A 113,006-nucleotide genomic window follows, 5' to 3' on the forward strand; every position below is an offset into this window, starting at 1 on the left:
GTGTCACTTTCGCTTTGGCAGCAGTGTCTTGCCCGATTGCAGGATGAGTTACCAGCCACAGAATTTAGTATGTGGATACGCCCGTTGCAGGCGGAACTGAGCGATAACACGCTGGCACTGTATGCGCCAAACCGTTTTGTGCTCGATTGGGTAAGGGATAAATACCTCAATAATATCAATGGACTCCTCAATGATTTTTGCGGTGCTGATGCCCCACAGCTGCGGTTTGAAGTCGGCACTAAACCGGCGGTACAGCCGCAGCGCGGCGCGGTAAACAACGTCGCGGCAGCCGTACCGGCCGCGCAGGTTCAGATGGCGCGCGTTGCGCCGACGATCGTCCGTCCAGGCTGGGATAACGTCCCGGCGCCGGCGGAACCGACCTACCGCTCTAACGTCAACGTCAAGCATACCTTTGATAACTTTGTCGAAGGTAAGTCTAACCAGCTGGCCCGCGCGGCGGCGCGTCAGGTTGCGGATAACCCGGGCGGCGCCTACAACCCGTTATTCCTTTATGGCGGTACCGGTTTGGGTAAAACCCACCTTTTGCACGCGGTCGGTAACGGCATCGTTGCGCGCAAACCGAACGCCAAAGTGGTCTATATGCACTCCGAGCGCTTTGTTCAGGACATGGTTAAAGCTTTGCAGAACAACGCGATCGAAGAATTTAAGCGCTACTACCGCTCCGTAGACGCCCTGCTGATCGATGATATTCAGTTCTTTGCTAATAAAGAGCGCTCGCAGGAAGAGTTTTTCCACACCTTCAACGCCCTGCTGGAAGGTAATCAGCAGATCATTCTCACCTCGGATCGCTATCCGAAAGAGATCAACGGCGTTGAGGATCGTCTGAAATCACGCTTCGGCTGGGGGCTGACGGTGGCGATCGAGCCGCCTGAGCTGGAAACCCGCGTGGCGATCCTGATGAAAAAAGCGGACGAAAACGACATTCGTCTGCCGGGTGAAGTGGCCTTCTTTATTGCCAAGCGTTTGCGTTCCAACGTACGTGAGCTGGAAGGGGCGCTGAACCGCGTTATCGCTAACGCCAACTTTACCGGCCGGGCGATCACCATCGATTTCGTGCGCGAAGCGCTGCGCGATCTGCTGGCGCTGCAGGAAAAGCTGGTCACCATCGACAATATTCAGAAGACGGTGGCGGAGTACTATAAAATTAAGGTGGCGGATCTGCTCTCCAAGCGCCGCTCCCGCTCGGTGGCGCGTCCTCGTCAGATGGCGATGGCGCTGGCTAAAGAGCTGACGAACCACAGTTTGCCGGAAATTGGCGACGCGTTCGGCGGCCGTGACCATACCACCGTGCTGCACGCCTGCCGTAAGATTGAGCAGCTGCGTGAAGAAAGCCACGATATCAAAGAAGATTTTTCCAATTTAATCAGAACATTATCCTCGTGACGCTATGAAATTTACCGTAGAACGTGAACATTTATTAAAACCTCTGCAACAGGTAAGCGGCCCGTTAGGCGGTCGTCCGACGCTGCCCATTCTCGGTAACCTGCTGCTTCAGGTCTCGGAAGGCGCGCTGTCGCTCACCGGTACGGACCTGGAAATGGAAATGGTGGCGCGCGTTGCGCTGATGCAACCGCATGAAACGGGCGCTACGACGGTTCCGGCACGTAAATTCTTTGATATCTGCCGTGGCCTCCCTGAAGGGGCGGAGATCGCCGTTCAGCTGGAAGGCGATCGGATGCTGGTGCGCTCCGGGCGCAGCCGCTTCTCGCTGTCGACGCTTCCTGCCGCTGATTTCCCTAATCTCGACGACTGGCAGAGCGAAGTTGAATTCACGCTGCCGCAGGCGACGATGAAGCGCCTGATAGAAGCCACCCAGTTTTCAATGGCGCATCAGGACGTCCGCTATTACTTAAACGGTATGCTGTTTGAGACCGAAGGCGACGAGCTGCGCACCGTCGCAACCGACGGGCACCGCCTGGCGGTCTGCTCTATGCCGCTGGGTGAATCGCTGCCTAACCATTCGGTGATCGTGCCGCGTAAAGGGGTGATTGAGCTGATGCGCATGCTCGACGGTGGCGATACGCCGCTGCGCGTGCAGATTGGCAGCAACAACATCCGCGCCCACGTCGGTGACTTCATCTTTACCTCGAAGCTGGTTGACGGTCGTTTCCCTGACTACCGCCGCGTGCTGCCGAAAAATCCGGATAAGCATCTGGATGCCGGCTGCGATATCCTCAAGCAGGCGTTTGCGCGGGCGGCAATTCTCTCGAACGAGAAGTTCCGCGGCGTGCGCCTCTACGTAAGCGAAAATCAGCTGAAAATCACCGCCAATAACCCGGAACAGGAGGAAGCGGAAGAGATCCTCGACGTTTCTTACTCCGGCAGCGAGATGGAAATTGGCTTTAACGTCAGCTACGTGCTGGACGTGCTGAATGCGCTGAAGTGCGAAAACGTGCGTATTTTACTGACCGATTCGGTGTCGAGCGTGCAGATTGAGGATGCGGCGTCGCAATCGGCAGCCTACGTCGTCATGCCCATGAGGTTGTAGAAAATATCGGGCTATCTTACTTGTTATTCTGGCTCCGGGCAGTGCTCGCAATCCTCACGTACTTTAGTACGCTCCGGTTGCTGCGCGCTGGCCGTAACCAGACTAACTGCGACGATAACGCCCTGGCTATGAGTTGATATGTCGCTATCCCGACTCCTGATTAAAGACTTCCGCAATATCGAAAATGCGGATCTCGCTCTATCCCCCGGCTTTAACTTTCTGGTTGGCGCCAACGGCAGCGGCAAAACCAGCGTGCTGGAAGCCATTTATACGCTTGGTCACGGCCGGGCGTTTCGCAGCCTGCAAATAGGTCGCGTCATCCGCCATGAGCAGGAGTCATTTATCCTGCACGGGCGCTTACAGGATGGCGAGCGCGAAGTCGCCATTGGCCTGACTAAAGACAAGCTCGGCGACAGCAAGGTGCGGATTGACGGCACCGATGGTCACAAAGTGGCCGAGCTGGCGCATTTAATGCCGATGCAGCTGATTACGCCGGAAGGGTTTACTTTGCTCAACGGCGGCCCGAAGTACAGAAGAGCCTTCCTTGACTGGGGATGCTTTCACAATGAGACCGGGTTTTTTACCGCCTGGAGCAACCTGAAGCGCCTGCTGAAGCAGCGCAACGCCGCGCTGCGTCAGGTTAGCCGCTACGCGCAAATCCGGCCCTGGGATCTGGAGCTGATCCCGCTGGCGGAGCAAATTAGCCGCTGGCGCGCCGATTACAGCGCCGCTATCGTCGAAGACATGGCGGATACCTGTAAGCAGTTTTTACCTGAATTCTCTCTGACCTTTTCCTTCCAGCGCGGCTGGGAAAAAGAAACGGATTACGCTGAGGTACTGGAGAGAAACTTCGAGCGTGACCGCATGCTGACCTATACCGCCCACGGCCCGCACAAAGCGGATTTCCGCATACGTGCCGATGGTGCGCCGGTCGAAGATACTTTGTCACGTGGGCAGCTCAAACTCCTGATGTGCGCGCTACGGCTGGCACAGGGCGAGTTTTTAACCCGCGAAAGCGGGAGACGCTGTCTGTATCTGATAGATGATTTTGCCTCGGAACTTGATGACGCGCGGCGCGGGCTGCTTGCCAGCCGCTTAAAAGCCACGCAGTCGCAGGTTTTCGTCAGCGCAATAAGCGCTGAGCACGTAATGGACATGTCGGACAAAAATTCGAAGATGTTCACCGTGGAAAAGGGTAAAATAACGGATTAACCCAAGATTAAATGAGCGAGAAACGTTGATGTCGAATTCTTATGACTCCTCCAGTATCAAAGTCCTGAAAGGGCTGGATGCGGTGCGTAAGCGCCCGGGTATGTATATCGGCGACACGGATGACGGCACCGGTCTGCACCACATGGTATTCGAGGTTGTGGATAACGCTATCGACGAAGCGCTCGCAGGGTACTGTAAAGACATCGTTGTCACCATCCATAGCGATAACTCCGTCTCCGTACAGGATGATGGCCGCGGCATCCCGACCGGTATTCACCCGGAAGAGGGCGTATCGGCGGCAGAAGTCATCATGACCGTACTGCACGCAGGCGGCAAGTTTGATGATAACTCCTATAAAGTTTCCGGCGGCCTGCACGGCGTAGGCGTTTCCGTGGTTAACGCCCTGTCGCAGAAGCTGGAGCTGGTGATTCAGCGCGATAATAAAGTTCACCGTCAGCTGTACGCCCACGGCGTGCCACAGGCGCCGCTGGCCGTAACCGGCGATACCGAAAAAACCGGCACCATGGTACGTTTCTGGCCGAGCTATGAAACCTTCACCAACGTGATCGAATTCGAGTATGAGATTCTGGCTAAACGCCTGCGCGAGCTGTCGTTCCTGAACTCCGGCGTCTCCATCCGCCTGCGCGATAAGCGTGACGGCAAAGAAGACCACTTCCACTACGAAGGCGGCATCAAGGCGTTCGTTGAGTATCTCAACAAGAACAAAACGCCAATTCACCCGAATATCTTCTATTTCTCCACCGAAAAAGACGGTATCGGCGTCGAAGTTGCGCTGCAGTGGAACGACGGCTTCCAGGAAAATATCTACTGCTTTACCAACAACATTCCGCAGCGCGACGGCGGGACGCACCTTGCGGGCTTCCGCGCGGCGATGACCCGTACCCTGAACGCCTACATGGATAAAGAAGGCTACAGCAAAAAGGCGAAAGTCAGCGCCACCGGCGACGATGCTCGTGAAGGCCTGATTGCCGTCGTTTCCGTGAAAGTACCGGATCCTAAGTTCTCCTCGCAGACCAAAGACAAGCTGGTCTCCTCCGAGGTGAAAACCGCGGTAGAGCAGCAGATGAACGAGCTGCTGAACGAATATCTGCTGGAAAACCCGTCAGACGCCAAGATCGTGGTAGGCAAAATTATCGACGCTGCGCGCGCGCGCGAAGCGGCGCGCCGTGCCCGTGAGATGACCCGTCGTAAAGGCGCGCTGGACCTGGCTGGCCTGCCGGGCAAGCTGGCTGACTGCCAGGAACGCGATCCGGCGCTGTCCGAACTGTACCTCGTGGAAGGGGACTCCGCGGGCGGTTCTGCCAAGCAGGGCCGTAACCGTAAAAACCAGGCTATCCTGCCGCTGAAGGGTAAAATCCTCAACGTCGAGAAGGCCCGTTTTGACAAGATGCTCTCCTCCCAGGAAGTCGCTACGCTTATCACTGCCCTGGGCTGCGGTATCGGCCGCGACGAGTACAACCCGGATAAGCTGCGCTACCACAGCATCATCATCATGACCGATGCGGACGTCGATGGTTCGCACATTCGTACCCTGCTGCTGACCTTCTTCTACCGTCAGATGCCGGAAATCGTCGAGCGTGGCCACGTCTACATTGCGCAGCCGCCGCTGTACAAAGTGAAGAAAGGCAAGCAGGAACAGTACATCAAAGACGATGAAGCGATGGATCAGTACCAGATCTCCATCGCCCTCGATGGCGCCACCCTGCACACCAACGCCAGCGCCCCGGCTCTGGCTGGCGAAGCGTTAGAGAAGCTGGTTGCCGAGTTCAACGCCACGCAGAAAATGATTGGCCGCATGGAGCGTCGCTTCCCGAAAACGATGCTGAAAGAGCTTATCTACCAGCCAACGCTGAGCGAAGCTGAGCTGTCGGACGAACAGGCCGTAACCCGCTGGGTGAATAAGCTGGTGACCGATCTGAACGAAAACGAGCAGCACGGCAGCCAGTGGAAGTTTGATATTCATGAAAACACGGAGCAGCAGCTGTTCGAGCCGATTGTTCGCGTCCGTACCCACGGCGTCGATACCGACTATCCGCTGGATCATGAGTTTGTGACCGGCGGCGAATATCGTCGTATCTGCACCCTCGGCGAGAAGCTGCGTGGCCTGATTGAAGACGACGCGTTTATCGAACGCGGCGAACGCCGTCAGCCGATTGCCAGCTTTGAGCAGGCGCTGGAGTGGCTGGTGAAAGAGTCCCGCCGCGGGCTCTCTATCCAGCGCTATAAAGGCCTGGGTGAAATGAACCCGGACCAGCTGTGGGAAACCACAATGGACCCGGATAGCCGCCGCATGCTGCGCGTAACCGTTAAGGATGCGATTGCCGCTGACCAGCTGTTCACCACCCTGATGGGCGACGCCGTTGAACCGCGCCGCGCATTTATCGAAGAAAACGCCCTGAAAGCGGCGAATATCGATATCTAAGCCGTAAATTCCCCGGTATAGCGCTTCGCTGACCGGGGTAAGCGTTTGATAAACCCGGAATGCACGCTCAACGGCGTCATCCGGTTTTTTTTCGACCGGAAAAGGGGAATCCCCCTGCCGAATCCATCCTCGTTTTCCCTGGCTTCTGTTGCTGTTTTTTGAGCGGAATCGCGTTAGCATGAGTCAGGACTCATCTTACCTGGGGATCTCATGGCTATTAAACTGATTGCAATTGATATGGACGGCACGCTTCTGCTGCCGGACCATACCATCTCTCCTGCCGTTAAAACCGCGATTGCTGCGGCCCGCGCGCGCGGCGTCAACGTGGTGCTGACCACCGGTCGGCCGTATGCCGGCGTGCACAGCTACCTGAAAGAACTGCACATGGAGCAGCCGGGAGACTACTGCATCACCTACAACGGTGCGTTAGTGCAGAAGGCAAGCGACGGCAGCACCGTCGCGCAAACTGCGCTGAGCTATGATGACTACCGCTATCTGGAACAGCTTTCCCGCGACGTCGGCTCCCACTTCCACGCGCTTGACCGCAATACGCTCTATACCGCTAACCGCGATGTGAGCTACTACACGGTGCATGAATCCTACGTCGCAACCATCCCGCTGGTCTTCTGTGAAGCAGAAAATATGGATCCCAACATCCAGCTGCTGAAGGTGATGATGATTGATGAGCCGGTGATTCTGGACCAGGCGATCGCCCGCATCCCGGCAGAAGTAAAAGAGAAGTATACCGTGCTGAAAAGCGCGCCATACTTCCTCGAGATCCTCGATAAGCGGGTCAATAAAGGTACCGGCGTGAAGTCGCTGGCCGATGCGCTGAATATCAAGCAGGAAGAGATCATGGCGATTGGCGATCAGGAAAACGACATCGCGATGATTGAGTTCGCCGGCGTCGGCGTGGCGATGGATAACGCGATACCGACCGTGAAAGAAGCGGCAAACTTTATTACCAAATCGAACCTTGAAGACGGCGTGGCCTGGGCCATTGAGAAGTACGTTTTATCCTGAGTTATCTTCAGGCCCGGCAAACCCGGGCCTGAGCCGTCTGTATTTTGATTTTTTAGCGTAAATCCGCACGTAACCCTCTCATTTCGAATCGAAAACTCTATATTCTCCTGCCTTGTTTACGCAAATCTGTATCGGCTTCAAAGAGTAAAGCTGGATGGCAACTATACTCAGACACGATGCGGTTTCACTTTGTCGGTCCTGAGTTTTTTCACTGGAGAGCATCGCTGTTGGGTACGCTACGCGGCGGCATTCTGTTTTGTATCACATGCTCTTTTATCGGGCAGGCGCAGGCACAGGCGCTCAGCCGTGACAATATAGACGGTTGGCTGAAGACGCTGGGAGCCAGCGATAAATTTGATGCCGCTAAAGGTATCGACTGGGGCGTGATGCCCGGGCCGTTTTACACTCCGGAGCTGGGTCTGGGAATAGGCACCGCGGTGGTGGGCATGTACCGCCCCGATCCCAGCGATACGGTCAGCCAGAACTCAACCTTAACCCTCAGCGGCTACGCCAGCTCAACCGGCGCCTTCGGCGTCAGCGTGAAAAACTACGCTTTTTTTGCCGAAGATCGGTGGCGCGTCTTTCTCGAAGGATCGCTGGCCAACACGCCAACCTACTACTGGGGCCAGGGCTTTGCCGCCGCCGATGATGACGGCAACAAGGAAAAGTATACCGCTCAGGTCCTGACGCTGCGGCCAACCCTGTACCGACAGCTGGTGGACAACGTTTATCTTGGCGTCGGCTGGTCGCTGGCGGCGCAGAACGCCGATCGGCTGGACCAAAACGATTTGCCCAAAATCGAAAGTACCCCGCAGGGGCCGTCGGTATTCAGCTCCGGCGTCAGTATCGATCTGAGCTGGGACGATCGTGATTTTGTCCCGAATCCGCGCAAAGGCCAGTATGCCAACCTGCGCTATACCCACTACGCCCCGGGGCTTGGGAGCGATACGCGGTTCGATGAGTTTCACCTGCACTACAGCCGCTACCAGGCGCTCAGCGAAAAAAGCGTGCTGGCCTGGGAGGCCGATGGCGTATTGACTCAGGGAGACGTGCCGTGGAGCATGCTGCCGCTGCTTGGCAGCGACGAACGGATGCGCGGCTATTACCAGGGGCGCTATCGCGATAAAAATGTGGTAAGCACCCAGCTTGAATATCGCCGTCAGCTGACCTGGCGTCACGGTATTGTGGCCTGGGTTGGCGCGGGCACCATGGGCCCCTCCGTGGATGAGCTAAACAACGGCCGCTGGCTACCGACGGCCGGCGTTGGCTATCGCTTTGAATTCAAACCTCGGGTGAATATTCGCCTCGACTACGGCATCGGTAAAGGCAGCAGCGGTTTCTACTTCCAGGTTGGCGAAGCCTTCTAAGCCTCTTTTCCCAGCGAACTCTCCGTTCCACCACTCCCCTTAAGCAGCGACCCGCGGGTTTGCGCTTTTTTTATCTTATCAATTGTTCTTTTTGTGATCTAAATTGTAGTACAACATTGTATCTTAGTACTACTATGCATCACGTGAGACAACGAAGAGCATCACGTTTGTACTGCAAAGATGAGGCGAAAACCGGCAGGCAGGGTAAAGTAAGGCAGAGTGTTTTCTTAGAGGACGTGCCATGAACCTGACCAAAACCGATCGCATCATCATGACGCTGGGCCGCCAGATTGTCGGCGGTAAATACGTTCCCGGCTCGGCGCTGCCGGCAGAAGCGGACCTGTGCGAAGAGTTTGAAACGTCGCGCAATATTATCCGGGAAGTGTTTCGCTCGCTGATGGCGAAGCGGCTGATTGAGATGAAGCGCTATCGCGGAGCCTTCGTTTCGCCGCGTAACCACTGGAACTACCTTGATACCGAGGTGCTGCAGTGGGTGCTGGAGAACGATTATGACCCGCGCCTGATTGGCGCGATGAGCGAAGTGCGAAATCTGGTGGAACCGGCCATCGCCCGCTGGGCGGCTGAACGCGCGACCTCCAGCGATCTGGCGCAAATTGAAGACGCGCTGAACGAGATGATTGCCAATAACCAGGACCGGGATGCGTTTAACGAAGCCGACATTCGCTATCACGAAGCGGTGCTGCAGTCGGTGCATAACCCGGTGTTACAGCAGCTGAGCGTGGCAATCAGCTCGCTGCAGCGAGCGGTATTTGAACGAACCTGGATGGGGGATGAAGGCAATATGCCGAAGACCCTGCAGGAACATAAGGCGCTGTTTGATGCCATCCGGCATCAGGATAGCGAAGCGGCGGAGCAGGCGGCGCTCACTATGATCGCCAGCTCAACACGAAGGCTGAAGGAAATCACATGACATCTCGCTACATCGCAATTGACTGGGGATCGACCAACCTGCGCGCCTGGCTTTTTCAGGGCGACAGATGCCTGGAGAGCAGGCAGTCGGAAGCTGGCGTAACCCGCCTCAACGGCAGATCCCCGGCGGCGGTGTTTAGTGAGATAACCGAGAGCTGGCGCGATGACGCCACGCCAGCGGTTATGGCGGGAATGGTCGGCAGTAACGTGGGCTGGAAAATCGCTCCTTACTTACCGGTTCCTGCCTATTTTTCGGCGATTTGCCAACAGTTAACCGCCGTTGGCGACAATATCTGGATCGTCCCCGGCCTTAGCGTCTCCCGGAACGATAACCGCAACGTGATGCGCGGCGAAGAGACGCAGCTGCTCGGCGCGCGTGCGATCGCCCCCTCATCGGTTTATGTGATGCCCGGCACCCACTGCAAATGGGTGCAGGCCGATCGCGAGCAAATTCTTGATTTTCGTACCGTGATGACCGGCGAACTGCACCATTTACTGCTGCAACACTCGCTGGTGGGCGCCGGTCTTCCACGGCAGGAAACCTCCGCGGCGGCATTTTCTGCCGGCCTCGAGCGCGGGCTGAACTCGCCCGCCGTTTTAGCGCAGCTCTTTCAGGTTCGCGCTTCGCACGTTCTTGGCACGCTGCCGCGCGAGCACGTCAGCGAGTTTTTATCCGGTCTGCTGATTGGCGCTGAGGTTGCCACCATGAGCGAAAGCGTGATTGGCCAGCAGATTACCATCGTTGCCGGAGAGGCGTTGGCGAACCGCTACCAGCAGGCGCTGGCCACGTTTGGTCGTCAGGCGACGGTCGTTTCCGGCGATACCGCATTTCAGGCAGGTATAAGGAGCATCATATATGCAGTGGCAAACTAAGCTTCCGCTGATCGCAATTCTGCGCGGCATCACGCCGGAAGAGGCGCTGGCGCACGTGGGTGCCGTTATCGACGCGGGATTCGATGCCGTCGAAATTCCGCTGAACTCGCCCCGCTGGCAGCAAAGCATTCCGGCCATCGTCGAGGCGTTTGGCGATCGGGCGCTGATTGGCGCAGGCACCGTGCTACAGCCGGATCAGGTTGACGAGCTGGCGAAGATGGGCTGCCGGCTGATCGTTACGCCAAACGTTCAAAGCGAAGTGATTCGCCGCGCGGTGGGCTACGGCATGACCGTCTGCCCCGGATGCGCGACCGCCACCGAGGCCTTCACCGCGCTCGATGCGGGTGCCGGCGCGCTGAAAGTGTTCCCGTCCTCCGCTTTTGGCCCGGATTACATCAAGGCGCTGAAGGCCGTTTTACCGCCAGAGGTTCCCGTCTTCGCCGTCGGTGGCGTCACGCCGGAGAACCTGGCGCAATGGATTGATGCCGGCTGTGCCGGCGCCGGACTGGGGAGCGATCTTTATCGCGCCGGACAGTCCGTCGAGCGCACCGCGCAGCAGGCGGCCGCATTTGTTAAAGCGTATCGAGAGGCAGTGCAATGAAAATAACCAAACTGACTACTTACCGTTTACCCCCGCGGTGGATGTTCCTGAAAATTGAAACCGATGAAGGCGTCGTTGGCTGGGGCGAGCCGGTAATTGAAGGGCGCGCGCGCACCGTCGAAGCGGCGGTACATGAGCTGGGGGAATACCTGATTGGCCAGGACCCGGCGCGTATTAACGACCTGTGGCAGGTAATGTACCGCGCCGGTTTCTATCGCGGCGGCCCTATTTTGATGAGCGCCATTGCCGGTATCGATCAGGCGCTGTGGGATATCAAAGGCAAAGTGCTGAATGCGCCGGTGTGGCAGCTGATGGGCGGCCTGGTGCGGGACAAAATTAAAGCCTACAGCTGGGTTGGCGGCGATCGCCCGGCGGAAGTTATCGAGGGTATTAAAAAGCTGCGCGGGATTGGTTTTGATACCTTCAAATTAAACGGCTGTGAAGAGATGGGGGTTATTGATAATTCCCGGGCGGTAGATGCAGCGGTGAATACCGTGGCGCAAATCCGCGAAGCCTTCGGCAATGAAATTGAGTTTGGTCTTGATTTCCACGGCCGCGTCAGCGCGCCGATGGCCAAAGTGCTGATTAAAGAGCTGGAACCGTATCGCCCGCTATTTATTGAGGAGCCGGTGCTGGCGGAGCAGGCGGAATATTATCCAAAACTGGCGGCGCAGACCCATATTCCGCTCGCGGCGGGTGAACGTATGTTCTCACGCTTCGAATTCAAACGGGTGCTGGAAGCCGGCGGCCTGGCAATTTTGCAGCCGGACCTGTCGCACGCCGGGGGGATCACCGAATGCTATAAAATTGCCGGTATGGCTGAGGCCTATGACGTGGCGCTGGCGCCGCACTGCCCGCTGGGCCCGATCGCCCTGGCCGCCTGCCTGCACGTCGATTTCGTCGCGCGCAATGCGGTCCTCCAGGAACAAAGCATGGGCATTCACTACAACAAGGGCGCGGAGCTGCTCGACTTTGTGAAAAATAAAGAAGACTTCAGTATGGAAGGCGGCTTCTTTAAACCGTTGATGAAGCCTGGGCTGGGTGTGGAAATTGATGAAGCCAGAGTGATTGAGCTCAGCAAAAATGCGCCGGACTGGCGTAATCCATTATGGCGTCATGAGGATGGTTCCGTCGCCGAATGGTAATGTGCGTCATACTTTGCACTGGTGATGCGTTGGCTGCATTTTCTTGCCCCAGTCACATACTAACGTATGCTCCTGGGAGTGTGAAAAGCTGCCGCCTTTCCCCGGCACAAATTATTTAGCGTATTACGCTTAAGTTATTAATAAAAAATTCAAATAAACCCTCTGTAAATTACAGGGCATGGTGAGCGGTTTCGCTATGCCCAAAATCTGGAGACAGATTGCTATGGATATTTCAGTGACTGCTGCAAAACCCGGTCGTCGTCGTTATCTGACGCTGGTTATGATCTTTATTACCGTTGTTATTTGCTACGTTGATCGGGCTAATCTTGCCGTCGCATCAGCGCATATTCAGGAAGAGTTTGGTATTAGCAAAACGGAAATGGGCTATATTTTTTCTGCTTTTGCCTGGCTATATACGCTGTGTCAAATTCCCGGCGGCTGGTTCCTTGACCGCGTAGGTTCGAGGATGACCTACTTTATTGCCATTTTTGGCTGGTCGGTGGCGACGCTATTTCAGGGTTTTGCCACGGGGCTGATGTCGCTTATTGGTCTGCGTGCGATTACGGGTATTTTTGAAGCCCCGGCTTTCCCGACCAACAACCGAATGGTGACCAGCTGGTTCCCGGAGCACGAGCGCGCCTCGGCGGTTGGGTTCTACACCTCCGGCCAGTTTGTAGGGCTGGCGTTCCTGACGCCGCTGCTGATCTGGATCCAGGAGCTGCTGAGCTGGCACTGGGTGTTCATCGTCACCGGCGCTATCGGTATTGTCTGGTCGTTAGTTTGGTTCAAGGTCTACCAGCCTCCGCGCCTGACTAAAAGCATCAGCAAAGCCGAGCTGGACTATATTCGCGACGGCGGCGGTCTGGTGGACGGTGATGCGCCGGTCAAAAAAGAGGCGCGGCAGCCGATGACCAAAGCCGACTGGAAGCTGGTATTCCATCGCAAGCTGGTCGGCGTCTACCTCGGGCAGTTTGCCGTCACCTCCACGCTGTGGTTTTTCCTGACCTGGTTCCCCAACTACCTGACTCAGGAAAAGGGGATCACCGCGCTAAAAGCGGGCTTTATGACCACGGTTCCGTTCCTTGCCGCGTTTGTTGGCGTGCTGCTCTCGGGCTGGCTGGCGGATAGGCTGGTGCGAAAAGGCGTCTCGCTGGGCGCCGCGCGTAAAACGCCCATTATCTGTGGGCTGCTGATATCGACCTGTATTATCGGCGCGAATTACACCAACGATCCGGTGTGGATTATGACCCTGATGGCCATCGCCTTCTTCGGCAACGGCTTTGCGTCTATCACCTGGTCACTGGTGTCATCGCTGGCGCCGATGCGCCTGATTGGGCTGACCGGAGGCGTGTTTAACTTTGTCGGCGGTCTGGGCGGGATCACCGTTCCGCTGGTCATTGGCTACCTGGCGCAGGGATATGGCTTTGCGCCTGCTCTGGTTTATATTGCCGTCGTGGCCCTGATTGGCGCGCTTTCCTACATCGTGCTGGTGGGCGATATTAAACGTGTAGGCTAATTCTTGCCGATACTATACCCTGATGCGAACGCCGTGCATCAGGGTAGCCCTATGAAACAAATCACTTTTGCCTCTCGCCATCATCAGTTGACCAATACGCGCGTCTGGACTGCGGACAGCCAGTGGCTGGTTTTTGACGTCCGTCCGTCCGGAGCCTCCTTCACCGGGGAGACGATTGAGCGGGTCAACGTCCACACCGGCGCGGTAGAGACAATCTATCGCGCGCAGCAGGGCGCCCACGTTGGCGTGGTGACCGTTCATCCAACGGAAGATGCCTACGTTTTTATTCACGGACCCGAACATCCGGATGAGAGCTGGCATTATGATTTCCACCATCGCCGCGGCGTGGTGTCGTTTCAGGGCGAGTGCCGTAACCTCGATGCGATGGATATCACCGCGCCCTATACCGCAGGCGCGCTGCGCGGCGGCAGCCACGTCCATGTTTATAGTCCTGATGGTCAGCGGGTCAGCTTTACCTATAACGATCACGTGATGCACGAGCGCTCTCCCGCGCTTGATCTGCGCAACGTAGGGGTAGCGGTGCCCTATGGCCCGGTGGTTCCGCGCGGGCAGCATCCGCGTGAATACGGCGGCAGCCACTGGTGCGTGCTTGTCAGCCGGACGACGCCTGAGCCGACGCCGGGCAGCGATGAAATTAACCGCGCTTATGAAGAGGGCTGGGTCGGTAGCCACGCTCTGGCCTTTATCGGCGACACGCGATCGGCAGAGGGTGAAAAGGTCCCCGAGCTGTTTATCGTCACCCTGCCGGATAGCGAACAAGGCTGGAAGCAGCAGGGCGACGCGCCGCTGGCGGGTACCGAGACGACGCTGCCCGCGCCGCCGGCCGGGGTGATGCAGCGGCGCCTGACCTTTACTCACGACCGCTGCTATCCCGGATTAACCACCGCGCCGCGCCACTGGGTGCGGGCTAACCCGCAGGCGACGGAGATTGCGTTTCTGATGCGCGATGATGCCGGCGTGGTTCAGCTGTGGCTGATTTCGCCGCAGGGTAGCGGCCTGCGGCAGCTCACCGCTAATCATTCGGATATTCAGTCGGCGTTTAACTGGCACCCGTCGGGCGAATGGCTGGGATTTGTGCTGGAGAATCGGATTGCGCTTTGCCACGCGCGGTCGGGGGCGGTGACCTTTTTGACGGCCGAGGGAGAAAGTGCGCCTTCAGCGGATGCGATCGTCTTTTCGCCGGATGGCAAATATCTGGCATGGATGGCGGAGGTGGACGGCTATCGTCAGCTGTGGACCACCGAAGTTACGCCTTAGATCAAGGGGTTGTCATTGATGCTGGCGGGATAACCGAATTGGTCGCCAGCGTCTCTCTTTCGCTTTTTTCTACTCGCGATTTTATCGAGCTATCGGTACGGAACATATCCCACGGCAGCAGCAGCGTATCCATCACCGCGGTGAGGGGCATATCTATTGCCACCAGGGATTTTGTGCCCCAGTTGGCATCGCTGTTGCCCAGCATCTGCGCGCTGGCTCGCGTTCCCGGGTAGGTTCCTTCCTTGCCGCCGGTATGAGACATCACGCTGGAGCAACCGCTCAAGCCTACCATTCCGCCGAACAGGACCAGCTTTAACAGACCGCTTTTCATCATTCTTCCATTATTGTTTCGGGCATTGAGATAACCATTTATCGGTTATATCGAGCCATCCTCTGAATGCATAGCGTTATTGCGCCGCACTGTGGCAGGCATCGCATTTTGCCTTTTGTGCTCCCCCCAGTCTAAGCAATCGTCGGCAAACTGCAAAAAAAATTGCGGCATTCGTCTTGAAAAACGCGGCGGGAAACCCATTTTAGAAACGTGGCCCAATGAGAATACGCCTGCGGGGTATTCCGGGTAATAACGACCTGTCCATGATGGAAGGTCATAAAATTCTCGCTGATTTCAGGAGCTATTTATTATGCGTAATTTCGATCTCTCTCCGCTGTATCGTTCTGCTATTGGTTTTGACCGCCTTTTTAATCTGTTAGAAAACAATCAGAGCCAGAGCAATGGCGGCTACCCTCCGTACAACGTCGAGCTGGTAGACGAAAACCATTACCGCATTGCGATCGCCGTTGCCGGCTTTGCCGAAAGCGAGCTGGAGATCACCGCCCAGGACAATCTGCTGATCGTCAAAGGTGCCCATGCCGGTGAGCCGAAAGAGCGTACCTACCTCTATCAGGGCATTGCCGAGCGCAACTTTGAGCGTAAATTCCAGATCGCGGAAAACATCCACGTTCGCGGTGCAAACCTGGTGAACGGTCTGCTGTATATCGAACTGGAACGCGTGATCCCGGAAGCGGATAAACCGCGTCGTATCGAAATCAACTAATCCCGTCGGGTCGCCCGAGCGGCCCGATATTGAAACTTGCTCGCCGTCAGGGGGCAGATGCGGGTTAACCAACCCGCGGTATTCACTCGCTTCTTAGAAGGAGAAACACATTATGCGTAACTACGATTTATCCCCGCTGCTGCGTCAATGGATCGGTTTTGACAAACTGGCCAACGCTCTGCAAACCGCCGGTGAAAGCCAGAGCTTCCCACCTTATAACATCGAAAAAAGCGACGATAACCACTATCGCATTACCCTTGCGCTGGCCGGTTTCCGTCAGGAAGATCTGGATATTCAGCTGGAAGGCACGCGCCTGAGCGTGAAGGGCGCGCCGCAGCAGGCGGAAAAAGAGACCAAGTGGCTGCATCAGGGGCTGGTAAGCCAGGCCTTTAGCCTCAGCTTTACGCTGGCCGAAAATATGGAAGTCTCCGGAGCCACCTTCAATAACGGTCTGTTGCATATCGATCTTACCCGCAATGAACCGGAAGCGGTCATCCCGCAGCGGATCGCCATTAGCGAGCGTCCGGCGCTCGACAGCTAATCTGACACCCTCATCAAAGCCCCGATCCGTCGGGGCTTTTTTTTGCCCTGCAGCGGTGAAATGACCCGCCAGAAATAGCCTCTACGCGCTTTCGATGACCCGCTGATTATTGTGCGCCAGGCTGCATACAGGCCCGGAGGCTTGGGCCATAATCCCTGTCATTACTAATGTTATTCACAGGGAAAAGACGATGAGTGATATAGCATTGACCGTCAGCGTTTTGGCGCTGGTTGCGGTCGTCGGATTGTGGATCGGCAATGTCAAAATTCGCGGCGTGGGTTTTGGCATTGGCGGCGTGCTGTTTGGCGGTATTATCGTCGGCCACTTTGTCGACCAGGCCGGCGTGACCCTCAGCGGCCCCATGCTGCACTTTATTCAGGAATTTGGCCTGATCCTCTTCGTTTACACCATCGGTATCCAGGTCGGGCCGGGGTTCTTTGCCTCTCTGCGCGTCTCAGGGCTGCGGCTCAACCTCTTTGCTATCCTTATCGTTATTCTCGGCGGCCTGGTGACCGCGGTGCTGCATAAGCTTTTTAATATTCCGCTGCCGATAGTCCTCGGTATTTTCTCCGGGGCGGTCACCAATACTCCGGCGCTGGGGGCCGGGCAGCAGATCCTGCGCGACCTTGGCGTGCCGCTCGACGTGGTAGACCAGATGGGGATGAGCTATGCCATGGCCTATCCGTTTGGCATTTGCGGCATTTTGCTCACCATGTGGCTGGTGCGTCTGTTCTTTCGCGTCAACGTCGACAAAGAGGCCCAGCAGTTTGATGAGAGCAGCGGTAACGGCCATGCGCTGCTGCAGACCATTAACGTCCGCGTTGAAAACCCTAACCTGAATAATATGGCGATTCAGGATGTGCCGATGCTCAACAGCGACAGGCTGATCTGTTCGCGCCTGAAGCGCGATGAGCTGCTGATGGTTCCGGCTCCGGGCACGCTGATCCAGACCGGCGACCTTCTGCATCTGGTGGGGCGCCCGGAGGATTTACACAATGCTCAGCTGGTGATCGGCAAGGAGGTTTCCACCTCGCTTTCCACCCGCGGTACCGATCTGAAAGTTGAGCGGGTGGTGGTGACCAGCGAGAAGATCCTCGGCAAGAAAATCCGCGATCTCAACTACAAGCAGCGCTATGACGTGGTGATCTCGCGGCTTAATCGCGCCGGCGTGGAACTGGTGGCCAGCAGCCATGCCAGCCTGCAGTTTGGCGATATCCTTAACCTGGTCGGGCGTCCGGAGGCGATTGACGCGGTTGCCGCTGAGCTGGGTAACGCGCAGCAAAAACTGCAGCAGGTACAGATGCTGCCGGTCTTTATCGGCATTGGTTTAGGGGTGCTGCTGGGTTCTATCCCGCTGTTTATTCCAGGCTTTCCCGTCGCGCTTAAGCTGGGGCTGGCCGGCGGGCCGCTGATTATGGCGCTGATCCTCGGGCGAATCGGCAGCATCGGCAAGCTGTACTGGTTTATGCCGCCCAGCGCCAACCTTGCGCTGCGCGAGCTCGGGATCGTGCTGTTTTTGGCGGTTGTTGGCCTGAAGTCGGGCGGTGATTTTATCCTGACGCTGACCCACGGCGACGGCCTGAGCTGGATAGCCTACGGTATTTTCATTACCGGCATTCCGCTGCTGACGGTCGGAATTCTGGCGCGAATGCTGCTGAAGATGAACTATCTGACCCTCTGCGGCATGCTGGCCGGTTCAATGACCGATCCCCCGGCGCTGGCCTTCGCCAACAACCTGCACGCCACCAGCGGCGCGGCGGCGCTGTCGTATGCTACGGTCTACCCGCTGGTGATGTTTTTACGCATCATCACCCCGCAGCTCCTCGCCGTGCTGTTCTGGGGGATGAGCTAACGGGCTATCGAGGTGGACGCGGCGTAAGTGGTAGTCCACCTGATATTCGCTGGCGTTGCGAAACATAACGGAATAATTGAGAAATTCGCCGCTGTCGCTATAGGAGAGCGAGGTGATGCGCAGCAGCGGCGTCTGCTCAGGGACATTCATCGATTTTGCCAGCTGCTTGTCCGCCAGCACCGGGGAGAGGCTCTCATAGTTACCGCTAATCGTTAGCCCGCACTCCTTCTCGATGTAGTCAAATTTTGACCCCTCCAGATGCACCAGCGACAGGTTACGAAACAGTTTGACCGGCATATAGCTGTCTTCCAGCATCAGGGACTTTCCGTCCACGTAGCGCACGCGTCGTGAGAAATAGATCCGCTCGTTAATCTGAATCCGCAGCTGGCTGGCAATCGCGGGCGGCGCGGGCATCACCTCGAAAATCAGCACCTGGCTGACCACCTCTTTCCCCTGCTGGCGCAGCACCTCGGCCAGGCCGGTAAGATTGGTGGTTTCGTGGTGCACGTCTTTGCGTGCAACGTAGGTGCCGCTACCGTGGCGACGAACCACCAGCCCCCAGTTCACCAGCAGGTCGATGGCTTTGCGAATGGTCATCCGCGCGACGCCAAACTCCTGCGCCAGCTTTTTCTCTCCCGGCAGCGGGCTGCCGATGTTGAAATCCGATGAATTGAGCCGCAGACGCAATCTTTCAGCAATAGATTTGTAGATCACCAGTAGACCTCTATTCCAGTATCAGAGGTAATTATCAAACCTCTGTTTCGTATTTAAAATCATTAAATTACATATGAATACGCTGACATTTTTACAGGGTGGAGATGGGGGGCATTGTTGTTGTCTATGTTTTATTAAAAAAGTAGACAACATCGCTGTAATTAAAACCATGAAAGCGATCACGAATCGCACCGACATTGCATGTTGGATGACGGGTAAATTCCTATTCTCGCTTTAGGCCGATACTCAAGACAAATAAGGCCTCTAACCCTACTGGTTGTTAAATGAGGATTTTAAAATGCTCAGTCAAATACAACGTTTTGGCGGCGCCATGTTTACCCCGGTTTTGCTGTTTCCGTTTGCCGGGATCGTGGTCGGGATTGCCATTATGTTGCGCAACCCGATGTTTGTCGGCGAAGCGCTTACGGCCCCCGATAATTTATTTGCGCAAATCGTTCACATTATTGAAGAGGGCGGCTGGACGGTATTTCGTAATATGCCGCTGATTTTCGCCGTCGGCCTGCCGATTGGCCTCGCTAAACAGGCGCAGGGCCGGGCCTGCCTCGCGGTGCTGGTCAGCTTTCTGACCTGGAACTACTTTATCAACGCGATGGGGATGACCTGGGGTCACTTCTTCGGCGTCGACTTTTCCGCTGAACCTACGGCCGGCAGCGGCCTGGCGATGATCGCCGGGATTAAAACGCTGGATACCAGCATCATTGGCGCAATTGTTATTTCCGGCTTCGTGACCGCGATTCATAACCGCTATTTTGATAAACCGCTCCCGGTTTTCCTCGGTATTTTCCAGGGCTCTTCGTTTGTCGTCATCGTGGCATTCCTGGCGATGATCCCCTGCGCCTGGCTGACGCTGCTCGGCTGGCCGAAGGTGCAGATGGGTATTGAATCTCTGCAGGCGTTTTTACGTTCGGCCGGGGCGCTCGGGGTCTGGGTTTATATTTTCCTTGAGCGGATCCTGATCCCAACCGGCCTGCACCATTTTGTCTACGGTCCGTTTATCTTCGGCCCGGCGGTAGTGGAAGGCGGCATCCAGATGTACTGGGCGCAGCATCTGCAGGAGTTCAGTCAGAGCACCGAGCCGCTGAAGGCCCTGTTCCCGGAAGGCGGCTTCGCCCTGCACGGCAACTCGAAGGTCTTTGGCTCGGTGGGTATTGCGCTGGCGCTCTACTTCACCGCCGCCCCGGAAAACCGCGTCAAGGTCGCCGGCCTGCTGATACCGGCCACCCTGACCGCCATGCTGGTCGGCATTACCGAACCGCTGGAGTTCACCTTCCTGTTTATCTCTCCGCTGCTGTTCGCCGTGCACGCCGTGCTGGCGGCGACGATGGCGACGGTGATGTATATGTGCGGCGTGGTAGGCAATTTTGGCGGCGGTTTGCTGGATCAGTTCCTGCCGCAAAACTGGATCCCGATGTTCCACAACCACGCCTCGATGATGTTTATCCAGATCGGCGTCGGGGCATGCTTCACCGGTATCTACTTCGTTATCTTCCGCACCCTGATCCTGCGACTCAACCTGAAAACGCCGGGACGGGAAGAGAGTGAAATCAAGCTCTACAGCAAGGCCGACTACCAGGCGGCGCGCGGCAAAACCAGCGCCGCAGGGGCGACGGAGACCAAACTCGGCCAGGCCGCAGGCTTCCTGCAGGCGCTGGGCGGGGCGGGCAATATCGAGAGCATCAATAACTGCGCCACCCGCCTGCGTATCACGCTGGTCGATATGGCGAAAACGCAAAGTGACGACGTCTTTAAAGCGCTGGGCGCCCACGGAGTGGTGCGGCGCGGCAACGGGATCCAGGTCATCGTTGGCCTACACGTTCCTCAGGTTCGCGACCAGCTTGAAACCCTCATCAAAGATTCTCTACAGACCGAACAAAACACCATGACGGAGGCAGTATCATGAAGAAATTCTCAGTTGTTATCGCAGGCGGCGGCAGTACTTTTACCCCGGGCATCGTATTAATGCTGTTAGCTAACCAGGACCGTTTCCCGCTGCGGGCACTGAAATTTTATGACAACGACGGCGCGCGGCAGGAGACTATCGCTGAAGCCTGTAAAGTCATTCTCAAAGAGCAGGCACCGGATATTGAGTTCAGCTACACCACCGACCCGCAGGCGGCGTTTACCGACGTGGATTTCGTGATGGCACATATTCGCGTCGGTAAATATCCGATGCGTGAAAAAGATGAAAAAATCCCCCTGCGCCACGGCGTGCTGGGCCAGGAAACCTGCGGACCTGGCGGCATCGCCTACGGTATGCGCTCTATCGGCGGCGTGCTGGAGCTGGTGGACTACATGCAAAAATATTCGCCGAACGCGTGGATGCTTAACTACTCCAACCCGGCGGCCATCGTGGCGGAAGCGACCCGCCGCCTGCGCCCGAACGCGAAAATCCTCAACATTTGCGATATGCCGATCGGTATCGAAGGGCGAATGGCGCAAATCGTTGGCCTGAAAGACCGCAAGCAGATGCGCGTGCGCTACTACGGCCTTAACCACTTCGGCTGGTGGACGTCGATTGAGGATCTGCAGGGTAACGACCTGATGCCAAAACTGCGTGAACATGTCGCTAAATATGGCTACGTTCCGCCGTCAAACGACCCGCATACCGAAGCGAGCTGGAACGATACCTTTGCCAAGGCAAAAGATGTGCAGGCGCTGGATCCGGATACCATGCCGAACACCTACCTGAAGTACTATCTGTTCCCGGACTATGTGGTGGCGCACTCCAACCCTGAGCGCACCCGCGCAAACGAGGTCATGGATCATCGCGAGAAAAACGTCTTCACTGCCTGCCGGGCCATTATTGCCGCCGGTAAATCCTCTGCCGGCGATCTGGAGATCGACGAGCACGCCTCGTACATCGTTGACCTCGCGGCGGCGATTGCCTTCAACACCCAGGAACGCATGCTGCTGATTGTGCCGAATAATGGCGCTATCCATAACTTTGACGCCGACGCGATGGTTGAAATTCCGTGCCTGGTTGGCCATAACGGGCCGGAGCCGCTAACGGTTGGCGATATCCCGAACTTCCAGAAAGGGATGATGGGCCAGCAGGTGGCGGTCGAAAAACTGGTGGTCGATGCCTGGGAACATCGCTCCTACCACAAGCTGTGGCAGGCGATTACGCTGTCGAAAACCGTGCCGAGCGCCTCCGTTGCGAAGGCTATCCTTGATGACCTGATCGCGGCCAATAAAGAGTACTGGCCAGAACTGCACTAATCTCTCCCTCTCACCGGCACCCAACGGGTGCCGGTTCTTCCCTCTTCCCCTGTTCGCGATGAATTACGCTATGCTGGAGCCTGGCCGTGGCACGAACAAGGAACCCTGATGAAAATCTCCCGCGTCGGCGAAGCGCCGGATTACCGCTTTTCACTCGCCAATGAACGTACTTTTCTCGCCTGGATCCGCACGGCGCTGGGCTTTCTCGCCGCCGGCGTCGGCCTCGATCAGCTGGCGCCCGACTTTGCCACGCCGCTGATTCGCGAAGCGCTGGCGCTGCTGCTGTGCCTGTTTGCCGGCGGCCTGGCCATTTACGGCTATCTGCGCTGGCTGAGTAATGAAAAGGCGATGCGTCTGAAACAGGACTTGCCCTATACCCGGACGCTGCTGGCGATCAGCATTCTGCTGATGATTGTGGTCGTGGTGGTGACGGGACTGGTGCTCTACGGTGGATAGGCGGCGGATGCGGCGGGAGCGTGACCCTGGCCTGCAGCCGGAGCGCACGTCGCTGGCCTGGTTCCGCACGCTGCTGGGCTACGGGGCGCTGATGGCGCTGGCAGTCAAACACAACTGGCACAGCGCGGGGGCGCTGTTCTGGCTGTCGATTGGCGTGCTGGTCGCCGTAGCCATTATTCTCTGGCGCTATACCCGCAGCCGCAATCTGATGGATATCAGCGAGAGCGATTTTGTACAATCCCGGGCGGTACGTGACAAATTTTTGATCTCCCTCGCAGTGCTTTCGCTGGCGTTAATGTTTGCTGTAACTCATCTACGGCAGATTGTTTTATTCATTAAGGATGTGACATGACAGGACGTTGCCACAGGAGGAGTGCCGCAGAGAGAGAGCTGAAGGTACTGGACGTCAATATTTATCGCCATCACTGCCAGAGCCCGCAGGAATATTATCACCAGCTACGCCAGCAGGGCGTTTCAGCGATCCGCTTTGTTCCGCAGCTTCAGCCGGAAGATGCCGAGGCCTGGGGGGAGTTCCTGTGCGCGGTTTTTGCTATTTGGGTACGCGAGGATATCGGCCGGATCCTGGTGTTGCCCTTTGAGAGCGCTCTGCGCGGCTGGTGCGGGGAAGCGGTACGTCCCGCCGACGCGCCGGTTACGCCAGATTGTTGCGACTGTCCGTGGCTGAGGCTTTGCGGCGGTGATTGCCCGCCGCTGAATGCGGAAAAGGGGCAAAACCCGCTGTGCGCGGGTTATCGCCAGTTTTACAGCATGAGCGCGCCCTATATGCGCGTCATGCGTGATCTACAAAACCAGCAGCGCTCGCCCGCCGAGCTGATGCCGCTGCTGCGCTGACGACAGGCTAGCGGCCCTTCGCCAGGTACTGCGCCATTTCTTCTTCCGGCACCATGCCGCCGCCGGTGGCCCACACCAGGTGCGTGGCATTCTGCATCTGCTCCGGGCTAAAGCCGTGCATTTGCCGGTAGGTCTCGCTTGCGCAAATATGCTGCGGCCCGGCCATGCCCGCCAGCGCCGAAGGCTCAAGGCGGATATTCTCCGCCTGCGCCAGCCAGCCCAGCATGTCGTACATCGTCTGGTCGTCGAGGGTATACAGGCCATCCAGCAGACGCTCCATCGCCCGGCCGACAAATCCCGACGCCCGGCCAACGGCGAGCCCGTCGGCGGCGGTCAGGTTATCAATACCTAAATCCTGGACCGCAATCGCGTCGTGCAGTCCGGTATAAATCCCCAGCAGCATGCAGGGCGAGTGGGTCGGTTCGGCGAAGAAGCAGCGCACGTGGTCGCCGAAGGCCAGCTTGAGGCCAAATGCCACTCCGCCAGGGCCCCCGCCAACGCCGCACGGCAGATAGACGAACAGCGGATGGTCGGCATCCACCGCGCGGCCCTGCTGAGCAAACTGGGCCTTCAGACGCTCGCCGGCGACGGCGTAGCCGAGGAACAGCGTGCGCGAGTTTTCGTCGTCGATAAAGAAGCAGTTAGGGTCTGATTCGGCGGCTTTACGCCCCTGCTCAACCGCCACGCCGTAATCCTGGTCGTACTCCACCACCGTCACGCCGTGGCTGCGCAGCTTCGCTTTTTTCCACGCCCGGGCGTCGGCGGACATATGCACGGTAACCTTAAAGCCGATGCGCGCGCTCATGATGCCAATCGACATTCCGAGGTTCCCGGTGGAGCCGACGGCGATGCTGTACTGGCTGAAGAACTGTTTAAATTCAGGCGTCAGCAGCCTGCTGTAGTCGTCCGCGGTGGCGAGCAGTCCGGCTTCCAGCGCCAGTTTTTCCGCATGGGTCAGCACCTCGTAAATGCCGCCTCGCGCTTTAATTGAGCCGGAGATCGGCAGATGGCTGTCCTTTTTCAACAGCAGCTCGCCCGCCACCGGCTGCGCAAATTCTTGTTCCAGCCGCGCTTTCATGGCCGGAATCGCCACCAGCTCGGATTCGATAATCCCGCCGGTGGCCGCGGTTTCCGGGAAGGCCTGCGCCAGATACGGCGCAAAGCGATCGAGGCGGGCGCGGGCGTCCTGGACGTCTTCGCCGGTCAGGCCGACGTAAGGTAAACCCTCGGCCAGAGCGGTGGTTGCCGGGTTAAACCAGGCGGTTTCTTTCAGGGCGATCAGCTCCTTCAGCAGCGGGAACCGGGCGATTAAAGTGGTCATGTCAGCGTTTTTCATATTACGTCTCTTGGCGCTCAGATGATGAAAGAAAGCAGGAACGTGCAGGCCAGCGCAAGTAAGGATGCGATAAATGTGGCCGTTGTATAGTATTTAAACGTCTCGCTCAGGCTCGCTCCGCAGTATTGTTTTACCAGCCAGAACAGGGAGTCGGTAACGATCGTGCAGCCAATTGCGCCTGAACCAATAGCAATGGCGATGATCTCCGGACTCACGCCGGGATAAAGCGGCAGCATCGGTGCAACGATGGCGGTTGCGCCCATCATCGCGACGGTAGCGGAGCCGACCGCCGCGTGCAGGATCAGCGCCACCAGCCAGGCCAGCAGGATGGGGTGCATATGCAGGTTCGACAGAATCACTGCCAGAGAATCTGCCAGCCCGCTGGTTTTCAGTATCGCGTTGAATGCGCCGCCGGCGCCGATAATCAGCAGGATATTGGCAATCGAGCCAAAGCCATTTTCAGTATGAGTCAGCAGGACGCTCATCCCAAGGTTCTGGCGGATGCCGAGAATGTAGTAAGCCACGAAGACGGCAATAAACATGGCGGTGATCGGGTTACCGATGAACTCCAGCAGCATGTACAGCGTGCCGCCCCTGGTCATATTCAGCTCGGCAACGGTTTTTACCAGCATCAGCGCGATAGGCAGCAGGATAGTAAAGAGCGTAGCGCCGAGCGACGGCAGCGTCTCTTCCTGACGGACTTCCAGGTTAGAAAACTCGGCGGGAACCGGCTTAAACGGCAGGCGGTTGCCGAGGAGCTTAAGGAACAGAGGGCCGCCAACCAGCGAGGCCACCAGCCCGACCAGCAGGCCGTAGACGATAACCGTCCCGATATCGGCGCCAAGCTTATTGGCAACGAACAGCGCGGCCGGATGCGGCGGAACCACGCAGTGGACGGCCATCAGCGCGGTACACAGCGGAATCGCCAGCTTCAGCAGCGAGGTGTGGGTCTTTTTGGCAATGGAGAATGCCAGCGGGATCAGCAGCACGACGCCAACTTCCACAAACAGCGTAATCCCGCAAATCAGGCCCACCAGTACCATAATGACGTCAACCGATAGCCAGCGGCAGCGCTGGAGCGTCAGGCCGATACGCTCTGCGGCGCCGGAGACCTCCATCATTTTACCCAGGATGGTGCCGAGGCCGATAACCGCCGCAAGGAAGCCCAGGGTTCCGCCAATCCCGCTTTCAATGGCGTTCACCATATCCAGCGGGCTCATTCCCATCATTGCGCCGACAAAAAAGCTGGCTAACAGCAGCGCCAGGAAGGGGTGAAACTTCAGTTTGACGATAGTTAACACGATCAGCACGATGCTTATCAGCAGCGTGCTCACAACCCAAATCTGCGACTCCATACCCCACCTCGCCTGTGAATAATCTGCGCTTATTGAACAGAAAAACGCCACCGGCTGACAAACGATATAATTGGCTCTTCAGGTGAATTAGATTGAATCAAATGAGTGATTAACGTCTAAAAATGGCGTTATTTTGCGTTATGGGTCACTTTTATTCATCTTTAAGACGACGGTTGGCGGCCGTTTTCTTTACAATCAGCGCTGATAAAATCGGGGGAGACGCAGGATGGATGCGCAACAAGAGAGGGGTAACCGGCTACTCAACGGCTGGCAGCTGTCAAAGCTCTATACCTTTGAGGTGGCCGCGCGGCACGAATCTTTTGCCCTGGCGGCGGAAGAGCTGTCGTTGACGCCCAGCGCGGTGAGCCACCGCATGAACCAGCTTGAAGAGGAGCTGGGTATTCAGCTGTTCGTCCGCTCGCACCGCAAGGTGGAGCTGACCCACGAAGGCAGGCGGGTGTTCTGGGCGCTGAAGTCATCCCTCGATAGCCTCAATCAGGAGATACTGGATATCAAAAACCAGGAGCTGTCCGGGACCCTGACGGTCTACTCGCGGCCGTCGATCGCCCAGTGCTGGCTGGTCCCGGCGCTGGGCGACTTTACCCGCCGCTACCCGTCGATCTCGCTGACCGTGCTGACCGGCAACGATAACGTCAATATGCAGCGCGCCGGCATCGACCTGGCTATCTACTTTGACGATTTGCCCTCCTCACAGCTCAGCCACCACTTCCTGATGGACGAGGCGATTGTGCCGGTATGCAGCCCGGACTATGCCCGCCAGCACCAGCTGCAGCAGAATCCCGATAACCTCCAGCACTGCACGCTGCTGCACGATCGCCAGGCCTGGAGCAATGACTCCGGCACCGACGAGTGGTTTAGCTGGGCGCAGCAGTTTGGGATTAATATGCCGCAATCGTCGGGGATTGGCTTCGATCGTTCCGATTTAGCGGTGATAGCGGCGATGAACCACGTCGGCGTGGCGATGGGGCGAAAAAGGCTGGTGCAAAAGCGGCTGGAGAGCGGGGAGCTGATCGCGCCGTTTGGCGAGATGACGCTGAAATGCCATCAGCACTACTATGTGACCACGCTGCCGGGGCGCCAGTGGCCAAAAATCGACGCCTTTATCAACTGGCTGCAGAGCCGGGTGCAATCATAATGGCCTCGAGCTGAATCGTGCGCCCGGGCAGGACGCTTTGCGTCGCGGCCCGGGGAGAACTGCGGAAGCCCTAAACCGGCTGCTGATGGCGGCTAAAGCGCGACGCCAGCGGCAGCCAGCACAGCATAATCAGCAGCCCCATCAGCATCATCAGCAATCCGAGGCTGCCCTGGCCGGTCTGCGGCATCATCGCCGATAGCCAGGCCAGGACGCCGGAGCCGATATTCTGCAGGCCGCCAACCAGCGCGCCGGCGGTACCGGCGAGGAACGGGAACGGCTCCATTGCGCCGCTGGTTGCCAGCGGAAACAGCATTCCGGCACCGAAGAAGAACAGCGCGGCCGGCACCAGCAGCGTCCAGACGGTCATGACGCCCATCAGCCCTGGAAGCCACATCATAATTCCCGCCAGCAGGCAGCAAATCACCGATTGCCACATCAGCGTCGGGAAGCGCTTGTTCGGACGCCCGGCGAACCAGGCGCCGAAGAAGGCCGCCGGGATCGGCAAAATAAACAGGATGCTGACCGCCATGCTGCTCAAGCCCAGCACGGCGCCCATCAGCACGCCGGAGCAGGCCTCAAAAACGGCAATTCCCGCGAGGCCGCCAACCAGCATCAGCAGATAGCAGTTGAACGCGCCGTTGCCGAAAAGCGTTCTGTAGCTGGTGGTGAGGCGGGTCCGCGGCGCGCCGGCCGGGCGGGTTTCCGGCATCCAGCGCGCCATGCTGAAGGTCACCACGGCGCACAGTACCAGCAGGAAGGCGTAGCAGGCGCGCCAGCTCCACAGCGTATTGAGGACCCCGCCAAGCAGCGGCGCCAGCAGCGGGCTGACCAGAATCCCCATATTCAACAGGCTGTTGGCGTGCCTGAGCTGCGCGCCTTCGTACAGATCGCGCGGCAGGGTACGCGCCATGACGCCGCCAACGCCGGTGCCCATTCCCTGGATCGCGCTGGCGATAATCAGCACCGTCAGGCTATGGGTGGTGATGGCAACCAGCGTCGCCAGCATAAAGATAGACATCCCGACCAGAATTACCGGGCGTCTCCCCACGCGGTCGGACAGCGGCCCGTAAAAGAGCTGCGATACGCCGTAGGTCAGCAAGTAGGCCGCCATCACGCTCTGCACGGCGCCCTCGCGGGCGTTGAGCGAGACGGCCATGTCGGCAATCGCCGGAATATATATGGTCTGCGCCATCTGGCCAACGGCCACCAGCACGACCAGCATCAACAACAAATTGAAGTTCTTATGCCGTTTCATGTCGATGAATACTTTGTTAGTAGAGATAAATGAAGAATATGTGACTGGCACATACGGTAAACGATGGAGGAATCTACCACATAAAAATAACAGAACAACCACCCGGCGGCGATTGTCGGGGAATTAAAGGCAGGTTTTGTAAACAATAATCGGCAACTAATGTTGCCATGATGCGCTAAGAGAGGCGCAGCAGGATCGCGCCGGCCGCGATGCCGCAGGCGGCGGCAATGCGCAGCGGTATGACCCGCTCTTTAAGCAGCACAAAGGCGATGAGCGCGCCGAACAGAATGGAGGTTTCACGCAGCGCGGCAACCACCGCCAGCGGCGCCTGGGTCATGGCCCACAGCGCCAGGCCGTAGGAGCCCATGGTGCTGACGCCTCCGAGCAGCCCCTTGTGCCAGTGCTGGCGCAGATAGCGGCTGACTTCACGCCGACGAGCGATCGTCGCCCAGACCAGCAGGCAGCTTCCGTTCATCAAAAAGGACCACAGCGTGTAGCCCAGCGCAGAGCCGGAGAGCCTGACGCCGGTACCATCAACCAGGGTATAGCCGGCAATAAAGCAGGCGTTAATCAGCGCCAGCACCACGCCGCGGCGCGAGCTGGCGCGCCCGTTGTAGGCCATCGCCAGGATCGCCAGACAGATGACTCCGATGCCCGCCCATGCCAGAGGGGAGAGGCGATCGCCGAGAAACACGACGCTCACTATCGCCACCAGCAGCGGCGCCGTGCCGCGCATCAGCGGATAGGTCTGGCTCATGTCCGACACCTGGTAGGTTTTTGCTACCAGTACCGTGTAAACCACCTGCAGGGCGCTGGAAAGCAGCAGATACGGCGCGCTGGCGAGGGACGGCTGCGGCGCGAAAGGCAGCAGCAGCAGGGCGATGACCGCCGCCGAACCGCTCACGCTAATTGCCGCGTACATCTTGTCGCCGCTGGCTTTGACGATCGCATTCCAGCTAGCGTGCAGCAGGGCGGCGAACAGCAGAATGCAGAAAACGTTTATCGTCATCAGGGTGGGGCACAGTGGGGACAGGGTAGTGAAACTGTAACATGCGCTTTTTCACCCAGCCAGAGGCGGCTACAGCGAGCAGAACAGGCGATGCGTCACCCGCGGCTCATCGTAAACCGGACGAAATCCCAGGCTTTCATAAAACGGCCAGGCCGACGACGGCGCATGGGTATTGAGGAAATCGAACCAGGTGCCGGAATGGGCGATCGCCGCCACCAGCAGCTGCTGCCCGATGCCCTGGCGACGGTAGCGCTCGCCGATGTACAGATGACGAATGCGCCCGGCCCGCGGCTGCTGGCTGTAGGCGTCAACGTTCAGCCCGCAAACGCCCACCAGCTCTCCACCACGGAAGGCCCCAAGCAGCTTTTCTCCCGGCGCGTTAAAGCGGTTTTCTCCGCTCTGCCAGTTCTCCGCCAGGCGGCGCAGCATATTAAAGTGCTGGGCGAGGCTTTCGCTACGCAGGGCGAGAAAGCCGGCGTCGTCTGGCGTGGTGGCAGCAATCAGCAGCGGTGGCATAAGTTTCTCCATCAGTTGGCGCAGGTGAAGGGAGACCGCCTGTAGAGGGGCGGTTTCCCGCCCCTCCCAGGTGCGACCTGAACCTGAATCAGCGGAACTGTTTCAGGACAGCATCAAGCAGTTGCAACAGGGCAACCATGAGTTTCAGGATAAGAACGATAATATCCATCGTGCCCATACGCGTCTCCTCGGTAAAGGAGCACAGCCGGCTGGCGTACCTTTCCGCCGCCTGTTGCCAGCCAGGGTCTACGCCGCCTGCCTGAACACGTTGCCGTGCCCGGAAGGCATTAGCGTATTTGTTGACGTAACACAGTGTGCTCTTTCAGGGTTAAGGCGCTGACGGCACCACCCGTTTCAGCCAGGACTTGATTGCGCCGGTAAACATGCGGCCCCCGAATGGCACAGAGTGAACGCTTTCAGTATAAGCATTCACTGTATAAATAAACAGTATTTTTCTCGACAAAAATCCACCGCCGATCCATACTCTATTTTATGAAAAACCCTGGCTAAAATTGCGTGAACTTCCGCGAACGCGTATACTTTTGGCGTTGACGTAATACAGTGTGCTTGCGGTTACCAGCCGCAAAAATGCTGAAAAAAACCTCGCTGCGGCGGGGTTTTTTGCTTTCCGACACCGGGTTAAAAAATTGTGATCCTCTGCGCAAATTTCCGTGGTTGAAAATAAATCCATTGTTTAATGGCCGCGGCTGTGTTTGTATAAATTCAGTTAATTTTTCGACACAAAGGCCCCTAATGAACGCTTCCATGCTGACTTCGACCCTACTAAAAACCGCGCCTGCCGCGGTGGTCGTCGTGCGTGTGGTGGTCGTCGTCGGCAATGCGCCGTAGGGTCCGGAACAACACGATTCCAAACCCCGCCGGCGCAAACCGAGCGGGGTTTTTTTTCGACCCTCGCCCGGTAGGTCGGCTCAGAATAAAAGGACTGGAGCATGGCAAGTTCGGGCACAGCATCACACAAAATGCGCTTTACCGGCGCGCAGTTAGTTGTTCATTTACTGGAACGTCAGGGGATCACCACGGTAACGGGTATTCCGGGCGGCTCCATTCTGCCGGTCTACGACGCGTTAAGCCAAAGCAAGCAGATTCGCCATATTCTGGCGCGTCACGAGCAGGGGGCCGGATTTATCGCCCAGGGCATGGCGCGCACCGAGGGCAAGCCGGCGGTTTGTATGGCCTGCAGCGGCCCGGGGGCGACGAACCTGATCACCGCCATCGCCGACGCGCGTCTGGATTCAATCCCGCTAGTCTGCATTACCGGCCAGGTGCCGGCCTCAATGATCGGCACCGATGCGTTCCAGGAAGTCGATACCTACGGCATCTCTATCCCCATCACTAAACACAACTACCTGGTTCGCGACATTGCCGAGCTGCCGCAGGTGATAAGCGACGCTTTTCGTATTGCGCAGTCCGGGCGCCCGGGGCCGGTGTGGATAGATATTCCTAAGGACGTGCAGACCGCAACCATCGAGCTGGATGCATTACCCGATCCCGGCGTTCGCGCGGCGGCGCCTGAGTTTGACGGCGCCAGCGTACGCGAAGCGGCGGCGATGATTAATGCCGCTAAACGCCCGGTGCTCTATCTGGGCGGCGGGGTGATTAATGCTCCGGAGCAGGTTCGCCAGCTGGCGGAAAAAGCCAACCTGCCGACCACCATGACCCTGATGGCGCTGGGCATGCTGCCGAAGGCGCACCCGCTGTCGCTGGGCATGCTCGGCATGCACGGTGCGCGTAGCACCAACTTTACGCTGCAGGAAGCTGATTTACTGATTGTTTTAGGCGCGCGTTTTGATGACCGGGCGATTGGTAAAACCGAGCAGTTCTGCCCGAATGCGCAGATTATTCACGTCGATATCGACCGCTCCGAGCTGGGTAAAATCAAACAGCCGCACGTGGCTATCCAGGGCGATGTTGCCGAGGTTCTGGCGCAGCTGATTCCGCAGGTTGCAGCGCAGCCGCGGGATGAGTGGCGCCAGCTGGTTGCCGACCTGCAGCGCGAGTTCCCGTGCACCATCCCGCAGCAGCAGGACCCGCTCTCTCATTACGGTTTGATCAATGCCGTCGCCGCCTGCGTGGATGATGAAGCGATTATCACCACCGACGTGGGCCAGCACCAGATGTGGACCGCGCAGGCCTATCCGCTGAATCGCCCCCGCCAGTGGCTGACCTCAGGCGGCCTGGGCACTATGGGCTTTGGCCTGCCGGCGGCGGTTGGCGCAGCCCTGGCGAACCCGCAGCGGAAGGTTATCTGCTTCTCCGGCGACGGCAGCCTGATGATGAACATTCAGGAGATGGCCACCGCCGCTGAAAATCAGCTCGACGTAAAAATTATTCTGATGAACAACGAAGCGCTGGGCCTGGTGCATCAGCAACAGAGCCTGTTCTACCCGCAGGGCGTGTTTGCCGCCACCTATCCGGGGATGATTAACTTTATGCAGATTGCCGCCGGCTTCGGCCTGCAAACCTGCGACTTAAATCATGAAGCCGATCCGCAGGCGGCGCTGCAGGCGATAATTGACCGTCCTGGCCCGGCGCTGATTCATGTGCGAATCGATGCCGAAGAAAAAGTCTATCCGATGGTACCGCCGGGTGCGGCAAATACAGAAATGGTGGGGGAATAAACCATGCAACAGCAGACTCATGACAACGTTATTCTGGAACTCACCGTACGCAACCACCCTGGGGTCATGACCCACGTTTGCGGCCTGTTCGCCCGTCGTGCCTTCAACGTGGAAGGCATCCTCTGCCTGCCGATTCAAAACAGCAATCAGAGCCACATCTGGCTGCTGGTCAATAACGACCAGCGTCTCGAGCAGATGATCAGCCAAATCGATAAGCTGGAAGACGTCGAGAAGGTGACGCGCAATCAGTCCGATCCTTCCATGTTTAATAAAATCGCCGTCTTTTTCGAGTGAGCTAGTCGCTCGTCGAATCCGGCGTGATGACTTTTACCGACCCGTTCCGGCAGTGCAGCGCGTAGTCTGCCGGCAGGGGACGATCGCTGATCAGGACATCAAAGGCCGATAGCGGGGCGATGCTGGCGGGCGCGACGTCATCGAACAACCCGTAGCGGGCGAGCAGGATTTTGCGTAACCCGCGATCCAGCGCCTTGCGTTTAGTGGTGAGATCGTCGGGGTTAAACCAGCTAACGCCAAAATGTTCGTGCACGCCGCTGGCGGAGATAAACACCTTTCGCGGATTCAGCGAATCGAGAGCCGAGGGGTTGCTGGCATCATAAAACGCATCGCTCTTGGCCCGGTAGGTGCCGCCGCAGAGGATCGCGGTGGCGTTAGGCTTTTCATTCAGCGCCACAAACACCCGGTGCGAGTAGCAAATTCCGGTAAAGGTAATGTCATCCGGGATCATGCCGATCACCAGCGGCATCTCGCTGCCGTTATCGAAAAAGACGAGGTCGTTTTCGCTTACCAGCCCGGCGGCGAGGATGGCGACGGATAAATCGTCCCGGTGGTGGGGGCTTTTGCCCGCCGGCGGAGCGCTGACCGAGGGCGATGAGGGTTTGTTCACCATCACCACGTACCCGCCCAGAAGAGTCAGCGGCAGCGGTTGGTCATTCTCGAGGCTGAGATCCCGACGAATGGTCATCACCGAAACTTCCAGCATCCGTGCGGCTTCTTTGAGATGGATGCGGTCGGTTTTCTTGAGCAGCTCCATCAGACGCCGGATACGTTCTTTTTGCTTTGTTTCCATTCACCTTCTCCGCAAGTTTGGGCGAAAATGTTCCTTTAGTAACATTTTTCGTTCGTCGAAACATTCTGCATTCACACTACTATACTGTGGGCTATCAAGAATTAAAAGCGGGTAAGATCGCACCTCTTAAATTATAAGTATTTTATTTTCAGTACGTTATGTTTATTTCTCGGACTTGTTGTTTTACGGGCATGCCGAGCGGCTGAACAGAGGTGGCTGTTAAATAAACAGCCTGTGATTCTGCAATCGCGATCATGGTCACAAATGATACGGAAGTAACATGATAATGTTACTATAATATCATTGTTATGTGATTGTTTCTAAGAGGTAGTAAAATGGATATCGCGGTTATCGGCTCAAATATGGTGGATCTGATCACCTATACCAATCAGATGCCAAAAGAGGGGGAAACTCTCGAGGCGCCCTCTTTTAAAATTGGCTGCGGCGGTAAAGGCGCCAACCAGGCCGTCGCGGCAGCCAAGCTTAACTCCAAAGTTCTGATGCTGACCAAGGTTGGGGACGACATTTTTGCCGATAACACGATTCGCAATCTGGAATCCTGGGGCATTAATACGACCTATGTTGAAAAAGTCCCCTGCACCAGCAGCGGCGTGGCGCCGATTTTTGTTAACGCCAACTCCAGCAACAGTATTCTGATTATTAAAGGCGCCAATAAGTTTCTCTCCCCGGAGGATATCGATCGCGCTGCCGAAGATTTAAAAAAGTGTCAGCTGATTGTCTTACAGCTTGAAGTTCAGCTGGAAACGGTTTATCACGCCATTGAATTTGGTAAAAAACACGGAATTGAAGTGTTATTAAATCCGGCGCCGGCGCTGCGTGAATTAGATATGTCCTACGCCTGCAAATGTGACTTTTTCGTCCCTAATGAAACCGAGCTGGAAATATTAACCGGACTGCCCGTGGATACTTACGATAATATTCGCTCCGCCGCCCGCAGCCTCGTCGAAAAAGGGCTTAACAATATTATTGTCACCATGGGTGAGAAAGGTGCGCTATGGATGACGCGCGATCGGGACGTTCACGTTCCGGCGTTTAAGGTCAGCGCGGTTGATACCAGCGGCGCCGGCGACGCCTTTATCGGCTGTTTTGCGCATTACTACGTCCAGAGCGGCGATGTTGAAGCCGCGATGAAAAAAGCCTCGCTCTTTGCCGCCTTCAGCGTTACCGGCAAAGGTACCCAATCGTCTTATCCCAGCATTGAGCAATTCAATGAATATCTGGCGTTAAACGAATAACCCACTGCACTGTAAAAGGTAGCACTATGAACGATAAAAATATCGTTCAGATGGCCGACGGCTATCTGAATAAAACCCCTCTGTTCCAGTTTATTTTGTTATCCTGTTTATTCCCGCTATGGGGATGCGCTGCGGCATTAAATGATATTTTAATAACTCAGTTTAAAAGCGTATTTGCGCTGAGTAACTTTGCCTCGGCGCTGGTACAAAGCGCGTTTTATGGCGGTTATTTTTTAATTGCCATTCCAGCCTCGTTAGTGATTAAAAAAACCAGCTATAAGGTGGCGATTTTAACCGGCCTGACGCTTTATATCGTCGGCTGTACGCTCTTTTTCCCGGCCTCGCACATGGCAACCTACACCATGTTCCTGGCCGCGATTTTCGCCATCGCTATCGGCCTGAGCTTCCTTGAGACGGCGGCGAACACCTACAGCTCAATGATCGGGCCAAAAGCGCAGGCGACCTTACGCCTGAATATCAGCCAGACCTTCTATCCGATTGGCGCCGCGGCCGGCATCCTGCTGGGCAAATATCTGGTCTTTTCCGATGGTGAAAGCCTCGAAAAACAGATGGCGGGCATGAACGCCGAGCAGATCCATAACTTTAAAATCCTGATGCTGGAAAACACCCTTGAGCCCTACAAGTACATGATCATGGTACTGGTGGTGGTGATGGTGCTGTTCCTGCTGACCCGCTTCCCGACCTGCAAAGTGGCGCAGACGGCGAACCATAAGCGTCCGTCGGCGCTGGACACTCTGCGCTACCTGGCGAGCAACGCCCGCTTCCGTCGCGGGATTATCGCCCAGTTCCTCTACGTCGGGATGCAGGTCACCGTCTGGTCGTTCACGATCCGCCTGGCGCTGGAGCTGGGGGATATCAACGAGCGCGATGCCTCAACCTTTATGGTCTACAGCTTCGCCTGCTTCTTCATCGGCAAGTTTATCGCCAACATTCTGATGACGCGCTTCACGCCGGAAAAAGTGCTGATTATCTACTCGGCGATCGGCGCGTTGTTCCTTGCCTACGTGGCGCTGGCGCCGAGCTTCAGCGCGGTATACGTGGCGGTGCTGGTGAGCGTCCTGTTTGGACCCTGCTGGGCGACCATCTATGCCGGGACCCTCGATACGGTTGATAACGAGCATACCGAAATGGCCGGAGCGGTGATTGTGATGGCGATTATCGGCGCGGCGGTGGTGCCGGCGATTCAGGGCTACGTTGCGGACATGTTCCACTCCCTGCAGGTGTCGTTCCTGGTGCCGATGCTGTGCTTCATCTACGTGGGCGTCTACTTCTGGCGTGAGTGCAAAGCGCGCCGTGCGCTGACCGAAGCGACGGCCTCCTGAGGAGAATCATCATGACGACACGATTAACCCTATGGCGTCAGCTGTTTACCGAGCACCCTCGCGTCCTGCTGGCAAACGATGCCTTTACGGTCACCGCGTTCCGCTACGCCAGCGGCGTAGAGGGCCTGCGGGTAGAGAACTCGCGCGGCCACCTGATCATTCTGCCCTGGCTGGGGCAAATGATCTGGGACGCGGAGTTCGATGGTCACGATCTGACGATGCGCAATATGTTCAGCGAGCCGAAGCCGGCGGCGGAAGTGGTGGCCACCTACGGCTGCTTCGCCTTCCACTCCGGGCTGCTGGCGAACGGCTGCCCTTCGCCGGAAGACGTGCATCCGCTGCACGGCGAGATGGCCTGCGCCGCGATGGATGAAGCCTGGCTGGAGCTGGAGGAGGAGAGCCTGCGGGTCACGGGACGCTATGAATACGTGATGGGCTTCGGCCATCACTATCGGGCGCAGCCCGCGGTGGATCTGCATAAAGGGAGCGCGCTCTTTGATATTCACATGGCGGTCACCAACCTCGCCTCCGTCGCGATGCCGCTCCAGTATATGTGCCATATGAACTATGCCTATGTGGCCGGGGCCAGCTTCAGCCAGAATATCCCCGACGACGCGCTCGCGCTGCGGGAGTCGATACCGGGCCACGTGCATCCGACCGAGCAGTGGCTGGCGTTCAACCGGCGCATTCTGCAAGGGGAGGCGTCGCTGGCCGCGCTGAACGAGCCGGACTATTACGATCCGGAAATCGTCTTTTTCGCCGACAGGCTGGATCGCTACACCGACAGGCCTGAATTTCGCATGACGGCTCCGGATGGCACCACGTTCATCACCCGCTTCTCCAGCGCGGAGCTGAACTATGTGACCCGCTGGATCCTCTATAACGGCGATCAGCAGGTGGCGGCTTTTGCGCTACCGGCCACCTGTCGTCCCGAAGGATTCCTGGCGGCGCAGCGTAACGGCAGCCTGATCTCGCTGGCTCCGCAGGAGACCCGCACCTTCAGCGTGGCCACCGGCATCGGCGGCTGATGGGTATAATAGTGCTCAAGGCTTGAACAGCAGCGCGCTTATCGTTAAGGTAAGCGCGTTTTTTTATCCGCCAGGAAACGCCATGACCTCCATTGCCCTTATTGACGATCATCTCATCGTCCGCTCCGGTTTTGCGCAGCTGCTGGGGCTGGAAACCGATTTCCAGGTGGTGGCGGAGTTCGGCTCCGGCCGCGAGGCGCTGGCAGGTCTGCCGGGCCGCGGCGTGCAGGTCTGTATTTGCGATATTTCGATGCCGGATATATCGGGCCTCGAGCTGCTGAGCCAGCTGCCCAAAGGCATCGCGACCATTATGCTCTCGGTCCACGACAGCCCGGCGCTGGTGGAGCAGGCGCTGAATGCCGGCGCCCGGGGCTTTCTCTCCAAACGCTGCAGTCCGGATGAGCTGATTGCCGCCGTCCGCACGGTGGCGACCGGCGGCTGTTACCTGACGCCGGATATCGCCATGAAGCTGGCGGCCGGTCGCCAGGACCCGCTCACCAGGCGCGAACGGCAGGTGGCGGAAAAGCTGGCCCAGGGGATGGCGGTGAAAGAGATTGCCGCCGAGCTTGGGCTATCGCCAAAGACCGTCCACGTTCATCGCGCTAACCTGCTGGAAAAGCTGGGCGTCAGCAACGACGTTGAGCTGGCGCGGCGCATGTTCGATAGCTGGCAGTGAAAGCGCTGTTCTCGCGGCTGCTCTCGGTCGTCGGCTGCTTCTTTATCTTCTCCGCCGCGTGGTTCTGCCTGTGGAGCATCAGCCTGCACGTGGTTGCGCGCCCGGATCTCGCGGTACTGCTGTTTCCCTTCGGTCTACGCCTTGGCCTGATGCTGCAGTGCCCGCGCGGCTACTGGCCGGTGCTGCTGGGAGCGGAATGGCTGCTGATCTTCTGGCTGGCGCAGGAAGTGGCGCTGGCCCATCCGATAATATTGACGATCGGCAGCCTGCTGACCCTGCTGCCGGTGGCGCTGATTTCGCGCTATCGCCAGCAGCGCGACTGGCTGACCCTGCTGCGTCAGGGGGGCGCGCTGATTGCCGCCGCGCTGCTGCAATCGCTGCCGTGGCTCGGCGAGGGAAGCGAAGGGCTCAACGCCCTGCTGCTGACGTTGACCGGCGGCCTGACGCTGGCGCCAACCTGCCTGGTCATCTGGCACTACCTCACCAGCACCGTCTGGCGTCCGCTGGGGCCGGCGCTGGTTTCGCAGCCGGTGAACTGGCGCGGGCGGCATCTGATCTGGTATCTGCTGCTGTTTATGGTCAGCCTCTGGCTGCAGCTGGGGCTGCCCGCCGAGCTCTCCCGCTTTACGCCGTTTTGCCTGGCGCTGCCGATTATCGCCTTGGCCTGGCACTACGGCTGGCAGGGGGCGCTGATTGCCGCCCTGATGAACGCGATTGCCCTGATCGCCAGCCAGACCTGGCACGACCATCCGGTTGATTTGCTGCTCTCCCTGCTGGCGCAAAGCCTGACCGGGCTGCTGCTGGGGGCCGGCATTCAGCGCCTGCGTGAGCTGAACCAGTCGCTGCAAAGCGAGCTGGCGCGCAACCGGCGGCTGGCGGAGCGGCTGCTGGAAACCGAAGAGAGCGTGCGCCGCGACGTGGCGCGCGAACTGCATGACGATATCGGTCAGACCATCACCGCCATCCGCACCCAGGCCGGGATTGTCCAGCGCCTGGCGCCGGAGAACGGCGGCGTCAGGCAGAGCAGCCAGCTGATTGAGCAGCTCTCCCTGGGCGTGTATGACTCGGTGCGCCGCCTGCTGGGGCGCCTGCGCCCGCGGCAGCTCGACGATCTGACCCTTGAACAGGCGGTACGTTCGCTGATGCGCGAAATGGAGCTCGAAGATCGCGGGATAGTCAGCCACCTCGACTGGCGCATCGATGAACCCGCGTTGAGTGAGAGCCAGCGCGTTACCCTGTTCCGCGTCTGCCAGGAGGGGCTGAACAATATCGTTAAGCACGCCAGCGCCAGCGCGGTTACGCTGCAGGGCTGGCAGCAGGACGAGCGGCTGATGCTGGTGCTTGAGGATGACGGCAGCGGGCTGCCGCCGGGCACCGGACAGCACGGCTTTGGCCTGATCGGCATGCGCGAGCGCGTGACGGCGCTGGGCGGGACCTTAACCATTTCCTGCACCCACGGCACGCGCGTCTGCGTCAGCCTGCCGCTGCGCTACGCCTGAGGAACGAAGATGTTTACCTTTATGAAATCTCCCCCTGACGCCGCGCCGATAGCCGATAAGCAGGCCCTCGACGAACGCTATCGCTACTGGCGGCGCCATATTCTGCTGACCATCTGGCTGGGCTACGCGCTGTTCTACTTCACGCGCAAAAGCTTCAACGCCGCGGTGCCGGAGATTCTCGCCAGCAACGTGCTGACCCGCAGCGATATCGGCCTGCTGGCGACGCTGTTTTACATCACCTACGGGCTGTCTAAATTTTTATCCGGCATCGTCAGTGACCGCTCCAACGCCCGCTACTTTATGGGCCTCGGCCTGATTGCGACCGGGGTGGTCAATATCCTGTTCGGCTTTTCCACCTCGCTGTGGGCCTTTGCGCTGCTGTGGGCGCTGAACGCCTTTTTCCAGGGCTGGGGCTCGCCGGTTTGCGCCCGTCTGCTGACGTCCTGGTACTCCCGTACCGAGCGCGGCGGCTGGTGGGCGCTGTGGAACACCGCCCACAACGTCGGCGGCGCGCTGATCCCGATGGTCATCGGCGCCGCGGCGCTGCACTACGGCTGGCGCGCCGGGATGATGATTGCCGGGATGCTGGCAATCCTCGCCGGGCTGTTTCTCTGCTGGCGGCTGCGCGACCGGCCGCAGGCGGTGGGGCTGCCCGCGGTAGGCGACTGGCGTCACGATGAGCTGGAGATCGCCCAGCAGCAGGAGGGGCAGGGCCTGACGCGCAGGGAGATCCTCTACAAGTACGTACTAACGAACCCCTATATCTGGCTGCTGTCGCTGTGCTACGTGCTGGTTTACGTGGTGCGGGCGGCGATTAACGACTGGGGCAATCTCTACATGTCGGAGACCCTGGGGGTCAATCTGGTGACCGCCAACTCGGCGGTGACCATGTTTGAGCTGGGCGGGTTTATCGGCGCGCTGGTGGCCGGCTGGGGTTCGGATAAGCTGTTCAACGGCAACCGCGGGCCGATGAACCTGATTTTTGCCGCCGGGATAATGCTGTCGGTGGGCGGCCTGTGGCTGATGCCGTTTGCCAGCTACGTGATGCAGGCCGCCTGCTTCTTTACCACCGGCTTCTTTGTCTTCGGCCCGCAGATGCTGATCGGCATGGCGGCGGCGGAGTGCTCACATCGGGACGCGGCGGGCGCGGCAACCGGGTTTGTCGGGCTATTTGCCTATCTGGGAGCCTCGCTCTCCGGCTGGCCGCTGGCGCAGGTGATGGACGTCTGGCACTGGAGCGGCTTTTTTGTGGTGATTACCATCGCCGCCGGCATTTCGGCGCTGCTGCTGCTGCCGTTTTTAAACGCCCAGGCGCCGAGAACCGCCAGCGAAGCGTGACCTGGCTCTCCTTTTTGCCCCGAGTGCGGCAAAACTAAGACATTTTCCCGGTTTCACCTGGACGCTGTCTCAGGCAAGCCGTACGGCCAGTTTTTACAATAGCGGTCATTCAATATCATTTTCCCAAAATAATTCATGTTGCAGGAAGGCGGCAGGCGAGCGTCGCCAACGTACCTGAGGCCTGAGGCATCAAGGGAAAACCTGGAGTGTCCTATGCTGGCCTTTCTAAACCAGGTACGTAAACCGACCCTGGATCTGCCGCTCGACGTGCGGCGCAAGATGTGGTTTAAACCGTTCATGCAGTCCTATCTGGTGGTCTTCATCGGCTACCTGACCATGTATCTGATCCGCAAGAACTTTAACATTGCTCAAAACGACATGATTTCGACCTACGGGTTGAGCATGACGCAGCTGGGGATGATTGGCCTGGGCTTCTCCATCACCTACGGCGTGGGTAAAACGCTGGTCTCCTACTACGCGGACGGCAAGAATACCAAGCAGTTCCTGCCGTTTATGCTGATCCTCTCCGCCATCTGTATGCTCGGCTTCAGCGCCAGTATGGGCGCCGGGTCGACCAGCCTGTTCCTGATGATCGCTTTCTACGCGCTGAGCGGCTTCTTCCAGAGCACCGGCGGCTCGTGCAGCTACTCGACGATTACCAAGTGGACGCCGCGACGCAAGCGCGGATCGTACCTCGGGATGTGGAATATCTCCCACAACCTCGGCGGCGCGGGCGCGGCAGGGGTAGCGCTGTTTGGCGCCAACTACCTGTTCGACGGCCACGTCATCGGGATGTTTATCTTCCCGTCGATTATCGCGCTGGTCGTGGGCTTTATCGGCCTGCGTTTTGGCAGCGACTCCCCTGAATCCTACGGTCTCGGCAATGCCGAAGAGCTGTTCGGGGAGGAGATCAGCGAAGAGGATAAAGAAACCGAAGATAGCGCGATGACCAAGTGGCAGATCTTCGTCGAGTACGTGCTGAAAAACAAAGTTATCTGGCTGCTGTGCTTCTCCAATATTTTCCTCTATGTGGTGCGTATCGGCATCGACCAGTGGTCAACCGTTTACGCATTCCAGGAGCTGAAGCTGTCAAAAGAGGTGGCGATTCAGGGCTTTACCCTGTTTGAAGTCGGTGCGCTGGTCGGCACCCTGCTGTGGGGCTGGCTGTCGGATCTGGCCAACGGCCGCCGGGCGCTGGTTGCCTGCGTCGCGCTGGCGCTGATCATTGCGACGCTCGGCGTCTATCAGCATGCCAGTAATCAGTATGTCTATCTGATGTCGCTGTTTGCCCTCGGCTTTTTAGTCTTTGGCCCGCAGCTGCTGATTGGCGTCGCGGCCGTTGGTTTTGTGCCGAAAAAAGCGATTGGCGCAGCGGACGGCATCAAAGGTACCTTCGCCTATCTGATTGGCGACAGCTTCGCCAAGCTGGGCCTCGGGATGATTGCCGACGGCACGCCGGTCTTCGGCCTCACCGGCTGGGCGGGCACCTTTGCCGCGCTGGACGCGGCGGCCATTGGCTGTATCTGCCTGATGGCCATCGTCGCGGTATTTGAAGAACGTAAAATTCGCCGCGAGAAGAAGAAACAGAGTTTGCAGACCGCCTGAGGCATCAGGTATGGGTAACTTTGCCCGGCCTTCCCGCCGGGCTTTTTTATTCCTGCTGTGCAAGAGGGGAATTTAGGCCTCTTCTGACCTACCGATGGTTTTTTGATGGCTTCATCCATGCATCATCGTACTTTATATTCCCACTAAGATAGTTCCATTCAATCCCTCTAAATCTTAATCCTATAACTTCATGCATATTCGGAGAGGAGCTACCCGGATAATAGACATGCGTAAAATCAACCGAAGAAATAACTACGCTATCTAATGTGATTTTATATAGTTCTACTTCAACACCTGCCTCTATAATCGCATAATATTTAATTACGGCTTTCTGTAAGCGTTTGGATTCACAAACAGCAATAGCAAAAAATGGACTCGTTTTATCTAACTGTTTATGGACGGTAACAGGATCGTGCTGTCGTGTCCCTGTCATGCTTCCAGTAATACTATCTACACCTTGCCTGACGCCGTAGCTACTGTTCATGATTTCAATGGCGCCTTCTCTACCTGGCATCAGACAGTCGCCTTTTACCTGAACTCCACTCTCGTCATATAAAAATAAATACGCTGGTAATGACATTTTCATAATCTCCCATCGCGATCAATAAAGAATGAGTCTATGTACTGCTTGCCGTTTAGGCCATAATAGATGTTGTATTGATAACCATTTTTAAATTTAAATTTAAAACATGTGTTGGGGTAGGACGAATTTATTTGGTCATCACTTTTAATAACCGTATAGTGGCCTCTTGGGTAATAATAAATATTGTAATGTTCTAAAGTGTCATTTTTATTTACACTAAAGCAAAGGGTGTTCCCATGAACAAAGACGCTACGCTGAGAAGGGGCTAGCTGACCTCCTGGACAGCCCGAAAGAAGGAAGATTAAAGGGGCAATGGCGACTCTTTTCATCCCGGGAATCCTTTCATGACGGATTTATATTTATAAATTAAATTATAAGGAGACTTATTCGACGTATAATCACGATATTCATATAATCCGTAGTTACCTTCGAAACCATAATTAATTAATAGCCAATAATCACTGGCGATGGATGCTTGTTGCTCTAAACCATAATGGAGAAAATCCGCTTTATCCAGACTGTAGCTATAATCAGCGAAGCGAGAGAATAAACCTCTTGTCCTGACAAACATGCCTTTTTGTGCTTGCCATGCATGAACCATTTCATGCATGAATCTATGTTTTTTTGAGATTTCTTGCTCTAATGAAAAATCTGGTGAATACGTTTCTTCTCTGAACCATAGTTCACCGTTAGGGGTCATAGCCACATCAACGGGTTGAAGATTAAAGGGTAAGTAGCTTTCACGATGTACCCAAATTCGACTATAGTTGAGGCTTTCGCCAAAAAGCGTTTTCGCCAGAGCGATCTCACCAATTGTTAGCTGTCTTACGCCACCTGGATTTATCGCGGTTCCTGATGTCGGTTTTATTCTTTCATCTACAGGCAATTCAATATCCTCCTAATCCCTTATTGATATTTACATTGATGCTACTCCTGAAGTTAATAGCAAAGGACAAGAGATTTACGCGAATAATCTTAAAATTAAGGTGAAAAGATAGTGGTGATATTATAAAGGTATCACTAATAAAAATGTATGTCTGGTAGGATCAATAATAAGTTGGCGTATTGAAACGAGTCAGGGAGGGCGTATCTTATAAAAGATATGTATGGGTTGTTGAGCAGTATTATAAATTGAAATGATATAGCGAGAAATAAAACTCGTCATGAAACTAACAATGAGTTTCTCCCGTTTCTCCCGTTTCTCCCGTTTCTCCCGTTTCTCCCGTTTTTGCCGACTGCCGTTGGCGGGTTTCTTGCTGCCGCTCCTTAGTCATCCCCGAATTTAGCCGGTTAAGGGCTTGCGTCCGCAGGCCTGCCTGCATGTCGTTTTTTCCCTTTTTTCAGTTCACTAATCTGGCGCTGCCTGCTGTCGAGACCGGATGTTTCCCGCTATGATGAGCGGCTGATTTAAGGAGAACGTATGGTCTGGATAATACTGGCAACGCTTGGCGTGGTGTTTGTGGTCGGATTTCGGGTGTTGACCTCTGATTCCCGCCGGGCGATCAAACGCTTAAACGAACGACTGGGTATCACGCCGGTTGCGATTGAGTCGATGATCGACCAGTTTGGTAAAACGGCTGGAACCGAGTTTATTCGCTACCTTGAGCGCCCCGATGAGGCCCATTTGCAGAATGCCGCGCAGGTGCTGCTAATCTGGCAGGTCTGTATTGTTGATGGCAGCGAAGAGAATCTGAACAGCTGGTACCGTCTGCTGCGTAAAGCCCGGCTTGCCGCGCCAATCACCGATGCGCAAATCCGCCTGACGCTTGGCTTTATGCGCGAAATAGAGCCCGATCCGCAGGAGCTAAACGCTTTCCAGCTGCGCTATAACCAGCTCTTCCTGCCGGAAGAGGGGGTGTTTTATCTGCATTAATATCACGAGTCATTGCGCTTCCCATCTGCCTCGTCGTTGAATTTATCCATGAATTACGCTGTGGCTATCTGACTGAGCGTGGTAATGAAAGAAAAGTTGTCAAAACGTTAAATTCGTCACAGTTTTGATGATAGACTGCGCTGCTTTTCCGTACGTTTTTAGCTTCAGGTTACGCCATGACAGAACATATCCGCACCACGAGCAAATCGCAGACCAATGAAGTTTCACGGCCAAACTGGTCGGCGGTTTTTGCGGTGGCCTTTTGCGTCGCCTGCCTGATAACCGTTGAGTTCCTGCCGGTGAGCCTGCTGACGCCGATGGCGCAGGATTTAGGCATTTCCGAGGGGATGGCCGGACAGTCGGTCACCACGACCGCGTTTGTGGCGATGTTTGCCAGCCTGTTTATTACGTCCCTGATCCGCACCACCGATCGCCGCTACGTGGTGATCCTGTTTTCCGTGCTGCTGACGCTCTCCTGCCTGCTGGTCTCCTTTGCCAACAGCTTTTGGCTGCTGCTGGTAGGTCGCGCCTGCCTGGGGCTGGCGCTAGGGGGATTTTGGGCGATGTCGGCGTCGCTGACCATGCGCCTGGTTCCGATGCGGGTGGTGCCAAAAGCGCTGTCGGTTATCTTCGGGGCGGTGTCGATTGCGCTGGTGATTGCCGCGCCGTTGGGCAGTTTCCTCGGCGGCATTATCGGCTGGCGCAACGTCTTTAACGCGGCGGCGGTAATGGGCGTGCTGTGCACGATTTGGGTACTGAAGGTGCTGCCTTCGCTGCCTGGTGAAGCGCCGCATCAGCAGCAAAACATGCTGAGTCTGCTGAAGCGTCCCGGCGTAATGGCCGGGATGTGCGCTATTTTCATGGCCTTCGCCGGCCAGTTTTCCTTCTTTACCTACATTCGTCCGGTCTATATGACCCTCGCGGGCTTTGACGTTGATGGCCTGACGCTGGTGCTGCTGAGCTTTGGGATTGCCAGCTTTGTCGGGACCTCGCTGTCGTCGATGCTCCTGAAGCGATCGGTGAAAACCGCCTTAGCGACGGCGCCTCTGGTTCTGGCGGCCAGCGCGGCGGTGCTGGTGCTGTGGGGAGAAAGTCAGATTGTGGCCTCCGCGGTGGCGATTATCTGGGGCTTTGCTTTTGCCCTGATCCCGGTGGGCTGGTCAACGTGGATCACCCGTTCGCTGTCAGATCAGGCGGAAAAGGCCGGTTCGATCCAGGTCGCGGTGATTCAGCTGGCGAATACCTGCGGGGCCGCTGTTGGCGGCGTGGCGCTCGACCACCTGGGCCTGCTGTCGCCGCTGATTATCTCGGGCGCCCTGATGCTGCTGACCGGGCTGCTGGTGGCAACGAAGGTGCGGATTTCGGCATAAAAAAAGCCCCGGGGCGCAGCGCCGGCCGGGCAACCAAACCCGGGCCGGGCATTCACGCCGCGACCCGGGACTGCTTTCTGACTTAGAACCAGGCCTCAAACATGCCGCCGACGTTCAGCGAGTCCAGCTGGTCGCTGCTGGTGCCGTTGACCTTAGCGGTATGTTTATTATCCACCTGGCCGCCGGTGACGTAGAAGCGCAGCATCGGCCGGAACTCAGGCCCCATACCAATCGCGATGTTCTGCGACAGCGTCAGCTTCCAGCCGTGGTTATCCCCGCCCCGATCGTAGTCAACGCGCTGATAGCCGGCTTCCAGCCAGGTTGAATGCACGTCGTTCCAGAAATACATCGGACGGATAATCGCGCCGTAGTTTTTACGGTTATCGGTATTGTCCTTGCCGTTGTCGTAGTCATGGAAGGCCAGCAGATACTCCACCTGCGCCTGTCGGGTAAACTTGTGGCTGCCCTCAAAGCTGGCGTAGATGGCGGTCAGATCGTCGGTTTTGTTATAGACGCTGTTATCCGCGTTATCGGAATAGCGCAGGATAACCTTGTTCACGCCGCCGTCGTTGGTATGGCTCAGCACCAGGCCGCCCTGCCAGGCATCGAGCTGCGCGTCGTTATCCACCGCTTTTGAATCAAAGCCGTAGTTGGCGTACACCTCAACGTCGATTGGGCCAGCCTTGATATTGTGGATTTTTGACGTCAGCGCGTAGTGGCCGTCATCGCCGGTGCCCGAGCCGCCGGTACAGGTGATGCGCGACGGGTTGGACTCATCGGCCATCACCTCCGGGCTGCAGGACTCAACCTGTGAGACCCCCGCCACGTCAAACTGCACGCCGCCGATATCAAAGTTTTTCACCCCGGCGCCCTGGCCGTCGTGGTTCATCCAGAAGTAGTCGTTGATCCCCTGCTGCGGACGCTGGTGGAAGTCGCGACCGGCCCAGATATAGGCGTTGGGGTTTGATTCGAGGACGTTAGTGACGCCGACGTAGGCCTTTTTCAGGTTAACTTCGTCGCTCCAGTGGTCGAACATAACGTTAATATCCCAGATAGCGCCCTGGCTGCTCTTAAAGGCTTTGGTGATCTGGAATTCGCCGCCGTTGCCTTCGTTGCCGAGACGGCCGATTGCCGACGCGCCGTTGTAGGAGCCGTCGACGCCGACGAACTTCTGGTCACCGGTCTGGAACTGGGCGCCGTAGCGGGCGTAGCCGCTAAACTTCAGGCCGAATGGAATAGCCATATCCGGTGAGGCTGCGGTGGTCTGCGGGTTGGTGATGACGTCCACCTTTTTATCGGCGGCAGCATCGATTTTGGCCTGACGGTCGGCCAGCGCTTTATCCACGGCTTTCGCCACAATGGCGTCGATTTGTTGCTGAGTAAAATCTTGTGCTAATACAGAAATTGGGCACAGTGCGGCAACGACCGCCATGGCTAATGGCAGCATTTTTACATTATTCATAATTATCTCGCTGGTAATAATTTATATATTAAGATAATAACCATCCCGCCCCGGTTAATATAAAGGGTGAGCTAGGGGATGGCGTTTATATATTAACGTTGGTATAAGTGAATAATTTCCTGTGAAAACTCGCGAGCCAGCAGCGAATTCATCAGATGGTCCTGAGCGTGGACCATAATCAGCGTCATCGGCTGGCGCGCCTCGCCCGCATCCTGCTCGATAAGCTGGGTCTGCATCTGGTGCGCCCGACGGGCGTAGCCGTCGGCTTCATTAAGGAGCAGTTTAGCTTCATCAATATTACCGTGGCGGGCAGCGTGAATCGCTTCGAAACATAATGAGCGTGACTGTCCCGCATTCACGATAATTTCCATTACCGCATCTTCTAATTCAATCATAATAGTTCCTGAGATCATTAACTTTATTATTTAAAGCGTACGGCGAAAATCCCTTTCCCGCATAATTCCTGATGACGGTGTTATTTTTATCGGACGCTCCGGGAAATACAGCTAAGAGCGTATTTCCCGACTATTACTGACTGACTGTTTCAGCAACCGGAACGGCGGCTTTGGCTTTTTCGACTTCAGTTTTCATTAATGAGCGTTCATAGGCGCGGAGGAATGGCAGGTAAATGACGGCTGACATCACCATGCAAATGACGCACATCACCACCGGGCTCAGGGTCCAGTTGGCGGCCCAGGAGGCGCCGATAGGGGCCGGCGTGGTCCACGGCGTCAGCGAGACCACCTGCGTCAGCCAGCCGAGACGCGTTGCGCCGTAGGCCAGCACCGCGTTGATCATCGGTACGAACACGAACGGGATAAACATCATCGGGTTCATGATAATCGGCGCCCCGAACAGAATCGGTTCGTTAATATTGAAGAAGCTTGGCACGATGCCCATTTTGCCGATGGTCCGCAGGTGCGCTACGCGGCTGCGCAGCAGCAGGAATGCCAGCGGAAGCGTCGAACCCACGCCGCCAATCAGCAGATAGTGGTCCCAGAAGCCCTGCAGGTAAACGTGCGGCAGCGCGGCGCCAGCGGCCAGTGCCGCCTGGTTTGCCGACAGGTTCGCCATCCAGAACGGATTCATAATCCCGGTCACAATCAGCGAGCCGTGGATCCCGGCGAACCAGAAAATCTGGCACATCAGCACGGAGAGCAGGATTGCCGGCAGGGAGCCGGAGGCCGACACCAGCGGCTCCAGCAGGTGCATAATCGCCTGCGGCAGGATCATGCCGGTTTGCGCTTCGATAAACAGGTTCAGCGGATGCAGCGTACCGATCACCACCAGCACCGGGATCAGGATTTCGAACGAGCGCGCGACGCCGGTGGGCACCTCTTTCGGCAGGCGGATAGTAATATTATTCTGCTTCAGCCATGCGTAAATGCGGGTGGAGTAGATAGCGGTAATTAAGGCGGTGAAGATCCCCTGACCTGACAGATACTGGGTGGAAATTTTGCCGTCGGCGTAGGGCGCCGCGACCAGCAGGAAAGCCATAAAGGCCAGCAGGCCGGACATCACCGGGTCGAGCTGAAACTGGCGGCCGAGGCTGGCGCCAATGCCGACGGAAATAAAGAAGGTCATGACCCCCATGCTCAGGTTAAACGGCAGCATCAGCTGCTCACGATACTGCTGTGAGAAATCCAGCCAGCCGCGGGCAAAACCGTTGGTGGTGTCGGGTGAAAAAGGAGGAAAGATAAATACCAGCATGAAAGAGCCGATGATCATAAACGGCAATGCGGCAGTGAAGCCATCGCGGATGGCGATAACGTATTTCTGCTGCCCAAGGCGTCCTGCCAGCGGAGTAATAGATTGCTCGATCACGGCAATCATGGACTGATACAGAGAACTCATTTGCACACCTCTTAATGCGCCGCTGCTATCAGCGACAGAGCATAATCCAGGACGTTATCTCCCCGCTGCATTCCGTAGTCCATGGCGTTTATCGGCTGGACCGGAATATTCAGGGAAGCGGCTTTCTCAGATAATGTTTTCAGCATGTATTTTACCTGGGGCCCGAGCAGCACCACCTGGTATTGCGGAAACTGCATGTCAAATTCGGAAACGCCATAGGCGTCTATCTGCACCGGCAGGTTACGTTCCTTCGCCTCATCGACCATCTTCCTGACCAGCAGACTGGTGGACATCCCCGCAGAGCAGCACAGCATAATCTTGTACATCGACACTCATCCTCAATATGTAAAAAGTTATTGCGTGGATGATTTGATATCAGACGGAAACCGGTTTCCATTTATAAAAAACAGAACTGTGATAACCGTCAAGAACTAACGGTGTAAGGGCTGATTAATTAGATTCTGCTCACATAATTCCGTGGTTTTTGCGATGATTTTCCATGAAACGGAAAATCGGTTTCCAAATAAAAAAGGAAACGGATATACTGCCGTTGGTTACTATTGAAGCGATTCAGGTTTAAAGATTTACAGGGATCGGCCCGACCCTGTCAGGGGAGAAAGATGTCTACAATCAACGATGTATCACGGTTAGCTGGCGTCTCAAAGGCCACGGTTTCACGCGTGCTGAGCGGCTCTCGCGGCGTCAAAGAGGCCAGCCGTCAGGCGGTACTGCAGGCGGCGGAAGAGCTCAATTACCGGCCAAATATGATTGCCCAATCCTTGTTCAGCCAGAGCACGGGCTGCATCGGGGTGATTTGCGCCCAGGATAATATCAACCAAACCACCAGCTATCTGTATGCCCTGGAAAAACAGCTCAGCCAGCATCAAAAGCATCTCCTGCTGCGCTTTGCGAACACCCGCGACGGGGTGATGAACTCGCTCGAAGAGCTCAGCTGCGGCCTGTGCGACGATATCCTGATTATCGGCGCCCGCTTCCCGCTGAATATTGACCGGCCGGACGTGGCGCTGATTGACTGCCTCGAGAGCGAAGGGGCGAACAGCATTCAGTTTGACCACGCTTTTGCCGCGGAAACTGCCTGTAACTATTTGATTAGCCAAGGTCGACGCCAGATTGCGCTTATCCATCCCGAGGGGAGCGGCTTTGCCGATCAGGTGCTGCTGGGCTACAAGCATGCGCTGGAGAAAAATTTCCTGCCGTTTAATCGCAACCTGGTATTCCTCGACAGCACTTCGCCGTCGGTGGCGGTGCAGGAGCTGGTGAGCAACGCGACGACGTTGAATTTCAATGCGCTGCTGGTTGCGGACGAGCAGCAGGCGCAGCGGGTTGTCCCGCAGCTGCAGGCGTTCGGCCGCGCGGTGCCGGAAAAGGTGATGGTCTTTAGCCTGGCGGGATCGCTACAGCTGCCCGGTATTCCGACCATTCCGGCGATTGAGTACTCGATGGATGCGATGGCGATGCGGATCGTCAGCTGGCTGACGGAAAAGACGCAAATGCTGGGCGGCAGCATGCTGCGCGGGGATCTTATTATTCCGAAAATCTAAGCTGACCCGCGCGTGGGCGCACACGGCCGCGGGCCCATGATGAAGTCAAAAAAATACCTGCCAGTGGCGTAACTGACAGGTATTTTTATTTGTGCGGCGGGCGGCCTGCTGGCCGCGTGGCAAGCGCGATCACTGCGCCGGGCAGGTAATCTTGTCGATAGCCGCCCGGTAGTTTTTCTGGTTATTACGCTCTTTTGCCAGGGTCGCCTCGCGCACGTAGGTTTGATTCTCTTTTGAGGCAAGAACCTGATTGGCAAAGTCGTTATCGCTAAGGGTTGCCGCCGGGCTGCATTTTTCCTTCACCGCTTTTAATACCTGCTGCTTTTGCTGCTCGAACTGCAGGCTTTGTAGCGGCGATTCGGCCCACGCGGCCGAGGCGCTGAGGGCGCTGACCAGGCACAACATCCAACACGCTTTCATGGCGCTTCTCCTTCAAGGGTGATACCAAACTATATGCGTAGTGCGTAAAACACGCAAATTGTCTGGATTATAAATTGTTTAAAATCAGTGAATTGCTTTTCTACGCCGCCCGAACGCGCCGCCGTGAATCCACGGCTATCAGCACCACCGATGACAGGATCAGCAGCGTGCCGAGCCAGTCCGGCAGCGTAAAGGTGATGCCCAGCAGCAGCAGCGAGAGCAGGGCGCTGCTCAGCGGCTCGGCGCAGCTGAGAATGCCCGCTTTCGCGCCGCCAATCATCTGCGCGCCGTTCAGATAAAGGCTGAAGGTCAGCGAAGTGCCGATCACCACCAGATAAAAGAAGGCCAGCAGCAGAGGGCCGTTGACCACAAAGTTGCTGCCCTGGCCGCCGTAGAACGGCAGCAGCATCGCCCCGCCGAGCAGCATGCTCCAGCCGACGATCGGCAGGGTGCCGTAGCGGGCGATAAGCGTTGACGGATAGGTGGTGTAGAAGGCGGCGGCAAAGGCCGAAGCCACCCCCCAGAAGAGCGCCGCGGGTGAAATAGAGAGCGTTGTTGGATTGCCGTGGGTCACCAGCAGAAACGTTCCAGCCAGCGAAGTGCCGATCGCCGCCAGCACCAGCGGGCGAGGGCGCGTTTTGCGGGCCAGCGCGAACCAGGCGACGATAATCGTCGGCGACAGGAACTGCAGCACCGTCGCTGTCGCGGCGTTTGATTTTTCGATGGTCATCAGGAAGGTGTACTGCACGGTCAGCGCGCCAAACAGCGAGAAAATCAGCAGGCTGATAGCATCCTTGCGGTTCTGCAGGACGCGGAAAATTTTATCGCCGTGGACGAAAGAGAGCATCAGCAGAATCAGGCCGGCGAACAGCAGGCGCGTCATGGTCAGAAACGGTGATGACATCTGGCTTTGCTGCATAATGTACTGCGCGCAGACGCCGGAACTCCCCCATAGCACGGCGGCTATGAGTACATTTAGCATCCCTTTTTTACTGGAGCCCATCTTTCCCTCAGGTGGTATATCGCAAAAAGGGAATCATAGCATGGGCGCGTTCGGACGGCGGGGAAGGAAATGGTAGTCGCCGTCCGCATAAGCGCGGCGCAGATCGGGGAACGGCCGGCCAGGCGCCCCCTGACCAGCGCTGCGCCTTAACTCAAATCAACGTTCTTACTGCCGAACAGCCAGGTCAGCGCAAAGCCGCACAGGTAAGAGACGGCCAGCCCCGCCGCGTAAACCGCCATCCCGGCGTAGATGCCGCTGCCGGAGGTCATCAGCGGCAGCGCCACCAGGCCGGAGGGCCCAAAGACCGTATTCAGCCCCACCGGCAGGCCCAGCCATGCGATCAGGCCGAGGAAGAAGCCGCCGCAGGCGCCGCCGATGCAGGCGGTGACAAACGGCTTCATCCGCGGCAGGGTGACGCCATAGATCAGCGGTTCGCCGATGCCGAGAAAGCCGGGGATAATCGCCCCTTTGATCTGGGTGCGCAGCAGCGAGCCGTGCTTCGCCCGCCAGTAGAGGGCCAGCGCGGCGCCGACCTGCCCGGCGCCGGCCATCGCCAGAATCGGGAACAGCGAGTTAAAGCCCTGCGCATCCACCAGCGCGAAATAGACCGGGACAAAGCCCTGATGGACGCCAAACATCACCGCCAGCAGGAATAACCCCGCCAGCACCGCCGAACCGAATGGGTTACCGTTGAGGTGCAGGAACAGCCACGACATTCCGGTAAACAGCCAGCCGCCAATCGGCATGATCACCGTAAAGGTGACCGCGCCCATAATCAGCAGCGTGACCGCCGAGGTAAGGATCATATCAAGGTTGGCCGGCATGATACGCCGCACCTGTTTTTCCACCCATGCGCCGATAATCGAGGCGATCAGGACGCCGATAATATTGCCGCGCGGGTCGATGCCGTGGCCGAAGAAGGTGGTGATCCCGGCGTAAAATCCGCTGGTCGCTTCCGGGTTGTAGCCGAGAACGAACAGCGAGGCGATAATCGCCCCGTTGACCCCGGAGCCGCCAAACGCCTTCTGGGCGTTATAGCCGATTAAGATACTCAGGAAGGTAAACATCCCTTTGCTGAAGATCTTCATATAGCCGATCAGCGCCACCAGGCTGGCGTTAGGGTGCGCATTCTCCAGGACGAAGATTTGTTCTGCCAGGGTAGCAAAGCCGAGCAGCAGGCCGACGGCAATAAAGCCGGGGATCAGCGGCGTAAAAATAGTGGCGAATTTGGCGAGAAACTTCTGTACCCCGCTGGTCTGCTTGCTCTTCAGCGCCTGTTTCTTCTCGGCGGCGACGTCCGCCAGCGACGGAGCGTCCTGCGGCGCATCCTCCAGCATGGCGTTCATCATTTCCGCCGCGGTTTGCGCTTTGCCCGGGCCAAGCACGACCTGAAACTGCTCATCGCTGACGATAACCCCCATCACGCCTTCAACCTGACGGATTGCGGCGCTATCGGCCAGCGCTTCGTCGCGCAGCGTCAGGCGCAGGCGGGTCATGCAGTTACCGGCCTGCGCCACGTTTCCGGCTCCGCCGACGTGGGCAAGGATCCGCGCTATCATCTCTTTATTTATTTTTGCCATTGCAGTTTACCTGTCTGTTGGCGCTCAGGCGTTACCCAGCGCTTTGCGGATATAGCCGCTATTTTTGGCCAGCAGCGACTGCGCTTCTTCGGCGTCAAGATCGGCAAGCACCATCACAATGGCCGTTTTGCAGTGACGGCCGCAGGCGTCCAGCGCGCGCTGGGCGGCGTCGCGATCGCACTCGGTCGCTTCCATAACGATGGAGACCTGACGCTCGATAAGCTTCGCGTTGGTGGCTTCAACGTCAACCATCAGGTTGCTGTACACCTTGCCGACGCGGATCATTGCCCCGGTCGAAATCATATTCAGCACCAGCTTTTGCGCGGTACCGGCTTTCAGGCGGGTCGAACCGGTCACCACCTCCGGGCCGACGACCGGAGTGATGGCGACGTCCGCCAGCCGGGCCATCTCGCCGTGCGGATTGCAGCTGACGATGGCGACAAAAGCGTTCTGGCTATGGGCATACTCCATCGCGCCGATGACGTACGGCGTCCGCCCGCTGGCGGCGAGGCCAACCAGCACGTCGTGGTTGCTGAAATTGAGGTTCTGCAGGTCCATTGCGCCCTGCGCTTTATTGTCTTCGACGTTTTCCACCGCGCTAAGAATGGCTTTATGCCCGCCGGCGATAATCCCTACGACCTGCTCCGGACGCGTGCCGAAGGTTGGCGGACATTCGCTGGCGTCGAGGATCCCCAGACGACCGGAGGTGCCTGCGCCGATGTAAATCAGGCGCCCGCCCGCCTGCAGCGCCGCGGCGACCTTGTCGACAACCTGAGCGATCTGCGGCAAATAGGGGGTAATTGCCTCGGCCACCAGCCTGTCTTCCCGGTTAATCACCGTCAGCATTTCAACGGTAGACAGGATGTCAATATTGGCGCTATTGGCGTTGCGCCGTTCGGTCAGCAGTTTGCTCAGGTCGATACTCATAACAAAACCTCATTATTCACAATGGCGGGTATTCTAAGGAATTAATTATTCCATTCATGTGAAGGTTATCACGATTAGCGCACGGCGGATAATAAGATATTTGCAGGTATGGCGGGGGATTGTGCGGTAATAAAACTGGAATATTTTATTACCGCAGGCTGGGCTAGCGTGGCGCAGCGGGGTTTTTCAGGCTCAGCAGCAGGGCCAGAGAATAGCTTATCGCCATGGCCAGGCTCATTTTCAGCATGGTTTCACCGCCGAGTCCGGCGAGCGGCGCGGCAATGCCGCCAAAAACGAACATCAGCGTACCTAACAGCGCGGACGCGGTGCCCGACTGCCCGGCATCAACGGCATTCATCGCTTCGGCCCCGGCCACGGTGCTGATGCCGCTCATAAACGACACGGTGAAAAATAGGCCGATCAGCGCCGGCAGCGGCAGCTTCAGCCAGGCGAACAGCAGCATGCCGGCGGCGCACAGCACTGCCAGCATTAGCCCCGTGCGCAGCAGGGACTCTGCCGAAAAGCGGCGCGTCAGGCGGGAGAAGATAAGCGCGGCAATAATCAGCCCGATACCGTTCAGGCCGAACAGCAGGCTGAACTGCATGGCGCTCATGGCAAATTCGCTCTGCATCACGAAGGACGACGAGCCGATATAGGAGAACAGGCCGGCCATCATAAAGGCCTGAATCAGGCAGTAGCGCATAAAGCGGCGATTTTTCAGCACCGGCGAGCCGCCCGCTTTACGCGAGGTAGCGGCGCTTTTCGGCGGCAGGGTTTCGTGGAGGATCGCCAGGCTTAACAGCAGCAGTACGCCGCCGATCGCCGCCATTATCCAGAACAGAGTGCGCCAGTCGAAGGCGGTGATGACGTAGCCGCCAAGCACCGGCGACAGAACAGGCGCAATGCCGTTGACGGTCATCAGCAGGGCAAAGAACTGGGTCAGCAGCGCACCCTGATAGCGATCGCGGGCAATCGAGCGCGACAGCACCGAGCCGCCCGCGCCGGCAAAGCCCTGTAAAAAGCGCCAGAGAATCAGCAGATGAATATCCTGGGTCAGGGCGCACATCGCCGAGGAGACGATAAACAGCAGCAGCGAGAGGATCAGCGGCCTGCGGCGGCCGATGCGGTCGCTGAGCGGGCCAAAAAACAGCTGGCCGAGGCCCAGCCCGAGCAGCGCGGCGGTCAGCGAGAGCTGGGTTTGCGTGCTGGTCGCATTCAGCTGGCGGGTGATATCCGGCAGCGCCGGCAGATAGAAGTCGGTACAGAGCGGGCCGATGCCCGAGAGCAGTCCGAGAATAACAACCCAGGAGAGAGAAATACGCGGCATAGCAGGTCCTTATGAGGATGCCGGGCGCGGCGGCCCGGCGGGAGCAGATCAGCTGGCACCGCCTCCCAGCGACTGCCAGAGCGTAATGCGGTTTTGCAGATCGGTTTGCTGGAGAGTAATCAGCGTGGCCTGCGCCGACCACAGCGTACGCTGAGCGGTAAGCACCGACAGATAGTTGCCGATCCCTGCCTGATAGCTGCGGGTGGCGATATCCAGCGATTTCTGCTCGGCGGCGACGTACTGCTGCTGGGCATCCAGCTGCTCGCCCAGCGTTTCCCGGCGCGCCAGCGCGTCGGCGACGTCTTTGAACGCGCTCTGAATGCTTTTCTCGTAGGTGGCGATCAGCCCCTTTTTCTCCGCTTCGGCATAGCGAAGCTGCGCCAGGTTGCTGCCGCCGGTAAACAGCGGCAGGCTGATTGATGGCGCGAACGACCACACCTGCATCCCGTGGCTGAACAGCGAAGAGAGCGAATCGCTGCCGACCCCGGCGCTGGCGGTGAGCGAAATGCTCGGGAAGAAGTTGGCGCGCGCGGCGCCAATATCGGCGTTGGCGCTCTTGAGGTTGTGCTCGGCCTCCTGAATATCCGGGCGGCGCAGCAGGACCGACGAAGAGACGCCGGCGGGGATCAGGGCGATGCTGTTGTCGCTGAGGCTTTGCAGCGTACCGGGCAGCAGGCTCTCAGGGACGGTTTCACCGGCCAGCAGGTTGAGCGCGTTTTTATCCTGCGCGACCTGGGTACGATAGCTGGCGACGCTGGCGCGCGCCTGCTGGTAAACCGCTTCGGCATCGCTCAGATCGCTGGCCGCAGCGGTACCGACCGCCATCTGGCGGGCGACGATTTTGCGCGAGCTGTCGGCGCTGGCCATCGTTTCTTCGGCCAGCGCCAGGCTGCTGTTGTCCGCCGCGAGGGTGATCCACGCGGTGGTCAGGTCGGCGATCATCGTCAGCCGCGTATTCTGGGCGGTGAATTCGCTGGCAAGCCAGGTTTCCCGCGCCGCGCGGGTCAGGCTCTGGTTCTTGCCAAACAGGTCCAGCTCGAAGCTGGAGACCGCCCCGTCGGCCTCCGATGATGAGGTGAGGCCGCTGGCCACCGTTTTGCTGCGGGTATGGCTCAGCTCGGCGTCAACGGTGGGGAACAGCGAAGCGCGGGTTTCGCCAAACTGGGCGCGGGCGGCTTCGATATCGGCCAGCGCTTTTTGCACATCGCGGTTGCTGTTCAGCGCGATGGTCACCACTTTTTTGAGCCGGGCGTCGTTCACCACCTGCTGCCACTGGCTGACGACCGTCGTCGCTTCGCCGTGGGCGCCGGGCAGCGTGGCGGGCACCGGTGCCGCCGGGCGCTCATAGTGCGGGTCAAGGGAGACGCAGCCTGCGCTCAGGAGCGCGATAAAAACTAACGTAAAACGAAACATAACCTACTCCTGAGAAGGACGCTGGCGGGTGAAGAACCGTTTCACCAGCACAAAGAACAGGGGAACGAAGAAGACAGCCAGCAGCGTGGCGGTCAGCGTGCCGCCGATGATCCCGCTGCCGATCGCCACGCGGCTGTTGGCCCCCGCGCCGGTGGCCACCGCCAGCGGCAGCACCCCGGCGATAAACGCCAGTGAAGTCATCACGATAGGGCGCAGGCGGGTTTGCGCGGCGCGTATGGCCGCCCGGGAAAGCGAATAGCCTTCATCCACCGCTGACTCAGCGAATTCAACGATCAGAATGGCGTTCTTCGACGACAGCCCGATGGTGGTCAACAGCGCAACCTGGAAGTAGACGTCGTTATTCAGATCGCGTAGCCAGGCCGCCAGCGCCGCGCCGAGCAGGCCGAGCGGGATAACCATGATGACCGAGAACGGCACCGACCAGCTCTCATACAGCGCCGCGAGGCACAGGAACACCACCAGAATTGAGATGGCGTACAGGCTCATGGCCTGGCCGCTGGCCAGTTTTTCCTGCAGCGACATGCCGCTCCATGCCCAGGTGGTGCCCGCCGGCAGGCTGTTGGCCAGGGCTTCCATCTTGTCCATCGCCGCGCCGGAGCTGGAGCCGGCGGCGTTTTCGCCCTGAATTTCAAAGGCGGCGGAACCGTTGTAGCGCACCAGGCTTTCCGGACCGTACTGCCAGCGCGTGGTGGCGAAGGCGGAGAACGGCGTCATGCCGTCATCGCTGCCGCGCACGAACCATTTCCCGAGATCGGCGGGGACGGCGCGAGAATCGCTATCGCCCTGGATATAGACCTTTTTCACCCGCCCGCGATCGATAAAGTCGTTGACGTAGGTGCCGCCCCAGGCGCTGGAGAGGGTGTCGGTGACGTCGCTCAGCGATAGCCCCAGCGCCACCGCTTTGTTGTTGTCGATATCCACCTGCAGCTGCGGCATCTGCGGCAGGTCGTTGGCGCGCACCGACTGCAGCTGCGGGCTCTGATTGGCCGCCGCCAGCAGCTGGCTGCGCATTTTCATCAGGCTGTCGCGATCGGTGCCGCCGCTGGCCAGCAGCTCAAAGGTAAAGCCGTTGCTCTGCCCGAGGCCGTCCACCGAAGGGGGCGTCATCGCAAACAGCGAGGCGTCGCGGATGCTGCCGAGCTCTTTGGTGGCGCGCAGGGCAATGGCCTGCGCGGTGTTGGCTTCGCCCTTGCGCTGGGACCAGTTTTTCAACGATACGAAAGCCATCCCGGCGTTCTGCCCGCTGCCGCTGAAGCTGAAGCCGTCGACGGTAAAGATAGCGCTGGTATTGGCCTTCTCTTTGGTCAGGAACCAGTCGGTTACCTGGCGGCGAACCTCGGCGGTGCGCACGGCGGTCGCGCCTGCCGGCAGGGTGTACTGAACCATGATTTCGCCCTGGTCCTCCGCCGGCAGGAAGCTGCCCGGCAGCTTCCACATCGCCAGCGCCATGACGGCGCAAATCAGGGCGAAGGCGCCCATCATCGTCGCCGAACGGCGCAGGCCGCCCAGCACGCGGTGTTGATAGCCCTGTTCCGTGCGCCCCCACAGGCGGTTGAACGCCCCGAAGAAGCCGGTGGTATGGGGCTTCGAGTGGCTCAGCAGCGCGCCGCACAGCGCCGGGGTTAAGGTCAGCGCCACCACCACGGAGAGCATCATCGCCGAGATGATGGTGACCGAGAACTGGCGATAGATAACGCCGGTTGAGCCGCCGAAGAAGGCCATCGGCAGGAACACCGCCGACAGCACCAGGGCAATGGCGATCAGCGCTCCGGAAATTTCGCCCATCGACTTTTCGGTGGCTTCCCGGGCGGATAGCCCCTCATCGCGCATAATTCGCTCGACGTTTTCCACCACCACGATGGCGTCATCCACCAGCAGGCCGATCGCCAGCACCATCGCAAACAGCGTCAGGGTATTGATGGAGTAGCCAAACAGCGCCAGCACGCCGAAGGTGCCAAGCAGCACCACCGGAACGGCCACCGCCGGGATCAGCGTGGCGCGGAAGTTCTGCAGGAACAGATACATCACGCAGACCACCAGCGCGATGGCTTCAAACAGCGTTTGAATCACATCCTCAACCGATATTTTAATAAACTCGGTGCTGTCCTTCGGATAGGCGATATCGTAGCCCTGCGGCATCTGGCGCTGATACTCGGCAATCTTATCCTTCACGCGCGTCGCGGTATCCAGCGCGTTGGCGCCCGGCGCCATCATGACGGCGATGCCGGCGCCAGGGTGGCCGTTGAGGTTCGCCGAAGCGGTGTAATCTTCGCTGCCCATTTCAACCCGGGCGACGTCGCTCAGGCGGACGACCGAGCCGTCGCTCTTGCTCTTCACAATGATGTTTTTGAACTGATCGACGGTTTGCAGGCGCGACTGAGCGCGCACGGTGGCGGTAAGCTGCTGGGCGTTAGAGGACGGCAGAGCGCCGATTTTACCCGCCGAGATCTGCACGTTCTGCGCTTCGATTGCCGTTTCGACATCGGAAGGCATCAGCGCATAGGAGGCCAGTTTGGTCGGGTCCATCCAGATGCGCATCGCATATTCAGCGCCAAATACCTGCAGGCTGCCGACGCCTTCCACGCGCGCCAGCGGGTCCTGCATGTTGCTCACCAGCCAGTCGGCGATATCGGAGCTGGTGGCCTTGTCGGTTTTATCGTACACCGCGAGGATCAGCAGGAAGCTGCTCTGCGATTTCACCACCGTCACGCCGGACTGCTGCACTTCGCTGGGCAGCCGCGATTCGGCCTGCTGGACCTTGTTTTGCACCTGCACCTGCGCGGTGTCCGGATCGGTCCCCTGCTCGAAGGTCACGTTAATGCTGACCGAGCCGTCGGAGCTGCTGGTGGAGCTGAAGTAGAGCAGGTTATCCAGCCCGGTAAGCTGCTGCTCAATAACCTGGGTCACGCTGTTTTCCAGGGTTTCGGCAGAGGCGCCGGTGTAGGTGGCGGAAATTTTCACCGACGGCGGCGCGACGTCCGGGTACTGGGCGACCGGCAGCGTGCGGATGGCGAGGATCCCGGCGAGCATAATCAGGATGGCGATGACCCAGGCGAACACCGGGCGCCGGACGAAGAAGCGGGAGAACATCAGGCGTTGCCTCCGCTTTTTTTCATCTCTACGGCTTTAACCTGCTGCCCGGCGGCAACCTTGCTGGTTCCTTCAACGATCAGCCTGTCGCCGCTCTTCAGGCCGCTCTCTACCAGCCACTTATCGCCGTAGGCTTCGCCGGTTGCGACCTCGCGCTGGGCGACTTTGCCGTCGGCATCGACCACCAGCGCGGTGGCGTTACCTTTGGCATCGCGGGTGATCCCCTGCTGTGGGGCGAGGATCGCGTTGTCCATCACGCCCTCATCGATGCGGGCGCGGACGAACATTCCCGGCAGCAGGACGTGCTGTGGGTTGGGGAACACCGCCCGCAGCGTGACCGAGCCGGTTGATTCGTCCACCGCCACTTCGGTCAGCGCCAGGCGGCCCTTCTCGGCATAGGTGCTGCCGTCTTCGAGGATCAGGGTGACGCTGAGGGTATCGGCGTTGGTTGCCAGCGTTTGCTGGCGCAGGCGCAGCAGATCAACGCTCGATCGCGTGAGATCGACGTAAATCGTCTCCAGCCCGCGGATCGTCGCCAGGGCCGTATCCTGATCGGCAGAAACCAGCGCGCCTGGGGTGACGGAGGATATGCCGATCCGCCCGGCAATCGGCGCGCTGACGGTGGTCCAGTTCAGGTTGATGCGGGCGCTCTCCAGCGCGGCTTTTTTCGACTCGACGCTGGCCTTGTCCTGGTTACAGGTGGACTGCGCGTCATCGGCATCCTGCAGCGACACGCCGTTGTCTTTGACCAGCTGCGTATAGCGGCGGGCTTTCTGGCAGTCGGCAACCGTCAGCGATTGCGCCTGTTTCAGGGCGGCCGCGGCTTCGTTATAGGCGGCGCGATAGCTGGCCGGGTCAATTTGATACAGCGCCTGTCCCGCTTTCACCATGTCGCCTTCGGTAAACAGGCGCTTTTGAACGATCCCGCCCACCTGCGGGCGCACTTCGGCGCTGAGCGACGCGGTGGTGCGGCCGGTCAGTTCGCTGATAACGGAAACGGACTGACCTTTCAGGGTGACAACGCCGACTTCCGGCGTCATTTGCGGCGGGGCAGATGTTTGCGAATTATCGCATCCGACCAGCAGAAATAATGTTATTGCGATGGGTATGGTGGTGTATTTCATTATATTTTCTCAGGATAAACGACGTCCGCCCCGCTAATTAAATAGTGAGGTGATGGGTTGGGCGCTGAGGCATCTTCGGGTAAACGAAAATGACAAAAAAGGAACTCAGACGTTCCTGTATGCTGTTATTCGACGACGGCCGCCGGAGCGGTCATTTTTTGGCTTCTCTGCAGATGAGATGGCTCCACTCCTGGGTTTTGTGATGAGAATGGTCATTCTCATTTTTGCTCATTATACGTCTCAATCGACCAATGAAAAGGTTTTTTTGTCTAAATTTGAATCGTGAAAATTAAGGCAAAAAATAATGGAGGAAATAAGAATTTTTTGTGAAAGTAAGAACCAATAATACTCTTACATAATTTAACCTGGAGGCATTAATGGCTTTAATAATGACAACCAGCATTAATCCCGCGGATCGTGATGAGCTGCTGGCGGGTCTACGGGAATACAACCTGCGCTACCTGGACCCGACGCAGTTTGGTGAACTGGGGATCTATCTCCGCGATCGGGCGGGGGAGATGCAGGGCGGTCTGATCGCCAAAAGAAAGGCGAACTGGCTGTGTATTGAGTACCTGTGGGTCAGCGAAGCCTCGCGCGGTAGCGGGCTGGGCGGCGAGCTGATGCGTGCGGCGGAAAAGCAGGCGCGCGAAGAGGGGTGTAACCACGTGCTGGTGGACACCTTCAGCTTCCAGGCCCTGCCGTTTTATCAAAAACAGGGCTACCGGCTGCAGATGTCGCTGCCTGATTTCCCGCACCCTGGCATGGAACGTCATTATCTCTCGAAGGCGCTGTAAGGCCGCCACCGACGCGGATATTAGCCGCCAATCCCCTGCTGGATCATCGCCAGCGCGTGGCTGACGATGGTTTGCCGGGACATCGTTTTTAAGCGCGGATCGGTGCGAATGCGAGAATAGGGCACCAGCACCAGGCTAATCAGGCTGGTGAACAGCAGCTCCGGCGACAGGGCCGGGTTGAGTTTCCCCTCCTGCTGCCAGCGGCCTATGGTCTCCAGCATCCGGTGATACTTATCGTCGCCAAAGCGGGCGTGCATATGCTGGCGCAGCACCGGCATTTCGCCGATCATCTCCTGCATCCACAGCGGCGCAAACCAGTCGTTTTGCTCCGCCAGCGCGGCGAGCGCCTCAATCAGCAGGGTAAACGCGGTCAGCGGATCCTGCGGATGGGCGATAAAAATTTTGCTGATTTCGCTGCGCAGCGGCATAAAGCGCTCTTCCAGCAGCTGGTCGACTAATATCTCCCGCGAGTTGAAATAGTAATGCAGCATCGCCGGCGTGACCCCGGCCTCTTTGGCGATGGCGTTCAGCGACGTCCGGGCGATGCCCTGGCGGGCAAACAGCGCCAGCGCAATATCCATCAGCTGTTCACGGTTAGCGGTGCCCGGCTTTTTGCCGCGCGGACGGCCTGGACGGCGCGGCGCATCATGGTCTTTTTGTGCTGTCATTTCTTCACTGTCTCTTGACCTGATTCATCATTTCCCTAAATATTAATTATGCATTTAATTAATTACAAGCGAGTGTTGCTATGACATCTGAAATCGCCGCCCGGCCGGCGCCGTCGATCCGCCTGCTGTTCAGCGCGCTCCTGCTGGTGATGCTGCTGTCGGCGCTGGACCAGACCATCGTGTCGACCGCGCTGCCGACCATTGTCGGCGAACTCGGCGGGCTGGATAAGCTCTCGTGGGTGGTCACGGCCTATATCCTGAGCTCAACCATCGTGGTGCCGCTGTACGGCAAATTCGGCGATCTGTTCGGGCGAAAAATCGTGCTCCAGGTGGCGATCGTGCTGTTCCTCGTCGGCTCGGCGCTGTGCGGCCTGGCGCAGAATATGACGCAGCTGGTGCTGATGCGCGCGCTGCAGGGGCTGGGCGGCGGCGGCCTGATGGTGATCAGCATGGCGGCGGTCGCCGACGTGATCCCTCCGGCAAACCGCGGCCGCTATCAGGGCCTCTTCGGCGGCGTGTTCGGCCTGGCGACGGTCATCGGGCCGCTGATCGGCGGTTTTCTGGTGCAGCACGCCTCCTGGCGCTGGATTTTTTATATCAACCTGCCGCTGGGGCTGTTTGCTCTGCTGGTGATCGGGGCGGTATTCCACAGCAGTAATAAGCGCAGCGCGCACCAGATCGACTGGCTGGGGGCGTTTTACCTGAGCATGGCGCTGCTGTGCATTATCCTCTTCACCTCCGAAGGCGGCAGCGTGCGGCCGTGGAACGACCCACAGCTGTGGTGCATTCTGGCCTTTGGCGTCGTGGGCATTATTGGCTTTCTTTATGAGGAACGGGTGGCCGTGGAGCCGATTATTCCGCTCTCGCTGTTCCGTAACCGCACCTTTCTGCTGTGCAGCATGATTGGTTTTGTGATCGGCATGGCGCTATTTGGCTCGGTGACCTTCCTGCCGCTCTATCTGCAGGTGGTGAAGGCGGCCACCCCGACCGAAGCCGGGCTGCAGCTGATCCCGCTGATGGGCGGCCTGCTGCTGACGTCGATCGTCAGCGGGCGGATTATCAGCCGTACCGGTAAATACCGCCTGTTCCCGATCCTCGGTACCCTGCTGGGCGTGGTGGGGATGGTGCTGCTGACCCGCATTACGATCCATTCGCCGATGTGGCAGCTGTATCTGTTTACCGGCGTGCTGGGGGCGGGCCTGGGGCTGGTGATGCAGGTGCTGGTGCTGGCGGTGCAGAACGCGATGCCGGCGCAGATGTACGGCGTGGCCACCTCGGGGGTGACGCTGTTTCGCTCGATTGGCGGATCGATAGGCGTGGCGCTGTTCGGCGCGGTATTTACCCACGTGCTGCAGAATAACCTCCAGCGCCTGCTGCCGGAGGGCGCCGAGCTGCCCAGGGCGCTAAACCCGGAGGCGGTACAGAACCTGCCGACGGCGATCCGCCTTGATTATCTCGACGCCTTCGGCGCGGCCATTCACGCCGCCTTCCTGATGGCCGCCTGCATTATGGCCGTTGCCTTTGTGCTCTCGTGGCTGCTGAAAGAGGTGCCGCTGAAAAAGGCGGCACGCTAGGCGGTTCCGGCGATGCGCAGAAGCGCCCGGCGTAGCGCCGGCGCGGCGAAGCTGAGGAACTTGCGCAGCTTGAGCGGGGCCAGATCCCGGCTGGTATACAGCAGGTGCACCGGCGTCGGCTCGGGTTCGACCGATTCCAGAATGAGCTGCAGCTCGCCGCGGGTCAGGCCGTCGATGGCCTGATAGTGCAGCAGCCGCGCCACGCCAACCCCGAGCCGGGCGGCGTCAGCGGCGCTTTCCGGGGTGGTGACCGACAGCACGGCGCGCAGGGTTACCAGCTGGTCTGCCGCTTCGGCGGCGCGAAAGCGCCAGCCGCTGTAGGGCATCGGCGATTCAATAGCAATAATCGGCAGCCCGGCCAGCTCGCGGGGGCGCTGCGGCACGCCGTGCTTTGCCAGCAGCAGCGGCTGGGCGCAGGTAACAATGCGCATCTCCCCGAGGCGGGTGGCCACCATACCGCTATCCGGCAGAGTGCCAATGCGTACCGCCAGATCGACGTGGTCGTCTATCAGGTCAACGTTACGGTCGCTGAGCAGCAAACGAACGTTAATTTGCGGATAACGGGCGAGAAAATCGCTCACCACCGGCAAAACGTGGACGCGACCGAACATCGTCGGCGCGGCGATCACCAGCTCGCCTTTGGGCTGCAGATACTCGCCCGCCGCCTGCCGCTCGGCGTTCTCCACCTCTTCCAGGATCCGCCGCGCGGCGGCAACATACTCCACGCCGGCATCGGTTAGCGTAAGCCGGCGGGTGGTGCGGGTCAGCAGGCGCGCGCCGAGCGCGCTCTCCAGCTCAGCAATGTTGCGGCTGACGGTGGTCAGCGGCGTGTTCAGCGCCCGCGCCGCCGCCGACATACTGCCCAGTTCGGTAACCTTCACCAGCAGCGCCATCGCGCTTAATCGGTCCATTATTATCCCGCCTTACGGAAAGATGATTGCCAGATCACCAGTATTATCATTTGTCGCAGTAGAGTCCATGCTGTGGGCAGTGATACGAAATGCGGAGGATCTATGGCCGGTGACTTTCTTGGTATTGCCATCACCCCGGATGTGATGGATGTCCAGCATGAAATGGGCAGCGACGGGCTGTGGCAATCGCCCCACGGCCACCGTCAGGCGGATCGCTTTACCGCCAGCGAGGAAGCGATGATTACCTCCCGGGACAGCTTTTATCTGGCGACCGTTTCGCAAACCGGCTGGCCCTATATCCAGCACCGCGGCGGGCCGCCCGGCTTTCTGCATCTGCTGGATGAGACCACCCTGGCAATGGCTGATTTTAGCGGCAACCGGCAGTACATCAGCACCGGCAACCTGCGGGGAAGCGCCAGGGCGTGCCTGTTTTTGATGGATTACCCGCGCCGTGCCAGGCTGAAAATCTACGCCACCGTTGAGGTGCTGGCGGCGGATGACGCTCCCGCGCTGCTGGCCCGGGTGAAGCCGGAAAACTACCGTAGCCGCGTTGAGCGCATTTTTCGCTTTCATCTGCAGGCGTTCGACTGGAACTGCCCGCAGCACATTACGCCGCGCTATAGCGCTCAGCAGGTGGCGGAATATAGCCAGACGCTGCAGCAGCGTATTCACGACCTTGAGCAGGAGAATCAGCGCCTGCAGCAGTTAACCCGCACAGGAGAAGATCATGACTGAACAACGCCCGCCGCTGCCGCCGTTTACCCGCGAAAGCGCGGCGCAAAAAGTACGTGCCGCCGAAGACGGCTGGAACAGCCGCGATGCGCAGAAGGTGGCGCTGGCCTATACCCCCGATAGCGAATGGCGCAACCGCAGCGAGTTTGTGCACGGGCGCGCGGAAATCGTCGGCTTCCTGCAGCGCAAATGGCGCAAAGAGCAGGAGTACCGGCTGATTAAGGAGCTGTGGGCGTGGAGCGATAACCGCATTGCGGTGCGCTTTGCCTACGAGTGGCGTGACGACAGCGGCAACTGGTTCCGCTCGTACGGCAATGAAAACTGGGAGTTTGATGAGCACGGCCTGATGCGCACGCGCTACGCCTGCATCAACGATCTGCCGATCGGCGAAAACGAACGCCTGTTCCACTGGCCCCAGGGCCGCCGCCCTGATGACCATCCGGGGCTTAGCGCTCTGGGGCTGTAAAGCAGGCGTTAACTTACGGGTTAATCGGCTTGCGGGAAATCGACAACCGTATCGTTAACCCGATTCACCATGTTGGTGAACAGAATGGTGTCCGGCGAGTGGTGACGCCGGTTCAGGAGAAAATAGTCGTCCGGTTTTCGGTTGTCGTCTTTAGGGCAGAAGCCCCAGAATCCTGCGCATAACAACAAAACCGGAGGACATATGGATTTCGCACAACAACATCACCAGGCCACGCCGGTGCTGCTGGCTAACGTCTGGGATGTCCCCAGTGCCAGAGCCGCGGCTGCAGCGGGCTATTCGGCTCTGGGCACTTCCAGCGCCGCGATTGCCAACACCTTTGGCTATAACGATGGTGAAGAGCTCTCGTTTGCTGAGCTGCTCTTGCTCGTCACGCGTATCCGCGAGCAGGTTGCGCTGCCGCTGAGCGTGGATATGGAGTTCGGGTATGGCGCCAGCGTCGCAGAGGTGGTAGATAATCTGCGCGCGCTGGCGCAAACCGGCGTGGCAGGCGTTAATCTTGAGGACAGCCTGGTGGCCGACGGTGAGCGGCGCCTGGTGGATGCTGAAACCTATGCCCACCGCCTGCGGGCGGTCAAAACCGGACTGGAGCAGGCGGGCGTCGCGTTGTTTCTTAATATTCGTACCGATCCGTTTTTGCTTAACCGACCGCAGGCGCTGGCTGAGACGGTTGCCCGAGGTCAGCTGTATGCGCGAAATGGGGCTGACGGCCTGTTTGTCCCTTGTGTTACCGAGGCGGCGGATATTGCGGCGATAGCGGCGGCGGTTGCGCTGCCGCTGAACGTCATGGCGCTGCCCGCGCTGCCCGATATTGACCAGCTGACTCGTCTCGGAGTGAAGCGGATTTCTATGGGCAACGCGCTGCATAGCGCCCTGCAGGGGTATCTGCACTCTCTGCTACATAACGTGCGGCAGCAGCAATCGTTTAAAGGGGTATTCCGCAATGCAGGTGACTGACAAAGGGTTATGCGATACCTGGTATGAGGCGCTGGTGGCCCGCTCATCCCAATACGCCGGGCTTTTTTACGTCGGCGTGAAAACCACCGGCGTGTTCTGCATCGCCACCTGCCGCGCCCGCAAGCCAAAGCGGGAAAACGTGGCGTTTTATAGCGATTTTAAAGCCGCGCTCAGCGCCGGCTTTCGCCCGTGTAAGATTTGTCGGCCGACGGAAAACGCCAGCTCCGCGCCGCCGATGGTGGAGCAGGTGATGCAGCAGCTGCGCGCCGCGCCGAAGGTGCGGATCACCGACGACCATCTGCGCCAGCAGCACATCAGCCCGGAGCGCATGCGCCGCTGGTTTAGCCAGAACTACGGCATGACCTTTCAGGCCTTCCAGCGGATGCTGCGGGTCAATACCGCCCTGCAGGAGCTACAGGGCGGGCGCAGCGCAACCGACGCGGCGTTTGACAGCGGCTACGATTCGCTCAGCGGCTTCGGCTATACCTGCAAAAAGCTCACCGGCCGGGCGCCGAGCAAAGCGGGGCGGGTGATCCTGATCCAGCGCTTTACCACCCCCATCGGGCCGATGTTTGTTTGCGCCACCGAGCGCGGAGTTTGCCTGCTGGAGTTTGTCGACCGACGGATGCTGGAAAGCGAATTTCGCGACCTTCAGCGCCTGCTGGCGGCCAATATTATTGCCGGGGAAAACGCCCATACGCGCCAGGCTGTGGCGGAGATCGGGGAATATTTTGCCGGCCAGCGGCAGCGCTTCTCCCTGACTCTTGACACCCCGGGCAGCGATTTTCAGCAGGCGGTCTGGCAGCAGCTGCGGGCGGTGCCCTACGGCACGACCGAGCATTATCAGGGGCTTGCCGCGCTGATGGGCAACGCGGGGGCGGTGCGGGCGGTGGCCAACGCCAACGGCGCCAACCGGCTGGCGATTATTATTCCCTGCCACCGAATTATCGGCAAAGATGGCTCACTCACCGGCTACGGCGGCGGCCTGGCGCGCAAAGAGTGGCTGCTGGCCCATGAGGCTAAATTCAGCAGATGATTTTATTTCCTGTTGCTGCTTTTGATGTTTAAAAGCCGACCATAAAGCCGTTATAGTTTCGTACGAAAATAATAATGACTTTCTAATGGACTAACAGGGTGAAGATAATGAAATTGCGTTTACGGACAGCCGCCGTAGTGGTGCTGGCGGGCCTGCTGCTGGCGGGTTGCGATCGGCAAGACGGCGATGCAAAACACATTAAAGTCGGCGTCATTAACGGCGCCGAACAGGATGTGGCGGAAGTGGCGAAGAAGGTGGCGAAAGAGAAGTATGGCCTCGACGTTGAGCTGGTTGGTTTTAGCGGCTCCCTGCTGCCGAACGAATCGACGAACGCCGGGGATCTGGACGCCAACGTCTTCCAGCACCGGCCGTTCCTCGAACAGGATAATAAAGCGCACGGCTATCATCTGGTGGCGGTCGGCAATACCTTCGTGTTCCCGATGGCGGGCTACTCGCGCAAGATTAAATCGGTCGCTGACCTCAAGGACGGGGCGACCATCGCCATTCCTAACGATCCTACCAACCTCGGCCGCGCGCTGCTTCTGCTGCAGCAGCAGAAGCTGATTACCCTCAAAGAGGGCACCGGGCTGCTGCCGACGGCAATCGATATCACCGCCAACCCGCATAGCCTGAAAATTATGGAGCTCGAAGGCGCGCAGCTGCCGCGCGTGATCGACGATCCCAAGGTCGATGTGGCGATCATCAGCACCACCTATCTCCAGCAAACCGGGCTCTCTCCGGTGCGCGACGGCATTTTTATCGAGGATAAAAACTCGCCCTACGTGAACATCATCGTCACCCGCGAAGACAATAAAGATGCGCAGAACGTGAAGGAGTTCATGCAGTCCTATCAGTCGCCGGAAGTGGCGAAGGCGGCGGAGACGATCTTCAACGGCGGCGCGGTGCCGGGCTGGTAATGACTGACACTGGGAGAGGTGTATATGATTCGGCAACGTCAGGCGGATGTGCTGCTGGTCGCCGCCACGGTCATCGCCGCGTGCGGGTGGATATTTTCGCGTGAAGCCATCGCCGGGATGCCGGTTTTTGCCTTTCTCGGCCTGCGCTTCTTTTTCGCCGCGCTGCTGCTGCTGCCTTTCTGCCGCGGTTTTCGCGTCGAGAAACGGCAGTGGCCGCCGATACTCATCAGCGGCCTGTGGTTTGCGCTAAACCTGTGCCTGTGGATTTACGCGGTATCGACCACGCCGTCGCTGGGCGAGGGGGCGTTTATCATGAGCCTGTCGATGCTGTTTGTACCGCTGACCGCGTGGGCGATGATGAAAACGCGCCCGGCGCGCGCTTACTGGGAGTGCCTGCCGCTGGCGATCGTCGGCCTTGCCCTGCTGAGCCTGCATATGCCGATTGCCTTCCACCCCAGCCAGGGCTGGTTTCTGCTTACCGCGCTGGTGCAGTCAATCTGGTTCTGCTACACCAGCCGCTGCGCCCGCGAGGTGCCGCTGATCCCGCTGACCGCCGTGCAGCTGGGGATCACCGGGCTGGTGGGGCTGGCGATCTCGGCAGCGGTTGAAAGCTGGGATCGGCCGTTTACCCTGCCCACTTTCGGCTGGCTGCTCGCCAGTATCGTTATCGCCACCAGCCTGCGCTTCGGCCTGCAGATGAAGGGGCAGAAGTACGCGGCGGTTGCCAGCGCGGCGATTATTATGGTGCTCGAACCGCTGCTGACGGTGATTGCCGCCGCCCTGTGGTATCACGAGCAGCTGCCGCTGCAGAAGATTGTCGGCGGCGTGCTGATCCTCGTTGCCCAGCTGTGGTTCCGCTGGCGCATGCTTAAGCCGCTACGCTAAACCACCGCGCTGCTGCGCCATCAGGTGCAGCAGCGGCACCAGCGATAGCCCGTCCGGCATCTCGCCGCGGGCGATCAGCTCCCGGATCTCTTCGAAGGTAAACCAGCCGGTTTCCATCACCTCATCCTGATCGGCGTCCATTCCGACGTACTCCAGATCGCGGGCAAGCCAGGTGATGAACAGCTGGTCGCTGCTGCCGTAGGAGGGGTTATAGCGGATTATCTCTTCGGCGTTTTTGGCCTGCCAGCCGGTCTCCTCGCGCAGCTCACGCAGGGCGGCCGTCCGCGGCTCTTCGCCTTCATCGATGCCGCCTGACGGGATGGCCCACACCACCTGGTCAATCAGATAGCGGTAGTGGCGGATCAGCAGCACTTTACCCTGCTGCATCGCCACAACGCCTACCGCCGGGCGCGGGTAGTGGATGGCGTAAAAGTCGCGGCGTTCGTCGGCAGTGACGTCGATAGCCACCTTGCGCATACTGAACCACGGGGTATGGGCAATCACTTCGGCGTCGTGCATATCGGCGGCGGTCAGTCTCTTTTTCATCGGGGCCACTTCTCCAGAAAATTGAGCGTTCAGCACAGCATAGCCGGTGGCCGCTGGCAAGCGGGGAAAGTTGGCCCAATCTCATCGATCATTGCCCGAATGCCCATATTGCGCCAGGCTTGTGGGACGTACGATGTTCGCCAGATTACCCCGAAGAGGAACGAGCATCATGAACATCACCCACATCCGTAACGCGACACAGATTATTGAATATGCAGGTAAAAAATTCCTGATCGATCCGATGCTGGCGGATAAGGCCGCCTGGCCTGGATTTGCCGGTACCGCCCGCAGCGAGCAGCGTAACCCGCTGGTGGCGCTCCCCTTACCGCTCTCTGCCATTATTGACGTTGACGCCGTGATCGTGACCCATACCCATGAGGATCACTGGGACGAGGCGGCGATCGCCGCGATCCCCAAGGCGCTGCCGGTTTTTGTCCAGCATGAGGCCGATGTCCGGCTGCTGCGGGGCCAGGGATTTAGCGATATTCGCCTGCTGTCTGAGAGCAGCGAATTTGAAGGCGTGAGCCTGCGGAAAACCACCTCCGGGCAGCACGGGAGCGATCGCACCTACGCCGTGCCGGCGATGGCGGAGCGCCTGGGCGAAGCCTGCGGCGTGGTGCTGCGTCATCCGCAGGAGAAAACGCTGTGGCTGGTGGGGGACACCATCTGGCGCGATGAAATCGAAGCCGACATGATCCGCCTGCGCCCAGACGTGGTGGTGCTGAATGCCGGATATGCCCACGTCATCGGCTTTGGGCCGATCATCATGGGCAAAGAGGACGTGCTGAAAACGCACTTTACCCTGCCGGAGGCGCAGATCGTCGTCGGCCATATGGAAGCGGTGAACCACTGCCTGCTGAGCCGCCGGGAGCTGAGTGAGTACGTGGCTGATAACCAGATTGCCGGGGTGGTCAGCATCCCGCAGGATGGGGAAAGCGTGGTATTTTAAGCTCCTGGCCGGGAGGGGAGGCAGCGATGAAATTAACCGAAGTGGCGATTGTCGCGGTGGAAGGGTTTAGCCCGTTTCACTACTCCGTTCCCTGCATGCTGTTTGGCGACAGCGTGTCAGAAACAAAGCGTTTTAATCTCCATCTGTGCGCCGAGCGGCCGGGGATGTTGAGCGCCCGCGACGGCTTCGCGCTCCACGCCCGGGATGATTTTACCGCCCTTGAGCGGGCGGATATTGTGGTGGTGCCCTACTGGGGGGCGGTGAATCAGCGCCCGCCGCAGGCCCTGCTCGATAGCCTGGTGCGGGCGCGGGATAACGGCGCCGAAATTGTTGGTCTCTGCCTGGGGGCATTCGTGCTGGGCTACGCCGGGCTGCTGGACGGCAGGCGAGCGGCGACCCACTGGGAGTTTGAGCAGGATTTTCAGCGTCTTTTTCCGCAGGTGCAGCTGGATATCAATGCGCTGTACGTCGATGACCGGCGGATAATCACCTCGGCGGGCACCGCGGCGGCGCTCGACTGCTGCCTGTATATTATTCGCCAGCGCTTCGGCAGCCTGGCGGCCAACCAGATTGCCCGGCGGATGATCGTTCCGCCCCATCGCGAAGGCGGCCAGGCGCAGTTTATCGCCCAGCCGGTGCCGAAAAGCACCCGCGATGCGCGCATTAACTGCCTGCTTGAGTATCTCCAGCAGCATATTCACGAAGCGCATAATCTCGATTCGCTGGCGCAGGTGGTGGCGATGAGCCGCCGCACCCTGACCCGTCATTTTGCAAAGGCCACCGGGATGAGCATTGCCGACTGGCTCACCGCCGAGCGGCTGCGGCGCAGCCAGATGCTGCTGGAAGCGGGCGAGATGCCCGTTGAGCAGGTGGCGGAAATGGTCGGATTTCGCTCCGCCGTCACCTGGCGCCAGCAGTTTAAGTCCCGATTCGGCGTCAGCCCGGCGGAGTGGCGGCGGACCTTTCGCCGGGGGGCTTAGCCGGCGAGGGTGGCGATGTCGATCACGAAGCGATATTTGACGTCGCCGTTGACCATCCTTTCCCACGCTTCGTTGATCCGATCTCCGCGGATCAGCTCAATATCGGCGACGATGCCGTGTTCGGCGCAGAAATCGAGCATCTCCTGGGTTTCCGGGATCCCGCCAATCATCGACCCGGCAATCGACCGACGACGAAATATCAGGTTAAACACTTCCGGCGACGGGTGCGGAGTTGCCGGCGCGCCCACCAGAGTCAGGGTACCGTCGCGTTTAAGCAGCGTGGTGAAGGCATCGAGGTTATGTGGGGCCGCCACGGTGTTAAGAATAAAGTCGAAGCTTTTGACGTGCGCCGCCATCTCCGCCTCGTTGCGCGACACCACCACTTCGTCCGCCCCCAGCTCTTTGGCCGCGTCACGCTTGGATTCCGAGGTGGTAAAGGCCACCACGTGAGCGCCCATGGCGTGAGCCAACTTGATCCCCATGTGCCCCAGCCCGCCGATGCCGACGATGCCCACTTTTTTGCCAGGCCCGACGTTCCAGTGGCGCAGCGGCGAGTACGTGGTGATACCGGCGCACAGCAGCGGCGCTACGGCGGCCAGCTGCTCCTTCGGGTGGCGCACGCGCAGCACGTAGCGCTCGTGAACGACGATTTGCTGGGAGTAGCCGCCCAGCGTATGGCCGGGCGCATCCTGAGTGGGGCCGTTATAGGTGAGCACCGTGTGGTCACAGTAGTTTTCCAGCCCTTCCTCGCACTCTTCGCACTGCTGACAGCTGTCGACCATACAGCCGACGCCCACCAGGTCGCCCACCGCGTGGCCGGAGACGTGTTCGCCGACGGCGGTCACCCGGCCGACGATTTCATGCCCCGGCACGCAGGGATAGATCGTCCCGGCCCATTCGGAGCGGGCCTGGTGCAGGTCGGAGTGACAGACGCCGCAGTAGTCGATGGCGATCTGCACATCGTGCGGCCCAGGCTCGCGGCGGGAGATGGCCATCGCGGCCAGCGGCTGGCTGGCGGAATTGGTACCAATAGCGTTGATCTGCATAGCGAAACCTCTTCTGAATAATCGTGCTGAACGGGGCGGAGGGAGGTGCGTGTTTTTTGCGCGGCAACGCTAAGCGTAGCCTGGCCAGCGCCGGGCGGGAGGGGATTAGCTCAAAGGGTTAAAAAGGGGCGGACGATCCCCCGGCCGGCGGGGGAACGGGGGTGACATTAGGGTTCAACGGCCGTCAGATAATCCAGGCGCAGCGGCTCGGCCAGCAGGTCGTCCATCTGCGCGATAAACGCCTGGAAATGCGGCAGGGCGATGTGCTCCTCCAGCGCCGCCTGGCCGCGCCAGGACTCGCGCATGTAGAAGGTATCCGGCGCATCGCGCAGCTGGAACAGGGCATAATCGACGTTGCCCGGCTCCTGGCGGGTCGGCAGCAGCAGCGCCCGAAGGGCCTGGCGCAGCGTCTCGGCTTTTCCCGGCTGCGCTTTCAGTACCGCAATGATAGAGATTGCTTCCGCCGTCATCTTAGAACCCTTCCAGCACGATTTTGCCCACCGCGCGTCCGGTTTCGAGCTGAGCGTGCGCTTTCTGCAGATTTTCCGCGGTGATCGCGCCGTAGTGTGCGCCGAGCGTGGTTTTAATCGTTTTATCATCAATCAGCGCGGCGACGCGGGTCAGCAGCCGATGCTGGGCAATGATATCCGACGTTTCAAACATTGAGCGGGTAAACATAAACTCCCAGTGCAGCGAGATGCTTTTGGCCTTCAGCGGCCGGGCGTCGAGGGTTTGCGGATCGTCGATCAGCGCCAGTTTGCCCTGCGGCGCGAGGGCATCAATCAGCTGCGAATAGTGCTGTTCGGTGTTGTTCAGGCTGGCGACGTGGGTCACTGCCTTCACTCCGATACGGGCCAGCTCTTCGCTCAGCGGCTTACTGTGGTCAATTACGTGATGCGCGCCGGCGTCCAGCACCCATTTCTGGCTCTCCGGGCGCGACGCCGTCCCGATCACCGTCATCCCGGTCAGTCTGCGAGCCAGCTGGGTCAGGATGGAGCCGACGCCGCCCGCCGCGCCAACGATCAGCAGCGTGTCGCCCGTATTGCCGCCCTCCTGGACGCCCAGGCGATCGAATAACAATTCCCAGGCGGTAATAGCGGTGAGCGGCAGGGCGGCCGCGGAAGCGTTATCCAGCGAGCGCGGCTTGAGGGCGACAATTCGTTCGTCCACCAGCTGAAATTCCTGATTGCTTCCCGGGCGGCCCAGCGCGCCGGCGTACCAGACCTCATCGCCCGGCGCGAACAGGGTGACCGCATCGCCAACGGCTTTGACCGTGCCAACCGCATCCCAGCCCAGCACCCGCGGCGTATCGGCATCGAATCCGGCGCGTACCTTAGTGTCCACCGGGTTAACGGAAATGGCCTTTACCTCAACCAGCAGGTCATGGCCCTCGGCGGTAGGAACCGGCAGCTCGATGGCGCTTAAAAAGGGGATATTGCGGCCTTCTGCCGCTGCGCGGGTAATCGCGATTGCTTTCATATACTCTCCGGTTTGCGAATGGGTTCATCGGTTGAATGCGTCGAGGATAGACCGGCACCGGCCGGGGAAAAACGGTCCGGCGGCGATAAGAGTTATATTCAAAAAGAGAAAATCGCTTGCCCAACAAGGAGCGGACAGTCCGGCCCCCGCTGTTTCATATTTGAGAATAATTTTGCGTGAACTTCAAAAATATTAATTCCTGAAGTAATGAATAATAATATTGCGTTATAGCGCAAAGTTTACGCCTTGACTCACGCCACGCTGCGTGCGACTTTCTTTATATCAAATAATAAACAGAGTTTCATATTTGAGACAAAAATATCATCATCGCGATATTTAGCTGATTGTTTCACCGCTGAGACAAATTAATTAAAAACGCCGCTATTTAGCGGCGGCGGACTTCTGTTGTTTATTAAAATATAAAGTGAGGCATGTGCTATGCGTAAAATTATCATCACGCTGCTGCTGGGCGCGTGTACCGGGGGCTTCGCGCATGCGGAGCAAGGAAAGCCGTTTCCGCATCTCGGCTGGCGCAGCGCCGATAATCTTGCCGGCGTGGATTTCGGCGGCGCCCTGCGGGCCAACTACCGTTATGAAGACTGGCACGGCAGTAATTATCGCCACCCGCCGCATCTGCGTTTTGATACCTTTCGTATCGACAGCAGCGGGTTTTATAATAACTATTTCTTTGACGCCGGCGTCTGGTTTCAGGATCACCATAAATATGCCGTCGACCGGGCCTATGTGGGCTATCGTTTAAACGATAATAACAATATTACGCTCGGTATTCCGGGTAAACCTTTTGGCCTTGAACCCTATCCGCAATTCGGCTGGTCCTACGGCATTCCCTTTTATTTAGGCTTTGGCGTCAATGCCGGCAGCGGGGTGAACTATCAATATCATGATAATAACTGGTCGCTGGATGCGGCTTATTTCCCGTGGATGGAGCCGGAAAATCTGCGCTATGCGCCGGAGGTGGGCGACTACAGCCGCCTGAAGAACACCATTTACCCGAGCCAGCATCAGCAGCGTAACGAGAAGCGCGATCAGGTGAACGTCCGCATCGCCAGGGAGTTTCACGGCGGAGGCTGGAGTAACGAGCTGGGCGGCTCCCTGGCGCTGGCGCGTCTGCACAATCGCGAAACGGACGATGACGGCACCTTCTGGGCGGCAGGCCTGCACGGAATGGTGCACAACGGGCCGTGGCAGCTCACGTCGCAGGTGATTCGCTATCAGTACGATCCTAAGAACCCGGCGGGCGTTAGCGACGATACGATCCTGATGGGCGGCAACGGCCTGACGCCGGCCTATCTTATTCCGGCTAAGGCTACCACCGCGTCGCTAAACCTTGCTCGCGACGTCGATGTGAAGTGGGGAGCGGTATCAAAGCTGCGTTTCTATAACGACTACAGCGTGCTGTGGAAAGACAAAAGCGGCTGGCAGGATTCGCAGATGAATACCCTTGGGGTGCAGGTATTTGCCCTGCCGGTGATGCTGTGGGTCGATCTCAGCTGGGCGAAGAATGCCAATCCCTGGGGCGGAGCGCTGAACGCCACGGGCTGGACCAGCACCGAATCCGAGGGCAGCGGCAAATGGTATTTCCGCACTAACGTCAATATTGGGTACTACTTCTGATGAGGTGGGGCAGGGAGGCCCCTGCTGTTTTTACCGGCCAGGGCAGGCTCTGGTTTTCCTCGCGCAACATCCGAAGTCATTTGCCAAACGGTCATGCATGGCGCTGAAAGCTAAAGGTTAAATTCTACGCCTGGATGGGAGAAAGCGAAAAGGTCGAAAATAGGCTGAATGCAGAATCGATTTTAATGACGGATTGAAAGAGTGATACCCGCGCCTGGCACAGAATTCACCATCAAATGGTGTAGAGGAGAGCAACTGGCGGAAGATCACAGGAGTTGAACCTGCCCGGGACCGCTGGCGGCCCCAACTGGATTTGAAGTCCAGCCACCTCACCGGAGATGACGATCTTCCGCGCCTCGATTGCTACATGGAGGCGGGGCGCATTATAGCTACTTTCAGTCATTTACCACATACCTAAACGCACTTTTTTACTGTTAAAACTGGACTTTACAGAACACTCCTGGTCAAACCCCTTCAAAATCCGTGGCTTACACTTTTTTACATTCTCGCCCGTTAGCGCAATATCGTCTTCGCGGGGGTTGCCGCGTCGATTTGCCCGTCAAAAAAGCCCGGAAAGATGCGGTGAACGATGTCTTATGGTTAAAAAAAGCCAGAAGCGCTGTTCTCCTGGAAGGACGACGGGGACGTTTTTGCTTCAGTCTGCAGCCGATACGGCAGAGATGAAAGGTTTTTTTATTCCATTTATTAGCAAAAAGTAATATCTGTTTCATTGCGGTGACTCACCCCACAGACACTATCGCCGTTCGGTGATAGCGTAATCTGCCGCTGAGAGGAGCCCGGAATGGATTTAGAAAACATCTTTCGTGACGTTAAGCTGAGTAAAACGGAAATGACCGTCCTGCGCTCTATTCAGCACGATCCTGAACGCTGCGTGCGGGAGGGGATCCGCGCCGTCGCCGAGCGCTGCTACAGTAACCCCTCTTCACTGGTGCGCCTGGCAAAGAAGCTCAAGTTCAGCGGCTGGCTGGAGCTGGTCTATTTTATTAAATTCAATATCACCATGCCTAAGCTCGATGTTACCAACGACATCGACTATATGAGCATTCTGCCGGCGGAGCAGGTCACCCCGCTGCTGGAAAGCCTGCAGCAGCACCGCATCCTGGTCCACGGCAGCGGCTTCTCGCAGCTGATTGCGCAATATATTTATAATAAGTTTCTGGTGACCGGCGTAAATGCCAGCCTCGCGCTGTGGCCGGATTATGAAATTCTCGAACAGAAAAACGCCGCCAAATTTGACTCGATCTGGATAATTTCTAAATCCGGGCGCAGCAGCTCGGCGCTAAACTGGGTGAAGGCGCTGGAGGGCAAAGAGATTAACCTGGTCTGCTTTACCGGCGACTATCAAAGCCCGCTGGCTCAGGCGGCGGATACCGCGTTTATTATTCATGACCCGCAGAAGTTTGATGATGATATTTACTGGAGCAACCCGTTTTTCGGCTACTGCATATTGGGCTTTGAGCGCTTTCTGAAGATGTGGTTTATTCAGACCGCAAAAGGCAGGGCGGACGATGCCCTTTAGACGCGGCGCCGCAGCGCTTCCGGGCTGCGGCGTTGAGGCAGCAGCCCGGAGGCTGGCGAAGACTACCGCCAGTCGGCAACCAGCTTATCGTCGAGGTAGGCGTTAACCAGCTTCTGCGCCAGCGACCAGGAGCCGACCAGCGGATGAGCCATCAGAGCCCGTATCGCCAGCGACTTATCCCGCTGCAGGATCGCCGCCACCGCCAGACGCTCATACTCTTTGACGCTGGCGATCATGTTCTTCTGCGCCGTCGGCACGTGCGCCGGGGTGACCGGCTTCAGGCCGTCTTTGCTCAGATCGCAGCTAATCTCAATCACATCATCCGGGCGCAGGAAATCGAGAGTGTCGTTATTGGATATCGACACCACGATACGCTTGGTGGTGGTGCTGTTGACCGCCTCCAGGATATCCAGCGCCACGCCCGCGTAGCCGCCGGTATCCGGCTCTTCGATAAACTGCTGCAGGGTAAGCGGCTCGCGGGTATGGAACTTCTCCTGCTGCGACTCATTCTGCATATAGCTGTTTTCCCGGCGCAGGTAGTGCTTCATCCAGATATTGAACGCCGCTTCCGGGTTGGCCCGTACGTCAACGGTTTGCAGCTCATCGCGCATATCGCGGTTGATGCGGGCGATCTGTTCCCCGCGAGTTTCCGGCGCTTCCTGAATCGCTTTTAACGCCACCTCGCGGTAGTAGTAATAGTAGAGATATTCGTTCAGCAACTGCTTGTCGCACAGTTCAACCAGCTCGGGCGAGAAATACTGCATCGCCGTTTTACGATACAGATCCGGGCTGGCGATCAGGCGTTCGGTCACGTCTTCTCCGCGCACCGTAAAGTGGGTAAACCAGGAGAAGTGGTTCAGGCCGTAGCACTCGACGCCAAGGTCACGCTCGTCGCAGCCGAGGATCTCCGGCAGCTCGCGAATCAGCTCCGACGGCGCATCGCAGATACCGTATACCCGGCGCTTAAAGCCCGACTTGATAATCGCCTCAGTCACCAGCCCCGACGGATTGGTGAAGTTAAACAGGATCGCGTCCTCGGCGGCGTGCTCTTCGATGAGGCGGCAGTAGTCCAGAATCGCTGGTATTGAACGCATCGCCATGGCAAAACCGCCGGCGCCGGTGGTCTCCTGGCCTAACGTATTATGCTCAAGCGCAATGCGCTCGTCGCGAATACGGCTCTCGTCGCCGCCGACCCGCAGGGTGGTAATAACGTAGTTGGTATTCGTCAGCGCGGCAACCGGATCGCGGGTAACGCTAAAGTGAATATCCGGGCGGATAGCCTGGAAGACGTAGCGGGCGATCTCGCCAAAGACGGCCAGGTTATCTGCGGAGCTGTCGAGAAATACCACTTCCGTTAAACCAATGCGGTGCGCGTTATAAGCCAGTGATTTTGCCAGGAACGCGGAGCGAACGCCGCCCCCGCCTAATACGGTTAATTTCATAAATAACTCCTGATTAATTTTCTGCGAGCCAGCTATCAACCCGGGAACGAACCTGTCCCACCTTGACGCCATAAATAACCTGTACTTCATTTCTGTTGCGCACTACGCCGTTGGCGCCGGTGCTTTTCAATATATCATCGTCAACCAGTTGCATATTTTTAATAGCGACCCGCAGGCGGGTGAAGCAGTTATCAACGGAAATAATATTATCCTTACCGCCTAAGCCATTAATAATTTCATCGGTGACCGCCGACTTATCGTTCATCTTTTTGCGATAGTCCGCTTTGCTATATAGCTTCACATTTTCATCGTCTTCGCGGCCCGGCGTTTTCAAATTCAGTTTTACCACCAGGGTGCGGAAAATAACGTAGTAGACGGCAAACTGTCCGATACCGATAAGCACATAGCCGGGCCAGCGCGTGAGCGAAACCGGCAGCGGCAGGTTATAAATCAGGAATTCGATCAGCCCGGATGCGCCCCACGGACGAACGGTGAAGATGTCGCAAATTGCCTGCGAGGCGGCGGTTAACGTCGCGTGGATCACCCACAGCAGCGGCGAAACAAACAGGAAGGTGAACTCAATGGGCTCGGTAATCCCGGTCAGCATCGAGGTGATAATGGCGGGCAGCAGAATCGCTTTGGCCAGCATTTTCTTCTCAGGCTTCGCGGTGTGGTAAAACGCCAGCGAGGCGCCGGCCAGGCCGAAAATCGTGGTCATCCCCTGCTGGGAGAAGCGCAGGGCTTCGTTCATCACCGGGGTGAGATCCGGATGGCGCATATAGGCGAGGAAAATAGCCTGGGTGCCGGAAACGACCTGCCCGTCAACGTTCAGCGTGCCGCCGATCTGCGTCAGCTGGAACGGCGACCACACGAAATGATGCAGGCCGGTGGGGATAAGGAATTTTTCAAAGAAACCGTAGACGAAGACGCCCGCGACGCCGGCGTTTTTCATAAACCCGGTTAACGCCGCGATGCCGTGGGTCATAAACGGCCAGATCCAGGTGAAGGCGATGGCGTAGAATATGATAACGGGCGTCATGGCCACGAGGGTCAGCTTCGCGCCGCCGTACATCGACAGCGCGCCGGGCAGCTCAATAGCGGAGACTTTATTATGTACCCAGGCGATGGTGCAGCCGAGAATAATGCCGAGGAATACCCCCATATCGACCACCACGAACCCTAAGATCTGCGTCTGGCCGGTACCGTAATATTCGCCGTTAATTTTTTCGGCAATGCCGTGAGTATGCTCCAGCCACGAGTGGTTGGCCCCCAGGAACATGATAAAACACATGACCGAAACCAGCGCCACTTCCGTTTTTTTATCTTTTGCCAGGCCGTAGCTAATACCGACGCAAAACAGTAATCCGAGATTGCCGAATAATGGCCAGAAGGTATCGCCGAGCAGCTGTCCAAGCTGGTGTAAAAAACTGGTTTCAGAAATTAATGTTGGGTTAGTTAAGACAGAACTGAGCGCCAGAATTAAACCGATGACCGGCAAGAACAATACTGCACCGATCATCGCTCTGGAGAATTTCTGCATATTCTCCAGCGCATGTTGACGTATTGCGGACATAGTTGTTCCTTTTATTTTTGTAGGTACAGGGACTTTAATTATTTTTTTGACTTCCAGTGTTTTGGTTATAGCAATTCTGCTATTTGAAAGGAACAGGTTGCGGGAAATAGGTACAAACAGCCGCAAAATGGCAACAGGTTTCGGGGGCGGGAAATATCAGGAGGCCTTCTCCCGGCAGGGAGAAGGCTGGAGGACGAGGAAATTAAGGCGCGACGGGCGCAGGCTGGGCGCCGCTTACCTCGCCGTTGCGCATCACCTGCGCAACCTGCTGTTTTTCCATATTGGTCGCGCTGAGCTGGCCGTTCACCGTGGGCCTGAGCGGCGCATCGGCCAGCACGCTGCCGCTGGCGGTTAGCTGGAAATTGCCGTCACCGGAAACCGGCAGCGCGGGCCAGCCCCACGCCTGCAGGACGTTCAGCGGTACGCCGCGCCCGTTCAGGCTGAGGTTAACCTGGCGCTGGGGAAGCTGCGACACCGCGGCGGTGGCCTGTAAAATACCGCGCTCGGTAAAGGCGCTAAGCTCGTTGATATTGACCGTTGAGGCGTTGGCGCTGAGCTTAAGCGACGGGCGGCGGACGTCAACGCGGTTAAAGGTCGCCGCGGCGGCGTTGAGCGTCGCGCTGCCGTTCCATACGCCCCAGCGCCGATCCTTCACCAGCTGCAGCTCGCCGCCGTAGCCGTCAAGGGCGGTGACCTGCCAGGGGAACTGCGGGTCGATATCGATGACCAGGTTGCGGCTGGCGCCAAATTTCTTCAGCGTCAGGCTCTGCAGCCAGGCCGGCAGCGGCTCCATCCACAGCTGTTTCCAGTTTTCCGGCAGAGTATATTCCAGCCCGGCAAAGGCGGTGTCATCCAGCACCAGCGCCTTGCCGTCGCGCAGCCAGCGGCCGGAGGTGCGCACCATCCCGCCTTCCCAGCGCGAGGTAAACTGACGCAGGGCGATACCCTGCGGCGAGAATTCGGCATTAAGGATTGGATCGAGGAAGTGCAGCGAGCCGTTAATGAATTCGCTGGCGTTCATCGACAGGGTACCGTCCTCGCTCTGCCAGTCGCCGTGGCTTAAGGTCAGATTGCGCAGGCTGAGGTCCAGGCCGGTGACCGCCCAGTCGGTTCCCTGCAGGCTGGCATCGGTCACATCGAGGCGACCAATTTGCAGCGAAGGGACGGTGGTCAGCGGGGCGAAGAAGTCCGCCAGCGCTTTATCGCTCTGCAGGCGGGTTTCATTAAGCTGCAGATTATCAACCAGCCAGCTGCCGTCGGCGCCGCGTTTAGCGTTGCCGGTTAGCGTTCCGCGGGCAATATCGGCGCCGAGAGTGGACAGCGTGACTTCGCCATTATCAATACTTCCCTGAATCAGGACGTTGCTGGCCTCAACCCCGTTAAGAGTCAGCGAACCCGCGCTCATCTGAATCTGCGCTTTTTTGCCCAGCACGTTGCCCGCTTCCGGCGCCCACGGGCTGACGCCGCCGGTCACCCGCTGCGCGCTCAGGTCCCAGCCGGTTTCCGGGCTGTTAAACGCCATATTGCGCAGCTGCAGGCGGTCGGCGGCAAAGGGCAAAGAGGCGGAGGAGGGGGAGAGGTTTAACGTCCCGTCGCTGAGCACAATCTCATCGGCATGCAGCGGATCGCTGAACTGGCGCGTGCTGAAACCGATATCCACCGTTTTGGCAACCAGCGTCGGGGGTTTGCCGTCGCGACCGAACGTCACGTTTTGCAGCTGCAGGTGGAGAGGCGCAGAGAAATCGTGATCCATCGCATCGAAGGAGACCTGCCAGCCGGTGCCGTCGCTCAGCCAGGCGCTGGCCTGACGCGAGCCCCAGTGGGTCTGTAGCAGGAACCAGGCGGCAACGATCGCGACCAGCAGAACGGCCAGCAGCCAGAGAATCAACTTTCCAGGAAATTTCATGGTCTTACATCCTGAGCGAGGCACATAAGGCTGTTATGCCCGAATTATGCGCAATCCTCAAGACAGGAATTGTGTAATCAGATGATGTGAGGGGGCTAAAAGGGGCAAACTGCGGGCTGCCCCGGCCGCCGTGCGCGGCCGGGGAGCAAGGCGGGATCAGTTTTTCTCTGGCGGGAAGACCAAATTCAGCACAATCGCCGTAATACCGCCGGCGGCGATACCGGAGGAGAGCAGGTTCTTCAGCCAGTCAGGGGCGAACTGCAGGATCAGCGGCTGCTGGGAAACGCCGAGACCGACCGCCAGCGACAGGGCGATAATCAGGATCGCCCGGCGGTTCAGAGGCTCGCGGGAGACGATGCGCACGCCGGATGCGGCGATGGTACCGAACATCACCAGCGTCGCGCCGCCGAGCACCGGCTCAGGGATATGCTGCACAAAGCCGCTTACCGCCGGGAACAGCCCGAGCACGATAAGCATCAGCGCCACCACAAAACCAACGTAGCGGCTGGCCACGCCGGTGAGCTGAATCACGCCGTTATTCTGACCGAAGCAGGAGTTCGGGAAGGTATTAAATACCGCGGAGACAAACGAGTTCAGGCCGTTGGCCAACACGCCGCCCTTCAGTCGCTTCATATACAGCGGGCCGGAAACCGGCTGCTCGGAAACGTCGGAAGTGGCGGTGATATCGCCGATCGTTTCCAGGGAGGTGATCATAAACACCAGCATCAGCGGCAGCAGCAGGTTCCAGTCAATCCCCAGCCCGTAATAGAGCGGGGTCGGCACCACAATCAGGCTGCTGTCGGTTGCCGCGCTATTGGCGGGGAGCATATCGAGCAGCCAGGCCGCCAGGTAGCCGGCCGCCATCGCGATAACCAGCGAAGCGATGCGCAGGTACGGGTTGCGCTGGCGGTTAAGAATAATGATCAGCCCCAGCACGATACCCGCCAGCAGCAGGTTTTTCGGCGCGCCGAAGGTGTGGTCGGCCATCGCCGCGTAGCCGCCGCCGATGGAGGTCAGGCCAACCTGAATCAGGGACAGGCCGATAATCATCACCACCACGCCGGAGACCAGCGGGGTAATAACGCGTCGCGCAAGGTGCAGAACGCGGGAGAGGACCATTTCCGTGCAGCTGGCCAGCATCAGGGTGCCGAACAGCGCGGCCATCATCGTCGGCACGTCGGCGCCGCCGGTTTTTAGCGCGGTACCGCCCATAATCAGCGGGGCGACGAAGTTAAAGCTGGTGCCCTGAATGGAGAGTAGCCCGGAGCCGACCGGTCCCCAGGCCTTAATTTGAATAATGGATGCCACGCCGGAAGCAAACAGCGACATGCTGATGATGTGCTGGGTATCCTGGGCGGGAAGACCCAGAGCCTGACAAATTAATAGCGCCGGCGTGATCACCGCAACAAACATCGCCAGCAGGTGCTGGAAGGCGGCGAACAGCGTTTGTGGCAGCGGGGGGCGGTCTTCGAGGCGGTAGATTAATTCGCTGGTTTGTTTATGCGCAACCGGTTGCGCATTTTCTGGCTCGGCGGTATTCACGGACATCACAAGCAATCCCAAGGTGGCAAAGCGGGGATTTTAGCGGACTGTAGTGCAAAAGCAAACGTTTGCCAGCGTTTGAGGAAAAATAATTCCGCCGAAAAAGTGTGGGGAAAAGGCATTCGCATGGCGGGGCGAAAAAGAAGCCCGGAGCCGGTGTCGGGCACCTTATCCGGGCGAAGAAAAAACGTTGCGCATGAAGCCGTCGTCCCGGTAAGCGCTGCGCTACCGGGACGGTTTCGGCGGGATTACTCTTCGTGCTCTTCCCACGCCAGGGCGCGTTTCACCGCTTTTTTCCAGCCGCTGTAGCGGTAGTTACGTTCGGTGGTTTCGATCCCCGGACGGAATTCGCGCTCGATCACCGCTTTCTCCTGCAGCTCGTCCAGGTTCTGCCAGAAGCCAACAGCCAGACCGGCCAGGTAAGCCGCCCCCAGCGCCGTGACTTCACGGACTTCCGGGCGCTCGACGCGGGTGCCGAGAATATCGGACTGGAACTGCATCAGGAAGTTGTTGGCGACCGCGCCGCCGTCGACGCGCAGCGCGTGCAGACGGATACCTGAGTCAGCCTGCATCGCCTCCAGCACGTCGCGGGTCTGATAGGCGATAGATTCCAGGGTGGCGCGGATAATGTGGTTAGCATTTACGCCGCGGGTCAGGCCAAAGATCGCGCCGCGAGCATACGGGTCCCAGTACGGTGCGCCGAGGCCGGTAAACGCCGGAACCACGTACACGCCGTTGGTATCCTTCACCTTGGTGGCGAAATATTCGGAATCGAACGCGTCGTTGATAAGCTTCATCTCGTCGCGCAGCCACTGAATAGAGGCGCCGGCCATAAAGACCGCACCCTCCAGGGCATAGTTCACTTCACCGCGCGGGCCGCAGGCGATGGTGGTCAGCAGGCCGTGGGTGGAGGCCACCGCCTTCTCACCGGTATTCATCAGCATAAAGCAGCCGGTGCCGTAGGTATTTTTCGCCATCCCTTCTTTTACGCACAGCTGGCCGAACAGTGCCGCCTGCTGGTCGCCGGCGATACCGGCGATAGGAATACGCGTGCCGCCTTTACCGCCGATGTTGGTCTGGCCGTATATCTCGGAAGATTTGCGCACTTCCGGCAGCATGGCGCGCGGAATATCCAGCGCGTCGAGCATTTTGTCGTCCCAGTCCAGCTCATGGATGTTGAACAGCATGGTGCGCGAGGCGTTGGTGTAGTCGGTGACGTGCACGCGGCCCTGGGTCATTTTCCACACCAGCCAGGTGTCCACGGTGCCGAACAGCAGCTCGCCGCGCTTAGCGCGTTCGCGCGCGCCCTCAACGTGATCGAGGATCCACTTAACCTTGGTGCCGGAGAAGTACGGGTCGACGACCAGGCCGGTGGCCTGACGGATGTACTCTTCCATACCGTCACGCTTGAGCTGCTCGCAGATCTCGGCGGTACGGCGGCACTGCCAGACGATGGCGTTATAAATCGGCTTGCCGGTTTCACGTTCCCAGACGATGGCGGTTTCACGCTGGTTGGTGATGCCGATACCGGCGATCTCGTCGGAGCTGATATCCGCTTTCGCCAGCACTTCAACCAGCGTCGAGCTTTGCGAGGCCCAAATCTCCATCGGGTCGTGTTCAACCCAGCCTGGCTTAGGATAAATTTGTTCAAATTCACGCTGAGAAACGCTGACGATATTGGCATTGTGATCCATCACTACGGCCCGGGAGCTGGTGGTGCCCTGGTCGAGCGCAACGATATATTTTTTGTCGGTCATAGTATGAGTCTCGTAGTCAGATTACAGCGAAGCTTTGTGTTGCGTCGTAGAGGCGGAGGTTGTCTCCTTCTCCTCGACTTCGCAGATGTCGCAAGGCAGGTGGCGGCCAATCAGCTTGCGGTAGCCGAACGCGCCCAGAGCGGCACCAACCACCGGCGCGCACAGCGGCACCAGGAAATAGGGAATATCTTTGCCGCCGGTGAAGGCGACCTCACCCCAGCCAGCAAGCCAGGCGAACGTTTTCGGCCCAAGATCGCGCGCCGGGTTCATCGCAAAGCCGGTCAGCGGTCCCATCGATGCGCCGATCACGGCGATAAGCAGGCCAATCAGCAGCGGCGCCATCGGGCCGCGTGGGATGCCGTTGCCGTCGTCGGTCAGCGCCAGAATCACGCCCATCAGGATAGCGGTTATCACCATCTCTACCGCGAAAGCCTGCATGAAATTGATATGCGGGTTCGGATAAGTGGAGAAAATTCCTGCCAGGTCAAGACTTTCGACGCTACCGCGCACCATATTATGCGAGTGTTCGAAATCGAGGAAAAGATTGTAATAAAGCCCGTAAACTAATGCCGCAGCGCAAAAGGCGCCAGCGAATTGCGCAACGATAAAAGGAACAACTTTACGTCCGTCAAAGCAGGCGAACAGCCACAGCGCGATGGTAACCGCCGGGTTAAGGTGAGCACCGGAGACGCCTGCGGTCAGGTAAATCGCCATCGCGACGCCCAGACCCCAGATGATGCTGATTTCCCATTGACCGAAGCTGGCTCCCGCGACCTTGAGCGCAGCGACGCACCCAACGCCGAAAAAGATCAACAACCCGGTACCGAGGAACTCTGCGATGCACTGGCCTTTTAGTGTTGATGTTTGGCTCATAATCGAATCCTGAAACAAAGTGGTGATTATTGTAAGTATGAAGGTCGTCGTCGACCACGCTGCCATGTAGGCATAGTGTTAATTTATCGTTAACGAACAAAAACGAGAAATATCGAACTCGAAATGTGTGTGCCAGGTCAAGAAAATGAGCGTTTTCGCGCCATAAACGCGTGTTGTAGCACATTAAAGAGCGTTTACGGACGCGTTCCGCTAACCCAATGATTAACAATTGCCGGAGAAGTTCCGGGGACAGGCGCCGAATGAGCCAGGTAAAGGCTGAAAAGTGTTGCCAACCGCAATCTGCGCGGGTTGTCGCTGGACAGGGAAGGCGGGGATTCATACAATCGACTGCATGACCACTGTAGTGCGCTTATTTTCGTTAAGGCGTCAACGCGTATACGAAACGGACGGTTTCTATCAACGCCTTGCAAGTTCAGGAGAGGTATGACGATGTCATTAGAAGTGTTTGAGAAATTAGAGTCAAAAGTACAGCAGGCGATTGATACCATCACGCTGTTGCAGATGGAAATCGAAGAGCTGAAAGAAAAGAACAACACGCTGGCGCAGGAAGTTCAGGGCGCACAGCACAGCCGCGAAGAGCTGGAGCGTGAAAACGGCCAGCTGAGAGAGCAGCAGCAGGGCTGGCAGGATCGTCTGCAGGCGCTGCTGGGCCGCATGGAAGAAGTGTAGCCCTCGCGTCCTCACCCTCTCCTGCTCGGGAGGGGGTTAGCTTTACCCCTTCGTATATTCTCTCAGGTTATAGCCAATCTTTTTTTATTCTTTAATCATTGGTTCGCTTTCTGGCACGCTTAGTTCATCACAACACGACATATAGAGAGCGGTGCGATGAATAAGTGGGGCGTGGGGTTAACTCTGTTGCTGGCATCCGCCAGCGTTCTGGCAAAAGACATTCAGCTATTAAACGTATCTTACGATCCGACGCGCGAGCTGTACGAACAGTACAACAAAGCGTTCAGCGCGCACTGGAAGCAGGAAACCGGCGACAACGTGGTGATTCGTCAGTCCCACGGCGGTTCCGGCAAGCAGGCAACCTCGGTCATTAACGGCATCGAAGCCGACGTCGTTACCCTGGCGCTGGCCTATGACGTCGACGCGATTGCCGAGCGCGGCCGCATTGATAAAAACTGGCTGAAACGCCTGCCGGATAACTCCGCACCCTATACCTCCACCATCGTGTTCCTCGTTCGCAAAGGTAACCCGAAGCAAATTCATGACTGGAACGACCTGATTAAACCGGGTGTGTCGGTCATTACGCCGAACCCGAAAAGCTCCGGCGGCGCGCGCTGGAACTACCTGGCGGCCTGGGGCTACGCCCTGCACCAGAACCACGGTGACCAGGCGAAAGCCCAGGAGTTCGTGAAGGCGCTGTTTAAAAACGTCGAAGTGCTGGATTCCGGCGCCCGTGGCTCAACGAATACCTTCGTTGAACGTGGGATCGGCGATGTGCTGATTGCCTGGGAAAACGAAGCTCTGCTGGCGGCAAACGAGCTGGGTAAAGACAAGTTTGAAATCGTCACCCCGAGCGAATCGATTCTGGCCGAGCCGACCGTTTCGGTCGTGGATAAGGTGGTCGATAAAAAAGGCACCCGCCAGGTGGCAGAAGCCTACCTGAAGTATCTCTACTCTCCGGAAGGCCAGGAGATCGCGGCGAAGAACTACTATCGCCCACGCGACCCGGCCGTTGCCAGCAAATATGCCAGCGAGTTCCCGAAGCTGAAGCTGTTTACTATCGACCAGGAGTTCGGCGGCTGGACCAAAGCTCAGAAGGAGCACTTCTCTAACGGCGGCACCTTCGACCAGATTAGTCAGCGTTAATCTCTCCCCCTCAACGCCCGGTTAAATAACCGGGCGTTTTCATTTGGTCATCAAATTACGCTACTCTTCCGTTTCTGGCTGAGACAGGAAAACATAATGCGAAGAGTACGATACCTTTTATTGGGGCTGCTGGTGGTGCTGGCGGCGATTGCGGCAGGCGGCTGGTACTGGCTGCACTCCGGCAACCCGGACGCGCTGCGGCACATCGTTTTGCAGCAGTGCGTGGTCAATCAGCAGCAGCAGCAAAACCCGGCCCCCTGCGCCGAGGTCAATCTTAAAGGCGGCTACGTCCTGTTTAAAGACCGCAACGGACCGCTGCAGTATCTGCTGATGCCGACGTACCGGATTAACGGCACCGAGAGCCCGCTCCTGCTCAACCCGCAGACGCCAAACTTCTTCTGGCAGGCCTGGCAAGGCCGGGAAATTATGAGCGAACGTCGCGGCTCGCCGATACCCGATAACGCGGTTGCGCTGACGATTAACTCCCGCAGCGGGCGCACGCAGAACCACCTCCATATTCATATCTCCTGCCTGCGCCAGGACGTTCGTGCCCAGCTGGACCGCGAGGCCTCGGCGATTAGCAGCCGCTGGCTGCCGCTGCCGGGCGGTTTGCTCGGCCATGAATACCTGGCGCGCCGGGTGACCGAAGCGGAGCTTGCCCAGCGCAGCCCCTTCCTGATGCTGGCGGAAGAGGTGCCCGAGGCGCGTGAACATATGGGACGCTTCGCGCTGGCGATGGCCGAACAGAGCGACGGTTCGCTGGTGCTGCTGGCAACGGAACGCAATTTGCTGACCCTCAACCGCGCCTCTGCGGAAGAGATTCAGGACCATAGCTGCGCGATCCTCACCTCCCGGTAGTTTTCTCCCCGTCGGCGCCCTGCCGGTATCTTATTGATTCTCATCCCGGTTGCTGCCGGGATGTAGATCCATACGTAAAATTAATGTGAATTCGATCAAAAGATATAAAGGTATACCTTTATATCTTTTCGCGGATCGTTACACTCTCCTCATAGTCATCTTATTGGATGGCTTATCCATAAAAACGTTTTTATTTCACGTAGTGACATCATCAATTGTTCGACTGATTTGCGCTTTTGAGCGTAAAGGAATTTCAACATGAAACTTTCTATCGTGGAAAAAATCGGCTTTGGTGCAGGGGATATGGCGATAAACGTTGTCATTATTGCTATGCAGCTGCTCCTTGCTTATTTCTATACCGACATCTACGGCCTGAGCGCCGCGGATGTCGGCGTGCTGTTTGTGGTCGTACGGTTGATCGATGCCATTATCGATCCGGCAATGGGGATCCTGACCGATAAGTTCAATACCCGCTGGGGACGCTATCGTCCGTGGCTGCTGTGGTTTGCCGTGCCTTTTGGCTTTGCCGTCTATTTGATGTTTATCACCCCCGATATGGCGTATATGGCCAAGCTGGCGTGGGCCTACGGCACCTATATTCTGATGACGCTGGTCTATACCGCCATCACCATTCCCTACATTTCGATGATTGGCGTGATTACCGACGACCCCGTTGAACGCCTGAGCGCCAACGGCTATCGCTTTGTGATGACCAAGATTGCCGCGTTCCTGGTGACCATCGTGGTGCCGATGCTCGCCGTCTGGCTGGGGCAGGGCAACAAGGCGCTGGGCTACCAGTTTTCGATGGGGCTGATGGGCGCCATGGGCGCGCTGCTGTTTATCTTCTGCTTCCTCACCACCCGCGAACGCAGCGTCCCGGAAATTACCTCTCTCCCGGTCGGCAAGCAGTTTAAGTATCTGCTGCGTAACGATCAGTGGCTTATTCTCGGCGCGGTGATTTTACTCCTGATGTGCGGCTACGTGATCCGCGGCTCGGTCGCCGCCTACTACGCGAAATACTTCCTGAACGGCGGCGATAGCCTGATTTCGCCCTTCCTGACTACCGGCGTGGTCGCCTCGATTCTGGCGATGATCGCCACCACCTGGGTCACCCGCTTCTGGGACAAAATCAAGATGTTCCGCTATACCCAGCTTGTCACCTTCGTCCTCAGCGCGCTGATGTATTTCTGCGTCGGCCGCGAAAATCTCGTGCTGGCGTTTGCCTTCTATTTCCTCATCAACTTCTTCTGCGACATGCAAATGCCGGTGTTCTGGTCATCTATCGCCGAGGCAGTGGATTACGGGGAAAAGAAAACCGGACTGCGCGTCTCCGGCCTCGCGTTTGGCGGCATTCTCTTCTTCCAGAAGTTCGGCATGGGGGTGGCGGGCGGCGTGCTGGGCTTCCTGCTGAGCCATTTTGGCTATCAGGCCGACGTTGAGCAGAGCGCCCGTTCGCTGACCGGCATTGCGCTGATGATGACGTTAATCCCGGCGCTGTTCCATCTGGCGGTGGGCCTGCTGATGAAAAAATACCTGATCAATAACCACTACTACCGCGACATTCAGCATCAGCTGGCGCAGCGGCAGGCATAAGGAGGCGCAGATGAACGCCATGAATAAGGTCTGGGTTATCGGCGATGCTTCCGTCGATCTGGTTGCCGAAAAGCAGGACAGCTACCTGAAGTGCCCCGGCGGCGCCTCGGCGAACGTTAGCGTCTGCGTCGCCAGGCTGGGAGGGCGGTGCGGCTTTATCGGCTGCCTCGGGGACGATGATGCGGGGCGTTTCCTGCGCCAGGTTTTTCAGGATAACGCCGTGGATGTTTCATACCTGAGGCACGATGCGGCGCTCACCAGCGCGGTGCTGATCGTCAACCTGGCATCCGACGGGGAGCGCAGCTTCACCTATCTGGTGCACCCGGGGGCCGATACCTTCGTGTCGCCGGCGGATCTACCGACGTTCCGCCCGCACGAGTGGTTTTACTTCAGCTCGATAGGGCTAACGGACCAGCCGGCGCGGGAGGCGTGCCTGGAAGGGGCGAAAAGAGCGCGTGAGGCCGGCGGCTACGTGCTGTTCGACGTCAATTTACGCAGCAAGATGTGGCGCGATGCCGGCGAAATTCCCGCCCTGATCGCCCGTTCCGCCGCGCTCGCCTCAATCTGCAAGGTCTCCGCCGACGAGCTCTGCCAGCTGAGCGGCGCCGCCCGCTGGCAGGATGCCCGCTACTACCTGCGCGATCTGGGCTGCGACACCACCGTGATCTCATTAGGCGCCGAGGGCGCGCTGCTGGTGAGCCCCGAGAGCGAGCAGTGGTTCCCCGCTCCCCGCGTCGAGGTCGTCGATACCACCGGCGCCGGCGACGCTTTTGTCGGCGGTCTGCTCTACACCCTCTCGCAGGCCGAGCGCTGGGACCCCGCGCTGCTGACCACCGCTATTCGGCAGGCTAACGCCTGCGGCGCGATGGCGGTAACGGCCAAAGGGGCGATGACCGCGCTGCCGTTCCCCGAGCAGCTAAACACTTTTCTCTCCAGCCACGCGCTGGAACAAGCCATGACCGTGAAATAAGGAGTCATCATGCACGTTGAGCAAAACAAAATACTGGGATGCCTGGTGGGCGCCGCCGCGGCGGACGCGATGGGCGCGGCGACGGAAGTGCGCACTCAGCAGCAAATAAAGGACTATTTTGGCGGCTGGGTCACCACCTTTCAGAAGCCGCCCGCCGACACCTTTGGCCGCTGCAACGAGGCCGGGATGTGCACCGATGATTTTATCCAGGCGAAGTACATTATGGACGCCCTGCTGCGCCATCGGCGGGAGGTCAGCGACGAGGCGATGCGCGAGGCGTTCCAGCAGTGGCTGGCTTACCCCTACTACGCCAACTTTACCGGCCCCACCACCCGGGCGGCGATGAAGGCGATATTTAACGATAACCGCGCCTCTTTGCAGGGCGAGCTGGAGGGCGAAAAGCAGTCCGTACAGATTATTAATAAGGGCAACGCCGAGGCGACGAACGGCGCGGCAATGAAGATTTGGCCCGCGGCGGTGCTGCATCCCGGCAATCTTGACGCGGCGATTGACTGCGCGCTGCAGATTTGTCGCTTCACGCATAACAACGTGCTGGCAATGTCCGGTGCGGCGGCAATGGCCGCGGCCACCAGCGAGGCGCTAAGGGCGCAGACCGATGCCGACAGCATTATCGCGGCGGGGGTTTACGGCGCGCAGCGGGGCTATCTGCTGGCCGAGGAGCGGGGCGCGATGATGGTCGCCGGGCCGTCCGTCGCCCGGCGCATCGAGCTGGCCGTGGCGATCGGCAAGCGGCATCGTCATTGGGAAACGGCGGTGGTGGAGCTGGCCGACATCATCGGCAGCGGGCTGCACGTCAGCGAAGCCGTACCGGCGGCTTTCGGCCTGTTCGCGTGTTGTCCGAATTCTGCCGTAGATGCTATTATCTCCGGCGTTAATATCGGCAATGATACTGATACCGTCGCCACCATGGTTGGGGCGATCTCCGGCGCATTCCATGGCGTGGACGCTCTTCCCGCCGATTATTTAACGACCGTGGATCGTATGAATCATTTCGATTTGGCAGAACTGGCCAGACAGATCGCAGGGTAGCGAATTCACCCTGCCGGGGACGGTAACGCGTCCCCTGCTGGCGAAGACGTGAGGTGCGTAGTTTGCAGGTTGATAAAACGAGCTTTACCCCGCTTTATAAGCAACTATTTTTTATCATCTGTCAGCGGATCCAGAACGGCTCTTTGCCTTTAGGCAGCCAGCTGCCGACGCAAAAGGAGCTGGCCCGGGAGTATCACGTCTCGCTGATCGTGGTGAAGCAGGCCTGGAGCGAGCTTATCAACGCGGGGATTATCTCCTCGCAGCGCGGGAGCGGTTCGGTGGTTTGCGCCGTGCCGGAAGGGGTCAACTACGGCCATACCTTTCGCGGAATTACCCGCGATTTACGGGATGCCAGCGTCGCCGTTGAAAACCGCATCCTCGACATTGCGCCGCGTCGGGCGCGCGACGCTCAGGCCGATGGTCTGAGCCTGCCCGCGCATCAGCACTATCTTTTTATCTCACGCATTCGCTACCTCAATAATCGCCCGTTTAACCATGAGAAGATTTATCTCGATCTGAGCTTCTTTCCCGGTCTTGAACTCACGGCCGAGGCGTTGGAGCACACCTCGCTGTATTCGCTGCTCAACGTCACCAGCGACTCGGCGATTGAAAAAGTGGACGCCATTTTGCCGTCTGCGGAGCTGTGCGAGAAGCTGCAGGTTGCCGCCAACAAGCCGCTGCTTTCCGTGGCGCGACAGACGTTTCAGGCCGGGCGGGATATCCCCTTCGAATACTGCCGCTATTACGTGCTGTCGGAATATTTCGGCGAAATTCACTACCACTAGCCGCGCGCTGCGCCGTGCGATAGCTCACAGCGTAGCCAGGCGGCCGATAACCCCACCATATCTGGCATTTACCTGCCCGACCCGGCGTCGTATTCTTGCTGAAAAAAACGACAGGAGACAGGTATGTCGCTCTGGCTTTCTCACCCTCTGTTCCTTCCCTCCCTGATTGTCGGCATTACCATCCTGCTGTGGGCGACCTCCCTGCTGCCGGAATTTATTACCGCGCTGCTGTTTTTCGCCGCGGCGATGATGGCAAAAATAGCGCCGCCGGAGGTTATCTTTGGCGGCTTCGCGTCATCGGCGTTCTGGCTGGTGTTCAGCGGCTTTGTCCTCGGGATCGCGATTCGTAAAACCGGCCTGGCGGACAGGGCGGCGCAGGCGCTGTCGGCCAGGCTGACGGACTCCTGGCCGCTGATGGTGGGCAGCGTGGTGCTGCTCAGCTATGCCCTGGCCTTCGTGATGCCCTCTAATATGGGGCGCATCGCGCTGCTGATGCCGATCGTCGCGGCGATGGCGAAGCGTGCCGGGATTGAGGACGGCACCCGCGCCTGGTACGGACTGGCGCTGGCGGTCGGCTTCGGCACCTTCCAGCTTTCGGCGACGATCCTGCCCGCCAACGTGCCAAATTTAGTGATGAGCGGCGCGGCGGAGGGGTCGTACGGTATTCACCTCAACTATCTGCCGTATTTGCTGCTGCACACGCCGGTGCTGGGCTGGCTGAAGGGCGCGGCGCTGGTGGTGCTGATTTGCTGGCTGTTTCCCGGCAGGCCGCATCCGCCGCGGGAGCGGACGCTGCTGCCGCCGATGAGCCGGGATGAGAAGCGCCTCTCCTGGCTGCTGGCGGTGGTATTGAGCCTCTGGGTGAGCGAGAGCTGGCACGGGATTGGTCCCGCCTGGACGGGGCTGGCGGCGGCGGTGATTACGCTGCTGCCGCGGGTGGGGTTTATCAGCGGGGAAGAGTTCTCCACGGGGGTGAACATTCGCACCTGTATTTACGTCGCCGGGATCCTCGGGCTGGCGATTACCGTCACGCAGACCGGGATTGGCGGCGTGGTCGGCAACGCTTTGCTGCACGTGATGCCGCTCGATAAAGAGAGTCCTTTTACCAGCTTCCTTGCCCTCACCGGGATCACCAGCGCCCTCAACTTTATTATGACCGCCAACGGCGTACCCGCGCTGTACACCACCTTCGCGCAGAGCTTTGCCGACGCCACCGGCTTCCCGCTGCTGAGCGTGATTATGATTCAGGTCCTGGGCTATTCGACGCCGCTGCTGCCGTATCAGGCATCGCCTATCGTGGTGGCGATGGCGCTGGGCAAAGTTCCGGCGCGGTCGGGGATGCTGCTATGCATTGCGCTGGCGGCGGTCAGCTATCTGCTGCTGCTGCCGCTGAACTACGGGTGGTATCAGCTGCTGGGGAAACTATAAAAAAACCCGGCTAGCGCTACGCTAAGCCGGGCTGCGGATCCATCTCGCCGGGTGACCGGCGTATTGAATTACGCTTTTTTCGCTGCTTCTGCTGCTTTAACGATGACCGCGAAAGCGTCTGCTTTCAGCGATGCGCCGCCAACCAGCGCGCCGTCGATGTCCGGCTGGGTGAACAGCTCTGCGGCGTTAGATGCGTTAACGGAACCGCCGTACTGAATGATGACCTGCTCGGCCACTTTGGCGTCCGCTTTAGCAATGTGGTCACGGATGAATTTGTGCACGGCCTGAGCCTGAGCCGGGGTAGCGGATTTGCCGGTACCGATAGCCCATACTGGCTCATAAGCGATAACTACGCCTTCGAATGCCGCTGCGCCCTGAGTTTTCAGCACTGCGTCAATCTGACGTGCGCAAACTTCTTCCGTTTTGCCCGCTTCGTTTTCCGCTTCGGTTTCACCGATGCACAGAACCGGGATCAGACCCTGCTCTTTCAGGACGGCGAATTTCTTCGCGATAAATTCGTCAGACTCTTTGTGGTAAGTACGACGCTCAGAGTGGCCGATGATGATGTATTCAGCGCCGACATCTTTCAGCATCTGGGCAGAGGTTTCACCGGTGAATGCGCCGGACTGGTTCAGGTCAACGTTCTGCGCGCCCAGGTGAATATGGCTGCCTTCTGCCGCATGCTTAGCCAGATCGATATACATTTCCGGCGGAGCGATAGCAACAGCACAGCCGGTCACGCCGGCCAGTTCGGTACGCAGGTTAGCCACCAGCTCGTTTACCATGTGGCGGCTGCCGTTCAGTTTCCAGTTACCCATCACTAAAGGATGTCGCATTTTAATTCTCCACGCTATAAGCGAATTAAGGAATATAGCCGCCCCTGGGGGCAGCATGGTCTGTCAAACAGTATAGAGTTTCGTCGTTGGAAAGGCTTTGCTTTTTGTCATTTATTATTGCTCTCCAGCGTTTCAGATAGCGCTAGCTTAATCGGTTCAACAGCGAAGGTAAGCCCCTTTTCGCCGTTGTCTGCTACCACATAGCGGATGGCGCCTTCGGTTTCGGCGAAGTAGCGTTTCCCTTTGCCCGCGGCGAGCAGTTTTTGCAGCTTTTGCCCGCTTTGCGCCGGGCTTAATGTCGGGACGAAGGTGCGCAGAACGGCGCTCATATACTCCTGCGCTTTCGCCTTTGCCGCCTTCTGCTCCGGCCCCTGAACGGGGAGCCAGGTCACCTGCATCGATTTGATTTTGAGCGTGCCGCGCTCCAGGGCGGTGGAGGCGTACAGGTTTTCGTTAATCTTGCTTGCCGCCCGGGTCAGGTTAGCCCGGTCGCGGCTGGAGCTAATTGCGTGAAATTCGTTGAGCTGCAGTTTGGGGTTATCGGCGTTGAATTTTTCCCGAAACTCGCTGATGGAGATATCAAAGACCGGCGCGCCGGAGAGCAGATAGGGCGCCGCGGAGGATGATTCTGGCTCGGCGGACAGCGCCTTATGGCCGACAGATAACGCTGTCAGCCCAATCAAACATAAGGTTGCCCACTTCTTCATACCCGTCCTTCCTTTTTTTGCCTGCTGACGATTAAAACGGGAACCGTCGCGCTTGTCAAAAAGTCACCGCTTCAGGGTAAACTACGCGAATGATGATGATAAGGAATAAAACATGACCCTACAGCAGTGGATGTTCTCAATTAAAGGGCGTATTGGACGCCGTGATTTCTGGATTTGGATTGTTATCTGGATATTGACCATGAGCGCGCTGTTCACCCTGGCCGGGTCAAATTTGCTGAATCTACAGACCGCGGCCTTTATGCTGGTTTGCCTGCTCTGGCCAACGGCGGCGGTGACCATCAAACGGCTGCACGATCGCGGCAGGTCGGGTATCTGGGCGCTGCTGATGGTTCTGGCGTGGATGCTGCTGGCGGGGAACTGGGCGGTGCTCCCGGGGGCCTGGCAGTGGGTTGTCGGCCGCTTTGTGCCGACGCTGATTATGGTGATGATGCTGATCGACCTGGGAGCGTTCGTCGGCACCCAGGGCGAAAATAAATTTGGTAAAGAGACGCAGGACGTTCGCTGGAAGGCGGAGTCCTGATCACCAGTAGTGTTCGGCTGTCATATGGCCCGGCCGGCGGCGCAGATGCTTGCTCATCTGCCGGGTCTCCTTCAGCAGCTGCTGGGTATCCCGCACCATCTGCGGGTTGCCGCAGAGCATCACGTGGCTATTGTCAGCGTTCATCGCCAGGCCAACCGCCTCTTCCAGAGCGCCGGTTTCGATCAGGAACGGAATACGCCCCGTTAGCATGCCCGGTACGGTTTCCCGACTGACCACCGACTGGATACGCAGCTTGCCCTTATATTTTTCCTCCAGCGCCTGCATTTGCGGCAGATAGCTAAGATCGGCGGCATAGCGCGCGGCGTGGACCAGCACCAGGTTTTTAAAGCGCTCCAGGTCCTTGCCTTCTTCCAGAATCGACAGGTACGGGCCAATTGCCGTGCCGGTGGCCAGCATCCACAGGGTATCGCAATCCGGCACTTCTTCGAGCACGAAGAAACCGGCGGCCTCGCTGACGATCTGCACGTCATCGCCAGGCTGCAGCGCGGCCAGCCGTGGGCTGAGTTTGCCCTCCGGAACCGTCACCAGGTAGAATTCAAGATCGGGATTGCTCGGGGCGTTAACGTAGGAGTAGGCGCGCTGCACGCGCTCGCCGTCAACATCCAGGCCCAGTTTGGCAAACTGCCCGGCGGTAAACGGATGAACAGGGGCCCGTACGTGCAAACTAAACAGCGCGTCGGTCCAGTATTCTACTTTTGTTACTTTGCCGCTAATCCAGTCCGCCATGATCTTCTCCCGTTGCGAAGCGTTGCCCTATCTTCGTTGCAGACGACAAAGATTTCCAGCCCAACGGGGCCGGAAAGCTCTATTGATCAAATATTAGCGCCTGCTTCAGCCTGCCCGCAGGCCGAAGGGCTTACAGGATATGCAGCTGGATATCCGGATCTTTACGATCGAGATAGTGAATGGACTGGATACGGCGGATGGTGCGTGATTTTCCGCGGATCAGCAGCGTCTCGGTGGTGGCCATATTGCCCTTGCGGGTGATGCCGTCCAGCAGGTCGCCTTTGGTGATCCCGGTGGCGGAAAAGACCACGTTATCGCTGCGCGCCATCTCGTCGAGGCGCAGCACGATGCCGGCCTCAATGCCCATCTCTTTACAGCGCGCCAGCTCGTTCTCGCCGATCCGGCGGTTCTCTTCGCTGTCGCCCTTGACGTGGTGGCGGGCCAGCAGGCGGCCCTGCATATCGCCGTCCAGCGCCCGGATCACCGCGGCGGAAACCACGCCTTCCGGGGCACCGCCGATACCGTACAGGACGTCAACTTCGCTATCCGGCATGCAGGTCAGAATAGAGGCCGCCACGTCGCCGTCTGGGATGGCGAAGACGCGCACGCCCAGCTGCTGCAGCTCGGCAATCACCGCATCATGGCGCGGCTTGGCAAGCACGGTCACCGTCAGCTCGCCGAGCGGCTTATTCAGCGCGCTCGCCACGTTACGCAGGTTCTCCGCCAGCGGCAGATTGAGGTCAATCGCCCCTTTCGCCCCCGGACCGACAATCAGCTTTTCCATGTACATATCCGGCGCATTCAGGAAGCAGCCCTTATCGCCCACCGCCATGACGGCCAGCGCGTTCGCCTGGCCCATCGCCGTCATCCGCGTGCCCTCGATCGGGTCGACGGCGATATCCACCGCGTCGCCGCTGCCGGTGCCAACCTTCTCGCCGATGTAGAGCATCGGCGCTTCATCGATTTCACCTTCGCCGATGACGATAGTGCCGTCGATATTAATCAGGTTGAGCATAATGCGCATGGCGTTAACCGCGGCGCCGTCGGCGATGTTTTTATCGCCGCGGCCCAGCCACTTGTAGCCCGCCAGCGCGGCGGCTTCGGTAACACGCGAAAATTCGATGGCCAGTTCTCGTTTCATAATTCACTCGTTCTGAAGGAAAATTGCGCGCGGCGCCGCCTGCTCCTGCGGGAGCAGAGGCGTCAGGCGTTGGAATAGCGTTCGGTTTCCGGCATCCAGCGCTCGATAAGCGCCTGGGCCTGCTGCGGGTAGCGTTGGTGAATATGGCGGGCAATGCGCTGAACGTCGGGGATCATTGCCTTATCGCGGAGTAAATCCGCGACCTTAAATTCGGCGGTGCCGGTCTGTCGGGTGCCGAGCAGCTCGCCCGGGCCGCGGATCTCGAGGTCCTTTTGCGCGATGACGAAACCGTCGTTGCTATCGCGCAGGACCTGCAGGCGCAGCTGGGCGGTTTTCGACAGCGGCGACTTATAGAGCAGCACGCAGTGGGAGGCCACCGCGCCGCGCCCGACGCGGCCCCTGAGCTGGTGCAGCTGCGCCAGCCCGAGACGTTCCGGGTTTTCGATAATCATCAGGCTGGCGTTAGGCACGTCCACCCCGACCTCGATAACCGTGGTGGCGATAAGCAGATGCAGCTCGCCCTGCTTAAAGGCCTGCATGACCGCCTGCTTGTCCGCCGGCTTCATCCGGCCGTGCACCAGGCCGATATTCAGCTCCGGCAGCGCCAGCTTCAGCTCTTCCCAGGTGGCTTCCGCCGCCTGGGCTTCCAGCAGGTCTGACTCTTCAATCAGCGTACAGACCCAGTAGGCCTGACGGCCTTCCTGAGTACAGGCGTTGCGCACGCGGTCGATAATATCGCTGCGGCGGGTGTCAGGGATGGCCACCGTGGTGACCGGCGTACGGCCCGGCGGCAGCTCGTCGATCGTCGAGGTGTCGAGGTCGGCGTAGGCGGTCATCGCCAGGGTGCGCGGAATGGGGGTGGCGGTCATGATCAGCTGATGCGGATGGAAGCCCTGCTGCTGGCCCTTTTCCCACAGCGCGAGGCGCTGATGCACCCCGAAGCGGTGCTGTTCATCGATGATCACCAGCGCCAGGCCGCTAAACTGGACCTGCTCCTGAAAAATGGCGTGGGTGCCGACAATCATCTGCACCTGACCGCTGGCGATGGCGTCCTGCTGTGTCTGACGCGCCTTGCCTTTTTGTTTGCCGGCCAGCCAGCCGACCTCAACGCCCAGCGGTGCAAACCAGCTGCGGAAGTTGGCGGCGTGCTGCTCCGCCAGCAGCTCCGTCGGCGCCATCAGCGCCACCTGCCTGCCGTGGGCGATGGCCCGCAGCGCCGCGAAGGCGGCAACCAGCGTTTTACCGGAGCCGACGTCGCCCTGTACCAGGCGCATCATCGGCACATCGAGCGTCATATCCCGCTCGATCTCGGCGGTCACCCGCTCCTGGGCGCCGGTCGGTTTAAAGGGCAGGGAAGCCAGCAGCTTGTTTTTTAGGCCATCGTTGGCGCTGAGCGGCAGGGCGTGAAAGCGCTGGGCGCCGGCGCGAACCGCCAGCATGCTCAGGTTATGCGCCAGCAGCTCTTCCAGAATTAAGCGCTGCTGGGCCGGGTGCTTACCGGTTTCCAGCTCGCTGAGCTGGAGCGACGGCGGCGGGCGATGCAGGGTGCGCAGCGCCTCCGGGAGACTCATCATTCCCTGCGCCAGCTCGGGCGGCAGCAGCTCGGCGATAGCGCAGGTCTCAAGGAGCTCCAGCGCCTGGTCGGTCAGCTTACGCAGCGTGGCCTGTTTGATACCTTCGGTGGTGGGGTAGACCGGAGTCAGGGTCTCCTGCAGGTCGGGGGTGCTCATATCGCCCTGCACGCGGTATTCCGGATGGATCATCTCCGCGCCGTATTTGCCGCGCTTCGCTTCGCCATAGGCCAGCACCCGGCGGCCGGCGGCAAGGCTGTTTTTCATCGCGGCGTTGAAGTTGAAGAAGCGCATGGTGAGAATACCCGAGCCATCGCTTATCTGGCAGGTCATCATCCGGCGGCCGCCGAAGGTGATGTTGCTGTTGAGCACTTCGCCTTCAACGGTGGCGTAGACCCCCGGCAGCAGGTCACCGATTTGATAGAGCTGGGTGCGGTCTTCGTAGCGTAGCGGCAGATGCAGCAGAAGATCCTGCACGGTGTGCAGGCCGATTTTCGCCAGCTTGCTGCTCTGCGCTGCGCCAACGCCGGTTAACGTGTTGAGCGGGACAGCATCCAGCAGACGGCTTTGCATCGGTTTACCTCGCTGCCTGCATTGTGGCCCACCACGCGGCGTCGGCTTCGACTTCGCCCTGGCCGTTGACGTGGGGATAGGGCAGGCCTTTTTGTTTTGCCACTCTTGCCAGCACCGGATAACCACCTTCAAACAGCAGGCGCTGCTGCTCTTCTTCCGGCAGCATGCTGTTTTCGCGTTTATACATGCCCGCGTTTTGCCGCTGGCGCTGCGCTTCATAGAGAATCAGGGCGGAGGCGACGGAGACGTTGAGCGACTGCACCATGCCCGTCATCGGAATCACGATCTCCTGGTCCGCCAGCGCTAAGGCTTCCGCGGTGATGCCGGTTTTTTCCTGGCCCATCAGGATACAGGTGGGCCGGGTGTAGTCGATTTCACGAAAGTCGACGGCTTTGTCAGAAAGATGGGTGGCGAGGATTTGCATGCCCTGGTCCTTTAGGTGACCGACGGCGTCGCCAATGGTAGGGTGCGTTTTGACCTGTACCCAGCTGTTGCTGCCCGCGGCGGCGGCGACCATGGTGTGCATGCGGCTGCTGGGCCAGATAGCGTGCACTTCGTGCACGCCAACGGCGTCTGCGGTACGAACAACCGCAGAGACGTTATGAGGTTTGTGGACCTGCTCCATGCAGACCGTCAGGTCAGGCTGACGCCTGGCGAGCATCTCACAAATACGCGCATAACGCTTTGAATTCATTACACTTCATCCTTCAAATTGCCTCGGCGTGCGCCGCTGGCTACCCGGCTTACAGCCTCGCCCTTCGGGACCAGCGCAAGCGCTGTGCGAAACGCTGACGCGTTTCGCGACCTGGCCCGAATGATTTTGTGTATAAGGCTAGTTTCGGTTACGGGTGACTTTTATCACGTCCGGCATCACGCGAATCTTGCGCATGATATTCGCCAGATGCACGCGATCCCGCGCGGTAAGGCGAATAAAGGCGCTGTATACGCGGCCATCCTTCTCTTCCGTATTCAGGCTTTGAATATTGGAAGCGGCGGTATTGATCGCGGCCGTGAGGTTCGCCAGCGCGCCCTGGTGGTTAAACATATCCACCTTAATTTCGGTGATAAATTCCTGGGCAGTCTCTTTATCCCACTCGACGGCCATAAACTTCTCGGGCTCTTTCTGGTAGCCGCGAATGTTACGACAGGACTCGTGGTGAATGACCAGCCCTTTGCCGGGGCTGACGTGCGCGATAATCGGGTCACCGGGAATCGGACGACAGCACTTGGCGAAGGTAATCAGCACGCCGTCGGCGCCTTTAATCGGCAGATGTCCGTGGCCTGATGGCGTTGAGCTTTGCGCCGGCGCGGAGACGGTCTCTCCCTGCTGCAGGTTTCTGGCAACCACCACGCTCATCGCGTTGCCGAGGCCGATTTCTGCCAGCAGATCGTCCAGCGTCGCCAGCTTCATGCGCTCAAGCTCGCGCTGAACGTTCTCTGGCGGGATTTCTGCCAGCTTGCGGCTGCCGCCGAGGGCGTGGTTGAGCAGCCGGCGGCCGAGGCTGACGGAGTCATCGCGCTTGAGGTTTTTCAACAGCTGGCGGATCTTCGCGCGCGCTTTCGAGCTGACGACAAAGTTCAGCCAGGCGGCGTTCGGACGCGCGCCCGGTGCGGTAATGATCTCTACCGTCTGGCCGCTGGAGAGCGGCTGCGACAGCGGATACGGCTGGCGGTCAACGCGTGCGCCAACGCAGGCGTGGCCGATATCCGTATGCACCGCGTAGGCAAAGTCCACCGGCGTTGCGCCAGCGGGAAGTTCGACAATGCGCCCTTCCGGGGTGAAAACGTAAATCTCATCGGGGAACAGATCGGATTTGACGCTCTCGATAAATTCAAACGAGCTGCCTGCGCTCTGCTGCAGTTCCAGCAGGCTCTGCATCCAGCGCTGGGCGCGGATCTGCGCGGTGGTGCTGCTCTCGCCGCCGTGCTCTTTATAGGCCCAATGCGCCGCAACCCCCATTTCCGCCATCTGGTCCATGTCTTCGGTACGGATCTGTACCTCAACCGGGACGCCGTGCGGGCCGATCATCGAGGTGTGCAAAGATTGATAGCCGTTCGCTTTCGGAATGGCGATGTAATCTTTCATCCGCCCTGGACGCGGCTTGTAGAGGCTGTGCATCTGGCCAAGCACGCGGTAGCAGGTGTCGGCATCGTGGACAATCACGCGGAAGGCGTAGATATCCATGATCGAGTGAAAACGCTGCTCTTTGAGCACCATTTTGCAGTAGATGGAGTACAAATGCTTCTCGCGACCGCTGACGCGACAGGGGATCCCCGCTTCCTGTAAGCGTCCTTCGATTTCGGAGAGGATCTTTTGAATCATCTCTTTACGATTGCCGCGCGCCGCTTTAACGACTTCTTTAATGACGCGATACCGATTGGGATACAGCGCTTCAAAGCCCAGCTCTTCGAGCTCGGTTTTAATGTGGTGAATACCTAAACGGTGGGCCAGCGGGCTGTAGATTTCCAGCGTTTCGCGGGCAATGCGGCGGCGTTTATCCGGGCGTAGCGAGCCCAGGGTGCGCATGTTGTGGGTGCGGTCGGCAAGCTTGATGAGGATGACGCGGATATCCTGCACCATCGCCATAATCATCTTGCGAAAGTTTTCGGCCTGCGCCTCTTTCTTATCGCGGAACTTGAGCTTATCAAGTTTTGATACCCCCTCTACCAGCTCGGCAACGCTTTTACCAAAGAGCTGCTCCATGTCCTGGTAGGTGGCAGGGGTATCTTCAATCACGTCATGCAGCAGGGCGGCCATCAGCGTTTCGTGGTCGAGTTTCATCTCGGCCAGAATACAGGCTACTGCTACCGGGTGCGTGATATAGGGTTCACCGCTTGAACGTGTCTGACCCTCGTGAGCGTCACGTGCAACGAGATACGCCTGCCGAAGACGCTTGATTTGCTCTTCCGGCAGGTAGTTTTGAATCAGCTGATTCAGGCTTTCAAACAGATACAAGGGCGACCCGCTGCGTTATTAACGACGACCTTCAGCAATAGCGGTCACTGCTTGTAATTCAGCGGCTTCCTGCTCTTGCTGTTCTTGACGATCGCGCACGTCGAGGATCTGGTTGTTGATCAGACCTTCTTCGATTTCGCGCAGTGCGATAACGGTAGTTTTATCGTTTTCTTCCGCTACCAGCGGATCTTTCCCGCCAACCTGCATCTGACGAGCGCGACGCGCGGCGACCAGTACCAGGTCAAAACGGTTACCAATTTTCTCTACAGCGTCCTGAACAGTTACGCGTGCCATACTTAAAATGCTCCACAGATGAAGAAATGACTGGGCATGATACTGAATGTGGGTTCAGTCTGCCAACAGTTTGGTGATTAAAGCGCCATGTCGCTGCTTTTGGCGGCTCATGCGCAGACGTTCGGCGCGGATGATGTTTTTCAGATCGCCCAGGGCGGTATCAAAATCATCATTCACAATAAGGTAATCATATTCCGCGTAATGGCTCATTTCTGCAACAGCCTGCGCCATACGTTTTGCGATCACCTCTTCGCTGTCCTGGCCGCGGCCACGCAGGCGACGGTCAAGCTCATCTTTGGACGGCGGCAGAACAAAAATGCTGCGCGCGCCCGGCATTTTATGACGGATTTGCTGAGCGCCCTGCCAGTCGATATCGAGGAAGACATCAACGCCGGTTGCCAGTACCTGCTCGATCGCTTCGCGCGAGGTGCCGTAATAGTTGCCAAAAACTTCCGCATGCTCAAGAAATGCGTCTTTACCAATCATCGTTCTGAAATCGTCGTGATTAACAAAGAAATAGTGTTCACCGTGCACCTCACCAGGACGCGGCGCGCGCGTGGTATGCGAAACAGAGACCTGAGAGTCGTACAGCGGTTGGGTTTTTAATAAAGCCTGAATCAGGCTGGATTTACCCGCGCCACTTGGGGCGGAAACAATATAAAGCGTGCCTTGAGCCATGAGAGTCTTTTGTATGTGATGGTCGAAAGAGAAACTACATACGAGCCTATTATACACGCCGCCGCGCTGTGACGTAGTCCCTGTCACACTTTTTCCCTCTGTTTCTTTCATTTTGCCTGCTGTTTCCCTGATTTCTCTGTGAGTTGCCGCAATCAACGACAAACCCTGGAAGCCGGCTCGCGGCACGGAAAAGCCCTTATCGCCGGTGATGCCCCGGCGGCGGCAGAATGCCGGTGGGCAAAAAGGAGGGCAGCACAGTGCGAAAATGGCTTTGGGCGATAGGCATATGGATAACGGCGGGATACGGCCAGTCGACCTGCCCCGCGTGGACGCAGGCGCAGGCTGAACAGGAGGTCAGCCGCCTGAATCAGCAGGTTGCCGGGTGGAAAAACGACTACTGGCAGCGCGGCAGCAGCGAAGTCGCTGATGACGTCTACGATCGGCTTTTCGCCCGGCTAGTCGAGTGGCGGCGCTGCTTTGCCATCAAAACGCCGGTCATCGATGATTTACCGCCGCCCCGGGGCGAGGTGCGGCACCCGGTTGCCCACACCGGCGTGCGTAAGCTGGCGGAAAAAGCCGACGTAGCGCGCTGGATGCGGGGCAAAACCGATCTGTGGGTACAGCCAAAGGTGGATGGCGTTGCGGTGACGCTGGTTTACCGCCGCGGGCGGCTGGTGCAGGCCATCAGCCGGGGAGATGGGCGAGCCGGTGAAGACTGGACGGCAAAAGTGCGGCAGATTTCCGGCGTGCCGAGAGTGACGAAGGGCGCGCTGGCAAACAGCGTGCTGCAGGGGGAGCTTTTTCTCCGCCGCGCCGGACATATCCAGAAGCGGATGGGGGGAGTGAACGCCCGGGCGACGGTCGCTGGCGCCATGATGCGGCGGGATATATCGACATCGTTAGCGGATCTGGGCGTCTTTATCTGGGCATGGCCGGATGGGCCCGAGGAGATGCGTCAACGGCAGGCTCTGCTACAGCAGGCCGGCTTTAGCGAGAGCAGCGGCTTTTCTCAACCGGTGGCGGACGTGGAGCAGGTTGCGCGCTGGCGTGAACGTTGGTTAACGTCAGCGCTACCTTTTGCTACCGATGGCGTTGTCGTACGCCTTGGCAAGGAGCCTGCCGGGCGCTTCTGGTCGCCGGGGCAGGGGGATTGGGTCGCGGCGTGGAAGTATCCTCCGGCCATCCGCATCATGGAGGTGCGCGACCTTCGCTTTTACGTCGGGCGTAGCGGGAAAATTGCGGTGGTGGCAGGGCTCGAACCGCAGCAGCTGGACGATAAGCAGGTTAAACGCGTGAGCGTAGGGTCGGTGGCCCGCTGGCAAAGCCTGGATATTGCGATTGGCGATCAGCTGCAAATCAGCCTGGCGGGACAGGGGATCCCGCGGATAGATAGCGTGGTGTGGCGAACGGCCCAGCGCCGCAAGCCTCAACCGCCTCCGGCGCGTTTTAACGCGCTGACCTGCTATTTTTTCTCCCCCGAGTGCGGCGGACAGTTTCTTGCAAGGCTGGTCTGGCTGTCGTCAAAGCCCGTACTGGACCTCGGCAGCGTCGGTGAGTCCGCGTGGCGCGCCGTCCATCACTCTCTCCGTATGGAGCATCTTTTTTCGTGGCTGGCGTTTACCCCTCAGCAGCTGCAGTCAGTCCCGGGGATCTCTGCGCTACGCGGTCAGCGGCTCTGGCACCAGTTTAACCTTGCCCGCCAGCAGCCCTTTCTGCGCTGGGTGCAGGCTCTGGGAGTGCCGGTGCCGCAGGTGGCGATGGCAGGCCTGGCCGGAGAGGGCTGGTCGCAGCTGCTGGCGCGCAGCGAAGAGCAGTGGCGGCGCCTGCCGGGCGTGGGGGATGAAAAAGCGCGTCAGCTGGTGGCCTTTCTGCGGCATCCGGACGTTGCCGCGCTGGCGCAGTGGCTCAGCGGGCAGGGCATCTCCGGGTTTTAGCCCGATCAGTGCGCGTTATGGTTGTAGTGGAAGACCGGCAGACCCAGCTTCCAGCGCAGGGCCAGCATGCGGGCGGTAAAGCCAAACAGCAGGGTGGCGATGACCACCACGTCGTGGCTGCTGACATAGTGCTGCAGGGCGATATACAGAATGGCGGCGGCAAAAGAGATCCCGGCGTACAGCTCTTTCTGGAACACCAGCGGGATGCGCTTACAGAACATATCCCGCAGCACGCCGCCGAAGACGCCGGTGATGACCGCCGCGATAGAGGCGATAACCGGGCCTTCTCCCATATCGAGGGCAATCTGCGCGCCGATGATTGAAAATACTACCAGGCCGAGGGCGTCGAGGACCAAAAACAGCCGACGCAGGTGGGGCATAACCGGGGCGGCAATCGTGGTGAGCACCGCGGCGACGGCAACAATGATGACGTATTCCGGGTTCTTGACCCAGCCCAGAGGGTAGTGGCCGAGCAGAATATCCCGCACCGACCCGCCGCCCAGGGCGGTGGCGGTCGCAATAATGATAACGCCGAAGGTATCCATACGACGGCGTCCGGCTGCCAGAGCGCCGGTCATCGCTTCCGCGGTAATACCAATTAAATACAGAATATGAAGCAGCATAGATCCCCCACGATGAGAGCGGGCAGGTTAGCGATTTGTGCGCAGGATCACGACTGAGATTTTCTAAGGTGAACGATTTATGCCTTGAAAAAATAATGCCTGATTTTCTCGATTACCTTTATTTGTGGGGTTTAAAGGGTTTTTATTTTAGTTTTAAGATTAGAAAAAGTAATGATTCAGGCTCAGCCGGCGCTGGTCAGGAAAATACGCGCTAAATACGTAATATTTAACTCGCGACCGTTATCATTTTATTTTCCTCTTTCAGGGCCTAAGAATATGACCGGAGTAACCGGCGAGAAAAACTACCTGCTCCGCCTGGCGGCCGTCGTTCTGACCGGAGTCCTTGCCGGCCTGTCGGGAATGGTTCTGGCGATGATTTTGCATGCTATTCAGCACCTTGCTTTTGGATATAGCCTCGATCGTCTTATCGGCACGGAGTCATTTTTGCAGGGCGTAACGGATGCCTCCTGGCCCCGACGCTTCACGGCCATCGTCGTCGGCGGCGCGATCGCCGGGTTTGGCTGGTGGCTGCTGGGCCGCTACGGTCAGAAGCGGGTATCGATTTCCGCCGCCGTCGCCACGCCCGCGGTGCCGATGCCGGCGGGCACAACAACCCTGCACGCTCTGCTGCAGATAGTCACCGTGGCGCTGGGCTCCCCGCTCGGTCGGGAGGTTGCGCCGCGAGAGATGGGGGCGCTGGGGGCCGGTATCGTGGCGCGCAGAATGGGCCTGCACGAAGATGAAACCCGCACGCTGATTGCCTGCGGCGCCGGTGCCGGGCTGGCGGCGGTATATAACGTGCCGCTGGCCGGCGCCCTGTTCAGCCTTGAAGTGATGCTGCTGTCATTTAGCTGGGAGAAAACGCTGGCGGCCGTGGTGACGTCGGCCGTTGCTGCCTGGACGGCAGCGCTCGGGCTGGGGGATGAGTCCCAGTACCACTTTATCTCCGGGGCGCTCCCGCACGCGTTTATGTGGTGGGCGATAATCGTCAGCCCGCTGCTTGGCGCGGCGGCGTGGCTGTTTCGTCAGGCAACCAGCGCCGCGCGTGCGCGGGTCAGGACAAACTGGCAGATGCCGCTATTTTGCCTGCTGGCGTTTACCCTTCTTGCCGGGCTGAGCCTCTATTTTCCGCAGCTACCCGGCAATGGCAAAGGCCCGATGCAGCTTGCGATTGGCGACGGACTGGGATTGCATAGCGCGCTGGTGCTTCTGGCCCTGAAAGCGATCGTTATTCTGGCGGTGCTGCGCGGCGGTGCGGAAGGAGGGTTGTTGACTCCTGGCCTGGCGGTGGGAGGCCTGGTGAGCCTGCTGCTGAGTATGCTTTGGCAGCAGTTGGTGCCCGGCGGCGACGCCGGCAGCTTTGCGCTGGTTGGGGCCGCGGCTTTTCTGGCGGCGTCAATGCAGATGCCGCTGACGGCGGTTGCGCTGGTGATGGAGTTTACCCATATGGACCATAGCTATCTGGCCCCCACGCTGCTGTGCGCTGCGGGCGCTTTTATCACCTGTCGGATACTGGACGGAAAGTACAGGTTCTGAAATGAAGGGATAAAAAAGGCTGGTAAAACCAGCCTTTAATCGAGGAGCCTGCGGTTACTCGATGTTCTGAATCTGCTCGCGCATCTGCTCAATCAGCACTTTCAGCTCGATGGCAGAATTGGTGACTTCCGCATTGATCGATTTTGACGCCAGGGTGTTCGACTCGCGGTTGAACTCCTGCATCATAAAGTCCAGGCGGCGGCCAACGGCCTCTTTTTTCTTCAGAATGTTGTAGGTCTCTTTGACATGCGCTTCCAGACGGTCCAGCTCTTCGGCAACGTCGATACGCTGCGCCATCAGCACCAGCTCTTGCTCGAGACGGTTGTTTTCCAGCTGCACTTCCGCGTCTTCCAGCTTGGATACCAGGCGCTCGCGCTGCCACTGCAGGATTTCCGGCATATGGCTGCGAACTTTGCTGACTTCGGTACTGACGCCTTGCAGGCGCTGTTCGATAAGCGTCTTCAGCGCCTGGCCTTCGGTTTCGCGAGCGACGATAAAGTCGTCCAGCGCGCCGTTTAGCGCGGTGAGAATATCGGAGGCAATGGCGTCGAGATCCTGCTCCTGAGCGGCCATGACCCCGGGCCAGCGCAGGATATCAACCGGGTTGATTTCCCCTTCGTCGCTCTGCATTTTTACCCAGTTGGCAGCGTTAACCAGCTGCTTTGCCAGGTTTTCGTTCAGAATCAGCTCACCCTGAGCGCTGGGGTCCTGTTCAAAACGCAGGGTACATTCGATTTTGCCGCGGGTCAGACGCGCACGAATACGCTCGCGCACCACGGGCTCCAGGCTACGGAACTGCTCCGGCAGACGGAAATAGGTTTCCAGGTAGCGCTGGTTTACCGAGCGCAGTTCCCACGCGGCGCTGCCCCATTCGCCCTTAATTTCACGACGGGCATAGGCGGTCATACTGCGGATCATAGACGTTCCTGTTTTTAAAGGAGAGTGGGGGGGATTATAGCTTTCAGGGCCTTATCAGGATAGGAATAAGCAACCATTATCCGTATAATGCGCAGCCATATTCGTTTCAAGCCGGAGAGAACATCATGCGTCCAGCAGGCCGTAGCGCTAATCAGGTGCGTCCCGTAACCCTGACCCGTAACTATACCATACACGCTGAAGGCTCTGTTCTGGTCGAATTTGGTGACACCAAAGTGCTGTGCACCGCGTCGATCGATGAAGGCGTACCGCGCTTTCTGAAAGGCCAGGGCCAGGGGTGGATCACCGCAGAATACGGCATGCTGCCGCGCGCTACGCACACCCGTAACGCGCGTGAAGCCGCCAAAGGTAAGCAGGGCGGTCGTACCATGGAAATCCAGCGTCTTATCGCCCGCGCGCTGCGCGCTGCGGTAGACCTGAAGGCGCTTGGCGAGTTCACCATTACCCTCGATTGCGATGTGCTGCAGGCCGACGGCGGTACCCGTACCGCATCAATCACCGGCGCCTGCGTGGCGCTGGCCGACGCTCTGAACAAGCTGGTCGCCGCCGGCAAGCTGAAAACTAACCCGATGAAAGGCATGGTTGCTGCCGTTTCCGTCGGCATCGTCAACGGTGAAGCGCTTTGCGATCTGGAGTACGTGGAAGATTCCGCAGCGGAAACCGATATGAACGTGGTGATGACCGAAGACGGTCGCATCATCGAGGTGCAGGGCACGGCGGAAGGCGAGCCGTTTACCCATGAAGAGCTCCTGACCCTCCTGGCGTTGGCCAGAGGGGGGATCGAATCCATTGTCGCGACGCAGAAGGCGGCGTTGCAAAACTAGTTTTTAAGGCGACTGAGAAGTCGCCTTTTTTTTGTCCGTAGATCCATAG

At 58.4% G+C, this 113,006-nt stretch carries 105 protein-coding genes, 1 tRNA gene, 1 pseudogene and 1 other annotated feature; of the genes and pseudogenes, 58 read left to right on the plus strand and 49 right to left on the minus strand.

Annotated elements, in window-relative coordinates; genetic code table 11:
* From dnaA to MMW58_RS00060, 12 genes are all read left to right on the plus strand, one after another.
* Positions 1–1,404 (plus strand): chromosomal replication initiator protein DnaA, encoded by a 1,404-nt coding sequence (gene dnaA, locus MMW58_RS00005; RefSeq protein ID WP_045853744.1) that lies wholly within the window; start codon positions 1–3, stop codon positions 1,402–1,404.
* Between the two features lie 4 nt (positions 1,405–1,408).
* Complete coding sequence (gene dnaN / locus MMW58_RS00010) at positions 1,409–2,509, plus strand: DNA polymerase III subunit beta (RefSeq protein ID WP_076947911.1); 1,101 nt, start codon at positions 1,409–1,411, stop codon at positions 2,507–2,509.
* A 138-nt stretch (positions 2,510–2,647) separates the two neighbouring features.
* On the plus strand, positions 2,648–3,721 hold the full coding sequence (recF, locus tag MMW58_RS00015; RefSeq protein WP_041143333.1) for a DNA replication/repair protein RecF: 1,074 nt from the start codon (positions 2,648–2,650) through the stop codon (positions 3,719–3,721).
* A 28-nt stretch (positions 3,722–3,749) separates the two neighbouring features.
* Positions 3,750–6,164: a DNA topoisomerase (ATP-hydrolyzing) subunit B gene (gyrB, locus tag MMW58_RS00020; RefSeq protein ID WP_241722553.1), complete on the plus strand. Its 2,415-nt coding sequence runs from the start codon at positions 3,750–3,752 to the stop codon at positions 6,162–6,164.
* Positions 6,165–6,374: 210 nt separating this feature from the next.
* Entirely contained in the window at positions 6,375–7,187 is an 813-nt protein-coding gene (gene yidA, locus MMW58_RS00025) for a sugar-phosphatase (RefSeq protein ID WP_041143331.1), read from the plus strand.
* Positions 7,188–7,414: 227 nt separating this feature from the next.
* The gene (locus tag MMW58_RS00030) at positions 7,415–8,554 is read left to right on the plus strand and encodes a BamA/TamA family outer membrane protein (RefSeq protein ID WP_371822959.1); all 1,140 of its coding nucleotides are present in this window, start codon (positions 7,415–7,417) and stop codon (positions 8,552–8,554) included.
* 241 nt (positions 8,555–8,795) lie between these two features.
* Positions 8,796–9,485 carry a D-galactonate utilization transcriptional regulator DgoR gene (gene dgoR / locus MMW58_RS00035; protein ID WP_041143329.1) on the plus strand — a complete coding sequence of 230 codons (690 nt, stop codon included), beginning with the start codon at positions 8,796–8,798 and terminating at the stop codon, positions 9,483–9,485.
* Positions 9,482–10,357, plus strand: coding sequence for a 2-dehydro-3-deoxygalactonokinase (locus tag MMW58_RS00040; protein WP_241722554.1), 876 nt, complete (start codon positions 9,482–9,484; stop codon positions 10,355–10,357). The genes dgoR and MMW58_RS00040 overlap by 4 nt, the downstream gene beginning before the upstream one ends.
* Positions 10,341–10,958 (plus strand): 2-dehydro-3-deoxy-6-phosphogalactonate aldolase, encoded by a 618-nt coding sequence (locus MMW58_RS00045; protein WP_241722555.1) that lies wholly within the window; start codon positions 10,341–10,343, stop codon positions 10,956–10,958. The genes MMW58_RS00040 and MMW58_RS00045 overlap by 17 nt, the downstream gene beginning before the upstream one ends.
* Complete coding sequence (gene dgoD / locus MMW58_RS00050; RefSeq protein WP_159236675.1) at positions 10,955–12,103, plus strand: galactonate dehydratase; 1,149 nt, start codon at positions 10,955–10,957, stop codon at positions 12,101–12,103. Before MMW58_RS00045 ends, dgoD begins: the two co-directional genes overlap by 4 nt.
* 178 nt (positions 12,104–12,281) lie before the next feature.
* Positions 12,282–13,619, plus strand: coding sequence for an MFS transporter (locus MMW58_RS00055; RefSeq protein ID WP_166646197.1), 1,338 nt, complete (start codon positions 12,282–12,284; stop codon positions 13,617–13,619).
* 51 nt (positions 13,620–13,670) lie between these two features.
* The gene (locus MMW58_RS00060) at positions 13,671–14,897 is read left to right on the plus strand and encodes a DUF3748 domain-containing protein (RefSeq protein WP_241722556.1); all 1,227 of its coding nucleotides are present in this window, start codon (positions 13,671–13,673) and stop codon (positions 14,895–14,897) included.
* Between the two features lies 1 nt (position 14,898).
* On the opposite strand, the gene MMW58_RS00065 is transcribed toward MMW58_RS00060, so the two are convergent.
* Positions 14,899–15,231: a YceK/YidQ family lipoprotein gene (locus MMW58_RS00065; protein WP_045853754.1), complete on the minus strand. Its 333-nt coding sequence runs from the start codon at positions 15,229–15,231 to the stop codon at positions 14,899–14,901.
* A 239-nt stretch (positions 15,232–15,470) separates the two neighbouring features.
* Positions 15,471–15,545, plus strand: a sequence feature (ROSE (Repression Of Heat Shock gene Expression) occurs in the 5'-region of heat shock genes and acts as an RNA thermometer to modulate expression.).
* Here MMW58_RS00065 and ibpA point away from each other — a divergent pair.
* The 3 genes from ibpA (at position 15,539) to MMW58_RS00080 (ending at position 18,345) form a co-directional block, all read left to right on the plus strand.
* Positions 15,539–15,952, plus strand: a complete 414-nt coding sequence (ibpA, locus tag MMW58_RS00070) for a small heat shock chaperone IbpA (RefSeq protein WP_041143322.1) — start codon at positions 15,539–15,541, stop codon at positions 15,950–15,952. It overlaps the preceding feature by 7 nt.
* Before the next feature lie 112 nt (positions 15,953–16,064).
* Positions 16,065–16,493, plus strand: coding sequence for a small heat shock chaperone IbpB (gene ibpB / locus MMW58_RS00075; RefSeq protein ID WP_133600254.1), 429 nt, complete (start codon positions 16,065–16,067; stop codon positions 16,491–16,493).
* A 190-nt stretch (positions 16,494–16,683) separates the two neighbouring features.
* Complete coding sequence (locus tag MMW58_RS00080) at positions 16,684–18,345, plus strand: putative transporter (RefSeq protein ID WP_133600253.1); 1,662 nt, start codon at positions 16,684–16,686, stop codon at positions 18,343–18,345.
* Here the strand turns inward: MMW58_RS00080 and MMW58_RS00085 are convergent.
* Entirely contained in the window at positions 18,292–19,059 is a 768-nt protein-coding gene (locus MMW58_RS00085; protein WP_041143319.1) for a GntR family transcriptional regulator, read from the minus strand. The two genes, MMW58_RS00080 and MMW58_RS00085, sit on opposite strands and share 54 nt — an antisense overlap.
* 298 nt (positions 19,060–19,357) lie before the next feature.
* On the opposite strand from MMW58_RS00085, the gene MMW58_RS00090 reads away from it, so the two are divergent.
* The 5 genes from MMW58_RS00090 to MMW58_RS00110 all read left to right on the plus strand — a co-directional run bounded on the left by MMW58_RS00090 (position 19,358) and on the right by MMW58_RS00110 (position 23,607).
* Entirely contained in the window at positions 19,358–20,980 is a 1,623-nt protein-coding gene (locus tag MMW58_RS00090) for an alpha-glucoside-specific PTS transporter subunit IIBC (protein WP_133600252.1), read from the plus strand.
* The gene (locus MMW58_RS00095; RefSeq protein WP_041143317.1) at positions 20,977–22,299 is read left to right on the plus strand and encodes a 6-phospho-alpha-glucosidase; all 1,323 of its coding nucleotides are present in this window, start codon (positions 20,977–20,979) and stop codon (positions 22,297–22,299) included. Before MMW58_RS00090 ends, MMW58_RS00095 begins: the two co-directional genes overlap by 4 nt.
* Positions 22,300–22,407: 108 nt before the next feature.
* On the plus strand, positions 22,408–22,755 hold the full coding sequence (locus MMW58_RS00100; protein ID WP_095102437.1) for a YidH family protein: 348 nt from the start codon (positions 22,408–22,410) through the stop codon (positions 22,753–22,755).
* A gap of 7 nt (positions 22,756–22,762) precedes the next feature.
* A complete protein-coding gene (locus MMW58_RS00105) occupies positions 22,763–23,107 on the plus strand; it encodes a DUF202 domain-containing protein (protein ID WP_133600250.1) in 345 nt (114 codons plus the stop codon).
* 59 nt (positions 23,108–23,166) lie between these two features.
* Positions 23,167–23,607 carry a radical SAM protein gene (locus tag MMW58_RS00110; protein WP_241723788.1) on the plus strand — a complete coding sequence of 147 codons (441 nt, stop codon included), beginning with the start codon at positions 23,167–23,169 and terminating at the stop codon, positions 23,605–23,607.
* Between the two features lie 7 nt (positions 23,608–23,614).
* On the opposite strand, the gene dsdA is transcribed toward MMW58_RS00110, so the two are convergent.
* Positions 23,615–24,943: a D-serine ammonia-lyase gene (gene dsdA, locus MMW58_RS00115; RefSeq protein WP_241722557.1), complete on the minus strand. Its 1,329-nt coding sequence runs from the start codon at positions 24,941–24,943 to the stop codon at positions 23,615–23,617.
* Positions 24,944–24,960: 17 nt separating this feature from the next.
* Positions 24,961–26,298: a D-serine transporter DsdX gene (gene dsdX, locus MMW58_RS00120; protein WP_159236671.1), complete on the minus strand. Its 1,338-nt coding sequence runs from the start codon at positions 26,296–26,298 to the stop codon at positions 24,961–24,963.
* Positions 26,299–26,524: 226 nt separating this feature from the next.
* Here dsdX and dsdC point away from each other — a divergent pair, with 226 nt between their 5' ends.
* Positions 26,525–27,454, plus strand: coding sequence for a DNA-binding transcriptional regulator DsdC (gene dsdC, locus MMW58_RS00125; RefSeq protein ID WP_133600246.1), 930 nt, complete (start codon positions 26,525–26,527; stop codon positions 27,452–27,454).
* Positions 27,455–27,524: 70 nt separating this feature from the next.
* Here the strand turns inward: dsdC and emrD are convergent, their stop codons facing one another.
* The 4 genes from emrD to tisB form a co-directional block, all read right to left on the minus strand.
* The gene (gene emrD / locus MMW58_RS00130; RefSeq protein WP_159236670.1) at positions 27,525–28,709 is read right to left on the minus strand and encodes a multidrug efflux MFS transporter EmrD; all 1,185 of its coding nucleotides are present in this window, start codon (positions 28,707–28,709) and stop codon (positions 27,525–27,527) included.
* A gap of 175 nt (positions 28,710–28,884) precedes the next feature.
* Complete coding sequence (locus MMW58_RS00135) at positions 28,885–29,718, minus strand: DMT family transporter (RefSeq protein ID WP_133600244.1); 834 nt, start codon at positions 29,716–29,718, stop codon at positions 28,885–28,887.
* Between the two features lie 69 nt (positions 29,719–29,787).
* Positions 29,788–30,234: a GNAT family N-acetyltransferase gene (locus MMW58_RS00140; RefSeq protein ID WP_133600243.1), complete on the minus strand. Its 447-nt coding sequence runs from the start codon at positions 30,232–30,234 to the stop codon at positions 29,788–29,790.
* 88 nt (positions 30,235–30,322) lie between these two features.
* The gene (gene tisB / locus MMW58_RS00145) at positions 30,323–30,412 is read right to left on the minus strand and encodes a type I toxin-antitoxin system toxin TisB (protein WP_072051767.1); all 90 of its coding nucleotides are present in this window, start codon (positions 30,410–30,412) and stop codon (positions 30,323–30,325) included.
* A 575-nt stretch (positions 30,413–30,987) separates the two neighbouring features.
* On the opposite strand from tisB, the gene ivbL reads away from it, so the two are divergent.
* The 3 genes from ivbL to ilvN all read left to right on the plus strand — a co-directional run bounded on the left by ivbL (position 30,988) and on the right by ilvN (position 33,167).
* The gene (gene ivbL / locus MMW58_RS00150) at positions 30,988–31,083 is read left to right on the plus strand and encodes an ilvB operon leader peptide IvbL (RefSeq protein ID WP_071844866.1); all 96 of its coding nucleotides are present in this window, start codon (positions 30,988–30,990) and stop codon (positions 31,081–31,083) included.
* Between the two features lie 101 nt (positions 31,084–31,184).
* Positions 31,185–32,873: an acetolactate synthase large subunit gene (ilvB, locus tag MMW58_RS00155; RefSeq protein ID WP_133600241.1), complete on the plus strand. Its 1,689-nt coding sequence runs from the start codon at positions 31,185–31,187 to the stop codon at positions 32,871–32,873.
* Positions 32,874–32,876: 3 nt separating this feature from the next.
* Positions 32,877–33,167: an acetolactate synthase small subunit gene (gene ilvN / locus MMW58_RS00160; RefSeq protein WP_041143308.1), complete on the plus strand. Its 291-nt coding sequence runs from the start codon at positions 32,877–32,879 to the stop codon at positions 33,165–33,167.
* Between the two features lies 1 nt (position 33,168).
* Here the strand turns inward: ilvN and MMW58_RS00165 are convergent, their stop codons facing one another.
* Positions 33,169–33,960, minus strand: a complete 792-nt coding sequence (locus MMW58_RS00165) for a DeoR family transcriptional regulator (protein ID WP_241722558.1) — start codon at positions 33,958–33,960, stop codon at positions 33,169–33,171.
* A gap of 335 nt (positions 33,961–34,295) precedes the next feature.
* Between MMW58_RS00165 and rbsK the strand changes: the two genes are divergently transcribed.
* From rbsK to uhpT, 7 genes are all read left to right on the plus strand, one after another.
* On the plus strand, positions 34,296–35,216 hold the full coding sequence (rbsK, locus tag MMW58_RS00170; protein ID WP_241722559.1) for a ribokinase: 921 nt from the start codon (positions 34,296–34,298) through the stop codon (positions 35,214–35,216).
* A gap of 26 nt (positions 35,217–35,242) precedes the next feature.
* A complete protein-coding gene (fucP, locus tag MMW58_RS00175) occupies positions 35,243–36,559 on the plus strand; it encodes an L-fucose:H+ symporter permease (RefSeq protein WP_045853770.1) in 1,317 nt (438 codons plus the stop codon).
* A gap of 11 nt (positions 36,560–36,570) precedes the next feature.
* The gene (locus tag MMW58_RS00180) at positions 36,571–37,587 is read left to right on the plus strand and encodes an aldose 1-epimerase family protein (RefSeq protein ID WP_241722560.1); all 1,017 of its coding nucleotides are present in this window, start codon (positions 36,571–36,573) and stop codon (positions 37,585–37,587) included.
* 82 nt (positions 37,588–37,669) lie between these two features.
* Positions 37,670–38,263 (plus strand): transcriptional regulator UhpA, encoded by a 594-nt coding sequence (gene uhpA / locus MMW58_RS00185; RefSeq protein WP_133600238.1) that lies wholly within the window; start codon positions 37,670–37,672, stop codon positions 38,261–38,263.
* A gap of 17 nt (positions 38,264–38,280) precedes the next feature.
* The gene (uhpB, locus tag MMW58_RS00190) at positions 38,281–39,762 is read left to right on the plus strand and encodes a signal transduction histidine-protein kinase/phosphatase UhpB (protein WP_181955454.1); all 1,482 of its coding nucleotides are present in this window, start codon (positions 38,281–38,283) and stop codon (positions 39,760–39,762) included.
* Positions 39,763–39,771: 9 nt separating this feature from the next.
* Entirely contained in the window at positions 39,772–41,100 is a 1,329-nt protein-coding gene (gene uhpC, locus MMW58_RS00195; RefSeq protein ID WP_241722561.1) for an MFS transporter, read from the plus strand.
* A gap of 213 nt (positions 41,101–41,313) precedes the next feature.
* Positions 41,314–42,705, plus strand: coding sequence for a hexose-6-phosphate:phosphate antiporter (gene uhpT / locus MMW58_RS00200; RefSeq protein WP_133600235.1), 1,392 nt, complete (start codon positions 41,314–41,316; stop codon positions 42,703–42,705).
* Positions 42,706–42,793: 88 nt separating this feature from the next.
* On the opposite strand, the gene MMW58_RS00205 is transcribed toward uhpT, so the two are convergent.
* The 3 genes from MMW58_RS00205 to MMW58_RS00215 are packed head-to-tail and all read right to left on the minus strand — an operon-like array spanning position 42,794 to position 44,174.
* Positions 42,794–43,285, minus strand: coding sequence for an Hcp family type VI secretion system effector (locus MMW58_RS00205; protein ID WP_241723789.1), 492 nt, complete (start codon positions 43,283–43,285; stop codon positions 42,794–42,796).
* 2 nt (positions 43,286–43,287) lie between these two features.
* Entirely contained in the window at positions 43,288–43,617 is a 330-nt protein-coding gene (locus tag MMW58_RS00210; RefSeq protein ID WP_241722562.1) for a putative T6SS immunity periplasmic lipoprotein, read from the minus strand.
* Positions 43,614–44,174: a type IV secretion protein Rhs gene (locus MMW58_RS00215; protein ID WP_241722563.1), complete on the minus strand. Its 561-nt coding sequence runs from the start codon at positions 44,172–44,174 to the stop codon at positions 43,614–43,616. Before MMW58_RS00215 ends, MMW58_RS00210 begins: the two co-directional genes overlap by 4 nt.
* Positions 44,175–44,708: 534 nt before the next feature.
* Between MMW58_RS00215 and MMW58_RS00220 the strand changes: the two genes are divergently transcribed.
* Together MMW58_RS00220 and nepI are read left to right on the plus strand one after the other, a co-directional pair.
* Positions 44,709–45,161: a DUF1198 family protein gene (locus tag MMW58_RS00220; RefSeq protein WP_041143299.1), complete on the plus strand. Its 453-nt coding sequence runs from the start codon at positions 44,709–44,711 to the stop codon at positions 45,159–45,161.
* Between the two features lie 176 nt (positions 45,162–45,337).
* A complete protein-coding gene (gene nepI / locus MMW58_RS00225; RefSeq protein WP_133600234.1) occupies positions 45,338–46,531 on the plus strand; it encodes a purine ribonucleoside efflux pump NepI in 1,194 nt (397 codons plus the stop codon).
* 82 nt (positions 46,532–46,613) lie between these two features.
* Here nepI and MMW58_RS00230 read toward each other — a convergent pair whose 3' ends face one another.
* The 4 genes from MMW58_RS00230 to MMW58_RS00245 form a co-directional block, all read right to left on the minus strand.
* Positions 46,614–47,993 carry a carbohydrate porin gene (locus tag MMW58_RS00230; protein WP_133600233.1) on the minus strand — a complete coding sequence of 460 codons (1,380 nt, stop codon included), beginning with the start codon at positions 47,991–47,993 and terminating at the stop codon, positions 46,614–46,616.
* 92 nt (positions 47,994–48,085) lie between these two features.
* Positions 48,086–48,388, minus strand: coding sequence for a PTS lactose/cellobiose transporter subunit IIA (locus MMW58_RS00235; RefSeq protein WP_041143296.1), 303 nt, complete (start codon positions 48,386–48,388; stop codon positions 48,086–48,088).
* Between the two features lie 133 nt (positions 48,389–48,521).
* Positions 48,522–49,847 carry a PTS sugar transporter subunit IIC gene (locus MMW58_RS00240; protein WP_241722564.1) on the minus strand — a complete coding sequence of 442 codons (1,326 nt, stop codon included), beginning with the start codon at positions 49,845–49,847 and terminating at the stop codon, positions 48,522–48,524.
* A gap of 11 nt (positions 49,848–49,858) precedes the next feature.
* Positions 49,859–50,173, minus strand: a complete 315-nt coding sequence (locus MMW58_RS00245; protein WP_041143294.1) for a PTS sugar transporter subunit IIB — start codon at positions 50,171–50,173, stop codon at positions 49,859–49,861.
* Between the two features lie 294 nt (positions 50,174–50,467).
* Here MMW58_RS00245 and MMW58_RS00250 point away from each other — a divergent pair, with 294 nt between their 5' ends.
* A complete protein-coding gene (locus MMW58_RS00250; RefSeq protein ID WP_133600231.1) occupies positions 50,468–51,409 on the plus strand; it encodes a LacI family DNA-binding transcriptional regulator in 942 nt (313 codons plus the stop codon).
* A gap of 129 nt (positions 51,410–51,538) precedes the next feature.
* On the opposite strand, the gene MMW58_RS00255 is transcribed toward MMW58_RS00250, so the two are convergent.
* From MMW58_RS00255 to MMW58_RS00290, 8 genes are all read right to left on the minus strand, one after another.
* Positions 51,539–51,829 carry a YicS family protein gene (locus MMW58_RS00255; RefSeq protein WP_133600230.1) on the minus strand — a complete coding sequence of 97 codons (291 nt, stop codon included), beginning with the start codon at positions 51,827–51,829 and terminating at the stop codon, positions 51,539–51,541.
* A 100-nt stretch (positions 51,830–51,929) separates the two neighbouring features.
* Complete coding sequence (locus MMW58_RS00260; protein WP_166646196.1) at positions 51,930–52,832, minus strand: DMT family transporter; 903 nt, start codon at positions 52,830–52,832, stop codon at positions 51,930–51,932.
* A 146-nt stretch (positions 52,833–52,978) separates the two neighbouring features.
* Entirely contained in the window at positions 52,979–54,412 is a 1,434-nt protein-coding gene (murP, locus tag MMW58_RS00265) for a PTS N-acetylmuramic acid transporter subunit IIBC (RefSeq protein WP_159236660.1), read from the minus strand.
* 24 nt (positions 54,413–54,436) lie between these two features.
* Complete coding sequence (gene murQ, locus MMW58_RS00270) at positions 54,437–55,339, minus strand: N-acetylmuramic acid 6-phosphate etherase (RefSeq protein ID WP_241722565.1); 903 nt, start codon at positions 55,337–55,339, stop codon at positions 54,437–54,439.
* A 163-nt stretch (positions 55,340–55,502) separates the two neighbouring features.
* Positions 55,503–56,666: a multidrug effflux MFS transporter gene (locus MMW58_RS00275; RefSeq protein ID WP_241722566.1), complete on the minus strand. Its 1,164-nt coding sequence runs from the start codon at positions 56,664–56,666 to the stop codon at positions 55,503–55,505.
* Between the two features lie 48 nt (positions 56,667–56,714).
* A complete protein-coding gene (locus MMW58_RS00280) occupies positions 56,715–58,079 on the minus strand; it encodes an efflux transporter outer membrane subunit (RefSeq protein WP_241722567.1) in 1,365 nt (454 codons plus the stop codon).
* A gap of 3 nt (positions 58,080–58,082) precedes the next feature.
* Positions 58,083–61,190: an efflux RND transporter permease subunit gene (locus MMW58_RS00285; RefSeq protein ID WP_241722568.1), complete on the minus strand. Its 3,108-nt coding sequence runs from the start codon at positions 61,188–61,190 to the stop codon at positions 58,083–58,085.
* The gene (locus tag MMW58_RS00290; RefSeq protein ID WP_241722569.1) at positions 61,190–62,314 is read right to left on the minus strand and encodes an efflux RND transporter periplasmic adaptor subunit; all 1,125 of its coding nucleotides are present in this window, start codon (positions 62,312–62,314) and stop codon (positions 61,190–61,192) included. The genes MMW58_RS00285 and MMW58_RS00290 overlap by 1 nt, the downstream gene beginning before the upstream one ends.
* A gap of 377 nt (positions 62,315–62,691) precedes the next feature.
* Between MMW58_RS00290 and MMW58_RS00295 the strand changes: the two genes are divergently transcribed.
* A complete protein-coding gene (locus MMW58_RS00295) occupies positions 62,692–63,108 on the plus strand; it encodes a GNAT family N-acetyltransferase (protein ID WP_045853790.1) in 417 nt (138 codons plus the stop codon).
* Positions 63,109–63,128: 20 nt separating this feature from the next.
* Here MMW58_RS00295 and MMW58_RS00300 read toward each other — a convergent pair whose 3' ends face one another.
* Complete coding sequence (locus MMW58_RS00300) at positions 63,129–63,776, minus strand: TetR/AcrR family transcriptional regulator (protein ID WP_045853791.1); 648 nt, start codon at positions 63,774–63,776, stop codon at positions 63,129–63,131.
* Between the two features lie 80 nt (positions 63,777–63,856).
* On the opposite strand from MMW58_RS00300, the gene MMW58_RS00305 reads away from it, so the two are divergent.
* On the plus strand, positions 63,857–65,350 hold the full coding sequence (locus tag MMW58_RS00305; RefSeq protein WP_133600221.1) for an MDR family MFS transporter: 1,494 nt from the start codon (positions 63,857–63,859) through the stop codon (positions 65,348–65,350).
* Here MMW58_RS00305 and MMW58_RS00310 read toward each other — a convergent pair.
* A complete protein-coding gene (locus tag MMW58_RS00310; RefSeq protein WP_133600220.1) occupies positions 65,347–66,261 on the minus strand; it encodes a LysR substrate-binding domain-containing protein in 915 nt (304 codons plus the stop codon). The genes MMW58_RS00305 and MMW58_RS00310 overlap by 4 nt on opposite strands.
* Positions 66,262–66,363: 102 nt before the next feature.
* Here MMW58_RS00310 and MMW58_RS00315 point away from each other — a divergent pair, with 102 nt between their 5' ends.
* Positions 66,364–66,996: a pyridoxamine 5'-phosphate oxidase family protein gene (locus tag MMW58_RS00315; protein ID WP_241722570.1), complete on the plus strand. Its 633-nt coding sequence runs from the start codon at positions 66,364–66,366 to the stop codon at positions 66,994–66,996.
* A complete protein-coding gene (locus MMW58_RS00320; RefSeq protein WP_076946316.1) occupies positions 66,989–67,459 on the plus strand; it encodes a nuclear transport factor 2 family protein in 471 nt (156 codons plus the stop codon). Before MMW58_RS00315 ends, MMW58_RS00320 begins: the two co-directional genes overlap by 8 nt.
* A 20-nt stretch (positions 67,460–67,479) precedes the next feature.
* Here MMW58_RS00320 and MMW58_RS00325 read toward each other — a convergent pair.
* A pseudogene (locus MMW58_RS00325) lies at positions 67,480–67,545 on the minus strand (carboxymuconolactone decarboxylase family protein); the annotation flags it as partial.
* Positions 67,546–67,660: 115 nt separating this feature from the next.
* Between MMW58_RS00325 and MMW58_RS00330 the strand changes: the two are divergent.
* The 4 genes from MMW58_RS00330 (at position 67,661) to MMW58_RS00345 (ending at position 71,272) form a co-directional block, all read left to right on the plus strand.
* On the plus strand, positions 67,661–68,434 hold the full coding sequence (locus tag MMW58_RS00330) for an isocitrate lyase/PEP mutase family protein (protein ID WP_241722571.1): 774 nt from the start codon (positions 67,661–67,663) through the stop codon (positions 68,432–68,434).
* Entirely contained in the window at positions 68,421–69,470 is a 1,050-nt protein-coding gene (locus MMW58_RS00335; protein ID WP_241722572.1) for a bifunctional transcriptional activator/DNA repair enzyme AdaA, read from the plus strand. Before MMW58_RS00330 ends, MMW58_RS00335 begins: the two co-directional genes overlap by 14 nt.
* Positions 69,471–69,577: 107 nt before the next feature.
* Positions 69,578–70,387, plus strand: a complete 810-nt coding sequence (gene nlpA / locus MMW58_RS00340; RefSeq protein WP_123709530.1) for a lipoprotein NlpA — start codon at positions 69,578–69,580, stop codon at positions 70,385–70,387.
* Between the two features lie 24 nt (positions 70,388–70,411).
* The gene (locus MMW58_RS00345) at positions 70,412–71,272 is read left to right on the plus strand and encodes a DMT family transporter (protein ID WP_241722573.1); all 861 of its coding nucleotides are present in this window, start codon (positions 70,412–70,414) and stop codon (positions 71,270–71,272) included.
* Here MMW58_RS00345 and MMW58_RS00350 read toward each other — a convergent pair.
* Complete coding sequence (locus MMW58_RS00350) at positions 71,264–71,818, minus strand: NUDIX hydrolase (protein WP_241722574.1); 555 nt, start codon at positions 71,816–71,818, stop codon at positions 71,264–71,266. The two genes, MMW58_RS00345 and MMW58_RS00350, sit on opposite strands and share 9 nt — an antisense overlap.
* A gap of 169 nt (positions 71,819–71,987) precedes the next feature.
* Here MMW58_RS00350 and MMW58_RS00355 point away from each other — a divergent pair, with 169 nt between their 5' ends.
* Complete coding sequence (locus tag MMW58_RS00355; protein ID WP_241722575.1) at positions 71,988–72,767, plus strand: MBL fold metallo-hydrolase; 780 nt, start codon at positions 71,988–71,990, stop codon at positions 72,765–72,767.
* 26 nt (positions 72,768–72,793) lie between these two features.
* Complete coding sequence (locus MMW58_RS00360; protein WP_241722576.1) at positions 72,794–73,747, plus strand: GlxA family transcriptional regulator; 954 nt, start codon at positions 72,794–72,796, stop codon at positions 73,745–73,747.
* Here the strand turns inward: MMW58_RS00360 and MMW58_RS00365 are convergent.
* The 3 genes from MMW58_RS00365 to MMW58_RS00375 all read right to left on the minus strand — a co-directional run bounded on the left by MMW58_RS00365 (position 73,744) and on the right by MMW58_RS00375 (position 76,272).
* Complete coding sequence (locus MMW58_RS00365; protein WP_241722577.1) at positions 73,744–74,793, minus strand: NAD(P)-dependent alcohol dehydrogenase; 1,050 nt, start codon at positions 74,791–74,793, stop codon at positions 73,744–73,746. The genes MMW58_RS00360 and MMW58_RS00365 overlap by 4 nt on opposite strands.
* A 167-nt stretch (positions 74,794–74,960) precedes the next feature.
* The gene (locus MMW58_RS00370; protein WP_241722578.1) at positions 74,961–75,263 is read right to left on the minus strand and encodes a putative quinol monooxygenase; all 303 of its coding nucleotides are present in this window, start codon (positions 75,261–75,263) and stop codon (positions 74,961–74,963) included.
* 1 nt (position 75,264) lies between these two features.
* On the minus strand, positions 75,265–76,272 hold the full coding sequence (locus tag MMW58_RS00375; protein WP_159236648.1) for a zinc-binding alcohol dehydrogenase family protein: 1,008 nt from the start codon (positions 76,270–76,272) through the stop codon (positions 75,265–75,267).
* A gap of 438 nt (positions 76,273–76,710) precedes the next feature.
* Between MMW58_RS00375 and MMW58_RS00380 the strand changes: the two genes are divergently transcribed.
* The gene (locus MMW58_RS00380; protein ID WP_241722579.1) at positions 76,711–77,907 is read left to right on the plus strand and encodes an OprO/OprP family phosphate-selective porin; all 1,197 of its coding nucleotides are present in this window, start codon (positions 76,711–76,713) and stop codon (positions 77,905–77,907) included.
* Between the two features lie 256 nt (positions 77,908–78,163).
* Here MMW58_RS00380 and MMW58_RS00385 read toward each other — a convergent pair.
* Positions 78,164–78,258, minus strand: a tRNA-Sec gene (locus MMW58_RS00385).
* A 451-nt stretch (positions 78,259–78,709) separates the two neighbouring features.
* On the opposite strand from MMW58_RS00385, the gene MMW58_RS00390 reads away from it, so the two are divergent.
* Positions 78,710–79,447, plus strand: a complete 738-nt coding sequence (locus MMW58_RS00390; protein WP_088911656.1) for a MurR/RpiR family transcriptional regulator — start codon at positions 78,710–78,712, stop codon at positions 79,445–79,447.
* Between the two features lie 62 nt (positions 79,448–79,509).
* Here MMW58_RS00390 and MMW58_RS00395 read toward each other — a convergent pair whose 3' ends face one another.
* From MMW58_RS00395 to MMW58_RS00420, 6 genes are all read right to left on the minus strand, one after another.
* Positions 79,510–80,889, minus strand: coding sequence for a family 4 glycosyl hydrolase (locus MMW58_RS00395; protein WP_133600205.1), 1,380 nt, complete (start codon positions 80,887–80,889; stop codon positions 79,510–79,512).
* Between the two features lie 13 nt (positions 80,890–80,902).
* A complete protein-coding gene (locus MMW58_RS00400) occupies positions 80,903–82,462 on the minus strand; it encodes a PTS transporter subunit EIIC (RefSeq protein WP_241722580.1) in 1,560 nt (519 codons plus the stop codon).
* A gap of 202 nt (positions 82,463–82,664) precedes the next feature.
* A complete protein-coding gene (locus MMW58_RS00405; protein ID WP_241722581.1) occupies positions 82,665–84,368 on the minus strand; it encodes an AsmA family protein in 1,704 nt (567 codons plus the stop codon).
* Between the two features lie 156 nt (positions 84,369–84,524).
* On the minus strand, positions 84,525–85,916 hold the full coding sequence (locus MMW58_RS00410) for a nucleobase:cation symporter-2 family protein (RefSeq protein WP_241722582.1): 1,392 nt from the start codon (positions 85,914–85,916) through the stop codon (positions 84,525–84,527).
* A 242-nt stretch (positions 85,917–86,158) separates the two neighbouring features.
* Positions 86,159–87,667 carry a glycerol kinase GlpK gene (gene glpK, locus MMW58_RS00415; RefSeq protein WP_045853815.1) on the minus strand — a complete coding sequence of 503 codons (1,509 nt, stop codon included), beginning with the start codon at positions 87,665–87,667 and terminating at the stop codon, positions 86,159–86,161.
* 21 nt (positions 87,668–87,688) lie between these two features.
* A complete protein-coding gene (locus MMW58_RS00420) occupies positions 87,689–88,540 on the minus strand; it encodes an MIP/aquaporin family protein (RefSeq protein ID WP_045853816.1) in 852 nt (283 codons plus the stop codon).
* A gap of 444 nt (positions 88,541–88,984) precedes the next feature.
* Between MMW58_RS00420 and zapB the strand changes: the two genes are divergently transcribed.
* The 8 genes from zapB (at position 88,985) to MMW58_RS00460 (ending at position 97,060) form a co-directional block, all read left to right on the plus strand.
* Positions 88,985–89,230: a septal ring assembly protein ZapB gene (gene zapB, locus MMW58_RS00425; RefSeq protein WP_095102595.1), complete on the plus strand. Its 246-nt coding sequence runs from the start codon at positions 88,985–88,987 to the stop codon at positions 89,228–89,230.
* 156 nt (positions 89,231–89,386) lie between these two features.
* Positions 89,387–90,376, plus strand: coding sequence for a sulfate ABC transporter substrate-binding protein (locus tag MMW58_RS00430; RefSeq protein WP_045853817.1), 990 nt, complete (start codon positions 89,387–89,389; stop codon positions 90,374–90,376).
* A 96-nt stretch (positions 90,377–90,472) separates the two neighbouring features.
* Positions 90,473–91,234 carry a CDP-diacylglycerol diphosphatase gene (locus MMW58_RS00435; protein WP_159236629.1) on the plus strand — a complete coding sequence of 254 codons (762 nt, stop codon included), beginning with the start codon at positions 90,473–90,475 and terminating at the stop codon, positions 91,232–91,234.
* A gap of 258 nt (positions 91,235–91,492) precedes the next feature.
* Positions 91,493–92,827 (plus strand): MFS transporter, encoded by a 1,335-nt coding sequence (locus MMW58_RS00440; protein WP_133600200.1) that lies wholly within the window; start codon positions 91,493–91,495, stop codon positions 92,825–92,827.
* A gap of 10 nt (positions 92,828–92,837) precedes the next feature.
* Positions 92,838–93,797, plus strand: a complete 960-nt coding sequence (locus tag MMW58_RS00445) for an aminoimidazole riboside kinase (RefSeq protein WP_241722583.1) — start codon at positions 92,838–92,840, stop codon at positions 93,795–93,797.
* Between the two features lie 9 nt (positions 93,798–93,806).
* Positions 93,807–94,847 carry an ADP-ribosylglycohydrolase family protein gene (locus tag MMW58_RS00450; protein ID WP_041143245.1) on the plus strand — a complete coding sequence of 347 codons (1,041 nt, stop codon included), beginning with the start codon at positions 93,807–93,809 and terminating at the stop codon, positions 94,845–94,847.
* 62 nt (positions 94,848–94,909) lie between these two features.
* Entirely contained in the window at positions 94,910–95,632 is a 723-nt protein-coding gene (locus MMW58_RS00455; protein ID WP_241722584.1) for a GntR family transcriptional regulator, read from the plus strand.
* Between the two features lie 123 nt (positions 95,633–95,755).
* Positions 95,756–97,060: an SLC13 family permease gene (locus tag MMW58_RS00460; protein ID WP_133600197.1), complete on the plus strand. Its 1,305-nt coding sequence runs from the start codon at positions 95,756–95,758 to the stop codon at positions 97,058–97,060.
* 68 nt (positions 97,061–97,128) lie between these two features.
* On the opposite strand, the gene tpiA is transcribed toward MMW58_RS00460, so the two are convergent.
* Positions 97,129–97,896 (minus strand): triose-phosphate isomerase, encoded by a 768-nt coding sequence (tpiA, locus tag MMW58_RS00465; protein WP_041143242.1) that lies wholly within the window; start codon positions 97,894–97,896, stop codon positions 97,129–97,131.
* A gap of 107 nt (positions 97,897–98,003) precedes the next feature.
* Positions 98,004–98,603 (minus strand): DUF1454 family protein, encoded by a 600-nt coding sequence (locus tag MMW58_RS00470; protein ID WP_241722585.1) that lies wholly within the window; start codon positions 98,601–98,603, stop codon positions 98,004–98,006.
* 112 nt (positions 98,604–98,715) lie between these two features.
* Between MMW58_RS00470 and MMW58_RS00475 the strand changes: the two genes are divergently transcribed.
* On the plus strand, positions 98,716–99,144 hold the full coding sequence (locus MMW58_RS00475; RefSeq protein WP_095102606.1) for a DUF805 domain-containing protein: 429 nt from the start codon (positions 98,716–98,718) through the stop codon (positions 99,142–99,144).
* On the opposite strand, the gene fpr is transcribed toward MMW58_RS00475, so the two are convergent.
* The 7 genes from fpr to gmk form a co-directional block, all read right to left on the minus strand.
* Positions 99,145–99,891, minus strand: a complete 747-nt coding sequence (gene fpr / locus MMW58_RS00480; protein ID WP_241722586.1) for a ferredoxin--NADP(+) reductase — start codon at positions 99,889–99,891, stop codon at positions 99,145–99,147.
* Between the two features lie 130 nt (positions 99,892–100,021).
* The gene (glpX, locus tag MMW58_RS00485; RefSeq protein ID WP_159236626.1) at positions 100,022–101,032 is read right to left on the minus strand and encodes a class II fructose-bisphosphatase; all 1,011 of its coding nucleotides are present in this window, start codon (positions 101,030–101,032) and stop codon (positions 100,022–100,024) included.
* Positions 101,033–101,094: 62 nt separating this feature from the next.
* The gene (gene recG, locus MMW58_RS00490) at positions 101,095–103,176 is read right to left on the minus strand and encodes an ATP-dependent DNA helicase RecG (RefSeq protein ID WP_241722587.1); all 2,082 of its coding nucleotides are present in this window, start codon (positions 103,174–103,176) and stop codon (positions 101,095–101,097) included.
* Between the two features lie 4 nt (positions 103,177–103,180).
* A complete protein-coding gene (gene trmH / locus MMW58_RS00495; RefSeq protein ID WP_241722588.1) occupies positions 103,181–103,870 on the minus strand; it encodes a tRNA (guanosine(18)-2'-O)-methyltransferase TrmH in 690 nt (229 codons plus the stop codon).
* A 138-nt stretch (positions 103,871–104,008) separates the two neighbouring features.
* A complete protein-coding gene (spoT, locus tag MMW58_RS00500) occupies positions 104,009–106,132 on the minus strand; it encodes a bifunctional GTP diphosphokinase/guanosine-3',5'-bis pyrophosphate 3'-pyrophosphohydrolase (protein WP_045853829.1) in 2,124 nt (707 codons plus the stop codon).
* Between the two features lie 18 nt (positions 106,133–106,150).
* Positions 106,151–106,426 (minus strand): DNA-directed RNA polymerase subunit omega, encoded by a 276-nt coding sequence (rpoZ, locus tag MMW58_RS00505; protein WP_006817787.1) that lies wholly within the window; start codon positions 106,424–106,426, stop codon positions 106,151–106,153.
* Positions 106,427–106,480: 54 nt separating this feature from the next.
* Complete coding sequence (gene gmk, locus MMW58_RS00510) at positions 106,481–107,104, minus strand: guanylate kinase (protein WP_041143234.1); 624 nt, start codon at positions 107,102–107,104, stop codon at positions 106,481–106,483.
* A 257-nt stretch (positions 107,105–107,361) separates the two neighbouring features.
* Between gmk and ligB the strand changes: the two genes are divergently transcribed.
* Positions 107,362–109,038, plus strand: coding sequence for an NAD-dependent DNA ligase LigB (gene ligB / locus MMW58_RS00515; protein ID WP_241722589.1), 1,677 nt, complete (start codon positions 107,362–107,364; stop codon positions 109,036–109,038).
* 5 nt (positions 109,039–109,043) lie between these two features.
* Here the strand turns inward: ligB and MMW58_RS00520 are convergent, their stop codons facing one another.
* Complete coding sequence (locus MMW58_RS00520; protein WP_128876903.1) at positions 109,044–109,661, minus strand: trimeric intracellular cation channel family protein; 618 nt, start codon at positions 109,659–109,661, stop codon at positions 109,044–109,046.
* Between the two features lie 276 nt (positions 109,662–109,937).
* Between MMW58_RS00520 and MMW58_RS00525 the strand changes: the two genes are divergently transcribed.
* A complete protein-coding gene (locus MMW58_RS00525) occupies positions 109,938–111,197 on the plus strand; it encodes a chloride channel protein (protein WP_241722590.1) in 1,260 nt (419 codons plus the stop codon).
* A 54-nt stretch (positions 111,198–111,251) separates the two neighbouring features.
* On the opposite strand, the gene MMW58_RS00530 is transcribed toward MMW58_RS00525, so the two are convergent.
* Positions 111,252–112,115, minus strand: a complete 864-nt coding sequence (locus MMW58_RS00530; protein WP_133600190.1) for a YicC/YloC family endoribonuclease — start codon at positions 112,113–112,115, stop codon at positions 111,252–111,254.
* A 125-nt stretch (positions 112,116–112,240) separates the two neighbouring features.
* On the opposite strand from MMW58_RS00530, the gene rph reads away from it, so the two are divergent.
* Positions 112,241–112,957, plus strand: coding sequence for a ribonuclease PH (gene rph, locus MMW58_RS00535; RefSeq protein ID WP_133600189.1), 717 nt, complete (start codon positions 112,241–112,243; stop codon positions 112,955–112,957).
* The last annotated feature ends 49 nt before the right edge of the window (positions 112,958–113,006 follow it).

The organism is Klebsiella sp. HC6, from assembly GCF_022605325.1.
Lineage (GTDB): Bacteria > Pseudomonadota > Gammaproteobacteria > Enterobacterales > Enterobacteriaceae > Klebsiella > Klebsiella terrigena.

What these genes read in the sequence shown, in the direction of transcription:
- rpoZ (WP_006817787.1), bottom strand. Translation starts at nt 106,426, where the DNA reads ATGGCACGCGTAACTGTTCAGGACGCTGTAGAGAAAATTGGTAACCGT.
- MMW58_RS00430 (WP_045853817.1), top strand. Translation starts at nt 89,387, where the DNA reads ATGAATAAGTGGGGCGTGGGGTTAACTCTGTTGCTGGCATCCGCCAGC.
- MMW58_RS00210 (WP_241722562.1), bottom strand. Translation starts at nt 43,617, where the DNA reads ATGAAAAGAGTCGCCATTGCCCCTTTAATCTTCCTTCTTTCGGGCTGT.
- MMW58_RS00330 (WP_241722571.1), top strand. Translation starts at nt 67,661, where the DNA reads ATGGATTTCGCACAACAACATCACCAGGCCACGCCGGTGCTGCTGGCT.
- MMW58_RS00060 (WP_241722556.1), top strand. Translation starts at nt 13,671, where the DNA reads ATGAAACAAATCACTTTTGCCTCTCGCCATCATCAGTTGACCAATACG.
- ivbL (WP_071844866.1), top strand. Translation starts at nt 30,988, where the DNA reads ATGAACGCTTCCATGCTGACTTCGACCCTACTAAAAACCGCGCCTGCC.
- MMW58_RS00530 (WP_133600190.1), bottom strand. Translation starts at nt 112,115, where the DNA reads ATGATCCGCAGTATGACCGCCTATGCCCGTCGTGAAATTAAGGGCGAA.
- yidA (WP_041143331.1), top strand. Translation starts at nt 6,375, where the DNA reads ATGGCTATTAAACTGATTGCAATTGATATGGACGGCACGCTTCTGCTG.
- gmk (WP_041143234.1), bottom strand. Translation starts at nt 107,104, where the DNA reads ATGGCTCAAGGCACGCTTTATATTGTTTCCGCCCCAAGTGGCGCGGGT.
- MMW58_RS00260 (WP_166646196.1), bottom strand. Translation starts at nt 52,832, where the DNA reads ATGGGCTCCAGTAAAAAAGGGATGCTAAATGTACTCATAGCCGCCGTG.
- MMW58_RS00305 (WP_133600221.1), top strand. Translation starts at nt 63,857, where the DNA reads ATGACATCTGAAATCGCCGCCCGGCCGGCGCCGTCGATCCGCCTGCTG.
- ilvN (WP_041143308.1), top strand. Translation starts at nt 32,877, where the DNA reads ATGCAACAGCAGACTCATGACAACGTTATTCTGGAACTCACCGTACGC.
- MMW58_RS00365 (WP_241722577.1), bottom strand. Translation starts at nt 74,793, where the DNA reads ATGCAGATCAACGCTATTGGTACCAATTCCGCCAGCCAGCCGCTGGCC.
- MMW58_RS00460 (WP_133600197.1), top strand. Translation starts at nt 95,756, where the DNA reads ATGTCGCTCTGGCTTTCTCACCCTCTGTTCCTTCCCTCCCTGATTGTC.
- MMW58_RS00450 (WP_041143245.1), top strand. Translation starts at nt 93,807, where the DNA reads ATGCACGTTGAGCAAAACAAAATACTGGGATGCCTGGTGGGCGCCGCC.
- dgoR (WP_041143329.1), top strand. Translation starts at nt 8,796, where the DNA reads ATGAACCTGACCAAAACCGATCGCATCATCATGACGCTGGGCCGCCAG.
- uhpA (WP_133600238.1), top strand. Translation starts at nt 37,670, where the DNA reads ATGACCTCCATTGCCCTTATTGACGATCATCTCATCGTCCGCTCCGGT.
- MMW58_RS00285 (WP_241722568.1), bottom strand. Translation starts at nt 61,190, where the DNA reads ATGTTCTCCCGCTTCTTCGTCCGGCGCCCGGTGTTCGCCTGGGTCATC.
- MMW58_RS00250 (WP_133600231.1), top strand. Translation starts at nt 50,468, where the DNA reads ATGTCTACAATCAACGATGTATCACGGTTAGCTGGCGTCTCAAAGGCC.
- MMW58_RS00290 (WP_241722569.1), bottom strand. Translation starts at nt 62,314, where the DNA reads ATGAAATACACCACCATACCCATCGCAATAACATTATTTCTGCTGGTC.
- MMW58_RS00235 (WP_041143296.1), bottom strand. Translation starts at nt 48,388, where the DNA reads ATGATTGAATTAGAAGATGCGGTAATGGAAATTATCGTGAATGCGGGA.
- MMW58_RS00370 (WP_241722578.1), bottom strand. Translation starts at nt 75,263, where the DNA reads ATGACGGCGGAAGCAATCTCTATCATTGCGGTACTGAAAGCGCAGCCG.
- MMW58_RS00445 (WP_241722583.1), top strand. Translation starts at nt 92,838, where the DNA reads ATGAACGCCATGAATAAGGTCTGGGTTATCGGCGATGCTTCCGTCGAT.
- tisB (WP_072051767.1), bottom strand. Translation starts at nt 30,412, where the DNA reads ATGGGCACGATGGATATTATCGTTCTTATCCTGAAACTCATGGTTGCC.
- glpK (WP_045853815.1), bottom strand. Translation starts at nt 87,667, where the DNA reads ATGACCGACAAAAAATATATCGTTGCGCTCGACCAGGGCACCACCAGC.
- MMW58_RS00105 (WP_133600250.1), top strand. Translation starts at nt 22,763, where the DNA reads ATGCGGCGGGAGCGTGACCCTGGCCTGCAGCCGGAGCGCACGTCGCTG.
- uhpC (WP_241722561.1), top strand. Translation starts at nt 39,772, where the DNA reads ATGTTTACCTTTATGAAATCTCCCCCTGACGCCGCGCCGATAGCCGAT.
- dnaN (WP_076947911.1), top strand. Translation starts at nt 1,409, where the DNA reads ATGAAATTTACCGTAGAACGTGAACATTTATTAAAACCTCTGCAACAG.
- ilvB (WP_133600241.1), top strand. Translation starts at nt 31,185, where the DNA reads ATGGCAAGTTCGGGCACAGCATCACACAAAATGCGCTTTACCGGCGCG.
- rph (WP_133600189.1), top strand. Translation starts at nt 112,241, where the DNA reads ATGCGTCCAGCAGGCCGTAGCGCTAATCAGGTGCGTCCCGTAACCCTG.
- dgoD (WP_159236675.1), top strand. Translation starts at nt 10,955, where the DNA reads ATGAAAATAACCAAACTGACTACTTACCGTTTACCCCCGCGGTGGATG.
- dsdX (WP_159236671.1), bottom strand. Translation starts at nt 26,298, where the DNA reads ATGGAGTCGCAGATTTGGGTTGTGAGCACGCTGCTGATAAGCATCGTG.
- trmH (WP_241722588.1), bottom strand. Translation starts at nt 103,870, where the DNA reads ATGAATTCAAAGCGTTATGCGCGTATTTGTGAGATGCTCGCCAGGCGT.
- MMW58_RS00135 (WP_133600244.1), bottom strand. Translation starts at nt 29,718, where the DNA reads ATGACGATAAACGTTTTCTGCATTCTGCTGTTCGCCGCCCTGCTGCAC.
- nepI (WP_133600234.1), top strand. Translation starts at nt 45,338, where the DNA reads ATGACAGAACATATCCGCACCACGAGCAAATCGCAGACCAATGAAGTT.
- rbsK (WP_241722559.1), top strand. Translation starts at nt 34,296, where the DNA reads ATGGATATCGCGGTTATCGGCTCAAATATGGTGGATCTGATCACCTAT.
- MMW58_RS00065 (WP_045853754.1), bottom strand. Translation starts at nt 15,231, where the DNA reads ATGATGAAAAGCGGTCTGTTAAAGCTGGTCCTGTTCGGCGGAATGGTA.
- MMW58_RS00315 (WP_241722570.1), top strand. Translation starts at nt 66,364, where the DNA reads ATGGCCGGTGACTTTCTTGGTATTGCCATCACCCCGGATGTGATGGAT.
- emrD (WP_159236670.1), bottom strand. Translation starts at nt 28,709, where the DNA reads ATGAAACGGCATAAGAACTTCAATTTGTTGTTGATGCTGGTCGTGCTG.
- MMW58_RS00525 (WP_241722590.1), top strand. Translation starts at nt 109,938, where the DNA reads ATGACCGGAGTAACCGGCGAGAAAAACTACCTGCTCCGCCTGGCGGCC.
- MMW58_RS00275 (WP_241722566.1), bottom strand. Translation starts at nt 56,666, where the DNA reads ATGCCGCGTATTTCTCTCTCCTGGGTTGTTATTCTCGGACTGCTCTCG.
- MMW58_RS00420 (WP_045853816.1), bottom strand. Translation starts at nt 88,540, where the DNA reads ATGAGCCAAACATCAACACTAAAAGGCCAGTGCATCGCAGAGTTCCTC.
- MMW58_RS00400 (WP_241722580.1), bottom strand. Translation starts at nt 82,462, where the DNA reads ATGTCCGCAATACGTCAACATGCGCTGGAGAATATGCAGAAATTCTCC.
- dsdA (WP_241722557.1), bottom strand. Translation starts at nt 24,943, where the DNA reads ATGAAAAACGCTGACATGACCACTTTAATCGCCCGGTTCCCGCTGCTG.
- MMW58_RS00320 (WP_076946316.1), top strand. Translation starts at nt 66,989, where the DNA reads ATGACTGAACAACGCCCGCCGCTGCCGCCGTTTACCCGCGAAAGCGCG.
- MMW58_RS00375 (WP_159236648.1), bottom strand. Translation starts at nt 76,272, where the DNA reads ATGAAAGCAATCGCGATTACCCGCGCAGCGGCAGAAGGCCGCAATATC.
- MMW58_RS00380 (WP_241722579.1), top strand. Translation starts at nt 76,711, where the DNA reads ATGCGTAAAATTATCATCACGCTGCTGCTGGGCGCGTGTACCGGGGGC.
- fpr (WP_241722586.1), bottom strand. Translation starts at nt 99,891, where the DNA reads ATGGCGGACTGGATTAGCGGCAAAGTAACAAAAGTAGAATACTGGACC.
- MMW58_RS00435 (WP_159236629.1), top strand. Translation starts at nt 90,473, where the DNA reads ATGCGAAGAGTACGATACCTTTTATTGGGGCTGCTGGTGGTGCTGGCG.
- MMW58_RS00390 (WP_088911656.1), top strand. Translation starts at nt 78,710, where the DNA reads ATGGATTTAGAAAACATCTTTCGTGACGTTAAGCTGAGTAAAACGGAA.
- murQ (WP_241722565.1), bottom strand. Translation starts at nt 55,339, where the DNA reads ATGAGTATCGACCTGAGCAAACTGCTGACCGAACGGCGCAACGCCAAT.
- MMW58_RS00300 (WP_045853791.1), bottom strand. Translation starts at nt 63,776, where the DNA reads ATGACAGCACAAAAAGACCATGATGCGCCGCGCCGTCCAGGCCGTCCG.
- glpX (WP_159236626.1), bottom strand. Translation starts at nt 101,032, where the DNA reads ATGAAACGAGAACTGGCCATCGAATTTTCGCGTGTTACCGAAGCCGCC.
- ibpA (WP_041143322.1), top strand. Translation starts at nt 15,539, where the DNA reads ATGCGTAATTTCGATCTCTCTCCGCTGTATCGTTCTGCTATTGGTTTT.
- MMW58_RS00360 (WP_241722576.1), top strand. Translation starts at nt 72,794, where the DNA reads ATGAAATTAACCGAAGTGGCGATTGTCGCGGTGGAAGGGTTTAGCCCG.
- fucP (WP_045853770.1), top strand. Translation starts at nt 35,243, where the DNA reads ATGAACGATAAAAATATCGTTCAGATGGCCGACGGCTATCTGAATAAA.
- gyrB (WP_241722553.1), top strand. Translation starts at nt 3,750, where the DNA reads ATGTCGAATTCTTATGACTCCTCCAGTATCAAAGTCCTGAAAGGGCTG.
- MMW58_RS00090 (WP_133600252.1), top strand. Translation starts at nt 19,358, where the DNA reads ATGCTCAGTCAAATACAACGTTTTGGCGGCGCCATGTTTACCCCGGTT.
- nlpA (WP_123709530.1), top strand. Translation starts at nt 69,578, where the DNA reads ATGAAATTGCGTTTACGGACAGCCGCCGTAGTGGTGCTGGCGGGCCTG.
- MMW58_RS00240 (WP_241722564.1), bottom strand. Translation starts at nt 49,847, where the DNA reads ATGAGTTCTCTGTATCAGTCCATGATTGCCGTGATCGAGCAATCTATT.
- MMW58_RS00255 (WP_133600230.1), bottom strand. Translation starts at nt 51,829, where the DNA reads ATGAAAGCGTGTTGGATGTTGTGCCTGGTCAGCGCCCTCAGCGCCTCG.
- uhpT (WP_133600235.1), top strand. Translation starts at nt 41,314, where the DNA reads ATGCTGGCCTTTCTAAACCAGGTACGTAAACCGACCCTGGATCTGCCG.
- MMW58_RS00100 (WP_095102437.1), top strand. Translation starts at nt 22,408, where the DNA reads ATGAAAATCTCCCGCGTCGGCGAAGCGCCGGATTACCGCTTTTCACTC.
- MMW58_RS00335 (WP_241722572.1), top strand. Translation starts at nt 68,421, where the DNA reads ATGCAGGTGACTGACAAAGGGTTATGCGATACCTGGTATGAGGCGCTG.
- MMW58_RS00180 (WP_241722560.1), top strand. Translation starts at nt 36,571, where the DNA reads ATGACGACACGATTAACCCTATGGCGTCAGCTGTTTACCGAGCACCCT.
- MMW58_RS00220 (WP_041143299.1), top strand. Translation starts at nt 44,709, where the DNA reads ATGGTCTGGATAATACTGGCAACGCTTGGCGTGGTGTTTGTGGTCGGA.
- dsdC (WP_133600246.1), top strand. Translation starts at nt 26,525, where the DNA reads ATGGATGCGCAACAAGAGAGGGGTAACCGGCTACTCAACGGCTGGCAG.
- tpiA (WP_041143242.1), bottom strand. Translation starts at nt 97,896, where the DNA reads ATGCGACATCCTTTAGTGATGGGTAACTGGAAACTGAACGGCAGCCGC.
- murP (WP_159236660.1), bottom strand. Translation starts at nt 54,412, where the DNA reads ATGGCAAAAATAAATAAAGAGATGATAGCGCGGATCCTTGCCCACGTC.
- MMW58_RS00345 (WP_241722573.1), top strand. Translation starts at nt 70,412, where the DNA reads ATGATTCGGCAACGTCAGGCGGATGTGCTGCTGGTCGCCGCCACGGTC.
- MMW58_RS00410 (WP_241722582.1), bottom strand. Translation starts at nt 85,916, where the DNA reads ATGTCCGTGAATACCGCCGAGCCAGAAAATGCGCAACCGGTTGCGCAT.
- MMW58_RS00520 (WP_128876903.1), bottom strand. Translation starts at nt 109,661, where the DNA reads ATGCTGCTTCATATTCTGTATTTAATTGGTATTACCGCGGAAGCGATG.
- MMW58_RS00080 (WP_133600253.1), top strand. Translation starts at nt 16,684, where the DNA reads ATGAGTGATATAGCATTGACCGTCAGCGTTTTGGCGCTGGTTGCGGTC.
- MMW58_RS00395 (WP_133600205.1), bottom strand. Translation starts at nt 80,889, where the DNA reads ATGAAATTAACCGTATTAGGCGGGGGCGGCGTTCGCTCCGCGTTCCTG.
- MMW58_RS00245 (WP_041143294.1), bottom strand. Translation starts at nt 50,173, where the DNA reads ATGTACAAGATTATGCTGTGCTGCTCTGCGGGGATGTCCACCAGTCTG.
- MMW58_RS00355 (WP_241722575.1), top strand. Translation starts at nt 71,988, where the DNA reads ATGAACATCACCCACATCCGTAACGCGACACAGATTATTGAATATGCA.
- MMW58_RS00280 (WP_241722567.1), bottom strand. Translation starts at nt 58,079, where the DNA reads ATGTTTCGTTTTACGTTAGTTTTTATCGCGCTCCTGAGCGCAGGCTGC.
- MMW58_RS00045 (WP_241722555.1), top strand. Translation starts at nt 10,341, where the DNA reads ATGCAGTGGCAAACTAAGCTTCCGCTGATCGCAATTCTGCGCGGCATC.
- recG (WP_241722587.1), bottom strand. Translation starts at nt 103,176, where the DNA reads ATGCAAAGCCGTCTGCTGGATGCTGTCCCGCTCAACACGTTAACCGGC.
- MMW58_RS00310 (WP_133600220.1), bottom strand. Translation starts at nt 66,261, where the DNA reads ATGGACCGATTAAGCGCGATGGCGCTGCTGGTGAAGGTTACCGAACTG.
- MMW58_RS00295 (WP_045853790.1), top strand. Translation starts at nt 62,692, where the DNA reads ATGGCTTTAATAATGACAACCAGCATTAATCCCGCGGATCGTGATGAG.
- recF (WP_041143333.1), top strand. Translation starts at nt 2,648, where the DNA reads ATGTCGCTATCCCGACTCCTGATTAAAGACTTCCGCAATATCGAAAAT.
- MMW58_RS00230 (WP_133600233.1), bottom strand. Translation starts at nt 47,993, where the DNA reads ATGAATAATGTAAAAATGCTGCCATTAGCCATGGCGGTCGTTGCCGCA.
- MMW58_RS00470 (WP_241722585.1), bottom strand. Translation starts at nt 98,603, where the DNA reads ATGAAGAAGTGGGCAACCTTATGTTTGATTGGGCTGACAGCGTTATCT.
- ibpB (WP_133600254.1), top strand. Translation starts at nt 16,065, where the DNA reads ATGCGTAACTACGATTTATCCCCGCTGCTGCGTCAATGGATCGGTTTT.
- MMW58_RS00040 (WP_241722554.1), top strand. Translation starts at nt 9,482, where the DNA reads ATGACATCTCGCTACATCGCAATTGACTGGGGATCGACCAACCTGCGC.
- MMW58_RS00055 (WP_166646197.1), top strand. Translation starts at nt 12,282, where the DNA reads ATGGTGAGCGGTTTCGCTATGCCCAAAATCTGGAGACAGATTGCTATG.
- MMW58_RS00350 (WP_241722574.1), bottom strand. Translation starts at nt 71,818, where the DNA reads ATGAAAAAGAGACTGACCGCCGCCGATATGCACGACGCCGAAGTGATT.
- MMW58_RS00440 (WP_133600200.1), top strand. Translation starts at nt 91,493, where the DNA reads ATGAAACTTTCTATCGTGGAAAAAATCGGCTTTGGTGCAGGGGATATG.
- MMW58_RS00165 (WP_241722558.1), bottom strand. Translation starts at nt 33,960, where the DNA reads ATGGAAACAAAGCAAAAAGAACGTATCCGGCGTCTGATGGAGCTGCTC.
- MMW58_RS00140 (WP_133600243.1), bottom strand. Translation starts at nt 30,234, where the DNA reads ATGCCACCGCTGCTGATTGCTGCCACCACGCCAGACGACGCCGGCTTT.
- MMW58_RS00095 (WP_041143317.1), top strand. Translation starts at nt 20,977, where the DNA reads ATGAAGAAATTCTCAGTTGTTATCGCAGGCGGCGGCAGTACTTTTACC.
- MMW58_RS00405 (WP_241722581.1), bottom strand. Translation starts at nt 84,368, where the DNA reads ATGAAATTTCCTGGAAAGTTGATTCTCTGGCTGCTGGCCGTTCTGCTG.
- MMW58_RS00475 (WP_095102606.1), top strand. Translation starts at nt 98,716, where the DNA reads ATGACCCTACAGCAGTGGATGTTCTCAATTAAAGGGCGTATTGGACGC.
- zapB (WP_095102595.1), top strand. Translation starts at nt 88,985, where the DNA reads ATGACGATGTCATTAGAAGTGTTTGAGAAATTAGAGTCAAAAGTACAG.
- MMW58_RS00205 (WP_241723789.1), bottom strand. Translation starts at nt 43,285, where the DNA reads ATGTCATTACCAGCGTATTTATTTTTATATGACGAGAGTGGAGTTCAG.